This is a genomic window from Variovorax sp. PAMC26660 (genome assembly GCF_014302995.1).
Lineage (GTDB): Bacteria > Pseudomonadota > Gammaproteobacteria > Burkholderiales > Burkholderiaceae_C > Variovorax.
In genome coordinates this window covers 7,056,002-7,168,335 of record NZ_CP060295.1, presented here as the reverse complement: position 1 = coordinate 7,168,335, position 112,334 = coordinate 7,056,002, and the positions used below count along the sequence as shown (strand labels likewise).

General features: G+C 65.9%; 103 protein-coding genes, 5 tRNA genes and 1 riboswitch (2 of these 109 running past the window's edge). Of the genes, 51 read left to right on the top strand and 57 right to left on the bottom strand.

What is annotated here, in order from left to right:
• Both dnaE and H7F35_RS33635 read left to right on the top strand, forming a co-directional pair.
• Positions 1–1,667: the end of a DNA polymerase III subunit alpha gene (gene dnaE / locus H7F35_RS33640; protein ID WP_187110792.1), read on the top strand. 1,852 nt of this gene lie to the left of the window's left edge; 1,667 of the gene's 3,519 nt are visible here — the last part of the coding sequence; its start codon lies off the left edge, out of view; its stop codon occupies positions 1,665–1,667.
• A 34-nt stretch (positions 1,668–1,701) separates the two neighbouring features.
• Entirely contained in the window at positions 1,702–2,058 is a 357-nt protein-coding gene (locus H7F35_RS33635) for a YgiW/YdeI family stress tolerance OB fold protein (protein ID WP_187110791.1), read from the top strand.
• A gap of 43 nt (positions 2,059–2,101) precedes the next feature.
• On the opposite strand, the gene H7F35_RS33630 is transcribed toward H7F35_RS33635, so the two are convergent.
• From H7F35_RS33630 to ribD, 11 genes are all read right to left on the bottom strand, one after another.
• Complete coding sequence (locus H7F35_RS33630; RefSeq protein ID WP_187110790.1) at positions 2,102–3,835, bottom strand: peptidoglycan D,D-transpeptidase FtsI family protein; 1,734 nt, start codon at positions 3,833–3,835, stop codon at positions 2,102–2,104.
• A gap of 104 nt (positions 3,836–3,939) precedes the next feature.
• The gene (locus H7F35_RS33625; RefSeq protein WP_187110789.1) at positions 3,940–4,857 is read right to left on the bottom strand and encodes a cell envelope integrity protein TolA; all 918 of its coding nucleotides are present in this window, start codon (positions 4,855–4,857) and stop codon (positions 3,940–3,942) included.
• Positions 4,858–4,860: 3 nt separating this feature from the next.
• Positions 4,861–5,310 (bottom strand): biopolymer transporter ExbD, encoded by a 450-nt coding sequence (locus H7F35_RS33620; protein WP_187110788.1) that lies wholly within the window; start codon positions 5,308–5,310, stop codon positions 4,861–4,863.
• 16 nt (positions 5,311–5,326) lie between these two features.
• A complete protein-coding gene (gene tolQ, locus H7F35_RS33615) occupies positions 5,327–6,049 on the bottom strand; it encodes a protein TolQ (RefSeq protein WP_187110787.1) in 723 nt (240 codons plus the stop codon).
• Positions 6,046–6,504, bottom strand: coding sequence for a YbgC/FadM family acyl-CoA thioesterase (locus tag H7F35_RS33610; RefSeq protein WP_187110786.1), 459 nt, complete (start codon positions 6,502–6,504; stop codon positions 6,046–6,048). The genes tolQ and H7F35_RS33610 overlap by 4 nt, the downstream gene beginning before the upstream one ends.
• Before the next feature lie 13 nt (positions 6,505–6,517).
• On the bottom strand, positions 6,518–7,705 hold the full coding sequence (locus tag H7F35_RS33605) for a pyridoxal phosphate-dependent aminotransferase (RefSeq protein WP_187110785.1): 1,188 nt from the start codon (positions 7,703–7,705) through the stop codon (positions 6,518–6,520).
• Positions 7,702–8,238 (bottom strand): transcription antitermination factor NusB, encoded by a 537-nt coding sequence (nusB, locus tag H7F35_RS33600; protein ID WP_187110784.1) that lies wholly within the window; start codon positions 8,236–8,238, stop codon positions 7,702–7,704. The genes H7F35_RS33605 and nusB overlap by 4 nt, the downstream gene beginning before the upstream one ends.
• Positions 8,235–8,702 carry a 6,7-dimethyl-8-ribityllumazine synthase gene (ribH, locus tag H7F35_RS33595; RefSeq protein WP_187110783.1) on the bottom strand — a complete coding sequence of 156 codons (468 nt, stop codon included), beginning with the start codon at positions 8,700–8,702 and terminating at the stop codon, positions 8,235–8,237. The genes nusB and ribH overlap by 4 nt, the downstream gene beginning before the upstream one ends.
• 5 nt (positions 8,703–8,707) lie before the next feature.
• Positions 8,708–9,862 (bottom strand): bifunctional 3,4-dihydroxy-2-butanone-4-phosphate synthase/GTP cyclohydrolase II, encoded by a 1,155-nt coding sequence (ribBA, locus tag H7F35_RS33590; RefSeq protein WP_187110782.1) that lies wholly within the window; start codon positions 9,860–9,862, stop codon positions 8,708–8,710.
• Positions 9,859–10,524: a riboflavin synthase gene (locus H7F35_RS33585; RefSeq protein ID WP_187110781.1), complete on the bottom strand. Its 666-nt coding sequence runs from the start codon at positions 10,522–10,524 to the stop codon at positions 9,859–9,861. Before H7F35_RS33585 ends, ribBA begins: the two co-directional genes overlap by 4 nt.
• A gap of 132 nt (positions 10,525–10,656) precedes the next feature.
• Positions 10,657–11,784 (bottom strand): bifunctional diaminohydroxyphosphoribosylaminopyrimidine deaminase/5-amino-6-(5-phosphoribosylamino)uracil reductase RibD, encoded by a 1,128-nt coding sequence (gene ribD, locus H7F35_RS33580; RefSeq protein WP_187110780.1) that lies wholly within the window; start codon positions 11,782–11,784, stop codon positions 10,657–10,659.
• Positions 11,785–11,952: 168 nt separating this feature from the next.
• On the opposite strand from ribD, the gene pilV reads away from it, so the two are divergent.
• From pilV to H7F35_RS33550, 6 genes are all read left to right on the top strand, one after another.
• Positions 11,953–12,540 (top strand): type IV pilus modification protein PilV, encoded by a 588-nt coding sequence (pilV, locus tag H7F35_RS33575; RefSeq protein ID WP_187110779.1) that lies wholly within the window; start codon positions 11,953–11,955, stop codon positions 12,538–12,540.
• Positions 12,527–13,501, top strand: a complete 975-nt coding sequence (locus H7F35_RS33570) for a PilW family protein (RefSeq protein WP_187114506.1) — start codon at positions 12,527–12,529, stop codon at positions 13,499–13,501. Before pilV ends, H7F35_RS33570 begins: the two co-directional genes overlap by 14 nt.
• On the top strand, positions 13,498–14,151 hold the full coding sequence (locus tag H7F35_RS33565; RefSeq protein WP_187110778.1) for a PilX N-terminal domain-containing pilus assembly protein: 654 nt from the start codon (positions 13,498–13,500) through the stop codon (positions 14,149–14,151). The genes H7F35_RS33570 and H7F35_RS33565 overlap by 4 nt, the downstream gene beginning before the upstream one ends.
• A 158-nt stretch (positions 14,152–14,309) precedes the next feature.
• Complete coding sequence (locus H7F35_RS33560; RefSeq protein ID WP_187110777.1) at positions 14,310–18,098, top strand: pilus assembly protein; 3,789 nt, start codon at positions 14,310–14,312, stop codon at positions 18,096–18,098.
• Positions 18,095–18,511 carry a type IV pilin protein gene (locus H7F35_RS35080; RefSeq protein WP_187110776.1) on the top strand — a complete coding sequence of 139 codons (417 nt, stop codon included), beginning with the start codon at positions 18,095–18,097 and terminating at the stop codon, positions 18,509–18,511. The genes H7F35_RS33560 and H7F35_RS35080 overlap by 4 nt, the downstream gene beginning before the upstream one ends.
• Positions 18,508–19,080, top strand: coding sequence for a GspH/FimT family pseudopilin (locus H7F35_RS33550; protein WP_187110775.1), 573 nt, complete (start codon positions 18,508–18,510; stop codon positions 19,078–19,080). The genes H7F35_RS35080 and H7F35_RS33550 overlap by 4 nt, the downstream gene beginning before the upstream one ends.
• 21 nt (positions 19,081–19,101) lie before the next feature.
• Here H7F35_RS33550 and nrdR read toward each other — a convergent pair whose 3' ends face one another.
• From nrdR to H7F35_RS33535, 3 genes are all read right to left on the bottom strand, one after another.
• Positions 19,102–19,545: a transcriptional regulator NrdR gene (gene nrdR / locus H7F35_RS33545; RefSeq protein ID WP_093246962.1), complete on the bottom strand. Its 444-nt coding sequence runs from the start codon at positions 19,543–19,545 to the stop codon at positions 19,102–19,104.
• A 34-nt stretch (positions 19,546–19,579) separates the two neighbouring features.
• Positions 19,580–20,824: a serine hydroxymethyltransferase gene (glyA, locus tag H7F35_RS33540; protein ID WP_187110774.1), complete on the bottom strand. Its 1,245-nt coding sequence runs from the start codon at positions 20,822–20,824 to the stop codon at positions 19,580–19,582.
• A gap of 38 nt (positions 20,825–20,862) precedes the next feature.
• A riboswitch (ZMP/ZTP riboswitch) is annotated at positions 20,863–20,988 on the bottom strand.
• A 29-nt stretch (positions 20,989–21,017) separates the two neighbouring features.
• A complete protein-coding gene (locus H7F35_RS33535) occupies positions 21,018–21,851 on the bottom strand; it encodes a lytic transglycosylase domain-containing protein (protein ID WP_187110773.1) in 834 nt (277 codons plus the stop codon).
• Positions 21,852–22,449: 598 nt separating this feature from the next.
• On the opposite strand from H7F35_RS33535, the gene H7F35_RS33530 reads away from it, so the two are divergent.
• Both H7F35_RS33530 and H7F35_RS33525 read left to right on the top strand, forming a co-directional pair.
• Positions 22,450–26,277 (top strand): DUF748 domain-containing protein, encoded by a 3,828-nt coding sequence (locus tag H7F35_RS33530; protein WP_187110772.1) that lies wholly within the window; start codon positions 22,450–22,452, stop codon positions 26,275–26,277.
• A 190-nt stretch (positions 26,278–26,467) separates the two neighbouring features.
• Positions 26,468–29,353, top strand: a complete 2,886-nt coding sequence (locus H7F35_RS33525; RefSeq protein WP_187110771.1) for a DUF349 domain-containing protein — start codon at positions 26,468–26,470, stop codon at positions 29,351–29,353.
• 79 nt (positions 29,354–29,432) lie between these two features.
• On the opposite strand, the gene H7F35_RS33520 is transcribed toward H7F35_RS33525, so the two are convergent.
• From H7F35_RS33520 to H7F35_RS33495, 6 genes are all read right to left on the bottom strand, one after another.
• Entirely contained in the window at positions 29,433–30,029 is a 597-nt protein-coding gene (locus tag H7F35_RS33520) for a hypothetical protein (RefSeq protein WP_187110770.1), read from the bottom strand.
• Between the two features lie 93 nt (positions 30,030–30,122).
• Positions 30,123–30,914, bottom strand: coding sequence for a zinc-dependent peptidase (locus tag H7F35_RS33515; RefSeq protein ID WP_187110769.1), 792 nt, complete (start codon positions 30,912–30,914; stop codon positions 30,123–30,125).
• 24 nt (positions 30,915–30,938) lie between these two features.
• Positions 30,939–31,715 (bottom strand): UDP-2,3-diacylglucosamine diphosphatase, encoded by a 777-nt coding sequence (locus H7F35_RS33510; RefSeq protein WP_187110768.1) that lies wholly within the window; start codon positions 31,713–31,715, stop codon positions 30,939–30,941.
• A 19-nt stretch (positions 31,716–31,734) separates the two neighbouring features.
• The gene (locus tag H7F35_RS33505) at positions 31,735–32,247 is read right to left on the bottom strand and encodes a peptidylprolyl isomerase (protein WP_187110767.1); all 513 of its coding nucleotides are present in this window, start codon (positions 32,245–32,247) and stop codon (positions 31,735–31,737) included.
• A 27-nt stretch (positions 32,248–32,274) separates the two neighbouring features.
• The gene (locus H7F35_RS33500) at positions 32,275–32,877 is read right to left on the bottom strand and encodes a peptidylprolyl isomerase (protein ID WP_187110766.1); all 603 of its coding nucleotides are present in this window, start codon (positions 32,875–32,877) and stop codon (positions 32,275–32,277) included.
• An 81-nt stretch (positions 32,878–32,958) separates the two neighbouring features.
• Complete coding sequence (locus tag H7F35_RS33495) at positions 32,959–33,549, bottom strand: tetratricopeptide repeat protein (RefSeq protein WP_187110765.1); 591 nt, start codon at positions 33,547–33,549, stop codon at positions 32,959–32,961.
• A gap of 193 nt (positions 33,550–33,742) precedes the next feature.
• On the opposite strand from H7F35_RS33495, the gene cysS reads away from it, so the two are divergent.
• From cysS to H7F35_RS33465, 6 genes are all read left to right on the top strand, one after another.
• Positions 33,743–35,119, top strand: a complete 1,377-nt coding sequence (gene cysS / locus H7F35_RS33490) for a cysteine--tRNA ligase (RefSeq protein ID WP_187110764.1) — start codon at positions 33,743–33,745, stop codon at positions 35,117–35,119.
• Positions 35,120–35,136: 17 nt separating this feature from the next.
• Positions 35,137–35,787: a DNA-3-methyladenine glycosylase family protein gene (locus H7F35_RS33485; RefSeq protein WP_187110763.1), complete on the top strand. Its 651-nt coding sequence runs from the start codon at positions 35,137–35,139 to the stop codon at positions 35,785–35,787.
• Between the two features lie 16 nt (positions 35,788–35,803).
• The gene (locus tag H7F35_RS33480; protein ID WP_042580102.1) at positions 35,804–36,784 is read left to right on the top strand and encodes an acetyl-CoA carboxylase carboxyltransferase subunit alpha; all 981 of its coding nucleotides are present in this window, start codon (positions 35,804–35,806) and stop codon (positions 36,782–36,784) included.
• A 7-nt stretch (positions 36,785–36,791) separates the two neighbouring features.
• Positions 36,792–37,769 carry a tRNA lysidine(34) synthetase TilS gene (gene tilS / locus H7F35_RS33475; protein ID WP_187110762.1) on the top strand — a complete coding sequence of 326 codons (978 nt, stop codon included), beginning with the start codon at positions 36,792–36,794 and terminating at the stop codon, positions 37,767–37,769.
• A 55-nt stretch (positions 37,770–37,824) separates the two neighbouring features.
• Positions 37,825–39,093 carry an aspartate kinase gene (locus H7F35_RS33470; protein ID WP_187110761.1) on the top strand — a complete coding sequence of 423 codons (1,269 nt, stop codon included), beginning with the start codon at positions 37,825–37,827 and terminating at the stop codon, positions 39,091–39,093.
• Between the two features lie 27 nt (positions 39,094–39,120).
• A tRNA-Ser gene (locus tag H7F35_RS33465) sits at positions 39,121–39,213 on the top strand.
• A gap of 340 nt (positions 39,214–39,553) precedes the next feature.
• Here H7F35_RS33465 and H7F35_RS34995 read toward each other — a convergent pair.
• From H7F35_RS34995 to H7F35_RS33445, 5 genes are all read right to left on the bottom strand, one after another.
• Entirely contained in the window at positions 39,554–39,688 is a 135-nt protein-coding gene (locus tag H7F35_RS34995; RefSeq protein WP_261803461.1) for a hypothetical protein, read from the bottom strand.
• A gap of 57 nt (positions 39,689–39,745) precedes the next feature.
• Positions 39,746–40,189 (bottom strand): hypothetical protein, encoded by a 444-nt coding sequence (locus tag H7F35_RS33460; RefSeq protein ID WP_187110760.1) that lies wholly within the window; start codon positions 40,187–40,189, stop codon positions 39,746–39,748.
• A gap of 19 nt (positions 40,190–40,208) precedes the next feature.
• On the bottom strand, positions 40,209–42,104 hold the full coding sequence (locus H7F35_RS33455; RefSeq protein ID WP_187114505.1) for a sensor histidine kinase: 1,896 nt from the start codon (positions 42,102–42,104) through the stop codon (positions 40,209–40,211).
• Positions 42,105–42,222: 118 nt separating this feature from the next.
• Positions 42,223–42,930, bottom strand: a complete 708-nt coding sequence (locus H7F35_RS33450; protein WP_187110759.1) for a response regulator transcription factor — start codon at positions 42,928–42,930, stop codon at positions 42,223–42,225.
• A 169-nt stretch (positions 42,931–43,099) separates the two neighbouring features.
• Positions 43,100–45,466 carry a TonB-dependent receptor gene (locus H7F35_RS33445; RefSeq protein WP_187110758.1) on the bottom strand — a complete coding sequence of 789 codons (2,367 nt, stop codon included), beginning with the start codon at positions 45,464–45,466 and terminating at the stop codon, positions 43,100–43,102.
• Between the two features lie 301 nt (positions 45,467–45,767).
• On the opposite strand from H7F35_RS33445, the gene H7F35_RS34990 reads away from it, so the two are divergent.
• Entirely contained in the window at positions 45,768–45,893 is a 126-nt protein-coding gene (locus H7F35_RS34990; protein ID WP_261803460.1) for a hypothetical protein, read from the top strand.
• Positions 45,894–45,915: 22 nt separating this feature from the next.
• On the opposite strand, the gene H7F35_RS33440 is transcribed toward H7F35_RS34990, so the two are convergent.
• Together H7F35_RS33440 and H7F35_RS33435 are read right to left on the bottom strand one after the other, a co-directional pair.
• Entirely contained in the window at positions 45,916–46,257 is a 342-nt protein-coding gene (locus tag H7F35_RS33440; protein ID WP_187110757.1) for a c-type cytochrome, read from the bottom strand.
• Between the two features lie 3 nt (positions 46,258–46,260).
• A complete protein-coding gene (locus H7F35_RS33435; RefSeq protein WP_187110756.1) occupies positions 46,261–46,701 on the bottom strand; it encodes a DUF3592 domain-containing protein in 441 nt (146 codons plus the stop codon).
• A 199-nt stretch (positions 46,702–46,900) separates the two neighbouring features.
• Here H7F35_RS33435 and H7F35_RS33430 point away from each other — a divergent pair, with 199 nt between their 5' ends.
• Positions 46,901–47,572, top strand: a complete 672-nt coding sequence (locus H7F35_RS33430) for a hypothetical protein (protein ID WP_187110755.1) — start codon at positions 46,901–46,903, stop codon at positions 47,570–47,572.
• 6 nt (positions 47,573–47,578) lie between these two features.
• Here the strand turns inward: H7F35_RS33430 and H7F35_RS33425 are convergent, their stop codons facing one another.
• From H7F35_RS33425 to H7F35_RS33400, 6 genes are all read right to left on the bottom strand, one after another.
• Positions 47,579–48,262 carry a hypothetical protein gene (locus tag H7F35_RS33425; protein ID WP_187110754.1) on the bottom strand — a complete coding sequence of 228 codons (684 nt, stop codon included), beginning with the start codon at positions 48,260–48,262 and terminating at the stop codon, positions 47,579–47,581.
• Between the two features lie 39 nt (positions 48,263–48,301).
• Positions 48,302–48,490, bottom strand: coding sequence for a hypothetical protein (locus H7F35_RS33420; protein ID WP_187110753.1), 189 nt, complete (start codon positions 48,488–48,490; stop codon positions 48,302–48,304).
• A gap of 132 nt (positions 48,491–48,622) precedes the next feature.
• Entirely contained in the window at positions 48,623–49,429 is an 807-nt protein-coding gene (locus H7F35_RS33415; protein WP_187110752.1) for a PPK2 family polyphosphate kinase, read from the bottom strand.
• Between the two features lie 43 nt (positions 49,430–49,472).
• Entirely contained in the window at positions 49,473–49,907 is a 435-nt protein-coding gene (locus tag H7F35_RS33410; RefSeq protein WP_410010808.1) for an RNA-binding S4 domain-containing protein, read from the bottom strand.
• A 12-nt stretch (positions 49,908–49,919) separates the two neighbouring features.
• The gene (locus H7F35_RS33405) at positions 49,920–51,341 is read right to left on the bottom strand and encodes a sensor histidine kinase (protein ID WP_187110750.1); all 1,422 of its coding nucleotides are present in this window, start codon (positions 51,339–51,341) and stop codon (positions 49,920–49,922) included.
• Positions 51,338–52,021: a response regulator transcription factor gene (locus tag H7F35_RS33400; protein WP_187110749.1), complete on the bottom strand. Its 684-nt coding sequence runs from the start codon at positions 52,019–52,021 to the stop codon at positions 51,338–51,340. Before H7F35_RS33400 ends, H7F35_RS33405 begins: the two co-directional genes overlap by 4 nt.
• A gap of 137 nt (positions 52,022–52,158) precedes the next feature.
• Here H7F35_RS33400 and H7F35_RS33395 point away from each other — a divergent pair, with 137 nt between their 5' ends.
• The 3 genes from H7F35_RS33395 to H7F35_RS33385 all read left to right on the top strand — a co-directional run bounded on the left by H7F35_RS33395 (position 52,159) and on the right by H7F35_RS33385 (position 55,293).
• Positions 52,159–53,118: a tripartite tricarboxylate transporter substrate binding protein gene (locus tag H7F35_RS33395; protein WP_187110748.1), complete on the top strand. Its 960-nt coding sequence runs from the start codon at positions 52,159–52,161 to the stop codon at positions 53,116–53,118.
• A gap of 98 nt (positions 53,119–53,216) precedes the next feature.
• The gene (locus H7F35_RS33390; RefSeq protein ID WP_187110747.1) at positions 53,217–53,768 is read left to right on the top strand and encodes a tripartite tricarboxylate transporter TctB family protein; all 552 of its coding nucleotides are present in this window, start codon (positions 53,217–53,219) and stop codon (positions 53,766–53,768) included.
• Between the two features lies 1 nt (position 53,769).
• Positions 53,770–55,293 carry a tripartite tricarboxylate transporter permease gene (locus H7F35_RS33385; protein WP_187110746.1) on the top strand — a complete coding sequence of 508 codons (1,524 nt, stop codon included), beginning with the start codon at positions 53,770–53,772 and terminating at the stop codon, positions 55,291–55,293.
• Between the two features lie 126 nt (positions 55,294–55,419).
• On the opposite strand, the gene fur is transcribed toward H7F35_RS33385, so the two are convergent.
• The 8 genes from fur to H7F35_RS33345 all read right to left on the bottom strand — a co-directional run bounded on the left by fur (position 55,420) and on the right by H7F35_RS33345 (position 65,424).
• Positions 55,420–55,848, bottom strand: a complete 429-nt coding sequence (fur, locus tag H7F35_RS33380; protein ID WP_187114504.1) for a ferric iron uptake transcriptional regulator — start codon at positions 55,846–55,848, stop codon at positions 55,420–55,422.
• 8 nt (positions 55,849–55,856) lie between these two features.
• Positions 55,857–57,221 (bottom strand): dihydroorotase, encoded by a 1,365-nt coding sequence (locus H7F35_RS33375; RefSeq protein WP_261803730.1) that lies wholly within the window; start codon positions 57,219–57,221, stop codon positions 55,857–55,859.
• A gap of 70 nt (positions 57,222–57,291) precedes the next feature.
• Positions 57,292–57,852, bottom strand: coding sequence for a carbonate dehydratase (locus H7F35_RS33370; protein ID WP_187110744.1), 561 nt, complete (start codon positions 57,850–57,852; stop codon positions 57,292–57,294).
• Complete coding sequence (gene folE2 / locus H7F35_RS33365; RefSeq protein WP_187110743.1) at positions 57,849–58,769, bottom strand: GTP cyclohydrolase FolE2; 921 nt, start codon at positions 58,767–58,769, stop codon at positions 57,849–57,851. Before folE2 ends, H7F35_RS33370 begins: the two co-directional genes overlap by 4 nt.
• 108 nt (positions 58,770–58,877) lie before the next feature.
• Positions 58,878–61,988: an efflux RND transporter permease subunit gene (locus tag H7F35_RS33360; RefSeq protein WP_187110742.1), complete on the bottom strand. Its 3,111-nt coding sequence runs from the start codon at positions 61,986–61,988 to the stop codon at positions 58,878–58,880.
• An 18-nt stretch (positions 61,989–62,006) separates the two neighbouring features.
• A complete protein-coding gene (locus tag H7F35_RS33355) occupies positions 62,007–63,194 on the bottom strand; it encodes an efflux RND transporter periplasmic adaptor subunit (RefSeq protein WP_187110741.1) in 1,188 nt (395 codons plus the stop codon).
• Complete coding sequence (locus tag H7F35_RS33350; protein ID WP_187110740.1) at positions 63,191–64,684, bottom strand: efflux transporter outer membrane subunit; 1,494 nt, start codon at positions 64,682–64,684, stop codon at positions 63,191–63,193. Before H7F35_RS33350 ends, H7F35_RS33355 begins: the two co-directional genes overlap by 4 nt.
• Positions 64,681–65,424 (bottom strand): TetR/AcrR family transcriptional regulator, encoded by a 744-nt coding sequence (locus H7F35_RS33345; protein WP_187110739.1) that lies wholly within the window; start codon positions 65,422–65,424, stop codon positions 64,681–64,683. Before H7F35_RS33345 ends, H7F35_RS33350 begins: the two co-directional genes overlap by 4 nt.
• Before the next feature lie 137 nt (positions 65,425–65,561).
• Between H7F35_RS33345 and H7F35_RS33340 the strand changes: the two genes are divergently transcribed.
• The 13 genes from H7F35_RS33340 to H7F35_RS33280 all read left to right on the top strand — a co-directional run bounded on the left by H7F35_RS33340 (position 65,562) and on the right by H7F35_RS33280 (position 77,269).
• Positions 65,562–67,103, top strand: a complete 1,542-nt coding sequence (locus H7F35_RS33340; RefSeq protein ID WP_187110738.1) for a sigma-54 interaction domain-containing protein — start codon at positions 65,562–65,564, stop codon at positions 67,101–67,103.
• Positions 67,100–67,615 (top strand): hypothetical protein, encoded by a 516-nt coding sequence (locus tag H7F35_RS33335; RefSeq protein ID WP_187110737.1) that lies wholly within the window; start codon positions 67,100–67,102, stop codon positions 67,613–67,615. Before H7F35_RS33340 ends, H7F35_RS33335 begins: the two co-directional genes overlap by 4 nt.
• Positions 67,616–67,669: 54 nt before the next feature.
• Positions 67,670–68,005 (top strand): hypothetical protein, encoded by a 336-nt coding sequence (locus H7F35_RS33330; RefSeq protein WP_187110736.1) that lies wholly within the window; start codon positions 67,670–67,672, stop codon positions 68,003–68,005.
• Positions 68,006–68,061: 56 nt separating this feature from the next.
• The gene (locus tag H7F35_RS33325) at positions 68,062–68,265 is read left to right on the top strand and encodes a hypothetical protein (protein ID WP_261803458.1); all 204 of its coding nucleotides are present in this window, start codon (positions 68,062–68,064) and stop codon (positions 68,263–68,265) included.
• A gap of 156 nt (positions 68,266–68,421) precedes the next feature.
• Positions 68,422–69,609 (top strand): substrate-binding domain-containing protein, encoded by a 1,188-nt coding sequence (locus H7F35_RS33320; RefSeq protein ID WP_187110734.1) that lies wholly within the window; start codon positions 68,422–68,424, stop codon positions 69,607–69,609.
• Positions 69,610–69,772: 163 nt separating this feature from the next.
• Positions 69,773–71,224 (top strand): PHB depolymerase family esterase, encoded by a 1,452-nt coding sequence (locus H7F35_RS33315; protein ID WP_187110733.1) that lies wholly within the window; start codon positions 69,773–69,775, stop codon positions 71,222–71,224.
• 44 nt (positions 71,225–71,268) lie between these two features.
• On the top strand, positions 71,269–72,036 hold the full coding sequence (locus H7F35_RS33310) for an ABC transporter ATP-binding protein (RefSeq protein ID WP_187110732.1): 768 nt from the start codon (positions 71,269–71,271) through the stop codon (positions 72,034–72,036).
• A gap of 142 nt (positions 72,037–72,178) precedes the next feature.
• Complete coding sequence (locus H7F35_RS33305; protein WP_187110731.1) at positions 72,179–72,907, top strand: ABC transporter ATP-binding protein; 729 nt, start codon at positions 72,179–72,181, stop codon at positions 72,905–72,907.
• Between the two features lie 148 nt (positions 72,908–73,055).
• Positions 73,056–74,039, top strand: a complete 984-nt coding sequence (locus H7F35_RS33300; protein ID WP_187110730.1) for a branched-chain amino acid ABC transporter permease — start codon at positions 73,056–73,058, stop codon at positions 74,037–74,039.
• Between the two features lie 13 nt (positions 74,040–74,052).
• Positions 74,053–75,120, top strand: a complete 1,068-nt coding sequence (locus H7F35_RS33295) for a branched-chain amino acid ABC transporter permease (protein ID WP_187110729.1) — start codon at positions 74,053–74,055, stop codon at positions 75,118–75,120.
• Complete coding sequence (locus H7F35_RS33290) at positions 75,117–76,007, top strand: alpha/beta fold hydrolase (protein WP_187110728.1); 891 nt, start codon at positions 75,117–75,119, stop codon at positions 76,005–76,007. The genes H7F35_RS33295 and H7F35_RS33290 overlap by 4 nt, the downstream gene beginning before the upstream one ends.
• A gap of 57 nt (positions 76,008–76,064) precedes the next feature.
• Complete coding sequence (locus H7F35_RS33285) at positions 76,065–76,571, top strand: DUF1993 family protein (RefSeq protein WP_187110727.1); 507 nt, start codon at positions 76,065–76,067, stop codon at positions 76,569–76,571.
• Between the two features lie 134 nt (positions 76,572–76,705).
• On the top strand, positions 76,706–77,269 hold the full coding sequence (locus tag H7F35_RS33280; protein WP_187114503.1) for a thioredoxin family protein: 564 nt from the start codon (positions 76,706–76,708) through the stop codon (positions 77,267–77,269).
• 13 nt (positions 77,270–77,282) lie between these two features.
• Here the strand turns inward: H7F35_RS33280 and H7F35_RS33275 are convergent, their stop codons facing one another.
• Complete coding sequence (locus tag H7F35_RS33275) at positions 77,283–78,131, bottom strand: class I SAM-dependent methyltransferase (RefSeq protein ID WP_187110726.1); 849 nt, start codon at positions 78,129–78,131, stop codon at positions 77,283–77,285.
• Positions 78,128–79,159, bottom strand: coding sequence for a ferrochelatase (gene hemH / locus H7F35_RS33270; RefSeq protein WP_187110725.1), 1,032 nt, complete (start codon positions 79,157–79,159; stop codon positions 78,128–78,130). Before hemH ends, H7F35_RS33275 begins: the two co-directional genes overlap by 4 nt.
• A gap of 17 nt (positions 79,160–79,176) precedes the next feature.
• On the opposite strand from hemH, the gene H7F35_RS33265 reads away from it, so the two are divergent.
• Positions 79,177–79,908 (top strand): HAD family hydrolase, encoded by a 732-nt coding sequence (locus tag H7F35_RS33265; RefSeq protein ID WP_187110724.1) that lies wholly within the window; start codon positions 79,177–79,179, stop codon positions 79,906–79,908.
• Positions 79,909–79,920: 12 nt separating this feature from the next.
• Here the strand turns inward: H7F35_RS33265 and H7F35_RS33260 are convergent, their stop codons facing one another.
• Entirely contained in the window at positions 79,921–80,226 is a 306-nt protein-coding gene (locus H7F35_RS33260; protein ID WP_187110723.1) for an NIPSNAP family protein, read from the bottom strand.
• Positions 80,227–80,336: 110 nt separating this feature from the next.
• On the opposite strand from H7F35_RS33260, the gene H7F35_RS33255 reads away from it, so the two are divergent.
• Positions 80,337–80,978, top strand: coding sequence for a LysE family translocator (locus H7F35_RS33255; protein ID WP_187110722.1), 642 nt, complete (start codon positions 80,337–80,339; stop codon positions 80,976–80,978).
• Between the two features lie 15 nt (positions 80,979–80,993).
• On the opposite strand, the gene H7F35_RS33250 is transcribed toward H7F35_RS33255, so the two are convergent.
• The 4 genes from H7F35_RS33250 to hpnC form a co-directional block, all read right to left on the bottom strand.
• On the bottom strand, positions 80,994–81,296 hold the full coding sequence (locus H7F35_RS33250) for a hypothetical protein (protein WP_187110721.1): 303 nt from the start codon (positions 81,294–81,296) through the stop codon (positions 80,994–80,996).
• Positions 81,293–82,552: a hydroxysqualene dehydroxylase HpnE gene (hpnE, locus tag H7F35_RS33245; protein ID WP_187110720.1), complete on the bottom strand. Its 1,260-nt coding sequence runs from the start codon at positions 82,550–82,552 to the stop codon at positions 81,293–81,295. The genes H7F35_RS33250 and hpnE overlap by 4 nt, the downstream gene beginning before the upstream one ends.
• 217 nt (positions 82,553–82,769) lie before the next feature.
• The gene (gene hpnD, locus H7F35_RS33240) at positions 82,770–83,609 is read right to left on the bottom strand and encodes a presqualene diphosphate synthase HpnD (protein ID WP_187110719.1); all 840 of its coding nucleotides are present in this window, start codon (positions 83,607–83,609) and stop codon (positions 82,770–82,772) included.
• The gene (hpnC, locus tag H7F35_RS33235; RefSeq protein WP_187110718.1) at positions 83,606–84,520 is read right to left on the bottom strand and encodes a squalene synthase HpnC; all 915 of its coding nucleotides are present in this window, start codon (positions 84,518–84,520) and stop codon (positions 83,606–83,608) included. Before hpnC ends, hpnD begins: the two co-directional genes overlap by 4 nt.
• A 147-nt stretch (positions 84,521–84,667) precedes the next feature.
• On the opposite strand from hpnC, the gene H7F35_RS33230 reads away from it, so the two are divergent.
• The 4 genes from H7F35_RS33230 (at position 84,668) to H7F35_RS33215 (ending at position 91,164) form a co-directional block, all read left to right on the top strand.
• Positions 84,668–86,512, top strand: a complete 1,845-nt coding sequence (locus H7F35_RS33230) for a potassium transporter Kup (RefSeq protein WP_187114502.1) — start codon at positions 84,668–84,670, stop codon at positions 86,510–86,512.
• A 93-nt stretch (positions 86,513–86,605) separates the two neighbouring features.
• A complete protein-coding gene (locus H7F35_RS33225; protein WP_187110717.1) occupies positions 86,606–87,796 on the top strand; it encodes an efflux RND transporter periplasmic adaptor subunit in 1,191 nt (396 codons plus the stop codon).
• Positions 87,793–90,975: an efflux RND transporter permease subunit gene (locus tag H7F35_RS33220; RefSeq protein WP_187110716.1), complete on the top strand. Its 3,183-nt coding sequence runs from the start codon at positions 87,793–87,795 to the stop codon at positions 90,973–90,975. The genes H7F35_RS33225 and H7F35_RS33220 overlap by 4 nt, the downstream gene beginning before the upstream one ends.
• A 102-nt stretch (positions 90,976–91,077) precedes the next feature.
• Positions 91,078–91,164: transfer RNA gene (locus H7F35_RS33215), tRNA-Leu, on the top strand.
• An 86-nt stretch (positions 91,165–91,250) separates the two neighbouring features.
• On the opposite strand, the gene H7F35_RS33210 is transcribed toward H7F35_RS33215, so the two are convergent.
• Entirely contained in the window at positions 91,251–92,255 is a 1,005-nt protein-coding gene (locus H7F35_RS33210; protein ID WP_187110715.1) for a tetratricopeptide repeat protein, read from the bottom strand.
• 266 nt (positions 92,256–92,521) lie between these two features.
• On the opposite strand from H7F35_RS33210, the gene tig reads away from it, so the two are divergent.
• The 8 genes from tig (at position 92,522) to H7F35_RS33170 (ending at position 99,612) form a co-directional block, all read left to right on the top strand.
• On the top strand, positions 92,522–93,841 hold the full coding sequence (gene tig / locus H7F35_RS33205; protein ID WP_187110714.1) for a trigger factor: 1,320 nt from the start codon (positions 92,522–92,524) through the stop codon (positions 93,839–93,841).
• Between the two features lie 177 nt (positions 93,842–94,018).
• Positions 94,019–94,627 (top strand): ATP-dependent Clp endopeptidase proteolytic subunit ClpP, encoded by a 609-nt coding sequence (clpP, locus tag H7F35_RS33200; protein WP_093433240.1) that lies wholly within the window; start codon positions 94,019–94,021, stop codon positions 94,625–94,627.
• A gap of 128 nt (positions 94,628–94,755) precedes the next feature.
• Positions 94,756–96,024: an ATP-dependent Clp protease ATP-binding subunit ClpX gene (gene clpX / locus H7F35_RS33195; protein ID WP_187110713.1), complete on the top strand. Its 1,269-nt coding sequence runs from the start codon at positions 94,756–94,758 to the stop codon at positions 96,022–96,024.
• Between the two features lie 15 nt (positions 96,025–96,039).
• Entirely contained in the window at positions 96,040–98,481 is a 2,442-nt protein-coding gene (gene lon / locus H7F35_RS33190) for an endopeptidase La (protein WP_187110712.1), read from the top strand.
• A gap of 67 nt (positions 98,482–98,548) precedes the next feature.
• Positions 98,549–98,624: transfer RNA gene (locus tag H7F35_RS33185), tRNA-Gly, on the top strand.
• A gap of 62 nt (positions 98,625–98,686) precedes the next feature.
• Positions 98,687–98,760 (top strand) — tRNA-Cys (locus tag H7F35_RS33180).
• 98 nt (positions 98,761–98,858) lie between these two features.
• Positions 98,859–98,950 (top strand) — tRNA-Leu (locus H7F35_RS33175).
• A gap of 20 nt (positions 98,951–98,970) precedes the next feature.
• A complete protein-coding gene (locus H7F35_RS33170) occupies positions 98,971–99,612 on the top strand; it encodes a DUF6806 family protein (protein WP_187110711.1) in 642 nt (213 codons plus the stop codon).
• A 9-nt stretch (positions 99,613–99,621) separates the two neighbouring features.
• Here the strand turns inward: H7F35_RS33170 and H7F35_RS33165 are convergent, their stop codons facing one another.
• The 6 genes from H7F35_RS33165 to proV all read right to left on the bottom strand — a co-directional run bounded on the left by H7F35_RS33165 (position 99,622) and on the right by proV (position 106,757).
• On the bottom strand, positions 99,622–100,413 hold the full coding sequence (locus H7F35_RS33165; protein WP_187110710.1) for a hypothetical protein: 792 nt from the start codon (positions 100,411–100,413) through the stop codon (positions 99,622–99,624).
• 13 nt (positions 100,414–100,426) lie between these two features.
• The gene (gene murI / locus H7F35_RS33160; RefSeq protein ID WP_187110709.1) at positions 100,427–101,248 is read right to left on the bottom strand and encodes a glutamate racemase; all 822 of its coding nucleotides are present in this window, start codon (positions 101,246–101,248) and stop codon (positions 100,427–100,429) included.
• 46 nt (positions 101,249–101,294) lie between these two features.
• A complete protein-coding gene (locus H7F35_RS33155; protein ID WP_187110708.1) occupies positions 101,295–102,848 on the bottom strand; it encodes a fumarate hydratase in 1,554 nt (517 codons plus the stop codon).
• Between the two features lie 424 nt (positions 102,849–103,272).
• Positions 103,273–104,283: a glycine betaine/L-proline ABC transporter substrate-binding protein ProX gene (gene proX / locus H7F35_RS33150; protein ID WP_187110707.1), complete on the bottom strand. Its 1,011-nt coding sequence runs from the start codon at positions 104,281–104,283 to the stop codon at positions 103,273–103,275.
• A gap of 23 nt (positions 104,284–104,306) precedes the next feature.
• Positions 104,307–105,479: a glycine betaine/L-proline ABC transporter permease ProW gene (proW, locus tag H7F35_RS33145; protein WP_187110706.1), complete on the bottom strand. Its 1,173-nt coding sequence runs from the start codon at positions 105,477–105,479 to the stop codon at positions 104,307–104,309.
• Positions 105,480–105,500: 21 nt separating this feature from the next.
• Positions 105,501–106,757 carry a glycine betaine/L-proline ABC transporter ATP-binding protein ProV gene (gene proV, locus H7F35_RS33140; RefSeq protein ID WP_187110705.1) on the bottom strand — a complete coding sequence of 419 codons (1,257 nt, stop codon included), beginning with the start codon at positions 106,755–106,757 and terminating at the stop codon, positions 105,501–105,503.
• 555 nt (positions 106,758–107,312) lie between these two features.
• Between proV and fumC the strand changes: the two genes are divergently transcribed.
• Positions 107,313–108,710, top strand: coding sequence for a class II fumarate hydratase (gene fumC, locus H7F35_RS33135; RefSeq protein ID WP_187110704.1), 1,398 nt, complete (start codon positions 107,313–107,315; stop codon positions 108,708–108,710).
• 54 nt (positions 108,711–108,764) lie between these two features.
• Here the strand turns inward: fumC and H7F35_RS33130 are convergent, their stop codons facing one another.
• Positions 108,765–109,382: an NAD(P)-dependent oxidoreductase gene (locus H7F35_RS33130; RefSeq protein ID WP_187110703.1), complete on the bottom strand. Its 618-nt coding sequence runs from the start codon at positions 109,380–109,382 to the stop codon at positions 108,765–108,767.
• Positions 109,383–109,492: 110 nt separating this feature from the next.
• Between H7F35_RS33130 and H7F35_RS33125 the strand changes: the two genes are divergently transcribed.
• Complete coding sequence (locus tag H7F35_RS33125) at positions 109,493–110,410, top strand: LysR family transcriptional regulator (RefSeq protein ID WP_187110702.1); 918 nt, start codon at positions 109,493–109,495, stop codon at positions 110,408–110,410.
• Between the two features lie 16 nt (positions 110,411–110,426).
• On the opposite strand, the gene H7F35_RS33120 is transcribed toward H7F35_RS33125, so the two are convergent.
• On the bottom strand, positions 110,427–111,062 hold the full coding sequence (locus H7F35_RS33120) for a YqhA family protein (RefSeq protein ID WP_187110701.1): 636 nt from the start codon (positions 111,060–111,062) through the stop codon (positions 110,427–110,429).
• Between the two features lie 145 nt (positions 111,063–111,207).
• Between H7F35_RS33120 and acs the strand changes: the two genes are divergently transcribed.
• Positions 111,208–112,334 carry the 5' portion of an acetate--CoA ligase gene (acs, locus tag H7F35_RS33115; RefSeq protein ID WP_187110700.1) on the top strand. It continues 871 nt past the right edge of the window, so 1,127 of the gene's 1,998 nt are visible here — the first part of the coding sequence; the start codon lies at positions 111,208–111,210; the stop codon falls past the right edge of the window.

Here is a 112,334-nt window from a genome sequence, read left to right as displayed (position 1 = left end):
TCTCGGAAGGCAAGACCGAGGCGGTGTTCCAGTTTGAAAGTCGCGGCATGCAGGGCATGCTGAAGGACGCGCGGCCCACGCGGCTGGAAGACCTGATCGCGCTGAACGCGCTGTACCGTCCGGGCCCGATGGACCTGATTCCCAGCTTCGTGGCACGCAAGCACGGCCGCGAAGAGGTGGAGTACCCGCATCCGGCCGTGGCCGAGATGCTGTCCGAGACCTACGGGATCATGGTCTACCAGGAACAGGTGATGCAGACCGCGCAGATCCTGGGCGGCTACTCGCTCGGCGGCGCCGACTTGCTGCGCCGCGCGATGGGCAAGAAGAAGCTCGAGGAGATGGCCGAGCACCGCGAGAAATTCCGCGCGGGCGCGCTCTCGACACACGGCATTCCGCAGGACAAGGCCGACGAAATCTTCGACTTGATGGAGAAGTTCGCGGGCTACGGCTTCAACAAGTCGCACGCCGCTGCCTACTCGCTGCTGGCGTACCACACGGGCTGGCTCAAGGTTCACTACACGGCCGAGTTCTTCTGCGCCAACATGACCGTGGAAATGGACGACACGGACAAGCTGAAGCTGCTGTTCGAGGACGCCGAGAAGAATTTCGGCATCACCTTCGAGCCGCCGGACGTGAACCGTGGCAACTACCGCTTCGAGCCGGTCACCAACAAGGTGATCCGCTACGGCCTGGGTGCCGTCAAGGGCACGGGCCAGCTCGCGGTCGAGGCCGTGGTGCGGGCGCGGGAAGAGGGCGGGCCGTTCAAGAGCCTGTACGACTTCTGCGTGCGCATCGACCGCCAGCGCATCAACAAGCGCACGGTCGAAGCGCTCATCAAGGCTGGCGCATTCGATGCGATCCAGCAGAACCGTGCCTCGCTGAGCGCCTCGCTGGACCGCGCCTTCGAGTTCGCCAGCGCCACCGCTGCCAATGCGGCGCAGGTCGACATCTTCGGTGACGCCGAGCACGGCTCGGCCACGGCCGAGCCCGAACTGGTCGACGCCACGCCGTGGGGCGTGAAGGAGCGGCTGACGCTGGAGAAAACCGCCGTCGGCTTCTACCTGTCGGGCCATCTGTTCGACGAGGTCTCGCACGAAGTACGGCGTTTTTGCAAGCGCGAGATCGGCGACCTGCTCGACAGCCGCGACCAGCAGGTGATTGCCGGCATCGTGAGCGACTTCCGCGTGATCAACGGCCAGCGCGGGCGCCTTGCGATCTTCAAGCTCGACGACAAGTCCGACTCCATCGACGCCACGGCCGACGAAGCGCTGATCAATGCCAACCGCAACACGCTGAAGGACGACGAACTGGTCATCGTCAGCGGTCGCATCCAGCCCGCGCGCGGCGGCTTCGAGGCGCGCTTCCAGGTGCAGCAGGTGTGGGACCTGGCCACGGCGCGCTGCCGCTTCGGCAAGTTCCTGCGTGTGGCGGTCAACGGCAAGGCGCCCGACATTGCGCGGCTGGTGAAAGACTTTCCGCCGCGCACCGAGCAGACCGAAGTGGGCGATCTGGTGCAAGGCCTGCCGGTGCGCCTGTCGATGGCGCGCGGCGGCGCACAGGTCGAACTGCAATTGGGCGAGCGCGCCAAGTTCTTCCCGACCGACGCGGCGCTCGCAAGCTGGACCGCGCAGGCGGAAGCCGGCAAGGCCCTGGTGGTCTACGAATAACGCATCCATAAAAACGTTCGAGGAGGAACGCTGCATGAAGAAGACAACATCCCTGGCGCTTGCCATCGCACTGGCACTGCCCCTGGTGGCATCGGCCCAGTACGCGGGCCCGAGCACCGTGCCGACCATGACCGTCAAGCAACTGCTCGATACAGGCAAGAACGATCAGCACGCCACGCTGCGTGGCTTCCTCGTGTCGCACGACGGCGGCGAGCACTACACCTTTGCCGACGACAGCGGCCGCATGAAGGTCGAGATCGATGCCAAGCATTTCCCGCCCGGCGTGAAGATCGACGACAAGGTGCGCGTCGAGATCAGCGGCGAGTTCGACAAGGACCGCTTCGGCAACAAGGTCGAACTGGACGTCAAGCGCCTGAGCCTGGCGCCCTGAACGCCGGCGGCTGACATCGCCGCCACGCGCGCTGCGGCGATGGTCAGTGCGACGACATGGGTGCCACCGCGAGATCGGGCAGCACGTTCATGATGCGCAGCGTCTGCTGCACGACCTGGCTGAACACCGGCGCGGCCACAAGGCCGCCGAAGTACTTGCCTGCGCTCGGCTCGTCGATCATCACCGCGACGATGATGCGCGGCTTGTCGATGGGCGACATGCCGGTGTACCAGGCGCGGTACTTGTTGCTCGCATAGCCCTTGCCGACCTGCTTGTGGGCCGTGCCGGTCTTGCCGCCCACCGAGTAGCCCACGGTCTGCGCGAGCGGCGCGGTGCCGCCGGGTGCGGCTGCCATGTGCATCATCTTTCGGACGTCGCTCGCGACCGTCGGCGAGAACACCCGCACGCCGGCCGGCTCGGTGCCGGTGTTCTTCAGCAGGCTCACCGGAATCACCTCGCCGTCGTGCGCGAAGGCGGTGTAGGCATGCGCGATCTGGAACAGCGAGGCAGAGAGGCCGTAGCCGTACGACATGGTGGCCTGCTCGATCGGCCGCCATGACTTCCACGGCCGCAGCCGGCCCGTGACCGCGCCGGGGAAGGGCGTCTGCGGCTTCTGCCCCAGGCCCACGGCGGTGAGCGAATTCCACATCTCCTGCGCCGACATGCGCTGCGAGATCTTGGTGGCGCCGACGTTGCTCGACTTCTGGATCACACCCTCGACCGTCAGCACGCCGAAGTTTTCGTCGTCGTGGATGGTGGCGCCCGACACGGTGATGCGGCCGGGGTTGGTGTCGATGATGGTCTTGGGCGTCACGCGGCCCAGTTGCAGCGCAGTGGCGATGGTGATCGGCTTCATGGTCGAGCCGGGCTCGAACACGTCGGTCATGGCGCGGTTGCGCAGTTGCTCGCCCGTGAGGTTGTGGCGGTCGTTGGGGTCGTAGCTGGGGTAGTTGGCCATGGCGAGCAGCTCGCCCGTCACGGTATCGACCACCACCACGCTGCCGGCGCGCGCCTTGTTGGCGATCACGGCGTCGCGGATCTTTTCGTAGGCGATGAACTGCACGCGGTCGTCGATGCTGAGCTGGATGTCGTGGCCGTCGGTGGGCGGCACCTGGTCCTCGGTGTCCTCCACGATGTGGCCCAGCCGGTCTTTCAGCACGTGGCGCGAGCCGGCCTTGCCGGCCAGCTCTTTTTCGAACGCCAGTTCGATGCCTTCCTGCCCGATGTTCTCGACGTTGGTGAAGCCGGCCACATGTGCGGCGGCTTCGCCTTCAGGGTACTGGCGCCGGTAGTCGCGGCGCAGGTAGATGCCCTTGATGTTGAGCGCGGTGACCTGCTTGGCCACGGCCTGGTCGACCTGGCGCTTGAGCCAGACGAAGGTCTTGTCTTCGTCCGCGAGCTTCTTGTCGAACTCTTTCTGCGGCATGCCGAGCAGCTTGGCCGCTTCCTTGAGCTTGCCCTGCACGACCGGGTCGTCACGCTCGATGTCTTCGGGAATGGCCCAGATGCTGGGCGCCGGGATGTCGGACGCGAGGATCAGGCCGTTGCGGTCGAGGATGCGGCCGCGGTTGGCGGGCAGCTCGAGCGTGCGCTGGTAGCGCACTTCGCCCTGGTGCTGGAAGAAGTCGTTGTTGAAGATCTGCACATAGGCCGCCCGTGCTGCCAGCAGCAAGAAGCCGAAGGCGATGCTGGCCACGATGAACTTGCTGCGCCATACGGGCGTCCTGCTGGCGAGAAGCGGACTGCTGCCGTACCGGATGTGACCGTTGGGGTTCATCTTGTGCGGGCGTGGGGCCCGGCTGTTGTTGTCCGCGTGTAGACAGCGCGGCGTTGATCAAGTTCCGGGTGGTGTGCGAAAGCCACCCGGAACCTGAGCATAAATCAGCGCTTGGGTCGCAGCGAGACGATCAGCGACGGAAAGATGCGTCCGTCGGTATCGCGCGGCAGCCTGTCGGTCTTGCGCAGGCCGCGCTCGGCCGCGTCGTCCCAGCCCGGCAGGCCGCTCGACTTGCTGAGCTTGACGTTGACGATGGTGCCGTCGGGTGCCAGGCTCACTTCGAACTCGGCCGCAGGATTGCCGTTCACGGTGTCGGCATCGGGGAAGGTGATGTTCGGGCGCACCGCGGCGGCAATGCGTCCGGCGTAGCCGCTCGACGGTCCGGATGACCGCATGGCCGTGCCCTTCGAGTCGTCACTGCCGCTGGCGCCTGCCAGGCCCTGCATGCGCTTGAGCGTGGCCGCGCGGTCGGCGGCGGCCTGCTTGGCTGCCGCTTCAGCCTTCTTGGCTTCGACCTGCTTGGCGTCGGTTTCCTGCTGCTTCTTCGCGTCGGCCAGCTTCTGCTGCTGTTCCTTCTTGCGGTCGGCCTCGTCTTGCGCGCGCTGCTTGGCTTCGAGCTCTTTCTTCTTTTGCTGTTGCTGCTGTTCGAGCTCGCGCTCTTTCTGTTCTTTTTGCTCCTTGAGCTTCTTGTCGCGCTCCAGGGCAATGTCGGGGGTGCGTGGCGGCGGTGCTGGCTCGGGGGCCTTGGCGACAGGGGGCGGCGGTGGCGCTGGCGCGGGAGGCGGCGGTGCGGGAACGGGCGCCGGTGCCTGCGGTGCGGACAGGCGCGGAGCGGCCTGCTGCACCGTGGACGACCACAGCTCGGCATCGACCGCGCCTTCGTCGGCTTCGCTTTTCCAGCGCACGCCCCATGTCAGCGCGGCGATCAGCAACGCATGCGCAATGAGGGCGAGCACGACGGCACGCGGCGTGCCGCGCTGCGGCGGTGGCGCGAACTCGGGGCGGTCCAGTGCGAGCGACATGCCTTATTTGCCGCCCGCGGTCGTGCCCGTGGTCGTGACCGACAGGCCCACGCGCTCGATGCCGCTGCGCTTGAGCTGGTTCATCGCCTTGACGACGGTTTCGTACTTCACCGACTTGTCGGCGCTGATGACCACCGGGCGCTGGTCGTCGCCGCCCTGCGCGGTCTTGGCGGCCGAGCCGATCTGCGTCATGGGGATCGACGTGCCGCCGGTGCCGGTGGACGGGTCTTTCTTGATCTGCACTTCGTCGTCGCTCTTGATGACGATCTCGATGGGCTTGTCGGGCTGCTTGTTGGCGCGGTCGACCGTGGGCAGGTTGATCACGCTCGGCGTGATGAGCGGCGCGGTGACCATGAAGATGATCAGCAGCACCAGCATCACGTCGATGAACGGGACCATGTTGATCTCGTTGATCGTGCGGCGTCCTCGGCCCCGGGATGAAACGGCGGGCATGCGCTTGTGTTCCCGCTCAGCGGTTGGCCGGAGCCACCGACGACGCAGTGCCGCTCGCGCTCGGGTTGGCCGAGAGGTTGCGCTGCAGGATGTTGGAGAACTCCTCGATGTAGGTTTCGAGGGCGATGGCGATCTTGTCGATCTCGCGGGCGAAGCGGTTGTAGCTGACCACCGCGGGAATGGCGGCGAACAGGCCGATGGCGGTGGCCACCAGCGCTTCGGCGATGCCGGGCGCCACGGTGGCCAGCGTCACCTGCGTGAGGGCGGCCAGGCCGGTGAAGGCATGCATGATCCCCCAGACCGTGCCGAACAGGCCCACGTACGGCGACACCGAACCGACGGTGGCCAGGAACGAGAGGTTCTGTTCCGCCGCATCCAGCTCGCGCTGGAAGCTCGCGCGCATCGCGCGGCGGGCGCCGTCGAGCAGCGTGGGAGCGTCGGTGACGTGGCGCTCGCGCAGCTTCTGGTACTCGCGCATGCCCGAAGCGAAGATGCGCTCCATGGGCCCCGCGAACTTGGCGTTCTGGGCGGCCGAGGCGAACAGCTCGTTCAGGCTGGTGCCCGACCAGAATTCGCGTTCGAAGTCGTCGTTGAGCGCACGCATGCGCTTCAGGGCGAAGAACTTGCGAAAGATCGCGGCCCAGCTGGAGATCGAAACGATCACGAGCAGCAGCACGACCATTTGCACCACGAAGCTCGCGTGGAGCAGGAGGTTGATGATGGAGAGGTCTTGATTCATGGCTTGAAAGGTTGAGTCATGGAGCCGCTGTAGCGCTCAAGGGTTCCCGTAACTTGGGTCGGCATGCGTGCAGGACGCAATGTGGTGGCGTTCACCCAGCCAATGCGGATCGTGCCTTCGCACAGCAAGACGGGTGCCGCAGCCCCCGTTCGCTCTTGCTCTGTTTTTGATAGCACGCGCTGACCGATTATCAACGACGCAGTACCCAATTGTTGAAGATCGGCTGTAACCAGCAGTTCGTCGTCGAGCCGGGATGGGCGATGGTATTTCAGTTGCGTTTCGCTCACCACGAACTGGCCGCCGCTTTCTTCGCGCAGCTTGCGCTGTTCTACGCCCAGCGAACGCAACCACTCGGTGCGACCGCGCTCCATGAACTTCAGGTAGTTGGCGTAGAACACGATGCCGCCGGCGTCGGTGTCTTCCCAGTAGACGCGAAGCGGGAACGCGTAGCTCAATGAGGTGCCTCGCTCATTGCTCGGTCATGGCCCGCAGTCGCGCGATGGCTTCCTGCAGGTGGGCCATCGAGCTGGCCGTGGAGAAGCGCACGAACTTGGCCGTCTCGGCGGTGCCGAAGTCGCGGCCCGGCGTGACGGCCACGTGGGCACGCTTCATGGTCTCGAAGGCGAAGTCCCAGCTGCCCGAGATGCCGAGCTTGTCGGCCACGCTCGTGCAGTCGGCCCAGGCATAGAAGGCGCCGTCGGGCATCACGGGCACGTTCAGGCCGAGCGCATTGAGCTGCGGAATGAACCAGTCGCGGCGCGCCTTGAACTCGGCGCGGCGGCGCTCGTACTCGGCAATGCTCTCGGCCTCGAAGCAGGCCAGCGCCGCGTACTGCGACACCGTGCTCGCGCAGATGAAGAGGTTCTGCGCCAGCCGCTCGATCACCGGCACCAGCGCATCGGGCACCACCAGCCAGCCCAGGCGCCAGCCGGTCATGTTGAAGTACTTGCTGAAGCTGTTGATGCTGATGACGTTGTCGTCGATGGCCAGCGCGGTCTGCCCGAAAGCATCGTCGTACGAGAGGCCGAGGTAGATTTCGTCGATCAGCGTGATGCCCCCGCGCTGCGACACCACCTCGTGGATGCGGCGCAGTTCGTCGGGCGCGATCGAAGTGCCGGTCGGATTGGACGGCGAGGCGAGCAGCACGCCGCGCGTCTTGTCGGTCCAGGCGGCCTCGACCTTGGCGGCGGTGAGCTGAAAGCGTTCTTCGGCCGTGGTCGGGATCAGCACGGCCTTGCCGTCTGCCGCGCTCACGAAATGGCGGTTGCAGGGGTAGCTGGGGTCGGGCAGCAGGATCTCGTCGCCGGACTCGATCAGCGCCAGGCAGGCCAGTTGCAGCGCGGCCGATGCGCCGGCCGTCACCACGATGCGGCGGGCAGGCACGTCGACATTGAAGCGGCTCTTGTACCAGCCGCTGATGCGCTCGCGCAGATGGTCGAGGCCGGTGGCTTGCGTGTACTGCGTGGCGCCGGCGCGCACGGCGCGGGCAGCGGCTTCCTGCACCAGCGGAGGGGCGGTGAAGTCGGGCTCGCCGATGTTCAGGAAGATCATCGGCCGGTCGGTGTGGGCCACCTCGCGTGCCAGCACACCCGCGGCCTTGGCCACCTCCATCACATAGAAGGGCTCGATGCGCTGTGCGCGCGTCGAAATCCTCATGCCTTGGCCTTGCCCGAGGCCCGGTCGGCTTCGACTTCGAGCGGGCGCAGTTGCGGTGCCAGGCCGTTGAGCACCGCGTTCACATACTTGTGGCCGTCGGTGCCGCCGAATTCCTTGGCAAGCTCGATGCACTCGTTGAGCACCACGCGCCACGGCACGTCCAGGCAGTTCTGGAACTCGTACACGCCGATCCACATCACGGCGTGCTCGACGGGCGAAATTTCCTCGAACTTGCGGTCGAGCAGCGGACGGATCAGCGCGTCGAGCTGCTCGGCGCCCGCGATCGAGCCGTGCAGCAGCGCGTCGTAGTGCAGGGCGTCGGCCTTGTGAAAGCCCGCGAGGTCGCGCGTGAAATGGTCGATGTCGGTCGGGTCGTTGCGGCCCACCAGGTGCTGGTAGAGCGCCTGCAGCGCGAATTCGCGTGCGCGGCTGCGGTTGGACTTGGCCGAAGCCTTGCGCACGCCGGTGCTGGTCAGGCCCACGCGCGATTGACGGGGCTTGGTGCCAGTGGGCTTGGAGGTGTCGTCGGTCATGAAAGGGTGGCCAGCAGTTGCGCCATCTCGACAGCCACGCGGGCTGCGTCGCGGCCTTTGTCGGTCTGTCGGGCAACGGCTTGCTCGAGGTTTTCGGTGGTGATGATCGCGTTGGCGATGGGAAGGCGGTAGTCGAGCGCAACGCGGCTCACGCTCGCGCCCGATTCGTTGGCCACCAGTTCGAAGTGGTAGGTCTCGCCGCGGATGATGCAGCCCAGCGCAACGAGCGCGTGGTAGCCACCGCGCTCGGCCAGCGCCTGCAGCGCGATGGGCACTTCGAGTGCGCCGGGCACTTGCAGGTGATGGATGTCGGATGCGGCCACGCCCAGCGATTCGAGTTCCGACAGGCAGGCCGAAGCGAGCGCATCGGTGATGTCGGCATTGAAACGCGCCTGCACGATGCCGATGCGCAGGCCTTTTCCGTTGAGCGGTTTGGCGTCCGCGCCTTTGTTTGCACCTTGCATGTCGTTCAGTCTTTCGTGAGGTAGCCGGCAATTTCGAGGCCGTAGCCCGCTGCCATGCTCGGCATGCGACGCGGCGTGCCCAGCAGGTTCATCTTGTGCACGCCGCATTCGCGCAGGATCTGCGCGCCGATGCCGTAGCTGCGCAGGTCCATGCGGCCGCGCTCGGGGGCTTGCGCGGGGCGCGCGGTGCCGTCGAACTGGGCCAGCAGCTCGCCGGCCGATTCGCCGCAGTTCAGCAGCACGGCCACGCCCTTGCCTTCGGTCGCGATGTGCGAGAGGCTGGCGTCCAGGCTCCACGAATGCAGCGAGCGGTTGATTTCGAGCGCGTCGAGCACCGACAGCGGCTCGTGCACGCGCACCGACACCGTGTCTTCGGGCGCCCACTTGCCGCGCACCAGCGCCAGGTGAACGCCGCGGCTGGGCTTGTCGATGAAGGCGTGGGCGGTGAAGGCGCCCCAGGCGGTCTGGATTTCGCGGCAGCCGACTTTTTCGACCAGCGATTCGACGCGGCTGCGGTGCTCGATCAGCGCGGCGATGGTGCCGATCTTGATGTCGTGCTCGGCCGCGAAGACCTGCAGGTCGGGCAGGCGAGCCATGGTGCCGTCTTCGTTCATCACCTCGCAGATCACCGAGGCGGGCGAGCAGCCAGCCATGGCGGCGAGGTCGCAGCCGGCTTCGGTATGGCCGGCGCGCATGAGCACGCCGCCGTCCACCGCCTGCAGCGGGAAGATGTGGCCGGGCTGCACCAGGTCGGCGGCCACGGCGTTGGGGGCGACGGCGGCCTGCACGGTGCGCGAGCGGTCGGCGGCCGAAATGCCGGTGGTCACGCCTTCGGCGGCTTCGATCGACACCGTGAAGGCGGTCGAATGCTTGGCGCCGTTGCGCTGGACCATCGGCGGCAGTTGCAGCCGCTCGCACATCTCGCGCGAGAGCGTCAGGCAGATCAGGCCACGCGCGTGGCGTGCCATGAAGTTGATGGCTTCGGGCGTGATGTGGTCGGCTGCGATGACGATGTCGCCTTCGTTCTCGCGGTCTTCCTCGTCGACCAGGATCACCATGCGGCCGGCGGCAAGCTCGGCCACGATTTCCTCGACCGAGGCGATCGGTGCGGGGGCGCGCGCGGCGCGGGGAGCGCCGATCGGCGTGACGGAGGCGTTCATTCGGCTGTGTCCTTGGAATACGGGGCGGTCGGCGGTACCAGCACGCCGGCCTGGAGCATGCGCTCCACGTAGCGCGCCACGGTATCGATTTCGAGGTTGATCTTCGAGCCGGCCTTCAGGCCGCCGAGGGAGGTGTTTTCGACGGTGTGCGGGATCAGGTTGATGCTGATCTCGGCGCCGTCGGCGATGTCTTTCACGGTGTTGACCGTGAGGCTCACGCCGTTGATGGTGATGGAGCCCTTGTAGGCCAGGAAGCGGGCGAGGGCGGGCGGCGCGACCACGCGCAGCTCCCAGCTTTCGCCGATCGGCTCGAAAAAGCTCACGGTGCCGATGCCGTCCACATGGCCGGCCACGATGTGCCCGCCCAGCCGGTCGCTGGCGCGCAACGCCTTCTCGAGGTTGATGCGGCTGCCTTCGTCGGTCAGGCCCGCGGTCTTGTCGAGGGATTCGGCTGAGATGTCGATGGTGAACTGCTGTCGCTCGGGGACGAGCGTGGTGACGGTCATGCAGGCGCCGTTGAGCGCGATGCTGTCGCCAAGCCCCACGTCATCGAGGTAGCCGTCGGGCACCGCAATGCTGAGTCTTTTGCCAAAGGAGGAGGAGGTGCCGAGGTCGTGAATGGCGACGATGCGCCCCACGCCGGTGATGATTCCGGTGAACATTTCCACATTTTCGCAGACATCGGGAGCCCCCCGGCTTTTCATGGCGCTTTGCGCCATGTAATTCGCCACCCCCCGAGGGGGAGGCGCGGCTCGCCTTGGGGCGGCCCGGCGGCGGCCGCCTGCGCCCCCTTTCTAGAACGCGTCCTTTCCGGCGACCCGGGCCACGATGCGCAGGTCGGGTCCGAGCATGTCGACAGACCTGAATTCCAGGGGCAGCGCGCCCGCCAGCGAGGTGAGCGGACCGCCTTCGTGCAGGTGGCTCGCAATGTCGAGCCCCTTGCCGATCAGCTTGGGCGCCATGTAGACCAGCAGCTCGTCGACGCAGCCTTCGCGCAGCATCGAGCCGTTGAGCTTGTGGCCCGATTCGACGTGCAGCTCATTGACGCCGCGTGCCGCCAGGTCTTTCAGCAGGGCGGGCAGGTCGACCTTGCCATCGGCGTTGGGCAGGCAGGTGACCGTGGCGCCACGGGCTTCCAGCGCGGCGGCCTTGGCTTCGTCCCGGCTGGCCGCGTAGATCCAGACGGGGCGACCTGCTATGAATATATGAGCGTCGACGGGCGTCTGGAGTCGGCTGTCCACCACCACCAGATGCGGCTGGCGCGGGGTGTCGACCAGGCGCACGTCAAGGCGCGGGTTGTCTTCGAGCACGGTGCCGACGCCGGTCAGCACCGCGCTGGCCCTGGCTCGCCAGGCATGGCCGTCGGTGCGGGCCGCTTCGGACGTGATCCATTGGCTCACGCCGTTGTCCAGGCCGGTCTTGCCGTCGAGCGAGGCCGCGACCTTCAGGCGCACCCAGGGCTGCTTGCGGACCATGCGGCTGAAGAAGCCGATGTTCAGTTCGCGCGATTCGGCCGTGCCGGGTCCGACCTCGACTTCGATACCCGCCGCGCGCAGGCGCTCGAAGCCTTGTCCCGCCACCAACGGGTTCGGGTCGGCGAGCGACGCCACGACCCGCCGCACCCCTGCCGCGATCAGCGCATCGCAGCAGGGCCCGGTGCGGCCATGGTGCGAGCAGGGTTCGAGCGTGACGTAGGCCGTGGCACCAGCAACCGAATGGCCTTGCGCCGCGGCATCGCGCAGTGCCATCACTTCAGCATGCGGGCCGCCGGCCTTTTGCGTGTGGCCCTGGCCGAGCACGCGGCCATCGGCGTCGCACAGCACGCAGCCCACGCGCGGATTCGGATCGGTCAACAGCAGCGCCGAGGTGGCCAGCTGCAACGCGGTGGCGATGTGCTGTGTGTCTTGTTTGTGAGATGGCATGGGGCCCGGCGGGAAAAATTAACAGCGGTGTCGCCGGATCATACGAGCGGCATCCGAACACGGATGAACGGCGCGCATGACTGCACGAACGCCCCCTTACGCTCGAAGCCCGATGGCGGGAAAAAAGAAGCAACTCGAGTTGCAAGCGCACAGGGAGGACATCGATACATGGCTTCATCGAAGCATTCAGGCACGGGCTTTTCGCTCGTGGAGGTACTCGTTTCCATCGTCGTGTTGAGCGTGGGCTTGCTCGGCACGATGCACATGCTGCTGGCTTCGGTGCGCACGAGCCACGAAGCCGCAACCTTCACTGCGGCAGTCAACCTTGTTCGCGAACTGTCGGAGAAGGCGCGCATGAACAAGGGCGTCGCGGCGAGCAACAGCACGGCCAATGCATACCTTGTCGAGCAGTGGGTGGCGGGCTCGGGCAACGATGTGGGTTCTATCGGCCGGATGTGTGCGGCATCGGGCGCATCCTGCGACGCGGCGCAATTGGCGGGCTGGGACATGCGCGAGTGGAAGCAGCGAATCGCCAAGGCGTTGCCCGAAGCCCGAGTCAGCGTGTGCTTCGACGAGGCGCCATGGAACGACGCAGCGGGCGAGTACGCATGGCCGTGCAGTCACACGGGCCGCAACGTGGTCGTGAAGCTCGGCTGGACGCCGCGCGTGCTCGCCGAGACGGCACCCACGCGCGCGCCACGTCTCGTGATGCAACTGATCGCGGGGCAAGCGGACGACGGCCATGCGGGTTCGTGAGCCGATGGTGCCCGCGCCACAACGCGGAGTGACGCTGGTCGAGCTGCTGGTTGCCGTGGCCATCGCGTTGGGGCTGGTGCTCGCAGCCACGGCCACATTCCTCGGCAGCAGGCAGTTGTTCAATGCCGACAATGAAGCCCATGCGGTCGAAGACTCACTGAGGTTCGCGGGCTTTGTCGTCAAGGGCATCGTGCGGCAGGCGGGCTATGCCGACTACGCACCCGACTACATCGATGCGGATGGCATGGCCGCCAGCGGAAGCAATGCCAACCTGCTCGCGTCCTCCGACGATCCCCTGGACCTGAACATCGTCGGCGCCAGCAACACGCGCGTCGGCGCCACCGGCAACGGCTACGGCCGGCACAACAGCCGGGGCGTGAATGACAGCGACTCGTTGCTCGTGCGCTTCTTCGGCCGCAGCCGCGCCGCAGGCGACGGCACCGAGCCGGACGGCACCATGGTCGATTGCATGGGCTTCGCGCAACCGGGCCCCGCTGCCGGCCGTGCGACGTCTGCAGATCGTGCCTGGAGCTTCTTCTATGTCGCCGAGGCCGCGGACGGCGAGCCCGAGCTTTATTGCAAGTACCGCAGCGACAAGAAGGGCAGCTTCAGGGCCGAGCCTTTGGCGCGTGGCATCGAGGTGTTCAAGGTCGTCTACGGCTATGACAGCAATGGCGACGGCATCCCCGAGCGCTGGCTCGACGCCATGCAGATCGAGGCGCAGGCCACCTCTGCCGCGAAGACCAACGACGAATGGCGCAAGGTGGTCGCGCTGCGCATCGGCATGGTGGCGCGCAGCGCGCGCGACAACAGCGGGCCCCGGCAGGCCGGTGAACTGCTCTATCCGCTGGGGCCCGCATTTTTCGACGTGAGCTTCAAGCCCAAGCCTGATGGCAGGCTGCGTCGCGTCGCGACCTTCACGGTCATGCTGCGCAACGTCGCGAAAGCCCCCCGGCCATGAGGCGAGCGGATCGATCCCCGCAGCGCGGTTTCTCGCTGATCGTCGTGTTGCTGATGCTGGTCGTTGTCTCGGTGCTGGGAATCGGCGCCGCGCAGGTATCGCTCGTCAACGAACGCAGCGCGCGCAACGACCGCGACACCGAGGTGGCGTTCCAGGCCGCCGAGGCCGCGCTGGTCGATGCCGAGAGCGATGTGCTGGGGCCCAACGGCAGCACGCGACAACGCCTGTGTCTTTTCAGCAGTGCGGACGTGACGGCCTTCATGGCCGGATGCGGCGGCGAAGGCGAACGCCAGGGGCTGTGTGCGCCGGGCGAGGCCGGCAGCGAGCCAGCCTGGATGACGGCCGACTTTTCTGCCGATGCGGGCAAGTCGGTGGCCTATGGCACGTTCACTGGCCAGCACTACCTCAGTGGCGATGCTGCACGCGGCTCGCGGGCCGGTGCGCTGTCCGCGAGGGCGCCACGCTACATCGTGGAGGCCCTTCGCCATCGCGGCGGGTGGCAGGCAGACCAGCTCCAGAGCGCGAGCGCCAGCGACGCCCGCTACATCTTCCGCGTCACGGCCATCGGCTACGGCATGCGCGAGGAGACGCGGGTGGTGCTGCAGACCAGTTTGTACAAACCGGCAGCCAGCGCTGGCTGCCCCTCATGAACGGCGGAACTCGCATGCGTGGTTTTCAGATTCCCGGTATCGCTGGCCTGATCCTTTGCGCCGCCGGATGCGCGCGGGCCGCCACACCTGCGTTGCCGCCAGACGCGGTTCTTCCTGACGAGCCGCTGGCCTCGCTGGCGTCGCACGCCGATCCCCATGTGGTGCTCGACCTTGCACTCAAATCCGCGAATGCCGGCGCGGCCTACCGGGGGCGCTTCGACTGGACGCAAACCTATACGGGCTACTGGGACCCGATGGGCTGCTATCTCTACGCGAGTTCCGAGGGCTATTTCAAGCGCGTGTCCAAAGCAACCAGGGGCAGCGGTGGTGCCATCGCCTGCAGTCATCAATGGAGCGGCAATCTGTTGAACTGGGCCGCGTCTTCCACCCTCGATGCGGTGCGCCTTGCATTGACCGGAGGAGATCGCGTGGTCGACGCGCCCGGCCAAACGGTGCTGCAGCGTGCGGTGCTGCCGCAGGAGTTCTATCGCAGCAGTCATTTTCCCGACAAGGCCCTGACGGGCAATCTGGACAAGCTCACGCCACTGGTCGCGGGCGGTGCCGAAGGCGTGCGCGCCACGGACACGGTTCACTTCAACAGTTGCCTGGACCGCCTGCTGATCGGTCCGACTGCCACGGGCACTTGCAGCGAACCGGGAAGCGACCAGCGATACGGACCCGGGCCCGCCAGCGCGTCCTATGCCGCGCGCGTGGAGGTCTGCACGCCTGGCGAGGCGATAGCGCGCCGTGCGCTCTGTTTCAAATACCCCAGCGGCAATCACAAGCCCATCGGGGCCATCCAGGCGTATTCGGAGCGGCTGCGCTTTTCCGTCTTCGGCTATCTGCAGGACGACGACTCCGCGCGCTACGGCGGCGTGCTGCGCGCACCCATGAAGCACACCGCTCCCAAGAAGATCGATGCCGCCTTCGACCGGGTGAACAACGTGCAGGCGGAGTGGGATGCGGACACGGGTGTCTTCAAGGCCGACCCGATGTCTTCGTCCGCTGTCCGGGACGGCGCCGCCACGTTCAGCGGCGTCATCAACGCCATCAACCGGTTCGGGCGCAGCGGCGCACGGCAGGGCATCTACAACAGGTTCGACCCTGCCGGCGAGCTTTACTACGAGTCGCTGCGTTACCTCCAGGGCAAGCCACCGACGCCGGAAGCCATCGCAGGTTTGGCTGCGGGCAACGACGCCCGCAAAGGCGGGCTCCCTGTCTACAACGACACCGATCACTGGGGTGCATTGGAGCGCACGCGGTCGACCGCTGCGAGCTGCCAGAGGAACCACATCCTGGCAATCGGTGACCTGGAAACGGACCACGACCGATCCCTGCCCGGTTTGCCCAGGGGCGGCTCGCCTGCAGATTTCGATCGCGGTTTCAACAGCGCGGACTACGAGCCGGACACGGCCTACTGGACAAGTCTCGTCGGCGCGTTCGAGAACAGGGAGGCGCTTTCCTATTTGCATCCGTCCGGGAAGACGGGCCTGGCGACCACCGGCAACAGCGGTCCGCCTGCCTTCAACTACAAAGGCGACGCGCTGCTCACGTCGCGCAGCATCGCGGCTGCCGACACGGGAGCCGACTGGGGCTCGTTCGGCATGGCGGGCCTTGCGTATTGGGCACGCACGCAGCGGATTCGCAGCGATCTTCCGGGCGCTCGGGTGCAGACCTTCGCCATTGACCTGGGGCAGGGGGGCGACGGTGCGGTCCGGCAGAAACAGCGCGGCAGCGCGTTCTACCTTGCCGCCAAGTACGGAGGCTTCGAGGACAGCAACGACGATGGCAATCCGTTCCGGGCGGCCGATGGTGTCGGGCGGCCGGACGTGATCGGCAACGCCGAATGGGCCGACGGCCTCGATGCGGACGGGCAACCGACACCCTCGAACTATTTCATGGCGAGCGACCCGCGGCAGATGGCGTCGGCGATCCGCAGAGTTTTCCAGCAGGCCGCCGCGCCATCGGGCCGCGGCGTGACGAGCGGCGCGATGTCATCGGACCGGCTCACGCAGGCGGGCGCCAGTGTCTATCTCGCGCAGTCCGGCGGGCGGCGGTGGGCGGGCACGCTGCTGTCGTATCCACTGGCCCACGATGCGGCTACAGGCAACGTGCAGCGCGGCGAGCGGCCCGACTGGGACGCTGGTGCCCTGCTGACCGGCCGAGCGATGGCACAGCCAGCGGTGGCTGCGCGCGATCCGGCCAGCAGGCGGATCTTCAGCCTCTCGACGGGCGGAACAGGCGTGTCGTTTGAATGGGCGGCGCTCGATACGACCCTTCGTGCTCACCTGAGCGCGACGCCCTATGCCGAGCCTGCTGCATCGGACGCCCTGGGGCCCGAGCGACTGGCCTATCTGCGGGGAGATCGGCGCAAGGAGCTGTCGATTCCGGATGGCGTGTTCCGGGTTCGCGATTCGGTCATGGGCGACATCGCCCATTCCATCCCCTTGTTCGTGGGTGCGCGGCAAGGCCGGCAGGCGGCGGTGTATGTCGGCGTCAACGACGGCATGCTGCATGCGTTCTCGGCTCGAACCGGCGAGGAATTGTTTGCCTATGTGCCCCGCAGTTTGTTTCCCAAGCTGGCGGCCTACACCTCGCCGGACTACATCCATCAAAGCCAGGCCGACGGCTCGCCGATGGTCGGCGAAGCGCTGACGGCCCATGGCGCGCAGAGGACCGTGCTGGTCTCCGGCACCGGCGGCGGGGCCACCGGTGTCTTCGCACTCGATGTGACCGACCCTTCGGCTTTTTCCGCGAACAAGGTGATGTGGGAGTTCAGCGGTGCGGATGACGCGGACATGGGCCATTTGACGCAGGCACCGCGCGTTCTGAAGTTCCGCACCTCGGCGGCGACCCGTGGGGGCGCGGCCACCTACGGCTGGTTTGCCGTTGTGCCTTCGGGGTTCAACAACGCCCATCCCGAGAAGCGCGCCGCGCTGTTCCTGCTCTCGTTGGACAAACCTGTCGGCGCCGCGTGGGCGCGGGGCGTCAACTATCACAAGATCGTTCTGCCTCGTCCAGCCGACAACACCATCGTGAACGCACTGAGCGTGCCGGGCGACTATGCGGCTGCGGATGGCGCCACGCGCTTCCTCTATGCCGGCGACACCCAGGGCAACCTGTGGAAGTTCGACTTCACTGGCAACGCGCCGTGGAGCGAGGGCAACGCATTGGGGCTCAAGGGCCGTCCCCTGATGGTTGCGATGGGCGAGGGCGATGCGGTTGCCAGGCGCCAGCCGATCACCGTGCAGCCGGAGGTCGGCGTGGGGCCGGATGGTGACGCCATCGTGCTCTTCGGCACCGGGAAGTTCGCGAGCCCGGAAGACCTGGCTCGCTCGAACCACGGGCTGCAGACCATGTACGCCGTGTACGACAACGGCACCCCTGTTCCGGCCGGTGCTGCGCGCACGCAGCTTCAATCGCGCAAGACGGATGTTGCGACAGGGGGAATGCTTGCGTCCATCACCGGCGATGCGTTCGTGTACGGCGCCTTCGACCGCAAGACGACCAGCCGGCGCGGCTGGTACTTCGATCTGCCGGCTTCACCCGATCGAGGCGAGCGGCTGGTGTCCAGGCCGCTGCTGAGCGATGGCCATCTGTTTTTCAACACGCTGATACCCAAGGCGAGCCTGTGTGGCGGCGACGGTGGCGGGCGCAGTTGCGCCGTGAACGCGATGACCGGACTCTCGAAGGGCGGCACTTGCGAGCCTTCGGACACGGGCCTGCCGGGCACAGCGCACCTGGTGCAGTTGGGCGAGGCGACCTACAGCGCGACCGACTCTTTCGGTCGCCGGCCGGCAACACGGCGGCTGTCTGTCGTCAGGCTGGGCGCTCGGGGCGGTGTCTCGACTGCGCGGCCTGTCGTCGATGACGGCAAGGGGGCGCAAGTCGCGGGGCGCCTCAATTGGCGGCAGGTCATCGACTACCAGGGAGCAAAGAAAAAATGAGCGCAACGGCATCGCGCCATCGCGGGTTCACGTTGATCGAGGTCATGATCGTGCTCGCCATCGTTGCCATCCTGGCGGCCATTTCCTATCCGTCGTACATGGACTTCGTGCGCAAGAGTTGGCACAGCGAAGCACGGTCCGCGCTGATGCAGCAGATGCAGCACCAGGAGCGCCACTTCACCCAGGTCGGTCGTTACCGCGCCTACGAAGGCGATTCGGGCGACAGCGGAGCGGGTGGCAAATACACCGTCGAAAGCAGCAATTGCGAGGGGCACGGCAACATCGAAAGCTGTGTCCGGCTCACAGCGAACCTGAAGGCCGGCTTCTCCGATCCACAGGTCGGCAAGTTCTGGATCGACAGCAAGGGCGGCAAAGGGTGCGATGGCCTGCCGCGCGGCAGGTGCTGGCAATGAAGGCGTTCTTGCGCAGTGCGAAGCACGCGAGCGGCTTCACGCTGGTCGAGTTGATGGTGGTCGTGGCCATCGTCGCAGTGCTGGCGACCATCGGCGTGCCGAGCTTTCGCGATCTGCTGCTCAATCAGCGTCTGGCGGCGGCCGCGCAGGGCTTCAATTCCGCGTTGAGTCTGGCGCGCATGGAGGCCATCCAGCGTTCGCAGAGTGTCAGGGTGCTTGCGCTGGCGGGCAATGACTGGGCCAGTGGCTGGTCTGTGCTGACCGGGCCGGAGTCTTCGCTTCAGGCATTGCGAAGTTTCGAGCGGTTGCCGGAGGGCGTGAGCGTCGATGCAGCGCTCGGAGATGGATTCGCGCAAGGCTTGCGCTATGACAGCAACGGATTTTCTCGTCGGGCATCCAGCGGGGCCTTTGGTGCCGGATGTCTTACGCTGAAGGCGGAGACTGGCCGCCGGGCATCGATCATCGTGTCGGGATCGGGCCGGGCAAGGGTTTGCGATCCGGATCGGCGAGGAGATTGCGGCACCGGTGCGTGCGGCAGAGGAAGCACGTGGGAGGAAGAAGGCGCGTGAAGCAACCCAGTGCGGGCCGGCTCAGATGTCCCGCAGCAACTGTCTGAACTCGTCCACGTCCTCGAAGCTGCGGTACACCGAGGCAAAGCGCACGTAGGCCACCTTGTCCATGCGCTTGAGTTCGCGCATCACGAGCTCGCCGACCTTGGTCGAGTCGATCTCGCGCAGGCCGCTGGCCAGCAGTTTCTGTTCGATGCGCAGCAGGGCGTTGTCGATCTGCTCGATGCTCACCGGCCGTTTGCGCAGCGCCAGCATCATCGAGGCGCGCACCTTGCTCGAATCGAAATCGGCGCGGCTGCCGTCCTTCTTGACGACAACCGGAAAATTGACGTCGGGCCGTTCGTAGGTGGTGAAGCGCTTGTCGCAGGCGCTGCACTGGCGGCGCCTGCGGACGAAGTCGGCATCTTCCGATACACGGGTCTCGACGACCTGCGTTTCAAGGTGACCGCAAAAAGGGCACTTCATGCGGCCATCACGATGCCTGGAGCAGCTTCGGGGTTCAGCGGTAGACCGGGAACCGGCTCGTCAGCGCGTGCACCTTGGCACGCACCGCGTCGATGTTCGCCGCGTCGCGCGGGTTCTCGAGCACGTCGGCGATCAGGTTCGCGGTGGCGCGGGCCTCTTCGTCCTTGAAGCCGCGTGTGGTCATGGCGGGGGTGCCGATGCGCACGCCGCTGGTGACCATCGGCTTTTCAGGGTCGTTGGGGATCGCGTTCTTGTTGATCGTCATGTGGGCGCTGCCCAGCACCGCTTCGGCTTCCTTGCCGGTGATGCCCTTGGCGCGCAGGTCGACCAGCATCAGGTGGCTTTCGGTGCGTCCGCTCACGATGCGCAGGCCGCGCTGGGTGAGGGTGTCGGCCACGATCTGGGCGTTCTTGACCACCTGTTGCTGGTAGGTCTTGAACTCGGGCGCCATCGCTTCCTTGAACGCAACGGCCTTGGCGGCAATCACGTGCATCAGCGGGCCGCCTTGCAGGCCGGGGAAGATCGCGCTGTTGATGGCTTTCTCGTGCTGCGACTTCATCAGGATGATGCCGCCGCGCGGGCCGCGCAGGCTCTTGTGCGTGGTCGAGGTGACGATGTCGGCGTGCGGCACCGGGTTCGGGTACACGCCTGCGGCCACGAGGCCGGCGTAGTGGGCAATGTCGACCATGAAGATCGCGCCCACGTCCTTGGCCACCTTGGCGAAGCGCTCGAAGTCGATGCGCAGCGAGTAGGCCGAGGCGCCCGCGATGATCAGCTTGGGCATGTGCTCATGCGCCTTGCGTTCCATCGCGTCGTAGTCGATGGCTTCGTTGGCATCCAGGCCATAGCTCACGACGTTGAACCACTTGCCGCTCATGTTCAGGGGCATGCCGTGGGTCAGGTGGCCGCCTTCGGCCAGGCTCATGCCCATGATGGTGTCGCCGGGCTTCAGGAAGGCCAGCATCACGGCTTCATTGGCCGAGGCGCCGCAATGCGGCTGCACGTTGGCGGCTTCGGCGCCGAAGATCTGCTTGATGCGGTCGATGGCCAGTTGCTCGGCCACGTCGACGTGCTCGCAACCGCCGTAGTAGCGCTTGCCCGGGTAGCCTTCGGCGTACTTGTTGGTGAGCTGCGAGCCTTGGGCGGCCATGACGGCGGGCGAGGCGTAGTTCTCGCTGGCGATCAGCTCGATGTGATGTTCCTGGCGCGCGTTTTCGGCTTGAATCGCAGCCCAGATTTCGGGATCGGTCTGTTCGACCAGGATATTGCGTTGGTACATGGCAGTCCTTTGAAGACGAGGTCCTTGTTCAACCAAACAAGGGCTGCCCAGGCGAACGGCTGAACGCCTGTTGTGGTCAGGCGGCACGCTTCCCAGTGGTATTCCACGTCAGCGCGTGACACCTGTTGAGGGTGCTGCGCCTATCGCCAGTCGCGTACCGGCCGAGTGTAGCTCACACCCGGCCGCAAGGCCTTCAGGAAACGGCGGAAAGCAGGGCGACCTTGGCAGGCTCCGAGCCTTCTTCCGGCTTGGCCGGAGCCACCACCGGCATCGGCTGGGCGCGCACGCCCGGCGGCGTGACCGACGGCGCGCGGCCATTGGCCACTTGCAGCAGGCGTTCATGCTCGGCCATCACCTTGCTGGCGTAGCCGCCGTCGTCCTCGAGGTTGGCTGCGCCGACGTAGTAGCGCAGGCCGCCTTCGAGCGAGCCGGCACGGGCGATGCATTCCTGCAACACCTTCACACCGACGCGCATGTTGGTCACCGGGTCGAAGGCGGTGAGCGTGCCGCCCGCGCTTTCGTACTTGTCGCCGTGCACGCGAGTCATGACCTGCATCAGGCCTTGCGCGCCCACCTGGCTCTGCGCGAAGGGGTTGAAGCTGGATTCGACGGCCATGATCGCGAGGATCAGCGTCGGGTCGATCTTCGTGCGCTTGCCGATGCCATAGGCCTCGGCGACCAGCACGCTGAGCGGCTCGGCGGCCACGCGGTACTTCTTGCTCAGCCAGTAGGCCACCGCAGCTTGCTGCTTGGGCAGCTCGCTGGGGCTCGCGGCCGTGGTGCGCTCGATGGCGGTGGGCTCGAGGTCGGTGGCTTCAGGCGCAGGCTTGCGCGACTGCAGCCAGCCCATCAATTGTTCCTCGCCGGTCTTGCGCAGATCGGGCCGCGCCACGAGGGCGAGGGCCGCGAACACGATGGCCAGACCGACCAGTGCAAACCCGTTATGGGTGATTTCAAAAAAGCCGTCTGCCACATCGGACACAAAGGTCCTTAGCCCGCGGGCTGTGGCATCAAACGCCTTGTTCATCGCTCTTCCTTTCTGTGCGGCACCCGAACCGCAACGCCTGGGACAGGCGAGGGATGAAGGCAACGGCGCTTGGATTGGTACGAATCAGGTTCCGCGCATGGAAGGAGGGTTAGGAGCGCGGTGACCTGATCAAGCCGGGGGAGTTCGGCAGCGGATTCAGGGGAGGCCCTGCTGCGTCTGGCAGCGAAGGCAGGCGGATTCTAGCGTGGCTAAATACCCGGTCAAGCATAATGAATCTGTTTCTTATGCTAATAGTTGTTTAAAAAATGGACCGTGACTGAGGTGTTTTGGCTTAGGGGAAAGCCCTGAAAAGATTCGATTTGCAATGCGAGGGTGCGGCACCTAATCTGAACAGGCCTGAGGTTTCAGGCGCTTTTCCGAGGTCCGGCAGCCGGAGGTGCAAGTCAAAGGCTCGAACGACCGAGGATCCACGGTGGCAATCTCTTGCTGCCAGCACGACAGGAACCATTGACTTCCAGTCGCGCGAATCGATGGCATGGGTCTTATGCCCGCCATCAAGCCCGGTGATGAGGCACTCAGTCGAATCACCGGGCTTTCTTGTTTCTGCATTCCCACCTGTTTGCGGCACACTCCGGCGATGGACGTAGCTTCGATCAAACAAAACAAATGGGTGCGACGTGGGATCGTCGCGGTGCTGGTTCTGCTGGCCTTCTGGGTCATTGCCTGGCTGGCGGTGCCCCCGATAGCCAAGAGTCAGATCCAGAAAATTGCGAGCGAGAAGCTCGGCAGGCAGGTCACGGTCGGCAAGATCGACTTCAAGCCCTGGACGCTCGAACTCACGCTGAACGACCTGCGCATTGCCACCGCCGACGGCAGCAAGTCGCAAGTGGCCATCCAGCGCATCTACGCGGACGGCGAGCTGCAATCGATCTTCCGCCTGGCGCCGGTGATCGACGCGGTCACGATCGACGGCCCCGCCATCCTGCTCACGCACCAGGCCGACGGCAAGTACGACATCGACGACATCCTGGCCAAGCTGTCGGCCGGCCCGCCGCCCGACCCCAACGCCAAGCCGGCGCGCTTTGCCATCTACAACATTGCGATCAATGGCGGCTCGGTCGATTTCGACGACCAGACCGTCAAGCGCAAGCACGAGCTGCGCGACTTCGTGCTCAAGGTTCCTTTCCTGAGCAACCTGGCCTCCAAGCGCGACGTCAACACCGAGCCCAAGCTGGCCTTCACGCTGAATGGCAGCAAGTTCGATTCGGCTGCTTTCACGACGCCCTTTTCGGACAACCGCAAGACCGACGCCCATGTGCAGTTCAAGGGCCTCGACCTGGTGCCGTACCTCGGCTACATCCCCGGTGGCCTGCCGGTGCGCTTGCAGGCAGGCAGCCTGGATGCCGACCTGAAGATCGGTTTCGAGCAGGGCGCTGCAACGGGCCTGAAGATCACCGGCACCGTCGAGGCGCACACCACCAAGGTGGCCGATGCGCGCGGTCGTGACCTGCTGGGCTTCGAGTCGCTCAAGCTGGCGCTGGCCGATGTGCGGCCGCTGGAGTCGGTGTTCCATCTGAGCGAGATCGCGCTGGTCAACCCGCAATTGGCGGTCGCCCGCGACGCGGCCGGCCAGCTCAACCTGCTGTCCACCGACCCGGCCACCGGAGCGACCGAAAAAGCGGCGCCTTTGCCCACTGCCGCAGCCAGCGCGCCCGCCGGCAAGCCCGCCGAAAAGCCCGTGCTGAAGGTACAGGTCGACAAGGTCGCCCTGAGCGGCGGGCGCATCGGCTGGCGCGACGAAACCGTCAAGCCCACGGCGGCTGTCGATCTGACCGAGCTCGGTGTTGACGTCACCGGCGTCACCTGGCCGATGGAAAAGCCGGCCCAGTTCAACGGCAGCACTGCCATCGCCGGCGCCAGCCTCAAGTTCAAGGGCAGCGCGACCGACAAGGTGGCCGATGTGCAGACCGAGGTCGATGCGCTGCCGCTGTCGCTGGCTGCACCTTATCTGGCGCAAAGCCTGGAGCCCACGCTGGACGGCAAGCTCAGCGGCCAGATCGACATTGCCTGGGCCCAGCCTGAGCTCAAGTTCAAGGCGCGCCGCCTGTCTGCCGACGGGCTGGCGCTGACCCAGGCCAAGACCGCGCTGGCCAGCGTCGGCCGCTTCGAGCTGGTCGACGCCGAAGTCGACATGACGAAGCACACGTTGAATGTGGCCTCGTTCACCGCGACCAACCCCAAGGTGCGCATCGAGCGCGACAACGAAAAGCGCTGGATGTTCGAGCACTGGCTCAAGACGCCCGCTGGTGGCGGCGCCAAGGAAGCCGAAGCCAAGGTGGCCGCGCCCAAGCCCGCTGCCGCACAAGCGGCGCAGCCCGGCGCCAACACCAAGCCGTGGGCGCTGACCATCGGCACCCTGGCGGTCGACAACGGCAGCCTCTCCTATTCAGACAAGGCGAGCGCGACGCCGGTGGCGGTCGAGATCACGGCCTTCAAGCTCAACGCCCAGAAAATCGCGCCGGACACCAACACGGTTTCGCCGCTGCAGGTGTCGGGGCGCATCGGTTCCGCGGGCCGCTCGGCCGATCCGGGGCGCTTCGACTACAAGGGTAACCTCGTGCTGAAGCCGCTGGCGGCTGAAGGACGTCTGGAGATTGCGTCCTTCCCCGCCCACGCCTTCAAGGCCTACTACGCCGACGCGCTCAACGTCGACATCCGCCGCGCCTTTGCGAGCTTTCGCGGCACGGTGCGCTATGCGACCACCCCGGCGGGCATGAGCGTTAAGCTGGCCGGCGATACCGCGCTCGACGACTTCCGCGCCAACAGCGTTTCGCTGACCCAGTCGCCCGGCTTCGACCGCAACAACAACCAATTGTTGAGCTGGAAGACCCTGAGCCTGCGCGGCCTGCAGGTCAGCATGGCGCCCAACGCCGCGCCGGCTGTGGACGTGCGAGAAACCACGCTGACCGACTTCTTCGCCCGCGTGATCGTCGACCCCACCGGCCGGCTCAACCTGCTGAACCTGACCAAGAAGGGCGAGGCCGAAGCCAACGCCGCTGCAGCAGCCGCTGGCCAAGCCAGCACCCGCAAGGGCCCAGGCGGCACCACCACCACGACCCGCGCGGCGCCGCCGAAGGCGACGTCGGGCGGCGCGCCGGTGTCGGCCGAAGCCATGGTCGGCGGCGCACCCGAGCCCGCCAAGCCTGTGGCGGCCGCTGCGCCGGTTGCCACGGCGCAGGTCGCCGACACGGGCCTCGCACCGGTCATCAACTTCGGCCCGATGAGCCTGGTCAACGGCAAGATCGACTTCACCGACCTGTTCGTCAAGCCCAACTACTCGGCCGATCTCAGCGAGCTGACCGGCAAGCTCAGCTCGTTCTCGTCGAATCCGCCGAAGGGCGAGGGCGGCCGGCCCGCGCTGGCGGACCTCGAACTGCGCGGCAAGGCGCAGCAGACGGCGGCGCTGGAAATCACCGGCAAACTCAATCCGCTGGTCAAGCCGATCGAACTCGACATCACCGCCAAGATGCGTGACCTCGACCTGGCGCCGCTGTCGCCGTACTCGGTGCGCTACGCCGGCCACGGCATCGAGCGCGGCAAGATGAGCATGGACGTCAACTACAAGGTGGCGGCCGATGGCCAACTGACAGCCACCAACAAGCTGGTGCTCAACCAGCTGCAGTTCGGCGATGAAGTCGCTGGCTCCACCAACAGCCTGCCGGTGAAACTGGCCGTGGCGCTGCTGGCCGATCGCAACGGTGTGATCGACGTCGACCTGCCGCTCAGCGGCTCGCTCAACGACCCGCAGTTCAGCGTCGGCCCGCTGATCTGGAAGGCCGTGGTCAACCTGATCGTCAAAGCAGTCACGGCGCCGTTCAGCCTGCTCACGGGCGGGCTGGGCGGCGGCAGCGGCGAATCGAGCGCCATCACCTTCGAGCCCGGCAGTTCGACGCTCAGCACCACGGCCAAGGAAAGCCTGGACAAGGTCGTGAAGGCCCTGACCGACCGGCCCACCTTGCAGATGACCGTGGTCGGTACCTCCAGCCTCGAAAAAGAACGCGACGCCTACCAGCGCCAGCGACTGCGCCAGCTCACGCTGGCCGAGAAGCGCCGCGTCGCGGTGCGCGGCGGCCAGACCGGCACCGACGTGCCGCCGGTCACCGATGCCGAGTACCCCGATCTGCTGACCGCCGTCTACAAGCGCGCCGACATCACCAAGCCGCGCAACATGGTCGGCCTTGCCAAGGACTTGCCCGTCAAGGAAATGGAAAACCTGTTGCTCGCGAGCGTGCCGGTCGACGAAGAGTCGATGCGGCAACTCGCGGTCGAACGCGGCGCTGCCGTGCGCGACTACCTGCTCGCGCAGAAGCTGCCGAGCGAACGTTTGTTCCTGGGTGCTGTGCGCACCACGGCCAGCGGCTCCGACTGGAAGCCGGGCGCCGAGCTCAGCCTGACCATGAAGTGAAGGGCGGGGACTTGGTTTTTTCCTTCAGCTTGCTATATATGTAGTCCGTTAACCTCTACGCCCACGACCCCGCGTTCGCCGCCGTTCCACAACGGAATTCGGCGGTCAACCGCAAGTGGGTGAAAATGTCGATGCGCGCCGGCCTTTGCCGGCGCCTTCGCTTTCTCTACTAAGACAACGATTTCGCGCAGTGACCTCTACTTCTTCCAAGCCCAACGACCTTCAGGCCCTCGACACGCTCACCGGCGGCGCCTTCACCGCGCCGACCTCCGGCGAGCGTTCCGCGCGCATCCGCGACTGGCTCGCGGGCAACCCCGCGCCCGAGCAAATGCAGGAAGTCTTCAAGGAGCTGAGCGGTCGCGACAAGGGCGCCGCGCGCCTGCTGCGCGAAAAGCTCGATGAGCTCAAGCGCGCCAAGGGCCAGGAAGCCATGGCTGCGGAATGGTCGCAAAAGGCCGAAGGGCTGCTGGGCCAGTCCAAGCTCAACATCGCCGACGCCCTGGCTTGGCAGCGTGACGCTGCCAAGGCCGGCGCACCGCTGTCGCGTGAACCGCTGGCCGGGCTGAAGCTCAAGCTGGCCGAGCGCGTCAAGGGTATCGAAGACCTGCAACACCGTGCCCAGGTGCACCGCGAAGCCGCCGTGCTGCTGGCGCAGCGCTTTGAAGTGCTGTCCACCAAGGGCTGGCAGGACGCCCAGGCGGCCGAGGAATCGCTGCGCGCCGACGTCGTTCACTGGCAGCAGCAGGCGACGGAAATCACCTCCGACGCCAACTGGAACAGCCTGGACGCCAAGTTCGCGCCGCAGCTCGAATCGTCGAAGTCGCAACTGCTGGTGGTGTCCGATGCCTTCCATGGCGCGCTGGCGCTGGCAATTGCCGCTGCTGCCGATGCCGCAGCCCCGCTGCCGCCCGTGCCCGTGTGGGCCGACGAGCTGCGCGCCGCGCGTGGCGAAGTCGTGGCACCCAAGGCCGCCGCACCCGCACGGCCCGCAGCACCCAAGGTCGACCCGGCCGTGCGCGCTGCTGCGCAAGACGCCGTGCAAGCCGCCCTCGCCAAGCTCGAACAGGAAACCGCCGAAGGCCACGGCAAGGCCAGCGCCGGCGCGGCCGCCGCCCTGCGTGCTGTGCTCAAGGAGCACGGCAAGCTGGTCGAGGCCGCGCTGGAAGCCCGCGTGCATGCCGCGCTGGTGGCCGCCGGCGAACTCGAAGGCTGGCAGCGCTGGAGCGCCGACAAGGTCCGCGAAGACCTCGTCGCCAAGGCCGAAGGCCTGCTCAAGCGGCCTGAAGGCCAGGCCCTCGGCGGCCGCAAGATGCAGGAAACCCTGCGCGCGCTGCGCGACCAATGGAAGCAGTCCGATCAAGGCGGCGTGCCGAACCACGCGCTCTGGAAGCGCTTCGACGAAGCCTGCAACGAAGCCCACAAAGTGGTCGAGGCCTGGCTCGAAAAGGTTCGCGCCGACGCTGCCGAGCACCGCGCGCATCGCGTGGCGCTGATCGAAGAGGTCAAGGCCTGGGCTGCAGAGCATGCCGGCGCCTCCGACCTGAAGGCACACAACCGCGCGCTGCACCAGTTCGCCGACCGCTGGCGCGATGGCGGCCATGTGGGCGAGAAGGTGTTTGCCGAACTGCAGCCCCTGTGGAACGAAGCTTTCGGTGCCGCCCGTGCACCCTTCGAGACCGCGCAGAAGGCCAGCGTCGAACGCCGCCAGGCCATGATCGCCGAGGCCGTCGAACTCGGCGCCCAGCCGATGCTGCGCATCGACGCCGTCAAGGCGCTGCAGCAGCGCTGGCAGGCCGAGGCGCAAGGTGTGCCGCTCGACCGCCGCCATGAACAGAAGATGTGGGACGCCTTCCGTGCGCCCATCGACGAAGCCTTCAACCGCAAGACCGCCGAGCGCGAAAAGGCGTCGTCCGCAATGAGCGAGCACGACCGCCATGTGCTCGACGCGTCCAAGGCGCTCGATGCCGCCAACGCCGGCGGCGACGTGCAGAAGATTCGCGCTGCCATCGCCCGCCTCGAAGGTGCACTGCGCGGCGAGGCACCGTCTCCGGCGCCGAAGGCCGAGCAGCGCGCAGCGGCGACCAGCGATGGTCCGTCCGTGGGCGCAACCGACGTGGTCGCGCCCGGCCAGGCCGCTGCCGAGTTTGGCGAAAGCGCCGAGCAGGCACCGAGCCCGAGCGATGCGCAAGCATCGCCGGCCGCCCATGCCGACGCTGCGCAAGCTGCTGCACCTGATCTCGTGGCCCCCGCTGACGGCGCCGATGCCTCGGCACGCTCGGACAGCGAGGCGCACGACGCTGGCGAAGCCGCTGCGGTCGAAAGCCCGGCCCCGGCTGCCGCACCCAAGGCGCCCCCCAAGCCTGTCGTGGCCATGCGTGGCGACGATCGTCCCAGCAGCAAGAAGAACGAGGCCGCACCGGCTGCCCGTGGTGGCCCTGGCGGTCGTTTCGGCGACCGGCGCGACGGTGGCCGGCCCGGTCCGGGCGGCCCGGGTCGTCCTGGTGGCGATCGCGGTGCACCTCGCTCCGATGCGCGCGGTGATCGTGGCGGTCCCGGCGGCCCCGGCGGGCGCTTCGGTGACCGTCCGCCGCAATTCGAGGATCGCGGCCCGCGTCTGGGCGATGCAGCCTTCCGCGCGCAGCGCGAAGCGCTCGAGCGCGCCGACATGGCGCTGCGCAAGCTGGCCGCACAGGCCCACGGCGAGGCATTGACCCAAGTGCTGGGCGCGTGGGAGCAGCGCGACGCAGCGCGCCTGCCGAGCGTTCAAGAACTCGGTCGCGCGGTTTCGCCCGTTGTGCGCAGCGGCTGGTCGCAGGCCATCGGGTCTGCGCCGACCGCCGCCGCGAGCGATGCCGCCGAAGCGCTGCTGCGCCTCGAAATGGCCGCTGAAGTGCCAACGCCCGCCGAGCAACTCGACGCGCGCCGTGCACTGCAGCTCAAGCTGCTGACGAAGCGTGGCGATCCGGCGCCGGCTCAGACCTGGGGTCAGGACGCCGGCAAGGTGCTGGCTGCGGCGCACGACGCCAGCAGCGCACGCCGCCTGCAGAACGCGCTGAAGGCTCTGCTGCGCAAGTAAGGCCTGGCTGAGAGCCGCCATGCAAAAGGCGCCCCGCGGGGCGCCTTTTGTTTTGGGGTGCACAGGCCTGCGGTTGGCGTCAGACCTTTTCGCCGATCACCGGCGTCTGCACTGCCGCGGCTTGCTCGGCGGCGTAGCCGCTGGCGATCCGCCGCCGCATGAACAGCCCGCCGATGCCCAGCAGCAGCGCGATGCTGCCGACGATCAGCGTGCCCTTGTCCGTGGCGCTCGATGCCGCAGCCTTGTCCTTGACTTCCATGATCTGCTGCACGTCGGCCAGCGAGACCACCGGCTGGCCTTTGAGCTTGACCTCGTACACGAGGTTGTTGTCTGAGGGATCGAGGCGAACATCGACAGCCTCGTCGATCAGCGGTTCGAGCTTTCTGCGGCCCACCGCATAGTCCACGCGCCATTTCTCGGTGCTGCCGTCGGCCAGCTTGGCATCGAGCACGAAATAGTGGCGCGTGGTGCTGCCGCCGCGGCGACGCTTGGTGGTTTCGGTGATCTCGCTGCCGCTGACGATCGTGCCGCTCTTGGCAACGAGGTCTTCCACCGCCGTGCCATGCGTGTCGGCGCCGGCCTTGAATTGCGCATACGCCGCCCACCCCAGGATGACGATGCCGAACAGCAGTGCGATCCACGCCTTGCCCGTGAGCTGATAGAACCAATCCCTCATGTTTTTACCTTTTTTGCCGAGTTGATAACCGGTCAATGGTAAGGGTTGAGTTGCTATCGTTTGAATAGCGGGAAATTCAGGCTGGACGTGCGTTCAGGGCCTTTTAGGTAGAAAGAATTCATCAAAAAGCGCGAGCACTTCAGGGAAGTCGCGGCCGAAATTCGCGCGGTTCACGAAGTAGGCCTCGCACGCCACCGCGAAGAACTCGCTGAGCGATGTCGCGCCGTAGGCGTCGAGCCAGGGCGGCTCGGCGCCGAAGCGGTCCGCCAGGATTGTTTTTTCGCGAAACCCTTCGTAGGCGGGCTTCAGCACGGCCAGCCAAGCGGCACGGGCTTCGCGCGCGCTGCGCCGGCCTGCAAAGCCGGACGGCAAGGGCGGACAGCCATTGGCGTCGCCGCCGCGCATGTCGATCTTGTGGGCGAACTCGTGGATCACGACGTTGTAGCCGCGCTCGCTGGTGACGCTGCTTGCGAGCACGTCGTCCCAGCTCAGCATCACCGGGCCGCGGTCCATGGCTTCGCCGGCCACGACCTCGTTGTACTCGTGCACCACCTGGGCGTCATCGACGAACTTGCGCTTGGCCACGACCTCGGACCGGTGCACGACGATGCCGACGAAATCGTCGTACCAGTTCAGGCCGCCCTTGAGGTGCAGCACGGGTAGCACGGCCTGGGCCGCGATGGCCAGCGCCACTTCGTTGGTGATGGTGAAGCCCTTCGCGCCATGGAATTCCTTGTCGCGCAGGAACTCGGCGCAAAGCTGCCGCAGCCGCTGTTGTTCGGCGACAGGCCGGTCACCCAGGAAGGCGTAGCGCTTGAGCGCGGATTGCCAGGCGGCTTCGGGAATCGGGGGCAGGGCGCGGAGCCGGCGCAGCCACTTGAACATCGGCTGTTGACGCGACGGGCGCTGCTAGCGCAGGTCGACGCGTTGCGCGCCGGCGGTGGACAGGCAAAGCAGTTGCGCGCGCGGTGGATGGGCGGCCGCATCCCAGTCGCTCAGCACAACGCGGCGCAGGCCATGGCCCAGGTCGTGATCGGCGGGACGGTGCGTGTGGCCGTGCACCAGCGTGTGCGCACCGGACTGTTGCAGCCACTGGCGCGCTGCAGCCGTGTCGACATCGGCCCAGACCATCGACGGATCGCGCTTGCGGTCTTCGCTCTGCACGCGCATGGAGCGCGCGAGCGCGCGGCGCTCTTGCAGCGGCCGGGCGAGGAACGCGGCTTGCCATTCAGGCGTGCGAACCTGCGCGCGGAACTTGAGGTATTCGGTGTCCTCGAGGCAGAGGATGTCGCCATGGCTCAGCAGCCAGCGCTGGCCGTGCAGCACCAGCACCGTGGGGTCGTCGAGCAGCGTGAAGCCGCACTGGGCGGCAAGCGCCGGGCCGACGAGAAAGTCGCGGTTGCCATGCATGAAGAACACCGGCAGCCGCTGCGCCGTGCGGCGCAGCAACTCGGCGCACTGGGCCTCGAAGCCGGGCTGGGCGGCGGCATCGTCGCCCACCCAGACCTCGAACAGGTCGCCCAGGATGATCAGCGCATCGGCCGGCGTGGTCTGCAAATAGCCCTGCCAGGCCTCGAAGGTGGCGGGCTCGCCGGCCTGCAGGTGCAGGTCGGAGATCAGGTCGACGGTGCGCCACGCGGGTGGCGCCACCAGCTCGGTAAAAGCCGGGTTCGCCACAGTGGTCATGCCGCGTCGCGCCTGCTCGTCATTCAGCGATGACAACGGCCTTTTCGAGCACCACGTCTTCGAGCGGCACGTCGTCGTGGAAGCCCTTGCGGCCCGTCTTCACGGCCTTGATCTTGTCGACCACGTCGGTGCCGTTGATCACCTTGCCGAACACGGCATAGCCCCAGCCCTGGGCCGAAGGCGCCGTGTGGTTCAGGAAGCCGTTGTCCGACACGTTGATGAAGAACTGCGCGGTGGCCGAGTGGGGCGCGCTGGTGCGGGCCATGGCGACGGTGTAGTTGTCGTTCTTCAGGCCGTTGTTGGCTTCGTTCTGGATCTCGGCGCCGCTGGGCTTTTGCTTCATGCCGGGCTCGAAACCGCCACCTTGCACCATGAAGCCGGGGATCACGCGGTGGAACACCGTGTTGTCGTAGTGGCCTTGCTTGGCGTACGCGATGAAGTTCTCGGCCGACTTCGGTGCCTTCTTGGCGTCGAGTTCGAGCGTGATCACGCCGTAGTTCTTGATGTGCAGTTCGACTTGGGGGTTGCTCATGGGTATGACTCCTTCTTCGGAAACGGATTACTTCGCCAGCAGCGTGGCGGACTTGATGGTGATGGTTTCGACGGGCACGTTCTGCATGCCGCCCTTGTTGGCGGTCTGCACGGCGCGGATCTTGTCGACCACGTCGGTGCCGGCAACGACCTTGCCGAACACGGTGTAGCCGTAGCCATCGGGGTTGGGGGCGTTCAGCGAGTCGTTGTTCTTCACGTTGATGAAGAACTGCGAGGTGGCCGAATCGGGGTTGCCGGTGCGGGCCATGGCGACCGTGTACTTGTCGTTCTTCAGGCCGTTGCTCGCTTCGAGCGGAATGGGCGCGCGCGTGGGCTTTTGCTGCATGTCGGCCGTGAAGCCGCCGCCCTGGATCATGAAGCCGTCGATCACGCGGTGGAACACCGTGCCGTCGTAGTGCTTGTCCTTGACGTACTGCAGGAAGTTCTCGACCGACTTGGGCGCCTTGGCCGCGTCGAGTTCGATCACGATGTCGCCGGCCGAGGTGGCGAGCTTGACGCGCGGCGAAGCGGCTTGCGCGTAGCCGGTGGCGGCAAAGGTCAATGCGGCGGCGAGCACGAGTGCGCTGCGGCGGCTGAAGCGGCTGAACGGGGTGGGGGCGTGGATCGTCAAGTGATGCTCCGGGTGCGAATGAGGGAGGGCATGGCCTGTGCAGCGAGCGCCGTGGAGACGGCGCCCATGGCGAGGCGACGTTTACTTGCTGGCGCGGCCGACCGGCTTGCGAATGACCACCGGCGCCGTCGGCAGCGCAGCGGCCTCGGCTTCGGCCTTCGAGGTGAAGATCTGGCGGATCAGTGCCAGCTTGGGCGCGACGCTCGAATTGGTGCTCGCGAACTGCTGTGCGCGCACGTATTCTTGCGCGGCAAGGCGCGCATAGACGTCGCCCAGGTTCTCGTGCGCCGTGGCGTAGTTGGGGTTGAGCCGCAGCGCCGTTTCCAGCGCGTTGCGGGCCTGGTCGAACTTGCTTTGCGACGCATACAGCGCCGCCAGGTTGTTGTAGGGCTCGGGCAGTTCGGGGAAGTCCTGCGTCAGTTGCGTGAACGCGGTGATGGCCTCGGCCTGCTTGTTCTGCTCGGTGAGGATCACGCCACGCAGAAAGCGCATTTGCGGATCGCGTGGCTTGCCGGCGATGTAGGTGTCGGCCTTGGCCAGCGCCTCGTTGGACTTGCCCTGGCGCAGCAGGAGATTCACATCGTCATACTCGTTGGCATGGGCTGCTGAGCCCCAGAGGCTGAACAGCAGTGCGAAGGCAATGGAGAGTCTGGAGAACGCGGCGTGCTTCATGAAGCCTCTGCAGGAGTGGGGAAATCCGGGCCTGTGAAACACCCGGGAAATACTTGGCACGTGCCGTTTATACTAGGTCGATTGTAGCCGAGGGGCCATGTCGAACCCCTCGCGACCACTGCCCCCGTCACCCCTGAAAAACACCGTTGTTCGCCCGTGCCGCACGTGCGCGAAGCAACGCTTTCCGAATCTAATGAGTCTGCGCATCTACAACACGCTGTCGCGTGAATTGGAGGAATTCTCCCCATTGCACCCTGGCCAGGTGCGCATGTACGTTTGCGGCATGACGGTCTACGATTATTGCCACCTCGGCCACGCGCGCTCGATGATTGCCTTCGACGTGGTGCAGCGCTGGCTCAAGGTCAGCGGCTTCGACGTGACCTATGTGCGCAACATCACCGACATCGACGACAAGATCATCCGGCGTGCCGTGGAAAACGGCGAGACCATCCGCGCGCTGACCGACCGCATGATCGACGCGCTGCATGAAGACGCCGATGCGCTCGGCATCGAACGCCCCACGCACGAACCACGCGCCACCGACTACATCCCGCAGATGCTGTCGATGATCGGCACGCTCGAAAAGAAGGGCCTGGCCTACCGCTCCGACAACGGCGACGTGAACTACGCCGTGCGCAAGTTTCCGGGCTACGGCAAGCTCAGCGGCAAGTCGATCGACGAACTGCATGCGGGCGAGCGCGTGGCCGTGCTCGACGGCAAGGACGATCCGCTCGACCCGGTGCTCTGGAAGAGCGCCAAGGCCAGCGAACCCGACGAAGTGAAGTGGGCCAGCGAGTTCGGCGCCGGCCGTCCGGGCTGGCACATCGAATGCTCGGCCATGGCCTGCGAACTGCTCGGCGAAACGTTGGATATCCACGGCGGTGGCGAAGACCTGCAGTTCCCGCACCACGAGAACGAAATTGCGCAAAGCGAAGGCGCGAACGACAAGCCGCTGGCCAACTACTGGATGCACAACGGCTTCATCGTGACCGACAACGAGAAGATGTCCAAGAGCCTGGGCAACTTCTTCCTGATCCGCGATGTGCTGAAGAAGTACGACGCCGAGACCATCCGTTTCTTCGTGCTGCGCGCGCACTACCGCCGCCCGCTGAACTACAGCGACGTGCATCTCGACGATGCGCGCGCATCGCTCAAGCGGCTCTACACAGCGCTCGACCTCGTGGCACCGGCCGAGGTGAAGATCGACTGGACCGATCCGTACGCGGCGCGCTTCAAGGCCGCGATGGACGAAGACTTTGCAACGCCTGAAGCCGTGGCGGTGCTTTTCGATCTGGCGGGTGAAGTGAATCGCACGCATTCGGCCACGCAGGCCGGCCTGCTGAAGGCATTGGGGGCGTGCGTGCAGATCCTGCAGGACGACCCAAAGACCTTTCTGCGTGCCGGCACCACGCTGGCCGAATCCACCATCCAGGCGCAGATCGATGCGCGCGCCGCCGCCAAGGCCGCAAAGAATTTCGCCGAGGCCGACCGCATCCGCAAGGAACTGCTCGAGCAAGGCATCGTGCTCAAGGATTCCCCCACGGGCACGACCTGGGCGGCTGCGCAGTGAACGGAACCACGAACCCCATGCCCGCCACCTGGAAGACCAGCGTTCAGATCTTTACGCCGGACTATTGGGAAGAGGCATGCAAGCATCTCGCCAAGAAAGACCGCGTGATGAAGCGGCTCATTCCGAAGTTCGGCGACGCCTGCCTCGAATCGCGCGGCGACGCGTTCACCACGCTGGCGCGCAGCGTCGTCGGCCAGCAGATTTCGGTGAAGGCCGCGCAGTCGGTCTGGGACAAGTTTGCTGCACTGCCGCGCAAGTTGACGCCGGCCAACGTGCTCAAGCTGAAGGTCGACGACATGCGCGGGGCAGGGCTGTCGGCGCGCAAGGTCGAGTACCTGGTCGACCTGGCCCTGCACTTCGATTCGGGCATGGTGCATGTCGATTCGTGGAAGGACATGGCCGATGAACTCATCATTGACGAGCTTGTCGCCATTCGCGGCATCGGGCGCTGGACGGCCGAGATGTTTCTCATCTTTCACCTGATGCGCCCGAACGTGCTGCCCGTAGACGACCTCGGGCTGCTCAACGGCATCAGCGTCAACTATTTTTCGGGCGATCCGGTCAGCCGCAGCGATGCCCGCGACGTCGCCGTGGCCTGGGCGCCTTATTGCAGCGTGGCGACTTGGTATATTTGGCGATCGCTCGACCCCGTACCGGTCGCGTACTGAACAACAGGAGAAGACGTTGGCAAAACGAACCTTCCTCGACTTCGAGCAGCCTATTGCTGAACTCGAAACAAAAATCGAAGAACTGCGCTATGTACAGACCGAATCTGCGGTCGACATCTCGGAAGAAATCGATCAGCTCGGCAAGAAAAGCCAGCAGCTCACCAAGGACATCTACAGCGACCTGACGCCCTGGCAGATCACCAAGATCGCGCGGCATCCGGAGCGACCCTACACGCTCGACTACGTCAACGAAATCTTCACCGATTTCGTCGAACTGCACGGCGACCGTCATTTCTCGGACGACCTGTCGATCGTGGGCGGTCTTGCACGCTTCAATGGCGTGCCCTGCATGGTGCTGGGCCACCAGAAGGGTCGCGACACGAAGGAGCGCACCGCGCGCAACTTCGGCATGAGCAAGCCCGAGGGCTACCGCAAGGCCTTGCGGCTCATGAAGACGGCCGAAAAGTTCAAGCTGCCGGTGTTCACCTTCGTCGATACGCCAGGTGCCTACCCAGGCATCGATGCTGAAGAGCGCGGCCAGTCCGAAGCCATCGGCCGCAACATCTTCGAGATGGCGCAGCTCGAAGTGCCGATCATCGTCACCATCATCGGTGAAGGCGGCTCGGGCGGTGCGTTGGCCATTTCGGTGGGCGACCAGCTTGTGATGCTGCAGTACTCGATCTATTCGGTCATCAGCCCCGAAGGCTGCGCTTCAATTCTCTGGAAGACCAGCGACAAGGCGCAAGAAGCGGCGGATGCGCTCGGCATCACCGCGCACCGCCTGAAGGCGCTGGGCCTGGTCGACAAGATCGTGAACGAGCCGGTCGGCGGTGCACACCGCGACCATCGCCAGATGGCCGCGTTCCTCAAGCGCGCCCTCAACGATGCGTTCCGCCAGGTCAGCGACCTGAAGCCGAAGGAACTGCTGGAGCGCCGCTACGAGCGCCTGCAAAGCTACGGCCGCTTCAACGACACCAAGGCCGACACCGGCAGATAAGCGCCCCATGAACGAAGCCTTCGAACGCGCCATCGCCGCGTTCGAGCCGGCGCAACTGCCGCTGGCGGTGGGCTTCAGTGGCGGCGCGGATTCCACCGCCTTGCTGGCCGCCTGCGCATCGCGCTGGCCGGGGCAGGTGATCGCCTTCCATGTGCATCACGGCTTGCAGGCCGCAGCCGACGATTTCGAGCGTCACTGCCGCGCGGTGTGTGAGCGACTGGGCGTGCCGCTGGTTGTTCATCGGGTCGATGCTCGGCATGCGCCGGGCGACAGCCCGGAAGACGCGGCCCGTCGTGCCCGCTATCAGGCGTTCTCCGACATGGCGCGCGCCGAGGCGGGCAGGGCGCCTGTCAAATCCATTGCGTTGGGTCATCACGCCGACGACCAAGTCGAAACCTTGCTGCTGGCACTTTCGCGCGGCGCCGGGCTCCCCGGCTTGGCGGCGATGCCCGCACATGCGGAACGCAACGGGCTCGACATCTATCGGCCGCTTCTGGCTGTGCCCGCCGCTGGCATTCGGACATGGCTGGCCGACCGTGATCTGCCGTGGATCGAAGACCCGAGCAACGGCGATGCGCGCTACACGCGCAACCGGATTCGCGCCGCGTTGCTGCCCGCTCTGGAGCAGGTTTTCCCGCAGTTCCGTGCCACTTTCGCCCGCAGCAGCGGCCACGCCGCCCAGGCGCAGCAACTGCTGGCCGAACTGGCGGTGCAAGACCTGGCAACCGTGGGCGATCCGCCGCGCATCACGGTGTTGCAGGCGTTGTCGCGTGCCCGGCAGGCCAACGTGCTGCGTCACTGGCTGATGCAGGCCCACGGTTGCGCGCCCAGCGCGGCGCAGCTCGACCAGTTGCTCGACCAGGTCCGCGCCTGCACCACGCGCGGCCACCGCATCCACCTCAAGGTGGCGGGCGGCTTCACCGAGCGCAGGGGCGATTTCCTGCATTGGTACAATGCCCCGCCCTCGCCGAAGACTTTGCTCTGACAGCTTGCAGGGCGCCGCCCTTCAAGCGGCCCTTTTTCTTTCTCTGATTTCATCCATGGCATTGATCGTTCACAAATACGGCGGTACGTCGATGGGCTCGACCGAGCGCATCAAGAATGTCGCCAAGCGCGTTGCCAAATGGGCACGCGCCGGCCACCAGATGATCGTGGTTCCAAGTGCCATGAGCGGCGAGACCAATCGCCTGCTCGGCCTGGCCAAGGAACTGGCGCCGAGCAAACCGGGCGTGGCCCACGGCCGCGAACTCGACATGCTGGCCGCCACTGGCGAGCAGGCGTCGTCAGCACTGCTGGCCATTGCGCTGCAGGCCGAAGGCATGGAGTCCGTGAGCTACGCGGGCTGGCAGGTCTCGGTGCGCACCGACAATTCGTACACCAAGGCCCGCATCGAAAGCATCGACGATGCCCGCGTGATGGCCGACCTGAATGCCGGCAAGGTGGTGGTCATCACCGGCTTCCAGGGTGTGGACGACGCCGGCAACATCACCACGCTGGGCCGTGGCGGCAGCGACACCTCGGCCGTGGCCATTGCCGCCGCCATGAAGGCGCACGAATGCCTGATCTATACCGACGTCGACGGTGTCTACACGACCGATCCGCGCGTCGAGCCCGATGCGCGTCGACTGACCACGGTGAGCTTCGAAGAGATGCTCGAGATGGCGAGCCTGGGCTCCAAGGTGCTGCAAATCCGCTCGGTGGAATTCGCCGGCAAGTACAAGGTGCCGCTGCGTGTGCTTTCGAGCTTCACGCCGTGGGACATCGACATCAATGAAGAGGCCAAGTCCGGCACGCTGATCACTTTCGAGGAAGACGAAAACATGGAACAAGCCGTCGTATCCGGCATCGCATTCAACCGCGACGAAGCCAAGATCTCGGTGCTCGGCGTGCCCGACAAGCCGGGCATCGCGTATCACATCCTCGGTGCCGTGGCAGACGCCAACATCGAAGTCGACGTGATCATCCAGAACCTGAGCAAGGACGGCAAGACCGACTTCAGCTTCACCGTTCACCGCAACGAGTACGCCAAGACGATCGACCTGCTGCAGTCGAAGGTCATGCCCTCGCTGGGCGCCACCGAAGTCGTGGGCGACACCAAGATCTGCAAGGTCAGCATCGTCGGCATCGGCATGCGCAGCCACGTCGGTGTGGCGAGCAAGATGTTCCGCGTGCTGAGCGAAGAGGGCATCAACATCCAGATGATCTCGACCAGCGAAATCAAGACCTCGGTCGTGATCGACGAAAAATATATGGAATTGGCGGTGCGCGCACTGCACAAAGCGTTCGATCTTGATCAACCGAGCGCCTAAGTGATGGCATAATCTCGGCTTCTTTCAGGAACTGTGACCGAGTGGCCGAAGGTGCTCCCCTGCTAAGGGAGTATGGGGTGTAGAGCCTCATCGAGGGTTCGAATCCCTCCGGTTCCGCCAAACATGGCTTCTGGTGCATTCCAGAATGCCAACCAAAAAATCCCCGTAGATCAATGATCTACGGGGATTTTTTCTTTGAGCTGGCCTGGTCTCAGGCTCCTGCGTGGCTTTGATTCAGGCCGGGCCGAACCCGAGGCCAAGGGCATACCAAAGGTACTCGCGTCGCGCCGTGCTGCCATAGGCGTCGCAAAGGCGATGGTGGTCGACATCGCGTTCTTGGTCTGCAGGCGCAGCAGCAATGATGTTGGCGACGGCCTCTAGCGTCTCAGCGGCAACCGCACGTGCGTGCATCCACGGGCCAATGCTGGCGGCCGATGTCCTCGCCCGAGTGTTGTGCCAGTCACCATTGCCCGGATGCGTCCTGGCGGTACATCTGCACATCGTCGAGCAGGGCATTGCTGAATTGAGCCAGCCATTGGAGCAGTGCATTGGCAGACCGTTCAACACCGCGCGCACCGCCGGCTATCGAATTCACGCCAAGGCGTTGACCCGGCCCTGACTCGCGCCGAAAGCGCGCGCCGCCGTCGCAGGCTCAGCCGGCTTGCACTTCCGCTTCCCCGTCATTGCGCATCCGATGGCTTGCGACCACGCAAAGCGTGATGTGCAGGATGGGAATCCACAGAGGAAGCCCGAACATCGAAAGAACGAAGAACGCCTTGGCGCTTGGAAAGATGTCGCGCAGAACGAACGAGAGCGTTGCAAGCATGCCCAATGCCGCCGGCATCCATAAAACGGGTGAGGCTTTCTTGATGCCGGCCGCACCGCTGATGAGGAAGGTCAGCGACATTCCCCAGAACCCGAACAGGCCGATGTAGGACACGACAAGCGCGATCGCCGTACCCAGGGTATCGGGGTGCGGTGTGCCCATGAACTGGGGAAAAATGATCAGCCCTCCGAACAATGACAGCACGGAGAGGGGCAGCGCGATGAAAAAAATCTCCGCAACGATCAGCAGCGTGTTCAGGGTCTTCAGCATGAAAGTCGCCGGGGTCGCGTCACGCCGGTTGCACCGCGCGCTCCAGCGGCAGCCACAGCACGAAGCGCGTTCCCGTTGCGCGCGATTCCCACGTGACGGTGCCCTTGATCGCCTGCGCCCGTCGCCGCTGGTTCTGTAGGCCCCGGCCCGATGCGGACGCATTGCCCAACGCCTTGTCGACATCGAAACCATGGCCGTTGTCCTCGATGGTCACCTGCACGCCAGATGCCGACAGCGCAGTGCCCACGCGGATCTCGGTGGCACGCGTGTGGCGCAGGATGTTGGCGATGCTCTCCTGCACGATGCGCAGGATGTGCAGCGCGCTCGAAGGGTCGAGCCACGGCAGGTCGGGCAACTCCTGCACTTCCCACTGCAGCGACACGCCGGTGCCTTCGAGCCGCGGCTCCAGCCGGTAGCGCAGCGTGGCGAGCAGCAGCAGCAGGTCGGCCTCGACGGGCTCCAGCGAATCGAGCGTGAGCTTCAGGTCGTCCAGGCAGCTCTTGAGGATCTGCGAGACCTTGGTGTCGCTCATGCCGCCGACTTCCACCGAGCGGATGGCGCTGATCAGCGATGAGCCCAGCCCGTCGTGCATGTCCTGCATGAGGCGCTGGCGTTCGTCGCTGATGGTCTGGCGGCGCTCCACTTCGCGCAGGCGCCGGTGGCTGTCTTCGAGTTCGGCTTCGCGTGTCTGCAGACGCTGCGCCAGGCTGGCGTTGAGGTCTTCCACCTCGGCGATGGCATCGACATAGCGCCGGTACATCAGGGCGCCGAACACGCTGAACGCCACCGCATTGGTGTATGCGCCCAGGTACCAGGCTTCGGGGCTGATGAAGTTGTTTTGCAGCAGCCAGTCGGTTACGCCGAGCAGGGTGCACACGCCGATGCCGGCCGCGACCAGGCGGCCTTCATTGGAGCGGCGCCATGCGCTGACGCCGCCCACCAGGCAGACGGCTGCACCCATGAGTGCGGCGACGGAGTAAATGAGCGGCGTGACCTGCGGTGTGTTCCGCAGGATGGCGAGGTTGGGCATCGTCAGCACCGCGATGGTGGTCGTGATGCCGACCACGCCATAGGTCAGCCATTTGAGTGGCCGGCCATGCAACTGGCGCAGGAAGAAATGCACGACCATTACCAGCCAGAACAGCGCATTGACGGTCAACCAGGCAAACCAGTCGTTGGCGACCGGCAGGCCCACGTAGAAGTGCAGGCCGCGCAGGAAGGACGTGGCGGCGAGGTTGAAGAACAGCAGGTAGCCCATTTCATGCTGGCGCTTGAACCACACGAACAGCGCGAACACGCCCACGGCCATGAAGGCCGCGCTGAGCATCGCGGGCAACTCCTGCTGGAGCCATTCGCGCAGGCGGTAGCTGCCTCGCAGCGCTTCGGGAGGGCCCAGCCACAGGGAAGACAGCGCCACCTGCGCGCTCTGGGTGTGCTCCAGGCGAAGCAGGATCTCGTTCAGCGGCGTGCCGTCGGCATTGTTCTCCAGCACCACCCACAGCGGGGTGCGGGTGCTGTTCCACAGCGGGCCTTGTTGCTGCGCCCGGTGCACGAGGTGGCCGTTGGCATAGACCGCGATGGTGCCGTCCGTCTTGACCCGCACGCCGTACAGCGCCAGCGGCCCCGAGGTGGGCGGCAGGTCGCGCGCGGACAGCTTGATCCATGTGACGCGGGTGGCGCCGGCGGCGGCGCCGTCCTTGGCTTGGCGCAGCAGCGCGATGGGCAGCGCCAGTGGCAGTTCCACATGCTCCCAGGTGTCCGGCAGGGCCGTGCTGTCCTGCGTGAGCGGTGGTGCACTGAAGCCCGATGCGTCCTCGACCTGCCAGTCGGCCTGGGTCATGTGCAGCAGCGCTTCGGGCTGGCGCTCGCCACCGGCGCCGCCGAACAGGGCGCCCACGGCGGCCAGCAGGGCCATGGAAAACACAAGCACCACGATGGCGAGAAAGGGCGCGGGGCGGTAGTTCAAGGGGCGTTGGGAAGGGCGCGTTCGGAGTTGACGCACCGCATATGTAACTTATTTTGTCGCGATGTTACTAATCGGCCAGTATTCCCTGGGTCCTTGCCTCGTAGATCGCTTCCGCCTTGGACGTGACTTTCAGCTTGGTGTAGATGCGCCGCACGAAGGTCCGCACCGTGAAGTGGGACAACTGCATGAGCTTGGCGATCTCGTGCGCGGTGAAGCCCTTGGTGATGAGGTCGAGCACCTCTTTCTCGCGGGCCGACAGTGGTGTTGATTCGCTGCCTGCAGGGGCTGCCTGCGCACTGGTAGCAGTGCTGCTGCCCGACACGCCTTGCCGGAAGCGCTCGAGTACCTGCCGCGCGATGAGCGGGCTGATCGGGCTGCCGCCGCTGGCGAGGCTGCGGATTTCGTCGACGGTCTTGGCGGGGGAACTGTCTTTGAGCAGGTAGCCAGCCGCACCGGCTTCGATCGACTGCATCACGTGCATCTCGTCGCCGAAATTGGTGCTGACCATGATGCTGCAGCTGGGCCACTGCTGCGCTGCGGCCCGGATGATGTCGATGCCCGAGCCGTCCGGCAGGCCCAGGTCGACCAGCAGCACATCGGCCGGCGGGCCCTGGAGCATTGCCAGCCCGTCGGCGCGCGTGCTGGCCATCCCCGCCAGGCGCATGTCCGGCGCTTCCCGCACGACCTTGCTCAGGGCATCGCTGAAGCAGGGGTCGTCCTCGACGATGACGACGTGGATGGGGTGCAGGTCCTGTTCGGTGCGCGCGCGTTGCATCGGGGCGCCATTTTGCGACGGATTCAAGGGGGTGCCCGTAGCGCATTCGTTCTACGGACAGCTTCTGTCGCCGCCATGTTCTGAATCCGCCGGACGAAAAAATACCCGCCGAAGCGGGTATTGCGAAGAGCGCTCGCAGGTATCGCGATGGTGCGATACCCATCCGGCTTCAGAACGTGAAGCTGCCCGTCAGCGAGGCTGAGCGGCCCGCGCCCACGGTCGCGTAGTGCGATGCGTATGCCTTGTCGAAGTAGTACTTGTTGGTCAGGTTCTGGATGTTCAGTTGCAGGCTGAAGTTCTTGTTGACCACGTAGCTCACCATGGCGTCGTACTTCACGTACGAGGGGATCCACTTGGTGTTGTTGACGTTGCCGTACTGCTTGCCCATGTACGTTGCGCCGCCACCGATCGTCAGGCCCGGCATGACTGTGTAGGTGGTCCACAGCGTTGCGCTGTTCTTCGGCGTGTTCGGGAAGAAGTTGCCGTTGAATGGCGACGGGGCACCCGTTGCGGTGAAGCCGTTGTCGGTGATCTTTGCGTTCAGATGCGTGAAGCCACCGAAGACCTGCCAGTCGCGCGTGATGCTGCCGGCTGCGCCGAACTCGATGCCTTCGACGCGCTTCTTGCCGATGTTCTGCGTCGTGTTGTCGGCGGCGACCACGCGGGCATTGTTCATGTCCGTGCGGAAGATCGCCGAGGTCAGGACGAGGCGGCGGTCCAGCACTTCCCACTTGGTGCCGATCTCGAAGCTGCGGCTGTCCTGCGGCTTCAGGTTGCGGATCGCGGCGGAGATGCCGTCCGCGCCGTCACCGCCGTCGGTGCCCGGTGGCGTCGACGAGGTGCCATAGGACACATAGATGCTGCCGTTGGGCGCCGGCTTGTAGACCACGCCGACCTGGTAGTTCAGGAACGACGCCTTGTTGGTCAGTTCGATGCCCGGCACGAGACCGCGAACCGGCACGGACACGCTGGTCGAGCCGCCGGCAGCGAGGCTGGGCACGGTCGCCGTGGTCGCGATCGGCGTGATGTACGCCGGCGTGACGGCATTCGTCTTGTAGTCGTCCCAGCGCAGGCCCAGGTTCAGCGACCACTGCGGGTTGAACTCGATCGTGTCGAACGCGTAGACCGAGGTGGTCTTGGTCTTGACTTCGGTCACGGCCGGCGAGCGCACGATGCCGCCCATCCACGGGTCGTAAGGCGTCGGGCTGTAGGCCGACGTGCAGTTGAAGTCGCTGCGGATGCCCGAGCCGACCGCGCAGTTCAGCGCGCCGGCCGGGGCGCCTGCGACGGTTGCACGCGGGAAGGTCTCGAAACCCGTCCTGGCGTTCTGCAGGAACAGGTAACCGGCCTTGGTCGTGGCTTCCTTGCCCAGTTCGAGGCCGGCCACATAGGTGTGCTTGATGCCGGCAGCTTCGAATTTGCCCGACAGGCTGGTCTGGTTGACCAGCGATTCGGAGTCCGACACGCGGCTGTTGGCTCGCCGCCAGACATTGCCGTTCACCAGGAAATTGCCGCGGCTGTCATCGGGCTGCGACCAGATGTAGTCGTTGGTCGACTTGCTGGAGCGGGTGATGTTGCGCAGCACGAGGCCGCCGCCGAAGTCGTGCTTCACGTCGACCGTGCCTGCGTCGACCTTGGTGCGCTGGTAGTCGCGGTTGACCAGGCCGTAGTAGGTGCCGCGCGGCACCACGATGGGTTGGCCGTCGCCATTGAGCAACTGGTTGGTGCCAGAGGTGAACGGGTTGTTGTACGGAATGCCCGAATCGGACAGGTCGTCCGACTCGAAGTGGTAGTAGCTCAGCGTGACCTGGGTCGGCGTGCCCATGCCGAAGGTGACACTGGGCGCCACGCCCCAGCGCTTGACGTTGACCGGGCCGCGGCCGGCGATGTCCGACTTGAAGTTCATCACGTTCAGGCGGGCTGCAACGCTGTCGGAAATCTTGCGGTTGATGTCCAGCGTTTCGCGCTGGTACGAATCGGTGCCCAGGCCGACGGTGCCGCTGAAGAAGTTTTCTGCCTGCGGTGTCTTGCTGATGATGTTGACCGAGCCACCGGCCGAGCCACGGCCGCCGAACGCGGAACTGGGGCCCTTGACGACCTCGACCGACTCCACGTTGAAGATCTCGCGCGTCTGTGCGGCGCCGTCGCGCACGCCGTCCACGTAGGTGTCGCTTTGCGAGTCGAAGCCACGAATGAAGGGGCGGTCACCGACCGGGTTGCCGCCTTCGCCTGCGCCGAAGGTGATGCCGGGCGTGGTGCGCAGCGCGTCGACCAGCGTGGTCGCGCCGGTCTGGCGAATGACTTCCTGGGGAATCACCGTGACCGACTTGGGCGTGTCCAGCAGCGGGGCGGTGAATTTCGGGGAGGCGGACTTTTCGACCTTGAAGTCGGTCGTTGCTTCGACGCGAACTTCGTTCAGCGTCGTTTGAGCTTGTGCCGACATGGAGGCGCCGAGCGCGACCAGGGTGGCAGTGGTGGCCGCGCGGCCGGAAATGTAACGCGCAGGCGAGTGCTTGCGGCTCTTGATGTACGCCATGAATGCTCCAGAAGACAGGATGAGGTCGTGAACCTCTTGAATGGCTGTCCGGCGCGGGGCTTGGAGTGGCTAGAGGCGAGGCTGTGGGGCCAAACGACACTGAATGATAATGACTTGCATCCTCGATTCTTGGAACTTTACAGTTCAGACGCAATTGAATGGGAACCAAATGGCCGAACTAAGACAAGGGGCGCGGTTTGTTTTTGCGGCCGAAGGGGCGGCAAAGCTTCTTTTGGATTGACAGAAGCAAGGCCGCACGGGCATCGTTGGCGCTCGAATCACCTGCCGAGTGAGGATCTGGATGACAAACAGTGTTCGCCGTTTGAGGGGCAGCGCCAGCGCCTTGCACCTTCAGCGTGACGGCATCGCGCTGTTCGCAGTGCTGGTGTCGGTCTGTTCCTGGCTTTTCTTCTGGTTCGGCGACTGAACCAGCCCCCGGCGGCCGGAGTTCAACGCGGCGAGGGCTGCGACAACACCCACTGCGCCAGCGCCTGCGCATCAGCCTGCGAGACCTGCGTTTGCCGCGGCATGATGACGCGGCCCCACGTGCCCACGCTGCCGTCGCGGATCTTGCCGGCGAGCCGTGCCGGCGCTTCGCCATCCTTTCGGTAGCGCTCGGCGATCTGCGCGAAGCCCGGTCCCACCTGCTTGTGAACCAGGCCGTGGCAGGACATGCAGCCATTCTTTCTGAGCAGATCCTCGGGCGTGGCCTGGGCCATGGCCGGGAGCGCGAGGGCGATCAGCACCGCGGCGGCGATGCATCCTGGGGCGCGGTGCAACTGTGTCGGCATCGTTCAGGCTTCGGCCTTTTCATCCCGGCCGATTCTCCAGACGAACCAGGCGATGCACAGGAACACGGCGCTGATCGCGCCCGCCATGACCGCGCCACCCCACATCTCGAACATGTCGTTGAGCAGGGCGTCTTGCGGGTTCGACGGTTGAAAGAAGACATCGACCGTCTCCCCGATCTCGTAGCCCGGTGAGCCGCTGCTGCTCGACGTCGTGAAATCGATGAGCGCGCCCGACGGCGCCCGGAACTGCACGATCGGCCGCCAGGTGCCGTCGGTGTTGTTCTTGTTGGTGCTGCGCACATGCTGCAGATCGGTCACTTCGCCTTGCACGCGCTCGGCCGACGCGATGAAGGCCACCCGGTTGTAGATCAGGAAGCCGCACAGCACGAGCAGCGCGATGCCGATGAATCCAAAAATGAGCTTGGCGAGGGTCTCGACTTTCATGCGGCAGGCTTCAGCGCTTTCTTGCTTGCGGCCACGGGTTGCGGTCGGCCGGGCATCGTCGCATGCCTTTGTAAAAGGGGCCGAAATTGCCACTGTCCAGCGAAAGGCGAGCCGTCGTGCATTCGCGACAAGGCGATTCAAGAGTAACTATATGTATGGTTAAATCCCGGCAACTATCGCGAAGAAGACGGGGATTTCCATGAAGCTGATGCTGAGCGTTGCGTTTGCCGCCATGGCGCTGGTCGGTTGTGCAAGCACGATGCCGCCGACCGAGCCCGGCACCGGCTCCGGCACTTCCTATGTGCCCATGGTCGCGATGCAAGGCGTCGACAAGGTTCGTTATGACGGCGACGTGGCCGACTGCCGGGTCGCTGCGACCCGCATCGCGGCACGCGGAGACACCAACGACGGCGGGTGGGCCGCATTGGGTCTTGGCCTGATCACCTGGTACAGCCGGGGCCTTGCCACCGGGGCTGCGGTGGCTGGCATTGGCGCTTCGATTGCCGACTGGGTGGGACGTCCCCCGGACAGCGTGATTGCCGAGCACCAGCAGATCGCGATCGTGCATTGCATGGCCAAGCGGGGCTATCGGAACCTCGACCCGAACGTGCGGGATACGTTCTACGCCCACAACAACTTCGACCCCTCCATCGTCACGGCAACGCCCCGCCGGACAGGCGTCGACACGTACAACGTCGAAACCCTCGCCAAGGCCGGTCGTTGCAAGCTGCAGCCGCGTGCCGAGCTCACGGCCAAGGGGCCGGGCTACGAAACCTACAACGTGCCTTGCGACAACGGCGCCACCCTGGCGGTGCGCTGCGAATTCGGCAAGTGCCGCGTGCTGGCGCAGGCGCTCATCCGCCGCTCCTGAATTTCTTCAGCCGCCCTGGTCGCCATCGACGCTGGCTGGCGGCAACCAGGCGAGCGAACGGTGGGTCGTTCGCTTCAAGGGCAGCGACAGCGCCGCGAAGCGCTCTTCGATCCTGTCCCTTTCTCGCCCGGTGACGCGAACGCCCAATGACAGCGGGAGCTGACGGCACAGCGCCAGCGCCTGCGCCACGTTGATCTGGCGCAGCGCCGCCGTCGCGCGAGCCGCCTCGCCCACGTGTTCCGCAAGGCACGTCACCAATTGCAGGTCGTATTCGGCGAACAGTTCGCGTGAAATGCCGGGCAACGGCGCGTTCGCTGCACATTCCCCGCTGTAGAAACCGCCCCGGTCGAGAAACGCATCCTGGTCGTGATAGTGCGCCAGCGCCACTGCGTAGTCTTCGAGGGCAGACAGCGGTTGCTGCTGCTTCTGCACCAGCAGCACATCGGCGAAGGTGGCGGCTTCCAGGTAGTGCCGCAGCCTGTGCGTCACGGCGAATGCCGGCATGTCCTCGCCCAGTTCGTCGGTGATGGCTTCTTCCTCGTCGGCGTTGCAGGACAGATAGAAGCGCGCGTCGCGCAACGGACCATCGTCGCTGGCATAGACCCAGGCGTAGCGGTCATACAGATCGCTGTCGTCATGAGAGGAGGCCAGCGCTTCGATGGCCTCGCGCAAACTCAAAAGCCGTTGCATCTCAGGAGCCTCCTTGCGAAGGCTCCCGAAGGCCGACGCTCAGCGATAGTCGTAGTGCCCGCGCACCATGCGGCCGTGCTCGCGGTGCGCCGGCACCCACACCTTGTGCGGCCGGTGATGCGGCCGGTCGTAGCCTGGGCCCGGGCCGTGGCGCGGTGGCATCGGCTGGGCCAGTGCCGCGGTGGAGACAAGCGCGCAGGCTGCAAGTGCGAAGAGTATTTTTTTCATGTTGGAGTCCTTCTGGTTGATGCACCTGAATCGGTACGCGGTCCAGCTTAGCGGCACACCAACGGCCATTTCGTAGGCGGGAAAGCCCTTTACAGAAGGGACATGACGGGCAACCGGCCCGGCCGTGCCCGCTCACTTGACGATCATTCCCTTGAGCGCCGGGTCCGGCGCTGGCGCCTTGAGCTTCATCTGCCGCAGCGTCTTCACCAGCAACTGCGCAATCATCACGTTGCGATGCCGCTTGCTGTTGGCGGGCACCACGTGCCACGGTGCGTGGTCGGTCGACGTGGCGCCCAGCGCGTTCTGGTAGGCCTGCTGGTAGGCGCTCCACTTGGTGCGTACCTCCAGGTCGTCCATGCTGAACTTCCATTGCTTGCCCGGCGTGTCGATGCGGGCCTGCAGGCGCTCGCGCTGCTCGTCCTTGTCGATGTGCAGCATGCACTTGACGATCACCGTGCCAGTCTCGGTCAGAAGCCGCTCGAAGTCGTTGATCTGCGCATAGCGGCGCTTCGCCTCGGCCTTGTCGATCCAGCCTTCGACCACGGGCACCAGCACGTCTTCGTAGTGGCTGCGGTTCCACACCATGATCTCGCCGGTGCGCGGCACGGCGGCATGGCAGCGCCAGAGGTAGTCGTGTGCGCGCTCCAGGTCGTTGGGTGCCTTGAAGGCCGTCACGCGCACGCCCAGCGGCGAGGTGCGCGAGAACACCCAGCGCACGGTGCCGTCCTTGCCGCTGGTGTCCATGCCTTGCAGCACCAGCAGCACCTTGCGCTTGCCTTCCGCGTTCAGAAGGTCCTGGAGTTCGTCGAGTTCGACAGCCAGCGCGTCGACTTCCGCGCGCTGCGAGGCCTCGTCGCCCGCGCAAAAAGGCGTGTCGTCGGGGTCGATGTGCGAGAGCTTGAACTTGCTGCCGACGCGGTACTTCTTGAAGCTGGCCATGTTCCGGACTCCGTGAGAAAGGAAAGGCGACAGCGTACGCGAATCAGCGATCGGCTTCGTCAGGGTCGAGCGACGCGCTCCAGCGGTTGTCCCATTCGGCATGGCGCACCGCGCCATCGAGGTCGCGCCGGTCGCGCTTGGTCGGGCGGCCCTGTTCGATGGCCAGGGCCGGTTCGCTGCCCATGCGGCGCTGCTCGCGGATGGCGGCTTGCGCTGCGATGCTCTCGGCGGTTTCTTCGTAGAGCTGCTGGGCGATCGGTGCCGGCCCGCGCTGGGCGCTCACGCCGCGCACCGTCACGGTCCGCGTCTGCACGCCCTGGCGCATCGTCACGGTGTCGCCCGCCTTGACCTCGCGCGAGGCCTTGGCGACGTCGCCATTCACCTGTATCCGGTTCTTGCCGATTTCCTCCGCGGCCAGCGAGCGCGTCTTGAAGAAGCGGGCGGCCCAGAGCCATTTGTCGATGCGCAGACGTTCCAGAGATTCCATAGATCAGGAATTGTGCCGCCAGAGCGGCAGGTGCACCACGGCATCGAGCCCGATGACCTGTGTGGCGTCGTCCTTTGCCGTGCGGTTGTCCAGGCTGATGCGCCCGTTCAGCGCCAGCACGATCTCGCGGCAGATCGCCAGCCCCAGCCCCGAGCCGCTGGACGTGCTGCCGGCCGAGAAAGGCGCGAACAGCCGCTGCCGCAGCTCGGGCGAGATGCCGGGGCCGCAGTCGCGCACCGTGAGCACGGCGTCGTCGCCCTCGGGGCGCACCGAGATCGACAGCGCCGCGCCCGCAGGGCTCAGCTTGATCGCGTTGTGCAGCAGGTTGCGCGTGAGTTCCTGCAGCATCCACTGGTGCGCGCGCACCGTCACCGGCTCGTCGATGGCCAGCTCGAAATCGAGCGCCTTGTCGGCCACCAGTGGCGACAGGTCGAGCGCGATGTGGCGCACCACCTCGCCCAGATCGAGCGCCACCGATTCCGGCTGCTGGCGCAACTGCTCGACCTTGGCGAGCGACAGCATCTGGTTGGCGAGCGTCGTGGCGCGCTCGACCGTCTGGCTGATCTCGCTCAGTGCCTGCTCGGGCGCGACGTCGCCGCGCCGCGCCGACTGCACCTGTGCCTTGAGCACCGCCAGCGGCGTGCGCAACTGATGGGCACTGTCGCGCACAAAGCGCTTCTGGTGATCGAGCAGCCGCTGCAGCCGTCCCATGACCTCGGTGGTGGCGTCGATCAGTGGGCGCAGCTCGCGCGGCGCATCGGGCGCGTCGATGGGCGAGAGGTCGTCGGCCGCGCGCTTGCCGATGGCCTCGCCCAGCTTGCGCACCGGCCGCGTGGCGCGTTGCACCACGAACACCGTCACCAGCGCGATCACGCCCATCAGCAGCAACTGCCGCCACAGCGTGTCGACCAGCAGCTTGCGCGCCAGCGTTTCGCGGATCTCCAGCGTCTCGGCCACCTGCACCACGGCCATGCCGCGACCGCGTGCGCTGGACACGGGCTGCAGCAGCACCGCGACGCGCACCGGCTGGTTGCGAAACTGCGCGTCGTAGAAATCGACCAGCGCCGCGTAGGCGCTGCGGTCCGGGATGCGTCCGCGCCAGAACGGCAGCTCGGCAAAGCCCGAGATCATTTCGCCGTCGAGCGCAGAGACCCGGTAGAAGAGGCGGCTTCGGTTGTCGGCCTCGAAGGCTTCGAGCGCGGAGTAGGGCACGATCGCGCGCAAATGCGCCTGCTCGTCGTAGCCTTCCACGTCGAGCTGTTCGCCGATGGTCTTGGCTGAGGCGAGCAGCGTGCGGTCGTAAGCGGTGGTGGCGGCCGCCAGGCTCTGCCGGTACAGGCTCACGCTGTTGATCACGATGAACACGGCAATCGGCGCGAGGATGCCCAGCAGCAGCCGCGCGCGAAGCGACAGGATGCGGGTCATGACTCCGGGCGAACCAGGTAGCCGAGCCCGCGCATCGTCATCAGCACGGCGCCGGTGCCCGCGAGCTTCTTGCGCAGGCGATACACCACCACCTCGATGGCCTCGTACTGCACCTCGGTCTCGCCCGGAAACACCAGCTCGAACAGGCGCTCCTTGGTGACCGCGTGGCCCGGTTTCATCATCAGCGCCTTCAGCAGTGCCAGCTCGCGCGGCGTGAGTTCGAGCAGTTCGGCGCGGTTGTAGATGGCGCCGTTGTCGGGCTCGTAGCGCAGCCCGCCGATCTCCTGCGGGTTCAGCCCGGCGTCCTGCCCGAGCGCGCCGTGGCTGCGCCGCCGCAAGGCGCGGATGCGGGCCTCCAGCTCGTCGAGGTCGAAAGGCTTGGGCAGGTAGTCGTCGGCGCCGGCATTCAGGCCGACGATGCGGTCGCCCACCGTGCCGCGCGCGGTCAGCAGCAGCACCGGCGTGCGCAGCCCTTCCGAGCGGGCCTGCGCCAGCACCTGCAGGCCGTCCAGGTTGGGCAGGCTCAGGTCGAGCGCCACCACGTCGGGTTCGATGGCGCGCCATTGGGCGACCGCCTGCGCGCCGTCACCACAGATGCGCACATCGATCCGTCGGCGCCCGAGCGCGCGCTGCAGGGTGATTTGCATCGAGGGGTCGTCTTCGACCAGCAGCAGCTTCATACGGTGGCGGTGGGGGTGTGTACTTTGGTGTTTTCCCCAGTCTGGCGGACAGCCAACTGACAGCGGGGCGGCGCATGATAGCGCTCAGGTTCAAGTCAGGTTCCTTTCAAGTTCCTTCCAGTTTCCAGGAGACAACAATGCGTCGAGACACCTTTTTGAAGTCATTGGCCGCGCTGGCCGCCGCCGGAGCCCTGCCACTGTCGGCCCGGGCCGCTGCCAACGTCAAGATGATGATTCCCGCCAATCCGGGCGGCGGCTGGGACACCACCGGCCGCGCACTTGGCAAGGCGCTGAACGACGCCAAGGTGGCCGACACTGTCACCTTCGACAACAAGGGCGGTGCCGCCGGCGCACTGGGCCTGGCCCAGTTCGTGAACGGCTCCAAGGGCGACGCCAACGCACTCATGGTGATGGGCTCGGTCATGCTGGGCGGCATCATCACCGGCAAGCCGCCGGTCAAGCTCGAACAGGCCACGCCCATCGCACGCCTGACCACCGAATACAACGTGTTCGTGCTGCCGTCCAACTCGCCCTTCAAGACCATGAAGGACGTGGTCGACCAGCTCAAGAAGGACCCGGGCAGCGTCAAGTGGGGCGGCGGTTCGCGCGGCTCCACCGAGCACATTGCCGCGGCCATGATCGCGCAGCGCGTCGGCGCCGATCCGTCCAAGATCAACTACGTGGCCTTCCGTGGCGGCGGTGAAGCCACCGCTGCCATCCTGGGCGGCAACGTCACCATCGGCGGCAGCGGGTACAGCGAATTCGCCGAGTACATCGCCGCCGGCAAGATGAAAGCCATTGCTGTCACCTCCGGCCAGCGCCTGCCGGGCATCAACGTGCCGACCCTGAAGGAACAGGGCATCGACGTCGAGATCGGCAACTGGCGCGGCGTCTACGGCGCCCCCGGCATTTCGGCCGAGCAGCGCAAGTCGCTCACCGATATGGTGCTGGCCGCCATGAAGAGCGCGTCGTGGGCCGAGTCGCTCAAGAAGAACGACTGGACGCCGGCGGTGCTGTCGGGCGAAGCCTTCGCCAAGTTCGTGGACGACGACTTCGCCAGCCTGCGCGCCATCATGACCAAGTCCGGCATGGTCTGAGGCCCCGGCGCCTGCCTGCCCGCCCAACGGCGCGCTGTCCTCGCAAGAGATGACAGCGTGCCGTTTTCAAATCCAGCACCACATTCCGGGAGCAAAAAATGACAACGCCAGATCCCTCGGTCTCTCTATCTGACGGGGCCGCGCAACCTGCGGCCACGTGGCCCCAAACCCTGGTCGGCGCCGGCGTGCTGCTGACCGGCCTGGCGCTGGCCTTCGGCGCCATCGACATTTCTTCCGAAGCCGGCTACGGCGGCGTCGGCCCCAACTTCCTGCCCTGGCTGGTGTCCGTGGTGCTGGTGCTGTGCGGCGCATGGATCCTGTGGGAAGCGCGCACCGGCGGCTTTCGCGAACTCGACGCGCCTTCGGGCGCCGACCGCGCCTACTGGCCCGGCTTCGTCTGGGTTTCGGCGGGCCTGCTGCTCAATGCCGCGCTCATCACCACCCTCGGCTTCATCCTCAGTTGCACGCTGTGCTACGTGCTGGCGGTGCAGGGCTTGCGCCGCGCGAGCGGGCAGGCGGGCGTCAATGCGCCGCGCACCTGGTTCAACGACATCGTTGCCGGCGCGCTGATCTCCGCGCCCGTGTTCTGGACATTCACGCAATTCCTGGCCATCAACCTGCCGGGCCTGACTTCCACCGGGTGGTTCTGACATGGATATCTTCAACGCACTCATGGCGGGCTTCGCCACGGCGATCACCCCGATCAATCTGCTCTGGTGCCTGGTCGGCTGTGCCCTGGGCACCGCCGTGGGCGTGCTGCCCGGCATCGGCCCGGCGGTGGCGGTGGCGATGCTGCTGCCCATCACCGGCAAGGTCGACATCACGGCCTCGATGATCTTCTTCTCGGGCATCTACTACGGCGCCATGTACGGCGGCTCGACCACCTCGATCCTGCTGAACACGCCCGGCGAAACCGCCAGCATGGTGACCGCGATGGAGGGCAACAAGATGGCCAAGAGCGGCAGGGCGGGCGCTGCGCTTGCCACGGCCGCCATCGGCTCCTTCGTGGCCGGCACCATCGCCACTGTCATCGTCACGCTGTTCGCGCCTTTCGTGGCCGAGTTCGCGGTCAAGCTGGGGCCGCCTGAATATTTCCTCTTGATGCTGCTGGCCTTCACCACGGTGAGCGCGGTGCTCGGCAAGAGCACGCTGCGCGGCATGACGGCGCTGTTCGTCGGCCTGGCGGCCGGCTGCGTCGGGCTCGACCAGATTTCCGGCCAGGGCCGCTACACGGGCGGCGTGCCCGAACTGCTCGACGGCATCGAGATCGTGCTGGTCGCGGTCGGCCTGTTCGCTGTGGCCGAAGTGCTCTATGCCGTGCTCTATGAAGGCAAGGTCACCGAAGGCCAGAACAAGCTCAGCCGCGTGCACATGACCAAGCGCGACTGGAAGCGTTCCATTCCGGCGTGGCTGCGTGGCACGGCCATCGGCACGCCCTTCGGTTGCATTCCGGCCGGCGGCACGGAGATTCCGACCTTCCTGAGCTATGCGATGGAAAAGAAGCTCGCCAAGGACAAGGATGCCAAGGCCGAGTTCGGCACCACCGGTGCCATCGAAGGCGTGGCCGGCCCCGAGGCCGCCAACAACGCCACGGTGACGGCCGCGCTGATTCCGCTGCTCACGCTCGGCATTCCGACATCGAACACCACCGCCATCCTGCTGGGCGCGTTCCAGAACTACGGCATCCAGCCGGGTCCGCAGCTCTTCACCACTTCGGCCGCGCTGGTGTGGGCGCTGATCGCCTCGCTCTACATCGGCAACGTCATGCTGCTGGTGCTGAACCTGCCGATGGTCGGCCTGTGGGTCAAGCTGCTGAAGATCCCGAAGCCGCAGCTCTACGCCGGCATCCTGATCTTCGCGACCGTGGGTGCCTACGGCATGCGCCAGAGCGCGTTCGACCTGTTCCTGCTGTACGCCATCGGCCTGCTGGGCGTGGTGATGCGGCGCTACGACTTCCCGACCGCGCCCGTGGTGGTCGGCATGATCCTCGGGCCGCTCGCCGAAGCGCAGCTGCGCAACGCAATGTCGATCGGCGAGGGCAGTGCTGCGGTGTTCTTCCAGCGTCCGATGTCGATCACGCTGGTCATCGTCGTGGTGGCCGTGCTGGTGCTGCCGCGCGTGGCCAAGCGCATGAGCGAACGCAAGCTCAAGCGGTTGGCGCAGCTGGACGCCTGACGACGGCCACTTCAAAAACCACGGGCGCGACGCTGAAGGGCGTCGCGCCCGTTCTGCTTTTCCGGCGCCGAAGTTTCTCAGGCCAATGGATGGCCCTGACGCGCGCTGGCCGCTCGGCTCAGCGCCTCAGCGCATCCGGCGATGCTCGCAATCCGGCTTCGTGCAGTTGCCATAGAGCGTCAGCGCGTGCTCCCGCAGACGGAAGCCTCGCTGTTCGCACACCAGCATTTGCCGGTGCTCGATCTCGGCGTCGTGAAATTCCTCGACCCGCCCGCAATCGACACACACCAGATGGTCGTGATGCACGTTGTCGTCGATCTCGTAGATCGCCTTCCCGGTCTGAAAGCTGCTGCGTTTCAAGAGGCCTGCCTGCTCCAGTTGGGCGAGCACGCGATACACGGTGGCGAGGCTGACTTCGGCACGTGCCTCGATCAGCAGGCGATAGAGGTCTTCCGCCGAAAGATGCCGTTGCGCCTGGTTGCGAAAGAGCTCGAGGATCTTCATCCGCGGCAATGTGGCTTTCAGTCCCACCTGCCCGAGCGTATTCGGTGGCATCGATGCGTTCATCGACTGTCGCCTGGATGTCGCAAGGGCTGCATCGGCATCGCGTGTGCCAGGAATCGCACGGGGCGACCCGCCGGCGCGGCGGACAACTCGCCATCGCGCATCACGACCCTGCCGCGCACGAGGGTTGCCATCGGCCAGCCGGTCACCCGCAGCCCGTCGTACGGCGTCCAGCCCACCACGCTGGCGATCCACCGGTTGGTGATTTCCCGGCGCGCCGCGAGGTCGACCAGCGTGAGGTCTGCATCGAAGCCCACTGCGATGCGTCCTTTTCCCTCGATGCCGAAGACGCGGGCCGGCCCCGCGCTGGTCAGATCCACCAGCCGCTGCAAGCTCAGGCGTCCGCGGTGCACGTGATCGAGCATCACCGGCAACAGCGTCTGCACGCCCGTCATGCCGCTGGGCGAGCGGGGATAGGGCAGTGCTTTTTCCTCGCGCGTGTGGGGGGCGTGGTCGCTGCCGAGCACATCGACCACGCCATTGCGGACCGCTTGCCAGAGCGCGTCCTGGTGGCGTGCGCGACGGATCGGCGGATTCATCTGTGCCCATGTGCCCAGGCGCTCGTAGCATTCGGGCGCGCTCAGCGTCAGATGGTGCGGCAGCACCTCGACAGACACGCGCGCCTTGTGCTGCGCGAGAAAACCGATCTCCTCGGCCGACGAGATATGCAGCAGATGAAGGCGGCGGCCGCTTTCTTGCGCCAGCGCCACGATGCGCCGGGTGGCGCGCAGCGCGCTTTCGACATCGCGCCAGACCGGGTGGTCGCGGACCTTGCCCTGGCCCTCGGCGATGATCCTGCGCTCGCGAAGGCGTGCTTCGTCCTCGGCGTGCACCGCCAGGCGCCGGTGGCCGTGGCGAAGAATGCGGCGCAGCACCGCGTCTTCATCGGCCAGCAGGTCGCCGAACGAGCTTCCCATGAAGACCTTGACGCCGGCGCAGCCCGGCAGCATTTCGAGTGACGCCAGCTGCTCGGCGTTGACGGCGGAACCACCGATGTAGAAGGCGTGGTCGCACCAGGCCTGTGTCTGCGCGATGGCGAGCTTGGCGTTCAGGTCCGCTTCGTGCAGTGTCAGCGGATGCGTGTTCGGCATCTCGAACACGGCGGTGACGCCGCCGAGCACGGCGCCGCGCGTGCCCGCCTCGATGGTTTCCTTGTGCGTGAGGCCCGGCTCGCGGAAATGGACCTGGCTGTCGATCACGCCCGGGAGCACGTGCAGGCCTTGTGCATCGAGCGTTTCATCCGCGCTCCAACCGGTGGTGTCGAGTGCCGCGATGCGGCCGTCCACGCAGGCGATGTCGATCATCTGCGCGCCGTTGGGCGTGAGGACCGTGCCGCCGCGAACCAGCAACTCGGCGTGGCGCATCCGCAGGCGTTGTTGCGTATCGGGGGGTATGGCGCGGCGTTCTTCTCCCGCGCCGCAGGGGCGCTCGCGCTCAGAACTCATTCTGGATTCGTTTGTAGCCCTCGACCAGGCGGTTGTTGGTGCGCGCCACGTCCTCCGAGAACTCGGAGGCCCGCGCGGTGACCTTGGGGATGGTGGAAAGATCGGTCTTTGGGCCGATGCGCTCGGTCGACGGCACGTAGAAGTTTGGCGGCAGATGGCAGTCGTCGAGCACGGCGTTGTGCCGCACCACGCAACCGCGCGCGACGGTGCAGTTGAAGAGCACGCTGTTGAATCCGATGAAGACGCCGTCGCCCACGGTGCAGGGGCCGTGCACGATGGCGCGGTGCGCGATCGAGGTCCGCTCGCCGATGGTCACGGCGGCGCCGGACTTGGAGTGGATGACCACGCCGTCCTGGATGTTCGAATGCGCGCCGATCACGATCGGCTCGAGGTGGTCGTCCTCGTCGACTTCGTCGGCGCGGATCACCGCATACGGGCCGATGAAGACGTTTTCGTGGACCACCACGCGGCCGCACAGAATGGCGGTGGGATCGACAAAGGCGCTGGCATGGACCTGGGGCAGGTCGCCGCGTGGATTGCGGCGGATCATGCAGGCACCTGCCCGGCGGATGGGTTTGAAACCCGCGCGAAGGCATCGTGCGGATGCAGGCTTTCCAGGTGGCGGACGTCGATGCGCGTGACCGCGAAAGACCCGGCGAGCGCTGCCTGCAGCCTGCGCGCTGCGTCCTCGACATACATGAGGTTCTGGCCATTCAGCCGCGCGAAGGCCTGCTCATCGGCGCGCTTCACGGCCGCCTGTACCGGCGTGCCGAGCGCGGCTTCCGCCAGGTCGATGAGCCGCAGCAGGCCCAGGTCGGGCGGATCGTCCGGCAGGCGGACCTGAATGTCGGCGATGCTTCGCTGGCTGTGCGGCGTTGCCAGCGTCGCGTTGTCTTGCAGCCAGGCCAGGGCATCCGCTGTGGCCACCGTCGTGTGCGCGGCGAACCGTGCATCGAAGGCATCCGCGACCAGTTGCCGCGACAGCGCGGCCGAGCAAGGGCAGGTGGAGGCGTAGGTGACGCGGACCTGCGCATCGAGCGTGAAGCGTCCGTTGCGCCAGATGGCCTCCAGCCGCACCGGATAGGCGTTCCAGCCGTGGAGTCCGTGTGTGACGAGCGCGGGACGCTTGCGCAGGAGCTCGAATGACAGCACGAGCCGCGCACGCGCCGAGCCGCAGTCGGCGTGGCTCCCGACCATGGCCCGCAGCAGTTTTTCGAGCGAGGCCGTGCCCAGTCTTTCGCTCTCGGCGCTGTCGCACAGCAGGCGATACAGGCGCGACATGTGGATTCCCTTGACCCGCGGGTCTGGCAGATCCACCTCGACATCGGCACGCGCATGGACCGGATGGTGCACGCCGCATTCGTCGGGCCAGACTGGCAGTGCGATACCCCGCATGCCGACCCCGTCGAGCGGCAGGGGCATGGGGGAGGCTTCGGTCAGGGCAATGTCGGGCAATCGCGCGGTCATGGTGAGGTGTCGGTAGTTAACGCAATTATGTTGCATTAATTGGCGGCGGCGCAATGAAGCCGCTTTACCCGGACTCGCGCTGCCTGAGTGCGAGCGCGAGTCCCCTCGTCAGCGCTGCGGCGCCTCGACCAGGTCGTCGTCGATGTGCGGATCGGCCGGCTGCCCGCGCAGCTTGCGCACCGTGCGCCGAATCCAGTGCTCGATGTCGTCCACGTAGGTGAACACCGCCGGCACCACCAGCAGACTCAGCACGGTCGAGGTGATCAACCCGCCGATCACCGCCATCGCCATCGGCGAGCGGAAGCTCGAATCGGCCGAGCCGAAGCCCACCGCGATCGGCAGCATGCCGGCGCCCATGGCGAGCGTGGTCATGATGATGGGCCGCGCCCGCTTGTGGCAGGCGTCGCGCAGCGCGTCCCAGCGGCTCATGCCGTGGTCGCGGCGTGCCACGATGGCGTACTCCACCAGCAAGATGGAGTTCTTCGTGGCGATGCCCATCAGCATGATCAGGCCGATCAGCGACGGCATCGACAACGCCTTCTGGCCGATCAGCAGGCCCACGAAGGCTCCGCCCAGCGCCAGCGGCAGCGCGCACAGAATCGTCACCGGGTGCAGGAAGTCCTTGAACAGCAGCACCAGCACGATGTAGATGCACAGCACGCCAGTCAGCATCGCCAGGCCGAAGCTGGCGAACAGCTCCGTCATCACTTCGGCGTCGCCCACCTCGGCGATGCGCACGCCGGCGGGCAGCTTCTGGATCGAGGGCAGCTTCATCACGGCGGTCTTGGCATCGCCCAGGCCGACGCTCGACAGCTCGATCTCGAAGTTGACGTTGCGCGAGCGGTCGTAGCGGTCGATCACGGCCGGGCCGCCCTCCATGGTGAGCGAGGCGACCTGGCTCAGCATGACGGGGCCGCGTGCGCCGGGCACGGAAAGGCGGCCGAGCAGGTCGATGTCCTGCCGTGCGGAGTCTTCCAGCTTCACCACGATCGGCACCTGGCGTTGCGCCAGGTTGAGCTTGGCGAGCGACTGGTCGTAGTCGCCCAGCGTGGCCACGCGCAGCGTCTCGGCAATGGCGGAACTGGTCACGCCCAGGTCGGCGGCGCGCGCGAAGTCGGGGCGCACCGCGATCTCGGGCCGGATCAGGCTGGCGGTCGACGTGATGTTGCCCAGGCCGGGAATGGTGCGCAGGTCTTTCTCGACCGCGCTGGCCGCCGATGCGAGTGCCACCGGGTCTTCGCCGGTCAGCGCCAGGATGTATTTTTCGCCCGAGCCACCCAGGCCCACGGTGCTGCGAACGCCGGGCAGGGTTTCGAGCGCGGTGCGGATCTGGTTTTCGATCACCTGCTTGCGCGGGCGGGCGCCGCGCGGGTCGAGCTTGATGGTGAGCGTGGCCTTGCGCGTCTCGGGCGTGCCGAAGCTGGCGAACGGATCACCGCCTGCGCTGCCACCGGCCACCGTGGTGTAGACGCTCTTGACGTGCGCAATCTTCATCACGCGGTTGCGTGTTTCCTCGGCCGCAGCCGTGGTCTGCGCGAGCGTGGAGCCGGGCGCGAGCGACAGGTACACCTGTGTCTGCGAGTTGTCGTCAGGCGGAATGAAGCCGGTCTTGAGCAGCGGGATCATCGCCAGCGAACCGAAGAAGAAGAGGGTGGCCAGCACCATCGTCTTGAAGCGGTTGTGGGTGCTCCACTCCACGGCGCGCATGTACCAGCGCAGCCAGCCGGGCTCTTTTTCTTCGCCGACGATGGGCTTGAGGATGTAGGCCGCCATCATGGGCGTGAGCACCCGGGCAACCACCAGCGAGGCGAACACCGCGAGCGAGGCGGTCCAGCCGAACTGCTTGAAGAACTTGCCGGCCACGCCGCTCATGAAGGCGGTCGGCAGGAACACCGCGATCAGCGTGAAGGTGGTGGCGATCACGGCCAGGCCGATTTCATCCGCTGCTTCCATCGCCGCCTGGAAAGGCGTCTTGCCCATGCGCAAGTGCCGCACGATGTTCTCGACCTCCACGATCGCATCGTCCACCAAGATGCCCACCACCAGCGAGAGCGCCAGCAGCGAGATCACGTTGACCGAAAAGCCCAGCAGGTACATGCCGATGAAGGCCGGAATCACCGACATCGGCAGCGCCACGGCCGAGACGAAAGTGGCGCGCCAGTCGCGCAGGAACAGCCACACCACGATTACCGCCAGGATGGCGCCTTCGTACAGCAGGTGCAGCGAGCCGTTGTATTCCTCTTCCACCGGGTCGACGAAGTTGAAGGCTTCGGTCAGCTCGATATCGGGGCGCTGCACGCGCAGGTCGGCCAGTGCCTTCTGCACCGCGTGGCCCACTTCCACTTCGCTGGCGCCACGGCTGCGGGCCACCTCGAAGCCGACCACCGGCTTGCCGTTGAGCAGCGCGGCGGCGCGCGGTTCGGCAATGGTGTCGCTGATGCGCGCCACCTGGTCGAGCCGCACGCGGCGGCCGTCGCTCAGCGCGATCTGCATGTCGGCGAGCTGGTCGGCCGATTGCACCGTGGCCATGGTGCGAACGGGCTGCTCGCTGCCGCCCAGGTCGAAACGGCCGCCCGCGCTTTCGGTCTGCACCTGGCGCAGTTGGCGCGAGATGTCGCCGGCCGAGGCGCCCAGCGCCTGCAGCTTGGCCGGGTCGAGGTCGATGTGCACCTGCCGGGTGGCGCCGCCCACGCGGTTCACCGCGCCCACGCCGGGCAGCGCGAGCAGCTTCTTGGTGATGTCGTTGTCGACGTACCAGCTCAGCGCCTCGTCGTCCATCTGCGATGACGCGATGGTGAAGGCCAGCACCGGCTGGCCCGCCAGGTCGAGCTTGGTGACGACCGGGTCGCGCACGTCGGCGGGCAGGTCGGCACGCACGCGCTGCACGGCGGAGCGCACGTCGTCCACGGCTTCCTGCACCGGCTTTTCGAGGCGGAACTCGACGATCAGCGTGGCGGCGCCGTCTTGCACCTTGGTGGTGATGTGCTTGAGGCCCTGCACGGTGGCGATGGCGTTCTCGAGCTTGCGCGCGACGTCGGTTTCGAGCTGCGAAGGCGCGGCACCGGGCAGCGACGCCGAGACCGTCACGGTCGGCAGGTCGATGTCCGGAAAGTTCTGCACCTTCATCGCGTTGAACGACAGCAACCCACCGAAGGTGAGCAGCACGAACAGCATCACCGCCGGAATCGGGTTGCGTATGGACCAGGCGGAAACGTTCATGGGCGAGTCCTTGTTGTCTTACTTGGCTGCACTGGCGGCGGCGGCGGCGGCAGCAGCGGACGCGGCAGCCTTGGCGGGCGGGGCCACGGAGGCGGGCGTGTCGACCACACGCACCAGGTCGCCGTCGTTCAGGAAGCCCGCGCCCTGCACCACGACCTGCGCGCCGTCAGGCAGTGCGCTGGTGATCTCGATGCGGTCGTTCAGGCGGCGGCCGATCTGCACCTTGAGCTGGGCCACGTGGTTGTCGGGGCGCAGCAGGAACACGTTGTTGAAACCGTCGCGCGGCACGATGGCGGTTTGCGGCACCGTCGGCGCCGAACTGCGGCCCAGTTCGAAGTCGCCGCGCGCGAACATGCCGGCCTTGATGCCGGTGTTCTGCAGCACGTTCGGCAGGTCGACATAGACCAGCGCCGCGCGCGTCTGCGGATCGACCGTGGGCGCGATGCTGCGCACCGTGCCGCGCACCTGCGCGCCGCTGGCGCTGACCACGAAGGCCGGCGTGCCGACCGCGAGGCGGCCGAGTTCGGCCGAGGTGACCTCGGCGCGCCATTCGAGCCGGCCCTGGCGGATCAGGCGGAACAGCTCGGTGCCGGCCGACACCACGCTGCCGACCGTGGCGGCACGTGCCGAGATCACGCCGTCGTCGGGCGCCAGCACCTGCGTGTTGCGCCCGCGCACCTGCTGCGCTGCCAGCACAGCTTCGGCCGCTTCGACGCGTGCCTTGGCAGTCTGCTCGGTGGTCTGGTATTGGTTGATCTGCTGCTGGCTCAGTGCGCCGGTGGCTTGCAGCGTGCGGGCGCGCGCGGCATTGCCGGCGGCGTCGGCGGCGGTGGCCCTGGCTTCGGCCAGCGAAGCGCGCGATTGCGCGATGTCGGCCTGCACCGTCTCGGGCGAGAAGACCGCAAGCACCTGGCCCTTCTTGACCACGTCGCCCACGTTCACGCGCACTTCGGCCAGGCGCAGGCCGTTGGATTCGGAGCCGACCACGGCCTCCTGCCAGGCGGCCACGTTGCCGTTGGCCGCGAGCGTGAGTTGCAGCTCGGTGGCCTGGGGCTTCGCCACAGTAACGGTCAGCGCCGGCTTGGGCGGATGGGCGCCGTCCTTGGTCTTGTCCGCCGGCTTGCCTGTCATCCACACAACGGCGCCGATGACGATGAGCAGCGCCAGCAGCGCAATGACGAGAGTGGAACGTTTCATTCTTTTCATGGCGACGTCGCAACCTTGGCGGTTGGTGTGGTGGTCATAGAGGACGATTCAGGGCGGCTCCAGCCGCCGCCCATCGAGCGGTAGAGCGCAACCCAGGCTTCGGTGCGCTCGCGTTGCAGCGAGACACGCGCGGTTTGCGCGGTGAACAGCGTGCGGCGCGAATCCTCCAGCTCGAACAGGCTGGCCAGGCCGCTGCTGTAGCGGGCCTGCGTGGCGTTGAACGAGACCTGGTAGTTCTTCACTGCGCTGTCGGCGTCGGTGGTGCGCGCGGCAGTGGCATCGAGGTTGACGAGAGCTTCTTCCACCTCGCGCACCGCCTGCCGCACGCTGGCGCGGTAGGTCGACACGGCTTCGGCATAGCGCGCCTTGGCCGCATCGGTGTTGGCGACGCGGGAGCCGCCGTCGAGCAGCGGCACGGTGAGCGACAACGGGCCGATGGTCCAGGTGTCCAGCGACTGCTTGAAGCCGTCGGTGCGGTATTGCAGGCGGCCGATGGAACCCGAGAGCGAGAGCTTGGGGTAGCGCTCGGCCTCGGCGGAGCCCACGTCGGCACTGGCCGAGGCCACGCCGAGTTCGGCTGCGTACACGTCGGGCCGTTGCGAGATGGCTTGCGCCGGCACGCTGGCGATGCCGCCGACGGCCGGCAGCACGCGCTGCGCGGGCGAGGCCGCGAGCTTTTGTTCCAGCGTGGTTTCGTCGATGCCGCTGAGCGCCACCAGCGCCTTGCGCTGCACCGCGCACTGGGCGCGCTGCTGGATGAGCCGGCCCGATGCATCGGAGGCGCTGGCACGGGCCAGTGCCGCATCGGCCGGCGAGGTGAAGCCGGCGCCCGCCGAAAGATCGGTCAGGCGCGAGGTCTCGGCGCGCGAGCGCGTGTCGGATTCGGCCACGCGCAACTGCTCCTGGCAGGCGCGCTCGGCGAAGTAGGCGTTGGCCGTTTCGGCCGCGACCGACACGCGCGCGTCGTGCCATTTGGCGTTGGCGCTGTTCTGCTTGGCTTCGGCGGAATCGCGGTCGGCGCGCAGGCGGCCGAACAGGTCGATCTCCCACTTGGACTGCAGGCCGGCCTGTAGCGTGGTGAGCGGTGCGACGGTCGTGCTGCTACTGGTGGTGCTGCCGCCGCCGCCCGCGCCGAGCGAGGACCCCGAGACGCCCCGGCTGGCCGATGCCGTGCCGTCGAGGCTCGGCAGCAGCGCCGCGCCGGCCTGCACGCGGGTCGAGCGCGCTTCGGCCACGCGCGCCGCAGCGCTCGCGACATTGGGGCTGGCGGCTTCGGCCGCGGCGATCAGCTCGACCAGCAGCGGATCGTCGAGCTGGCGCCACCAGTCGGCCAGCGACGCGAGCGAGCCGCCGTGGGGCAGGGGGGCGTGCCATTGCGCGGGCAAGGGCGCCTCGACCTGCGCCGGCGGGCGTGTCAGGCCGCAGCCCGAAAGGCCGATGCCCAGGCCGAGCGGCAGGCAAAGGGAGGCGATCAGTCGAAGTCTTCTCATTTCTTCTTTCTCGCGGCCCGTGCGGGCGCGGCAGCGGTGATGCTGGCGGCGGCCGCGGTGCGGCGGCGTGTCTCTTCGGCCTGCACCAGTGCCAGCGCATAGCCCGTCAGGCGGTCGGCCCAGGTGTCGATGCCGCGCGAGGTGCGCAGCAGCGAAGGGCGGATGGCTTCGATGAAGTCCTGGCTCACATAGAGCTGCATCGACAGGCCGGTGATGGCGAAGGTCAGGCGGTGGATGTCGTCGTCGGCCCGGTCCACCTTCAGGTGGCGGCACATCAGGTCGGCGATGGCGCGGTGCGGGCCCTTGATGTCCTGCTCCAGCTCTTCGGCCCAGCGGCTGGTGGGCTCCAGCATCTCGCGCATGTGCAACTGGATGCATTGCCGCACGATCTCTCCCTGCTTGAGCGGATCGATCATGGACGACATGCAGATGCGCAGCGTGGCTTCGAGCGATTGGCCGGGCACGTTGCAGGCGGCCACGAGGTCGCTTGAATCGCCGCCCATCGGCTCGTTGAAGGTGGCGGAGTAAAGCCCCTCCTTGTCGCCGAAGTAATAGCTGATGGCCGAGATGTTGACCTCAGCCTCGCGGGCGATCTCGCGCGTGGAGGTCTTGGCAAAGCCCTTTTGCGCGAACAGCCGCAGCGCGGTGTGGAGCAGGCGATGGCGTGCCTCGGCGCCGTCGCTGCGCGGTGCGCGGCGCGGGGCCTGGGTGATGGTGGCTCTCGCGTTCATGGCCGGCATTACACCACGCGAGAAATCAAACGATTGATTTACTTAAGGCTTTGTGAAGACTTCGGCCCGAGGGCCGGAACCTGAGCATTTCCTGAAGGCCGGCGACGCCGGATTTGCACTGGATGAGGGCGCGCTACGATCCGCGCATGCCAGCCGCCCCCACAGTCGCCGCACCGCCCGCCTTGCCCCTCGATGCCGAAGGCATCCTCGCGCTTGCCGCGCGCTCGATGTTTCATTTGTTTTCCAGCATCAGCCAGGGCATGTTCCTGGTCGATAGCAGCGGGCGCATCGTGTGGGTGAACGAAGGCTACCGGCGCTTTCTTCCGGCGCTGGGTTTTTCGTCCATCGACCAGTTCATGGGCCACATGGTCGAGGACGTGATCCCCAACACGCAGATGCGGCGCGTGCTCGAAACCGGCGAGCCGATATTGGTCGACCTGCTGACCAACAAGGCCGGCACCTTCGTCGTGAGCCGCATCCCGCTGCGCGAAGAGCGCGGGGGCGGCGACGGTGGCTTGGGCGAGGTGATCGGCGCCATCGGCATCGTGCTGTTCGACCAGCCCGAGACCACGCTGCAACCGCTCATCAGCAAGTTCGCGCTGCTGCAGCGCGACCTCGACGATGCGCGGCGCGAACTGGCCAGCCAGCGCAACAACCCGCTGTACCACCATGCCGATGGCCAGCGCCGCTCCAAGTACACCTTCGCAAGCTTCATCGGCAGCAGCCCGGCGGCGGTGGAGGTCAAGCGCCATGCGCGCCGCGCCGCGCAGTCCGCAAGCCCGGTGCTGCTGCTGGGCGAAACCGGCACCGGCAAGGAACTGCTGGCGCATGCCATCCATGCGTCGTCCGCGCGCGCCAAGGGCATGTTCGTCAGCGTCAACATCGCGGCCGTGCCCGACACCTTGCTGGAGGCCGAGTTCTTCGGCTTCGCGCCCGGTGCCTTCACCGGCGCGGACCGTCGCGGCCGCGAGGGCAAGTTCAAGCTGGCCGATGGCGGCAGCCTGTTCCTCGACGAAATCGGCGACATGCCGCTCGGCCTGCAGGCCAAGTTGCTGCGCGCGCTGCAAGAAGGCGAGATCGAACCGCTCGGCTCCAACAAGCTCGTACCCTTCGACGCGCGCGTGATCGCAGCCACCTCGCGCGACCTGCCGGAGCTGGTGCGGCGCGGCCTGTTTCGCGAAGACCTGTACTACCGCCTCAACGTGCTGCCGCTGCGCGTGCCGCCATTGCGCGAGCGGCGTCCCGACATTCCCGCGCTGGTCGAGGCGCTGGGCGAAGACATGGCGCTGCGCAGCGGCGAGGCGCCGCCCGAACTGACGCCCGACGCGCTCGCGCTCCTCGCCGGCCAGCACTGGCGCGGCAACATTCGCGAGTTGCGCAACGTGCTGGAGCAGGTGACGATGCGCAGCGACTCGCAACGCATCGACGCCGCGCAACTCGAACGCATCCTGCGCGAAGCGGGCCTGGAGCAGATCGAGCTGCCCGACACCTCGCTGAATGCACGCGGTGCCGACGAAGAGGCCGCCTTGCTGCGACCGCTGGCGCAGCAGGTGGTGGAGCTGGAGCGCAAGGCGATTGCTGCTGCGCTGGCATCGACCGGCGGGAACAAGCTCGCGACGTCGCGGCTGCTCGGCATTTCGCGCGCCACTCTGTATGAGCGGATGACGAGCCAGGAGCGGCCGGCGTGAGGTTGTTGAGCCTCATGCGCCGGATTGGTCGCGCCGACATCGAGGACGGCTCGCCAGTGATCACTGTTGAGATGCCGTACGAGGAGTTTGTGAAGCGCTTCGGTGAGAGGCACTCGGATCATCCGCCCGACTGGGATGCGCCCGGACCCGTGGAGCTCTGGTTCTTCGAGCTCCCTTGGGGGCACAAGATCACACTCGAGTACCACACGTCCATCGACGAGTTCAATATTTATGTCGAATCGTTCGAGTTCGATGCGGTGCTCGATTTCCTCGATCTGAGAGCCTGCGAGATTTTCATGCACTCAGTCCATATCGAACTGTTAAGGGCGCGATATCCCGTGTACACGAAGGACTTGGGAGCCTATGGACTTTTCCGGCTCGACGAGTGTGGCGACCAAGTCTTGATGCATGCCTATGAAAGCCGCCGCGTCGCTGACTATTACCGGCAGGTGTACCAAGGTAAAGATGTCGGTCAACGCTACCGGGTAGAGAGTGTGAGTTCGAGACTCTGAGTGCACGCCGAGCGATACTCCCGCCCCCTGAACGCAACCCAACCCCAAACACCCATGAACGCTCTTGCCCGTATCGCTGCTTGCTTCGTCCTTTGCGTCGTGGCGGGCATCGCCAGCGCCGCGCCGCCGCAATGTGCGAGCGAAGCCGTCGTGCAAGCCAAGAAGCTCCTGACCTTTCACTTCGGTGAGGACGACCGCATGGAAGTGGGTCCCGAGGTCAAGGAACTCGCGCCCATCCGCAATCCGGCCAACGCGAAGCAGCAGTTCAAGGTGCTGGAGGTCTGGGGCACGATCTACAAGGGCAACTACCGGATGCGGCTGATCTACTACCCCATGGACAAGAGCTGCCTGCTGATGGGGCAGGAAATCCTGGAGTTGGCGCGGCTGTGAGCGTTCGGGCACTCCGGTCGAGCTTCGGCCCCAACTGCCATTGGTGCGGCCTCCCCATGGACTTCGACGAACCGCATGGCCGGCCCGAGTCCGCGACCATCGAGCACCTCATCGATTCGACGCTGGGCGGCGTGCGCACGCAAAAGCACCGGCGGCTGGCCCATGCGATCTGCAATCACACGCGCAACGAATTCCGGATGCAGGCCGAGCGTGAGTTCCAGCGTTGGATTGCCGAGCGGAAAACCCCTAGTAAACCCTGACTGATAAAAAGACAGTTGCCTGAAAATTGATCACTACAAGTGTTCTGAAATAAGGCGAAACGGGCTTCTTCCCAATGAAGAAACCTTTGTTATCAATGGGTTGGGCGGATGGCACGAACTGTGCAATATTCAGTCATCATTTTCAGGAGACAAAGAATGAACCGTCGCCACCTCGTCGCCTTGGCCGCGCTCGCCACGTGCGTTGCCGCCGCCCCCGCCTGGGCCCAATCCAACGAAATCCGCATCGCCCACATCTACAGCAAGACGGGCGCGCTGGAGGCCTACGGCAAGCAGACCCAGACCGGTTTTGCCATGGGCCTGGACTACGCCACCGGCGGCACGATGATGGTCAACGGCAAGAAGATCGTGGTCATCGAGAAGGACGACCAGGGCAAGCCCGACCTGGGCAAGTCGCTGCTGGCCGCGGCCTACTCCGACGACAAGGCCGCGCTGGCCGTGGGCCCGACCTCCTCCGGCGTGGCGCTGGCCATGCTGCCGGTGGCCGAGGAATACAAGAAGATCCTGATCGTCGAGCCCGCCGTGGCCGACTCGATCACCGGCGACAAGTGGAACAAGTACATCTTCCGCACCGGCCGCAACTCGAGCCAGGACGCGATCTCCAATGCCGTGGCGGTCGACAAGGCCGGCGTCACCGTCGCCACGCTCGCGCAAGACAACGCCTTCGGCCGTGACGGCGTGAAGGCCTTCGGCGCCGCGCTCAAGAAGGCGAAGCTGGTGCACGAGGAATACCTGCCGCCCGCCACCACCGACTTCACCGCCGGCGCCCAGCGCCTGATCGACAAGCTGAAGGACCAGCCGGGCCGCAAGATCATCTGGATCGTCTGGGCCGGCGCGGGCAACCCGTTCAAGATCGTCGACCTCGACCTCAAGCGCTACGGCATCGAGATTTCCACCGGCGGCAACATCCTGCCGGCCATGACGGCCTACAAGTCGCTGCCGGGCATGGAAGGCGCGGCGTACTACTACTTCGGCATCCCGAAGAACCCGGTGAACGAGGCGATGGTCTCGGCGCACTACAAGCAGTTCAAGACGCCGCCGGACTTCTTCACGGCCGGCGGTTTCTCGGCCGCGATGGCGGTGGTGACGGCGCTCAAGAAGACCAACGGCGACACCAACACCAACAAGCTCATCAGCACCATGGAAGGCATGAGCTTCGACACGCCCAAGGGCAAGATGACCTTCCGCAAGGAAGACCATCAGGCGATGCAGTCGATGTACCACTTCAAGATCAAGGTCGACCCGGCGTTCGCCTGGGGCGTGCCCGAGCTGGTCCATGAGATCAAGCCCGAAGAGATGGACATCCCCATCAAGAACAAGCGCTGAGCGCGCACCCCTCATCGCGGCGCTGACGCCGCACTCCCTTCGCCCCGGATGGCCTCCGGGCGAAGCGCCAGCCTGCGCCTTCGCGGCGTGGTAGCGGCGCTATCCAACGGCCGATTCGTGAGCCAAGCAAGCGTTCGATAAACCACAACAGAAGGAGACAGCGATGCAAGCGATGCGATTGAACTGGAAGGGATTTGCCGCGGTTGCGGTGGTGGCGATGGCGGCACAGGCCGCCGTGGCGGCGGTGCCGTTGCCGGCACTCGGCGGCAATCCGGCGGAGGTGAGCGTGTCCGGCCTGTCGGCCGGCGGCTTCGCGGCGGTGCAACTGCACGTGGCCTATTCGGCCACCTTCAAGCGCGGCGCAGGCGTCGTGGCCGGTGGCCCGTACTACTGCGCCGAGGGTTCGGTGGTCAACGCCACCGGGCGCTGCATGACGCACAGCACGAGCATTCCGGTGTCGTCGCTCGTGAGCACCACCAACAGCTGGGCTGCCAGCGGTGCGATCGATCCGGTCTCGAACATGACCGGATCGAAGGTGTACATGTTCTCGGGCACCTCCGACAACACCGTCAAGCAGCCGGTGATGGACGACCTGAAGACCTACTACCAGAGCTTCGTGCCGGCGGCCAACATCGTCTACAAGAACAACATCGGCTCGGGCCATGCGATGGTCACCGACGACTATGGCGGCGCCTGCAGCGTTACCGCTGCGCCCTACATCAACAACTGCGGCTTCGACCTCGCGGGCGAGATACTCACGCAGCTCTACGGGCCGTTGAACCCGCGCAACAACGGCACGCTGGGCGGCACCTTCACCGAGTTCAACCAGTCGGAGTTCATCACCGGCCACGGCGTGGCCGCCACCGGCTGGATCTACGTGCCGCAGGCCTGCACCACCGCCTCGTGCCGCGTGCACCTGGTGCTGCACGGCTGCAAGCAGAACTACACCGACGTCAGCGACCAGTACGTGAAGAAGACCGGCTACAACCGCTGGGCCGACACCAACAACATCATCCTGATCTACCCGCAGACCAGCACCGCGGCCACCAACAGCTGCTGGGACTGGTGGGGCTACGACAGCGCGAACTACGCGAAGAAGTCGGGTCCGCAGATGGTGGCGCTCAAGGCCATGGTCGACCGCGTGACCAGCACCGGCGGCGGTTCGTCGCTGCCTGCGCCCACCGGCGTGGGCACCTCGGGCGCGACCAGCAGCAGCATGACCATTGCATGGACCAGCGTGTCCGGCGCCAGCGGCTACAACGTCTACCGCGGCGGCAGCCAGGTCAACGCAGCGGCCGTCACCGGCACCAGCTACACCGACACCGACCTGGCCCCGTCCACCAGCTACAGCTGGGCCGTGGCCGCGCTCGATGCCAGCGGTGCTGCGGGTGCGATGTCGAGCGCGGCCACGGGCAGCACCATTGCCGGCAGCGGCGGCGGCGGGACCTGCTATACCGCCAGCAACTACACGCACACCATCGCCGGCCGCGCCTATGCGTTGTGGGGCCTGACCTATGCCTACGGCTCGGGGCAGTCGATGGGCCTGTGGAACATCTACGCCATCACCACGCTGAAGCAGACCGGCCCCAACTACTACGTGATCGGCAGCTGTTGAAGCCGATCGTCATCGACACACACTTTCATCTGCAATGACCAACGATGCTTGAGACGCGAGACCTGACCATCCGCTTCGGGGGACACGTGGCCGTCAATGGCGTGAGCTGCGCTTTCGCGCCGGGCACGCTGACGGCCATCGTCGGCCCCAACGGGGCGGGCAAGACCACCTACTTCAACCTGATCTCGGGCCAGCTCAAGGCGAGCGCGGGCACGGTGTCGCTCGACGGCCAACTGCTGTCGGGCATGTCGCCGTCGGCGCGCACGCACGCGGGGCTGGGACGGGCCTTCCAGCTCACCAACCTGTTCCCGAACCTCACGGTGCTGGAAAACGTGCGGCTGGCGGTGCAGGCCACGCGCGAAGGGGCGCACCGGCGCGGGCTCAACCTGTGGAGCATCTGGAGCGACCACAAGGCGCTGACCGAGCGTGCGGACCAGATCCTCACCGACGTCGCGCTCAAGTCGCGCGAAAGCGCGACGGTGGCGAGCCTGCCGCACGGCGACCAGCGCAAGCTCGAAGTGGCACTGCTGATGGCGCTGGAGCCGAAGGTCTTCATGTTCGACGAACCCACGGCCGGCATGAATGCGGCCGAGGCGCCCGTCATCCTCGACCTGATCCGCAAGCTCAAGCAGGACAAGACCAAGACCATCCTGCTGGTCGAACACAAGATGGACGTGGTGCGCGAACTCGCCGATCGCATCATCGTGCTGCACAACGGCACGCTGGTGGCCGATGGCGAGCCGGCCGAGGTGATCGCCTCGCCGGTGGTGCAAGAGGCCTACCTGGGTATTGCGAAGGAGGCTGCGGCATGACGCATCTGATGAATTCGAATTTCTCCCTCCCCCGCTGGGGGAGGGCAGGGGTGGGGGCAAGCGGCCTTCACCTCGCCGCAGCCCTTCAAGCGCCGCTTGCCCCCATCCCAACCTTCCCCCGGAAGGGGAAGGAGCAAGACCGATGACTGCTCAGAATCTTTTGACCCTCGAAGGCGTGCAGACGCACATCGGGGCGTATCACATCCTCCACGGCGTCGACCTCGCCGTGCCGCGCGGCCAGCTCACGATGCTGCTGGGCCGCAACGGTGCGGGCAAGACGACCACGCTGCGGACCATCATGGGCCTGTGGCATGCGTCGCAGGGCCGCGTGCGCTTTGCCGACAAGGACATCACCGCGCTGCAGACGCCGCAGATCGCCGGACTGGGCATTGCCTATGTGCCCGAGAACATGGGCATCTTCTCGGACCTCACGGTGAAAGAGAACATGCTGCTCGCCGCGCGCAGCGCGAAGAACGCGGCGCAGATCGACGACACGCGGCTGAAGTGGATCTTCAAGCTCTTTCCCGCGGTCGAGAAATTCTGGAACCACCCGGCCGGCAAGCTGTCGGGCGGGCAAAAGCAGATGCTGGCCGTCTCGCGTGCCATCGTCGAGCCGCGCGAGCTGCTGCTGATCGACGAACCCAGCAAGGGCCTGGCGCCCGTGATGATCAACAACATGATCGACGCGTTTGCCGAACTCAAGCGCAGCGGCGTGACCATCCTGCTGGTGGAACAGAACATCAACTTCGCCCAGCGCCTGGGTGACACCGTCGCGGTGATGGACAACGGCCGCGTGGTGCACAGCGGCTCCATGGCCGCGTTTTCCGCCGACGCGCAATTGCAGCAATCGCTGCTTGGACTGGCTCTATGACGTATTCGACATATTTCTCCCTCCCTCTCTGGGGGAGGGTTGGGGTGGGGGCTCGCGGCCTTCGATACTGCGCGGCCTTGCAAGCGCCGTCAGCCCCCATCCCGGCCTTCCCCCAGAGGGGGAAGGAGCAAGAAAAGGGAGCGCTGCAATGAAAGCACTCGACTTCGACTGGAAGCCGCTGCTGCTGGCCCCGGTGCTCGCGCTCGTCGCGCTGCCGCTCACCGGCTCCTTCTCGACCTGGCTCACGCTCACGGTCGCCGGTCTGGCGATGGGCATGATCATCTTCATCATCGCCTCGGGCCTGACGCTGGTGTTCGGTCTGATGGACGTGCTGAACTTCGGTCACGGCGTGTTCATCGCGCTCGGTGCCTTCGTGGCCAGCACCGTGCTCGGCCTCATGGGCGACTGGACGGGCTCGGGCGAACTCTGGCGCAACCTTGTTGCCGTGTTCCCCGCGATGCTGGTCGCGATGCTCGTGGCCGGCGCCGTGGGACTGGCCTTCGAGCGCTTCATCGTGCGCCCGGTGTACGGCCAGCACCTGAAGCAGATCCTCATCACCATGGGCGGCATGATCATCGGCGAAGAACTCATCAAGGTGATCTGGGGCCCGGCGCAGGTGCCGCTGCCGCTGCCCGAGGCGCTGCGCGGTTCGCTGCTGATCGGCGACGCCGCCATCAGCAAGTACCGCCTGCTCGCGGTGGCCGTGGGCGTGGTGGTGTTCGGCCTGCTCGCATGGACGCTGGGTCGCACCAAGATCGGCCTGCTGATCCGCGCCGGCGTGCAAGACCGCGAGATGGTCGAGTCGCTCGGCTACCGTATCGGCCGGCTGTTCGTCGGCGTGTTCGTGGTGGGCAGCGCATTGGCCGGCCTGGGCGGCGTGATGTGGGGGCTGTTCCAGCAGAACCTGGTGCCGCAGATGGGCGCGCAGGTCAACGTGCTGATCTTCATCGTCATCATCATCGGCGGGCTGGGCTCGACGGGCGGGGCGCTCATCGGCGCGCTGCTGGTGGGGCTGATGACCAACTACATCGGCTTCCTGCTGCCGACGATCACGCAGTTCGCAAGCATCTTCCTGATGGTGGCCGTGCTGTTGTGGCGTCCGCAGGGTGTATACCCCGTGGCGAATCGTTGAGGAAAAAGCCGTCATGTTTCTGAAACGACTCCTGTCCAACGACACCCCGCGCAGCCGTCTGCTGGCGGTGCTGCTGGTGGCCGTGTTCCTGGCGTTGGCGTTCGCGCCTTTCATCTTCCCGGGCGTCAAGGCGCTCAGCGTCGCGGCCAAGATCCTGGTGTTCGTGGTGCTGGTCGCCAGCTTCGACCTGCTGCTGGGCTACACCGGCATCGTGAGCTTTGCGCACACCATGTTCTTCGGCATCGGGGCGTACGGCATCGCCATTTCTGCTTCACGGCTCGGGCCCAATTGGGGTGCGGTGCTGGTGGGGCTCGGGGCATCGCTGGCGGTGTCACTGGTGCTCTCCTTCGCCATCGGTTTGTTCTCGCTACGGGTGCGCGCGATCTTCTTCGCGATGATCACGCTGGCCGTGGCCTCGGCCTTCCAGACGCTGGCCTCGCAGTTGTCGGACTTCACCGGCGGCGAAGACGGCCTGACCTTCAAGCTGCCCGAGCTGATCTCGCCGAGCTTCGAGTTCTCCGAAGAGCCGTTCCTTGGTGTCTCGCTCGATGGTCGATTGCTTTGCTATTACCTGCTGTTCGTGGCCGCTGTCGTGCTGGTGCTGGCGCTGCTGCGCATCGTGAATTCGCCCTTCGGCCGCGTGCTGCAGGCGATCCGCGAGAACGAGTTCCGCGCAGAGGCGATCGGCTACCGCGTGGTGGTGTACCGCACCACGGCAGCTGTGTTGTCTGCCCTGTTCGCCACGCTGGCAGGCGCGATGCTGGCCATCTGGCTGCGCTACAACGGGCCGGATACCTCGCTGAGCTTCGAGATCATGATCGACGTGCTGTTGATCGTGGTGATCGGCGGCATGGGCACCATCTACGGCGCGGCCATTGGCGCGGTGCTGTTCGTGGTGGCGCAGAGCTATCTGCAAGACTTGCTGCGCCTGGGCAGCGAGGCCGCGAGCGGACTGCCGTGGCTCGCGGCGCTGCTGTCGCCCGACCGCTGGCTGCTGTGGCTGGGCGTGCTGTTCGTGCTGTCGGTGTATTACTTTCCCACCGGCATCGTGGGCAAGCTGCGGGCGAGGGCGGCACGATGAGCGACAACAACTTCCTGGCGCCGTTGTCGCGCTATGCCCAGCTCGCGGGCCGTGAAGTCCACTGGCTCGAATGGGGCGCCGCCGATGCGCCGGTGGTCATCGCCTGGCACGGCCTGGCGCGCACCTGCCGCGACATGGACGAACTGGCGCAGCACTTCGCGGCGCGTGGCTTTCGCGTGATCTGCCCCGACACCATCGGCCGTGGCCTGAGCCAATGGAGCCCGCTGCCCGATGAGGAATACCAGCTCTCCTTTTACGCACGCATCGCGAACGCGCTGTGCGATGAGTTGAGGATCGGCCGCGTGCACTGGGTCGGCACTTCGATGGGCGGCGCCATCGGCACGGTCTGCGCATCAGGCCTGTTCGAGCCGCGCATGAAGGCGCGCATCGCGAGCCTCACGCTCAACGACAACGCGCCGCAGCTTGCGCAGGCGGCCATCGAGCGCATCCGTGCCTATGCGGGCCAGCCGCCCGCGTTCGACACCGTGGCCGAACTGGAGGCGTTCTTTCGCACCGTCTACAAGCCCTACGGCTGGCTCAGCGATGCGCAGTGGCGCCGCCTGACCGAAAGCTCGACGCGGCGCCTGCCTGACGGCCGCGTCACGCCGCACTACGACCCGGCGATGGTTCAGCAGTTCAGCGCGCACGACAACGACTACCTGATCTGGCCGCACTACGACGCCATCGAGGTGCCGGTGCTGTGCCTGCGCGGTGCCGAGTCCGACCTGGTGCTGCCCGAGGTGGTCGAGGAGATGCGGCGGCGCGGGCCGGGCACGGAAGGGCGGCTGCAGGTCATCGAAATCCAGGGGTGCGGTCACGCGCCCGCGCTCAACGTGCCCGAACAACTGGAGCCCATCGAAGGGTTTATCCGCGCCGTTGGTCGTTGATTGCATGGCGGCAGCACAATCGCCGCCGGCTTCAATCACTACAAGGCTCACCTCACCATGGCGCTCTCGATGTACGACATTTCGGTCCCGGTCTTCACCCGCGGACTCGGCCAGCTCATCCACCTGTTCGACAAGAGCCTGGCGCATGCCAAGGCCAACGGCATCGACACCGCCACGCTGGTCGATGCGCGCCTAGCGCCCGACATGCTCACGCTGGCCGGCCAGGTCCAGCGCGCGAGCGACGCATCCAAGCTCGGCGCCGCGCGCATCGCGGGCATCACCGCCCCCAGCTTTCCCGATGAGGAAAAGACCTGGGACGACCTTGTGGCCCGCATCCGGAAGACGCAGGAATTCCTCGCGACCATCGACCGTGCCCTGATCGACGGCCAGGAAGAGCGCCCTGTGACCATCAAGCAGCGCGAGGGCGAAGCGCACTTCACCGCGCAGCGCTACCTGCTGCAGTTCGCGCTACCCAACTTCTTCTTCCACGTGACCACGGCCTACGACGTGCTGCGCCACAAGGGCATGCCGGTCGGCAAGCTGGATTACCTGGGCAAGTTCTGAGCCGGCGGCCGGGCCTTCACGGCGCCGGGACAAAGTTCAAATTGCCGTGACACATGCGCGCATGCAGGTTGCGCGGCAAACAATCGCGCCTGACCGCTGTCGGTCTGACATGCACGAGGTTTTCGATCATGAACATGCTGTCCAGAAGGGCGTTCTCGGGGCTCGCCGTGGGGTCGTCCGCACTCGTTGCGGCGGCTGGTGGCGGATGGCCGATGCGCAGCGCTTTCGCCGCGTCGCCGGGCTTGCAGGACTACGGCCGCGCCCCTGAGTTCGCGGGCATCGACAAGTGGCTCAACTCGGAGCCGCTGACTCTCAAGAGCCTGGCCGGCAGCGTGGTGCTGGTCGATTTCTGGACCTACTCGTGCATCAACTGCATCCACACGCTGCCGCACGTGGTGCGCTGGTACGAGAAGTACAAGGACCAGGGCTTCGTGGTGGTGGGCGTGCATTCGCCCGAGTTCGCGTATGAAAAATCGACGCGCAACGTGCAGGACGCGATCGGCCGCTTCAACATCCGCTACCCGGTGGCGCAGGACAACAGCTTTGCCACCTGGAACGCCTACAAGAACCAGTACTGGCCCGCGTTCTACCTGGTCGACAGCAAGGGCCAGGTGATGCGGCAGCACTTCGGCGAAGGCGAGTACGCGGAGATGGAAGCGGCGATCGAGGCGCTGCTGGCGCGCAAGTCGGCGGTCTGAAGCCGCCCTGCCTTCAAGGCTTGCGTGCGGCGAGCGAGTACATCAACGGAATGCGCGTCATGCTTTCAGGCGGTGCCATGCGTCGGCCGCCGATGTCGCGCATGCCTTCGAAGGGCTTCCAGCCGTTGGCATACGGGTACTCGTCGAGGCGCTCGACGGTGAGCCCGGCCTGCGCGAGCGCAGTGGTCACCTGACCGACGCCCCACGCGAACTCGAAGCTCGGATGCGGGTTGCGAAAGTCCTGCACGCCGGTCTCGTAGCCCTCGCGCACGAGACCATCGCCGGACTCGGCCACGTAGTCGCTCACGCCTTCTTCCGGCACGGGCGCGTCGTTGAAGTAGTCGTAGTGAAACTTCCACGACGGGTCGAACACCATCGCGAAGGGATGGAAATCGATGAAGACGAAGCGCCCGCCGGGCTTGAGCAACTGCGACACGCCACGCGCCCAGGCCGACAGGTCGGACAGCCAGCAGAGCGTGCCGTAGGAACAGAAGACGACGTCGTAGCGCTCGCCGCGCGCCAGTGCGTCGCGAAAGTAGTCGTAGACATCCGACCGCTCGAAGCGCGCCGCAATGCCCGACTGCGCCGAGAGCTGCGTGGCGAAGGCGATGGCTTCATCGGAGATGTCCACGCCCGTCACCTGGGCGCCCAGGCGCGCGATGCTCAGGGTGTCCTGGCCCGCGTTGCACTGCAGATGCAGCACGGCCAGGCCCTTCACATCGCCGAGCAGTCCGGTTTCTTCGGGGAAGAGCGTGGAGCCGCCGTTGCGGAAGAAGGCCGCCTGGTCGCCCTTGTGGCTGTTGTGCGCGACAGTTGCCGCGTTCCACGAGAGCCGGTTGGCTTCGTGCAGCTCTTTCTTCATGGTGTCTGTGCTTGTGTGGGCCAGCCTGCCAGGTTGCGTTCGGCAATGCCCGCGAGCGCGGTGATCCATGCCGGGCTGTCGTTGAGACAGGGGATGTAGTTGAAGGCCTCGCCGCCCGCGTGCATGAAAGCCTCGCGGCCTTCCATCGCGATTTCTTCCAGCGTCTCGAGGCAGTCGGCCGGGAAACCGGGGCACACCACGTCGACGCGCTTCACGCCGGAGGCGCCGAGTTCGCGCAGCGTCGGTTCGGTGTAGGGCTCCAGCCATTTGGCGCGGCCGAAGCGCGACTGGAAGGTGACGCGATGCTGCGCTGCCGACAGACCGAGCCGGGCCGCGAGCAGCCGTGCGGTGGTGAGGCACTGTGCCTGGTAAGGATCGCCGAGCGCGATGTTGCGCGCGGGAATGCCGTGGAAGCTCATCAGCAGCACTTCGCCACGGGCTTCGGTTTTCCAGTGGCGCTCGATGCCTTGCGCGAGCGCTTCGATGTAGAGCGGGTCGTCGTGGTACTGGTTGACGAAACGGAACTCCGGCACGCGGCGCTGGCGGCGGCTCCAGTCGTTCACCGCATCGATCACGCTGGCCGTGGTGGTGGCCGAGTACTGCGGGTAGGCCTGCAGCACCAGCACGCGCGTCGCGCCCTCGGCCTGCAGCGCATCGAGCCGCGAGGCGATGGACGGGTTGGCATAGCGCATGGCGTCGCGCACCGTCACGCAATGGCCGCGCTCGCCGAGCCAGCCGGCCAGCAGCGTCGCCTGCTTCTGAGTCCACACCTTGAGCGGCGAGCCTTCGGGCATCCAGATGCTCGCGTACTTGGCGGCCGACTTCGCAGGTCGCACGCGCAGGATGATGCCGTGCAGGATCAGCGCCCAGAGCACTTTGGGAATTTCAACCACGCGCGGGTCGCCCAGAAAGTCGGCGAGGTAGGGGCGCACGGCGGCGGCGGTGGGTGCATCGGGCGAGCCCAGGTTGCACCAGAGCACGGCGGTGCGGTCGACGGTCGAGGCGACCTTCTCGTTGGCTTGAGGCATGCGATATTCTCTCAGGCATGACTTCCGCTTCCACGGCGCCCGCGAACCCAGCGCCTCTTGACCTCTCTCGCATCTCGGCGATCTCGCTCGACCTCGACGACACCCTCTGGCCGATCTGGCCGACCATCGAACGCGCCGAGGTTGTGCTGCAGGAATGGCTTTTGCGCGAGGCGCCCAAGACGGCCTCGCTGCTGCTGACCCCGGGCATCCTGCGCGAGTTGCGCGAGGCCACCGCGAAGGAGCGCTCCGATCTGGCGCACGACCTGAGCGCGCTGCGCCGCGAATCGATCCGCACCGCACTCACACGCGCGGGCGAAGACCCGGCGCTGGCCGAGCCAGCCTTCGATGCCTTCTTTGCAGAGCGCCAGCGCGTGACGCTGTACGAAGACGCGCTGCCGGCGCTCAAGTGGCTCAGCGAGCGCTATCCACTCATCGCGATCTCGAACGGCAATGCCGACATCCACAAGACCGGCGTGGGCCGCTGGTTTCGCACGGCCTTCAATGCGCGTGCCTTTGGCAGCGGCAAGCCGCATGCGCCGATCTTCCGCGCCGCTGCCGCGTCGATCGGCCTGTTGCCGAAAGACGTGCTGCACGTGGGCGATGACGCGGAGCTCGATGTGGTGGGCGCGCTCAACGTCGGCATGCAGGCGGCCTGGCTGGTGCGCGACGAACGGCCCTGGGTGCATGGCGCGCGGCCCCAACTGATCGTGCCGAACCTGCACGCCCTGTGCGTGGCGCTGGGCGCCTGAGGCGCCGCAGCCTTACTTGAAGACGGGCCGGAAGAAGCTGCGCTCGTAGCTGACGATGCAGCGGGTTTCTTCTGCGTAGCGGAAGGCGGCCTGGCATTCGGCGTCCTGCATTGAATCGGCGCGGTAGGTTTCGTACGCGGCGAGGCTGGGGAAGGTGAACATGGCCAGCGCCACGTTGTTCGTGCCCTCCGATGGCAGGAAGTAGCCATGGTGCTGACCACCGAACTTCTCGACCAACGGAATCCAGAGCTTGCCGTAGTGCTCGAATTCCTTGAGCTTGTAGGCATCGACGATGTAGCGCAGGTAGCAGGTGACCATGTTCTTTCCGAAGGTGAGGGGTAATCGGCGCGGCCCCGGCGGGCGACGGGCTGTCGGACTATAGTTTCCCGCTCTCCGCCTTGCTCCCTCTTCGCGCAGGAAATCCGAAAGTGCACCTCTCCAACTGGCTCATCTTCTGCGGCGTCACCTTGCTCGTCGCCTTCACACCCGGTCCGGCCGTGCTGCTCGCGGTCTCGAATTCGATTGCCGTCGGGCCGCGACGCGCGATGATCAGTTCGCTGGGCAATGCGATGGGGCTGTTCATGGTGTCGGCCGCTGCCATGGCCGGGCTGGGCGTGGTGCTGACCACGTCGGCCCATGCCTTCATGGCGCTGAAGCTCGCCGGCGCGGCGTACCTGATCTACCTGGGCATCAAGCAATGGCGCAGCCGGGGCAGCGTGTTCTCGGATCTGAATCCGTCTGCCGAGCCGGGCACGCATCGCTCGTCGTGGCGCCTGTTCGGGCATGGGGTGACGGTGGCGCTGACCAATCCCAAGGGCATCCTGTTCTTCTCGGCGTTGTTCCCTCAGTTCCTGACGCAGGACGCGCCAATCCTCGAACAGTTCGCAGTGCTCACGACCACCTTCGCGCTGGGCTCGGTGCTGTCGCATGCGTTCTACGTGCTGCTGGCGCGGATGCTGAAGAAGCAATTGGGCGACCCGCGCCGCTCGCGGGTGTTCAACCGCGTGTCGGGCGGTGCCTTCGTGCTGCTGGGGTTGAGCCTGTTGAGGCTGCCGAATAAGGCTGCTTGAAGCTGGCGCTGCCGGTCAGTCCAGCGCGAATTGCTCGCGCAACGCCGCGCAGAAGTCGGCGGTGCCGCTGAGCGAGAAAGTGACGGTGTCGAAGCGCGGCGTTTCGCGCGTCTGCTGCAAGTCGCAGTCCCACACCGCGCCGTCATCCAGAGCGCCACGCCCGTCGGGGAACGTGGCTTGTGCCCATGCCAGTACCTGCTCGACTTCGGCGAGCACTTCATGCGTTTTCTCCGGCGCGGTCGACGCCATGGCGTCGAAGGTGCCGTTGCCTTCGGTGTCTTCGCTGTAGTCGAAGTCCAGGTAGCGCAGTTCGGTCATGGTGTCTTCAAGGCCTTGGCCACGGCGAGCCCGCTGAGCACCGCGCCTTCGAGCGTGGCGGGGTAGGGGCCTTCGGTGTAGTCGCCGCAGGCCAGCAGCCCGGACGCGATGGATGTCGATGGACGCGCCAGCGCGGGCGTGCAGGCGAAGGTGGCGCGCTTCTCGACCACGGTCTGTATGAGCTGCAGCGCGGTCTGCCCGAGTTGCGTGGCGGCCTGCGCCATGACCTGTTGCTCCAGCGTTTCGCGTGAGGCTTCATTGGCGCTGATGACCAGCGCGAGCACGCCTTGCGGGCCGCCGAGCTGGCCGCGGTCGAATGCGAACTGTGCGGGTGCCGTGGCCGGGTTGCTGCGCAACGCAAGCATCGGTTCCGCGAGCGGTGATGCCCCACGCACGTAGACCGTGGCGATGGCCTCGAAGCGCAGCGCTTCGGTGGTCTGGCACCAGCGGTCCGCGGGGATGCCGCATGCGCGCACCAGCCTCGCGGCGTCCCACGGCGCGCAGGCCAGCACGACCTGGTCGAAGATTTCATCGTCGACGCGCCATTGCCCGTCTTCGGGCGTGATGACACGAACACGGGTGCCGATGCGCAATGTGGCGCCATGCGTGGTGAGCCATCCGATCGCCGCATCGGGGAAAAGAGCGCCCAGATCGACCCGGGGCAGCAGCAGGTCGGCGCCGCCGCTGCCGTTGAACAGCGCGTCTTTCAGCACGCGCAGGAACACTTCACCGCTCGACTGGGCGACCGGTGTGTTGAGCGCGGAAACGCACAGCGGCTCGATCAGCTCCTGCATCACGCGCGGCGTGAGGCCGGCGCAAAGCGCGGCCACGGTGGTGTCGCTGGCGCAGCGAAATCCCGCAAGGCGCCACCCGATGGCGGTGTGCAGCAGCGACGACTTGTCGCGCCACGTCCACCCGCGCGCCGTGAAGATGCCGGCCAGCAGATCGAAGGGCGCAGGCAGCCGTGGCAGCTTCAGGCCGCCGCCGTCCGCGAACCGCAGCGAGAGCGGCAGGCGTTGCAAGGCGGTGTCGACGTTCACTCCCACCTCGCGCATCAGTTTCAGCGTGGCGGTGTAGGCGCCGATCAGGATGTGCTGCCCGTTGTCCAGCGCCATCCCATGGATGTTGTCGACCCGGCGTGCGCGGCCACCGGGCATGTGCGCGGCTTCAAACAGCGTGACGACATGGCCGAGGCGCGTGGCCTCGACCGAACAAGCGAGACCGGCCCAGCCGGCGCCGATGATCGCAACCTTCATGGGCGATGCCACGCACAAGAGTTCTTGCAAGCGCCGCGGCCCTCACCCCAGCCCTCCCCCAGAGGGAGAGGGAGCAAGAAAGCGCCGGGTGTGCGGTATGGCGTTGGCGTGATTCCCCTTCCAGGAACACCGAGGAACCGGCTTTGCCGGGCCTCAGGTGTTGCCCCCGGCAGGGGGTTGGCGAAGCGACACGAAGTGCGCGAAGCCTGGGGGCGAGTCATATCCTCCCCAGCGCCTGAACCTTCCACGCCAGCCAGAGCTTGCGCACCGGCGTCAGGCTCACGCGCTGGTTGAGCACCTGGAAGTCGTCGCGCTCGATCTCGCGCAGCAGCGTGCGGTAGATGCTGGCCATCATCAGGCCGGGCTTTTGCGTGCGGCGGTCGGCCAGCGGGAGCAGGGCGAGGGCTTCGTCATACGCGGCGTGCGCGCGCTCTGCCTGGAACTTCATGAGCGCGACGAAGCGGTCCGAGTACACGCGGTTGAGGATCTCGTGCGCCTTCACGTCGAACTTCTGCAGCTCGTTGACGGGCAGGTAGATGCGTCCGCGCAGCGCGTCTTCGCCGACGTCGCGCAAGATGTTGGTGAGCTGCAGCGCCAGGCCGAGCTTGTGGGCGTAGGCGGTGGTCTGCGGGTCGGTCTGGCCGAAGATGCGCGCCGCGACTTCGCCGACCACGCCGGCCACCAGGTGGCAGTAGCGTGCGAGGCCGGGAAAGTCGAGATACCGGGTCTGGTCCAGGTCCATCTGGCAGCCATCGATCACGTCTTGAAGCTGGCGTGCCTCGATGCCGTAGGCGGCAGTGTGCGGCATCAGTGCCTGCATCACCGGATGGCGCGGCGGGCCGGCGAAGGACTGGGCGACCTCGGTGCGCCACCAGGCGAGCTTGGTGGCGGCCACGCCAGGGTCGGTGACCTCGTCGACCACGTCGTCGATCTCGCGGCAGAACGCGTAGAACGCGGTGATTGCGGCGCGGCGCGGCTTGGGAAGAAACAGGAAGGCGTAATAGAAACTGCTGCCCGAGGCGGCGGCCTTGTCTTGCACGTATTGCTCGGGGGTCATCGGGGAGGCGCTGCTTTCATGGGGCGCCATTGTCTCCGCATCCGCATGGCCTTCCAGAGCAGCAGGGGCGCATCGGTCTTGCCGATGGTGGGGCGCTGCGAGAAGGTGTCGAAGCCCAGGTCCTCGATCTTGTCGAGGATGCGCAGGCCGCCCTGCACGACGAGGCGCAGCTCCCAGCCTGCCCGGCCCGGCAGGCGGTGCACGAGGGGCGCGCCTTCGTTCATCAGTTCGCGCGCCCAGAAAGAGACGACCGCTATCAGATTGATAGCTTCCTGCGGAGGCGGGGCGTTCGAGAGCGGCGCAAAAACCTTGAAGTTCTCGCGCGTGAGGCTGCGCCGGTCGCAGTCGCTCAGGGGAAAGTAGAAGCGGCCGCGCGGCAGGTCGACGCTCGGGTCCTGCCAGAAATTGATGAGTTGCAGCGCGCTGCAGACGGCGTCGCTCTGCGCCAGCGCCTGGGCGTCGGTCACGCCGTAGAGATGCAGCAGCAGGCGCCCGACCGGGTTGGCGGAGCGGCGGCAGTAGTCGAGCAGTTCGGCGCGGTCGGCGTAGGTGCCGTGGTCGCGGGTCTTCACGATGTCCTGCATGAAGGCGCTCAGCAGGTCGGCGAGCAGCGTCTCGGGCAGCGTGTACTGCGCGATGCTGTGGGCCAGCGGGCCGAACACCTGCGGCCAGCGCGAGGAAGGCAGCACCTCGCCGCGCGCGGCGGCGGCGAGTTCTTCGCGGTAGGCGCCCAGCTCGGCCAGGCGCTGGTCGGGCGAGGCATCGCCTTCGTCGGCAATGTCGTCGGCGGTGCGCGCGAAGTGGTAGATCGCGGCAATGGGCGGGCGCAGATGCGGTGGGCACAGCCACGACGCGACCGGGAAATTCTCGTAGTGGGCCGGCGGCGCGGCATGGGAAGGAGTGGCGGGCACACCACGATTGTCCGCGACGCCATCTCCCGGCACTATGCTCGCGGCGTCGCCACTTTGAACTTCCGCTTCATGAAAGCATCCGCTTCGGCTCCCAAGCCCCAGGTTTCAGCGCACGGCGAGGCGGCGCATCCGGGCGGGCCGGGGCTGATGATCGCGGCGCTGGGCGTCGTGTTCGGCGACATCGGCACCTCGCCGCTCTACGCCTTCAAGGAGACGATGAACCCCGAGCACGGCGTGCCGTTCTCGCCCGACTCGGTGCTGGGCCTGCTCTCCCTGATTTTCTGGGGGCTGATGTTCGTGGTGACGCTGAAGTACGTGGTGTTCGTGCTGCGCGCCGACCACGACGGCGAAGGCGGCATCCTGGCGCTGCAGGCGCTCGCGCGCAATGCGGTGGCGGGCCCGAAGACCAAACCCTGGATGTGGAACGCGATCGGGCTGCTGGGCCTGGTGGGGGCGGCCATGTTCTATGGCGACAGCCTGATCACGCCGGCGATCTCGGTGCTCTCGGCGGTCGAGGGGCTGGAAGTGCAGGCGCCGATGCTGCAGCGGGCGGTGATCCCGATCACGGTGGTGATCCTGATCGCGCTGTTCATGGTGCAGAAGAAGGGCACAGGCGTGGTCGGCAAGGTGTTCGGGCCGGTCATGCTGCTGTGGTTCGCCGTGCTGGCGGCGGCCGGGCTGTGGCAGGTGCTGCAGCAGCCGCAGGTGCTGGCGGCGCTCGACCCGCGTCGGGCCTTCGGCTTTCTGATCGAGCACCGGGCACAGTCGCTCGCGGTGCTTGGCGCGGTGTTCCTGGCCTTCACGGGCGGTGAGGCGCTGTATGCCGACATGGGGCACTTCGGCGCCAGGCCGATCCGGCTGGCGTGGCTCTTCATCGCGCTGCCGGGGCTGGTGCTGAACTACTTCGGTCAGGGCGCGCTGGTGCTGGCGAACCCGGCCGCCATCGACAACCCGTTCTTCCGGCTGTTTCCCGCGTGGGGCGTGCTGCCGATGGTGGTGCTGGCGGCCATGGCCACGGTGATCGCCTCGCAGGCCGTGATTTCGGGCGCTTTCTCGCTCACGGCACAGGCCATGCGCATGGGCTACCTGCCGCGCATGCGGGTGATCCAGACCTCGGGCACGGCCATCGGGCAGATTTACGTGCCGGCGGTCAACTGGCTGCTGATGGTGGGCGTGCTGCTGCTGGTGCTGGGCTTCCGCAGTTCGGGCGCGCTGTCGGCCGCCTACGGCATCGCGGTGTCGATCACCATGGTCACGACCACATTGCTGGCCGGCATCGTCGCCTGGGGCCTGTGGCGCTGGAACAAGGTCGCGGTGGTGGTGGGCGTGGTGGCCTTCGCGGCGGTCGACCTGACCTTCGTGGTGGCCAACAGCCTGAAGATCGCCGAAGGCGGCTGGCTTACGCTGGCAGTGGCTGCGGTGGTGATGGTGGTCTTCACCACCTGGGCCAAGGGGCGGCGGCTGGGGCTGGAGGCTGCCGAAGCTGAAAGCCTGCCGCTGCGGCCCTTCATCGAATCGCTGGCGCTGCACATGCCGCACCGCGTGAGCGGCACGGCGGTGTTCCTGAATCCCGACGCCACGGCGGTGCCGCATGCGCTGCTGCACAACCTCAAGCACAACCAGGTGCTGCACGAGCAGGTGATCGTGCTGCGCGTGCTGCCCTGCGACACGCCGCGTGTCGATGCGCGCATCCGCATCGAGGCCGAGCAGTTGATGGGGGGCATCTGGGTGGTCACCGCGCGCCACGGCTTCATGGAGCGGCCCGACGTGCCGGAGTTCATCCGCATCCTGGCCTATCAGAAGACGCTGGCCATCGATTCGATGAAGACCTCGTATTTCGTCTCCCGCGCCTCGGTCGGTGAGGAGAATCTGCCGGGCATGAACCCGGTGCGCCGCGTGCTGTTCGGCTGGCTGCAGCGCAATGCGGGACGGGCGTCCGACTACTTTCAATTGCCGGACAACCGGCTGGTGGAGATGGGCCAGCGAACGTAGTGACCCGTTGGTCATTGACAGTGGTTCACGTTTACCCTAGATTACTAACCAGTGGGTCAGTAATGACCTGGTTCGTCCTCTCTTGGGTGTCTCATGACCGCCTCCGCCGCCTTCTCTCATGCCCGCAGCGCCGCATGGCTGCTGCTTCCCGCCCTGTTCCTGGCCGGCTGTTCGCCGAAGCCTTCGGCCGAGGAGCCCGTGCGAGCGGTCAAGCTCGTGACCGTGGGCACCAGCGACTTCGACGCCCAGCCTGAGTTCTCGGCCGAGGTGCGGGCGCGTGTCGAATCGCGGCTGGGCTTTCGTGTGGCGGGCAAGATCACCCGGCGCCAGGCCGAACTGGGCCAGCGCGTGCAGGCCGGACAGGTGCTGGCACAGCTCGATCCGCAGGATTACAAGCTCGCTGCTGACGCAGCGCGCGCCCAGCAGGCCGCCGCGCTGACCAACCGCGATCTTGCGGCTGCCGACCTGAAGCGCTACACCGAACTGCGCCAGCAGAACTTCATCAGCGGCGCTGAACTGGAGCGCCGCGAATCCACCTGGAAGGCCGCGCAGGCGCAGCTCGAACAGGCGCAGGCCCAACTGGCCTCGCAAGGCAATCAGGCCAACTACACGACGCTGGTGGCCGATGTGGCGGGCGTCATCACGGCCATCGAGGCCGAACCGGGGCAGGTGGTGCAGGCCGGCACACCGGTCGTTCGCATTGCGCAGGACGGCGCGCGCGACGTGGTGTTCGCGGTGCCCGAAGACCGTGCCGCGCTGATCAAGCCCGGCTCGCCGGTTGCGGTGCGCGGCTGGTCCGGTGGCGACGTGCTGCAGGGCCAGGTGCGTGAAGTGGCGGCGAGTGCCGACGCGGTCACGCGCACGTATTCGGTCAAGGTCGCGATCGACGCGGCCACCTCGCCGGCGCTCGGCGCCACGGTCTACGCCCGGCCCCAGGCGCTGGCGCGTACCAACACCGCAGTGATCAAGCTGCCGACCAGCGCCCTGCGTCAGGAAGGCAAGGGCTCGGCGGTCTGGGTGCTCGACAAGTCGACGATGACGGTGCGTTCGCAGCCGGTGCAGGTCGCGACGGCTGACGGCAATGAAGCGGTGATCGGCGCCGGCCTCACGCCCGGCATGATGGTCGTGGCGGCGGGCGTGCACGTGCTGTCGCCGGGGCAGAAGGTCACCATCTACCAGTCCAAGGAGGCGGCAGCGGCCGCCGCCAACGCGAAGGAAGTCGTGCAGGCCGTCGAGGCCGTTGCCGCAACCAAGAAGGAGATTGCAGCGGGTGCCGTCAAATGACGGAAGGCGCTGCGACCACCACCGACAAGCCCGCCGGCTTCAATCTCTCCAAATGGGCGCTGGACCACGCGCCCCTCACGCGCTACCTGATGGTGGTGTTGATGGTGCTGGGTGCCTTCGCGTACTTCCAGCTCGGCCAGGACGAAGACCCGCCGTTCACCTTCCGTGCGATGGTGGTGCGCACCTACTGGCCGGGCGCCACGGCGCAGCAGGTGGCCGAGCAGGTCACTGACAAGATCGAGCGCACGCTGCAGGAAGCGCCGTACGCCGACAAGATCCGCAGCTACTCCAAGCCCGGCGAGTCGCAGATCATCTTCCAGATCAAGGACTCGTCGAAGGCTGCCGAGGTGGCCAACGTCTGGTACACGGTGCGCAAGAAGATCGGCGACATGCGCAGCACGCTGCCGGCCGGCGTGCAGGGGCCGTTCTTCAACGACGATTTCGGCGACGTCTATGGCGTGATCTACGCGCTGGAGAGCGAGGGCTTCAGCTACGCCGAACTCAAGACATTGGCCGACGATGTGCGCCAGCAGTTGCTGCGCGTGAAGGACGTGGCCAAGGTCGACCAGTTCGGTGTGCAGGACGAGAAGGTCTACATCGAGATTTCGCAGAAGCGCCTGGCGCAGTTGGGGCTCGATTTCAACGCGGTGCTGGCGCAGCTCGGCTCGCAGAACGCCATTGAAAGCGCCGGCACGATCCAGTCGCCGCTCGATGTGGTGCAGGTGCGCGTGGGCGGCCAGTTCACCAGCGTCGATCAACTGCGCGAGATGCCGATCCGCGGCAGTTCGGGCAACCAGTTGAAGCTGGGCGACATCGCGGAAATTCGCCGCGGCTACATCGATCCGCCGGCCGTCAAGGTGCATCACCAGGGCAAGGAAGTGATCGCCCTCGGCGTGTCGATGGCCAAGGGCGGCGACATCATCGCGCTGGGCAAGGCGCTCAAGGAAACCACCGTCACCATCGGGCAGCGCCTGCCGGTCGGCGTGAAGCTGGCGCAGGTGCAGGACCAGCCGGTGTCGGTGGCCAGCTCGGTGAACGAATTCGTCGGCGTGCTGATTGAGGCCGTGGCCATCGTGCTGGCCGTGAGCATCATCTCGCTCGGCCTGCACAAGGGCGGGCGCTTCGGCTGGTACATCGACGTGCGACCCGGGCTGGTGGTGGCGATCACCATTCCGCTGGTGCTGGCCGTGACTTTCCTGGCGATGAACTACTTCGGCATCGGGCTGCACAAGATATCGCTGGGGTCGCTCATCATCGCGCTCGGCCTCCTGGTGGACGACGCGATCATCGCGGTCGAGATGATGGTGCGGAAGATGGAAGAGGGCTACGACAAGGTCCGCGCCGCCACCTTCGCCTACGACGTGACGGCCAAGCCGATGCTGACGGGCACGCTCATCACCGCAGCGGGTTTCCTGCCCATCGGCCTTGCCAAGTCGGTGACGGGTGAATACACCTTCGCGATTTTTGCGGTGACGGTGATTGCGCTGGTGCTGTCGTGGATCGTCTCGGTGTACTTCGTGCCTTACCTCGGCACGCTGCTGCTGAAGGTGAAGCCGCACGACCCGGATGCGCCGCCTCACGAGCTGTTCGACACGCCTTTCTACAACGTCTTTCGCCGCGCGGTGAACTGGTGCGTGGCGCACCGCTGGATGACGATTGGCGCCACGGTGCTGATCTTCGCGCTCGGCATCGTGGGCATGGGCAAGGTGCAGCAGCAGTTCTTTCCCGATTCGAGCCGGCCGGAAATTCTGGTCGACATCTGGTTCCCGGAAGGCACCTCGTTCGCCGCGAATGAAGAGGTGGCCAAGCGGGTCGAGCAGCGCTTCATGCAGGAAGCCGGCGTCAGCACGGTCAGTACCTGGATCGGTTCTGGCGTGCCTCGCTTCTACCTGCCGCTCGACCAGGTGTTTCCGCAGACGAACGTCTCGCAACTGATCGTGCTCGCCAAGGACCTGAAGGTGCGCGAGACCCTGCGCATCAAGCTGCCTGCGCTGCTGGCGCGGGAGTTTCCCGAGGTGCGCGGCCGCGTCAAGCTGCTGCCCAACGGGCCGCCGGTGCCGTACCCGGTGCAGTTCCGCGTGATCGGCACCGACCCCGCGGAACTGCGCGGGCATGCCGACGAGGTCAAGGCCGTGCTGCGCGAGAACGCCAACATGCGCGGCGTGAACGACAACTGGAACGAGTCGGTCAAGGTGATCCGCCTGCAGGTCGACCAGGCCAAGGCGCGGGCGCTCGGCGTGACCAGCCAGGCGATCGCGCAGGCATCGCGCACCATGTTCAGCGGCACGACCGTGGGCCAGTACCGCGAGAACGACCTGCTGATCGACATCGTGCTGCGGCAGTCGTCCGACGAGCGCGAGGCCATCTCGGACATCGGCAACGCTTATCTGCCCACGACCTCGGGCCGCTCGATTCCGTTGACGCAGATCGCTCGCCCGGTGTTCAGTTGGGAGCCCGGCGTGATGTGGCGCGAGAACCGCGACTACGCCATCACCGTGCAGGGCGACGTGGTCGAGGGCCTGCAAGGCGCGACCGTGACGGCCCAGGTGCTGCCCAAGCTGCGCGAACTCGAAGCCGGCTGGCGTGCGGCCGGGCAGGGCGGCTATCGCATCGAGGTGGCGGGCGCGGTCGAGGAAAGCAGCAAGGGCTCGGCCTCGATCGTGGCGGGTGTGCCGATCATGCTGTTCCTGGTGTTCACGCTGCTGATGCTGCAACTGCACAGCTTCAGCCGTTCGTTGCTGGTGTTCATCACCGGTCCGATGGGCATTGCCGGTGTGGCCGGGGCCTTGCTGCTGCTCGACCGGCCCTTCGGCTTCGTCGCGCTGCTGGGCGTGATCGCGCTGATGGGCATGATCCAGCGCAACGCGGTGATCCTGATCGACCAGATCGAGAGCGATCGCAAGGCCGGCGTGCCGGCCTGGGACGCGATCGTCGAGTCGGCGGTGCGGCGCTTGCGGCCCATCGTGCTGACGGCGGCTGCGGCGGTGCTGGCGATGATTCCGCTCTCGCGCAGCGTGTTCTGGGGCCCGATGGCCGTGGCCATCATGGGTGGGCTGATCGTTGCGACCGTGCTGACGCTGCTGGCGTTGCCGGCGATGTATGCCGCGGCATTCCGTGTGAAGCGGGAGCCGGTGAATCCGGTGGATCGCGCGCCGGAACCGACCCCAATTCACGCTTAAAATCGCGAGCTGACCGATTTCAAGCGGATGGTCTTTGGCCCAAGGGACTCCCGAGGTGCCGGGAGGCCGTCCGCTTTTGCATTCACCTGAAAGATTGGCATCGCGCGGGTGGCGAAATTGGTAGACGCACCAGGTTTAGGTCCTGACGTTCGCAAGAACGTGCCGGTTCGAGTCCGGCCCCGCGCACCAGCCCTGCTATGTAGCCCGTTCTATCGAGCAGTGACGAAGCCCCGTTTCGCAAGGAACGGGGCTTTTTCTTTGTCTGTCCAGACTGTCTACCAGTCGCTGTTGCTGCTGCTGTCGCTGCTTCCGCTGTCACTGCTGCTGTCGGAACTGCTGCTGCTACTGCTGCTGGAGTCGTCCCACGAGCTCGTGTCCTTGATGCCGAAGTTGTCGTCCACGAAGCTGCGATCGGGTTGCTGGTCGGGCTCTGGATCGGACGAGGGCCAGAGGCTGCGGCCAATGTCGGTGTTGTGGTTGCGGCTGCCGTGGTTGTTGAAGATGTTGACCGTGCTGCCGCGATGGTCGTCGGAGCGGTCGTTCAGCAGGTGGCGCAGCAGCTCGCCCGCGACCACCGCACCAACGCCGGCCGCGGCACCGGCTGCCAGCGCACCACCGACGCTTGGCCCCTGGCTGGGCGGTGGTGAGGGCGGAAATCCTCCGTCGCTGTTCGCTGCGGCATAGCCCATGGACGAGTCGCTCGTGGGCCGCGAGAACCGGGGCGCTTCTGTGGTGGCGGCTGGCACAGCGAAGGTGACGGCGCGCGAACGTCGCCGGAAGAAGGTGTAGGCGACGACGATCAGCGCCACGACGCCGAGCGGTCCCCAGGGGATCGACCCGGTGGGCGGAAAGTAGTCCGTCGGCGCGGGCGAAATTGCGGGCGCCGGCGCGGCGAGCGGGCTCGGTGCGGGCAGCGGGTCGGGCTTGGTCTCCACTGGCTTTTCGAGTTTGCGCTCAAGCTTGGCGAGCGACTCGGCTTTCGCGAACGGGAGGCCCGGCGCGATCTCCTTGGCCAGGGCCAACGCCTCGCGTGCATCGTCGAGCTTGTTCTCCATGGCGAGGAGTTCCGCGTGGACGTAGTGGGCCTTCGCGCTGTTCGGATGGTTCTTCAGCACCTTGGCGATCATCGCGTTGGCGTCCGCCATCCGGCCGTTCTTCGCCGCCTCGTAGATCTGCTGGATGCCAGGCTCCTTCGGGGCTGTCTTGGCCAGCGCGGGCGAGGGCGCGGCGAACGAAATGGCCAATACGAACGTGACGGCGGCGAACAGGCGCTGGAGCATGAAGTTTCCTCGGGGCGGTAGCGAATCGCCCGCCACTTTAAGGGTGAAATCGGCCCTGGAATTCAGTCCAATCCGCAAACTCCGCTTGCCGCGCTTTGAGCCAGCGAAAGAGGGCGTTCGCGGCCGACTAGAATCGCGGGTTGCCCAGTTTTGCGCGCGGCACGTGTGTGCCTCCGCATAAATCCCGCTAGCGCGTGTAAGTCCTTGATCTGTATTGATAAAAAGATGCAGGCCCCGCGCACCAGCCCCCTTACAAGGAAGACACCATGACCGTGAACGTTGAAACTCTCGAGAAGCTCGAACGCAAGATCACGCTGACCCTGCCGGTCGGCACCATCCAGTCCGAAGTCGATTCGCGCCTCAAGAAGCTCGCGCGCACCGTCAAGATGGACGGCTTCCGTCCGGGCAAGGTGCCGATGAACGTCGTGGCCCAGCGCTATGGCTACTCGGTGCACTACGAAGTCATGAACGACAAGGTCGGCGAAGCCTTCTCGCAAGCTGCCAACGAAGCCAAGCTGCGTGTGGCCGGCCAGCCCCGCATCACCGAGAAGGAAGAGTCGCCCGAAGGCCAACTCGCCTTCGACGCAGTCTTCGAAGTGTTCCCCGAAGTCAAGATCAACGACCTGGCCGGCGCCGAAGTCGAGAAGCTCTCGGCCGAAGTGGGTGACGACGCGATCGACAAGACGCTCGACATCCTGCGCAAGCAACGCCGCACCTTCGCCCAGCGCGCGCAAGACGCCGTGGCGCAAGACGACGACCGCGTCACGGTCGACTTCGAAGGCAAGATCGACGGCGAGCCCTTCCCGGGCGGCAAGGCCGAAGATTTCCAGTTCGTCGTCGGCGAAGGCCAGATGCTCAAGGAATTCGAAGACGCCGTGCGTGGCATGAAGTCCGGCGACAGCCGCACCTTCCCGCTGTCGTTCCCGGCCGACTACCACGGCAAGGACGTGGCCGGCAAGCAAGCCGACTTCATGGTCACCGTGAAGAAGATCGAAGCCTCGCACCTGCCTGAAGTCAACGAACAGCTCGCCAAGTCGCTCGGCATCGCCGAAGCCACGGTCGAGGGCCTGCGCGCCGACATCAAGCGCAACCTCGAGCGCGAAGTGAAGTTCCGCCTGCTGGCCCGCAACAAGAACGCCGTGATGGACGCGCTGGTTGCCAACGCCGAACTCGACCTGCCGAATGCCAGCGTGCAGTCGGAAGTCGCCCGCATGATCGAAGGCGCCCGCGCCGAACTCAAGCAGCGCGGCATCAAGGACGCCGACAAGGCGCCGATCCCCGAGGAAGTGTTCCGTCCGCAAGCCGAGCGCCGCGTGCGCCTGGGCCTGGTCGTCGCCGAACTGGTGCGCTCGAACAACCTGCAAGCCAAGCCCGAGCAGATCAAGGCCCACATCGACGAGCTGGCTGCCAGCTACGAAAAGCCGGCCGACGTGGTGCGTTGGTACTTCAGCGACAACAACCGCCTGGCTGAAGTCGAAGCCGTTGTGATCGAGAACAACGTGACCGATTTCGTGCTCGGCAAGGCCAAGGTCAATGAAAAGTCGGTGTCGTTCGACGAACTGATGGCGCAGCAGCAACAGGGCTGAGCGCCGCGCCGGGCCGCCCCAAGCAAGCTCGCACCGCAGTGCGAAGCACGGAGGTACTTCCGGTTCGCGTCGCTGCCCGCATCGCCAATGGGGCTTGTGCTTTGCGGCACGAGCCCCATTTCACTCAGGCGTACAGTTAATACAGCGAACGATTTCATCTTCCCGGAGAGCTAATTCATGATCGCAAACGAAATTCAAGGCCTCGGCATGATCCCGATGGTCGTCGAGCAATCGGGCCGCGGCGAGCGGTCTTATGACATCTACTCGCGCCTCCTCAAGGAGCGCATTATTTTCCTGGTGGGCGAGGTCAACGACCAGACCGCCAACCTCGTGGTGGCGCAGTTGCTGTTCCTCGAAAGCGAGAACCCGGAAAAGGACATCTCGTTCTACATCAACTCCCCGGGTGGCAGCGTGAGCGCCGGCATGGCGATCTACGACACCATGCAGTTCATCAAGCCTGATGTGTCGACCATGTGCCTCGGCTTTGCGGCCAGCATGGGCGCCTTCCTGTTGGCGGCTGGCGAAAAGGGCAAGCGTTTCTCGCTGCCCAACTCGAAGATCATGATTCACCAGGTGCTGGGCGGCGCTCGCGGCCAAGCCACCGACATCGAAATCCACGCGCGCGACATCCTGCGCACCAAGGACCAGATGAACCGCATCCTGGCCGAGCGCACCGGCCAGCCGCTGGAGAAGGTCAAGTCCGATACCGAGCGCGACTACTTCCTGACGGCCGACGAAGCCAAGGACTACGGTCTGGTGGACCAGGTCGTCGCCAAGCGCGGCTGACACGTCCAACGCGGTTGAGGCCGCCTGGCGCCGGTGGCGCCAAATGGCAAAAAGCGGCGTTTTCCACACGGGAAACGCCGTTTTTGTTTAGTTATCATTGTCCCTACCCTGTAACGAGGCACCTGTCCATGGCCGATAAAAAAGGCTCTTCCAGCGAAAAAACGCTTTATTGCTCGTTCTGCGGCAAGAGCCAGCATGAGGTCAAGAAGCTGATCGCGGGCCCTTCGGTCTTCATCTGCGACGAGTGCATCGACCTTTGCAACGAGATCATCCGCGACGAACTCCCGGCCGGTGAAGAGGCGCGCGAAGCACGCAGCGACCTGCCCACGCCGCTGGAGATCAAGACCAACCTCGACAACTATGTGATCGGCCAGGAGCCGGCCAAGCGCATGCTGTCGGTGGCGGTCTACAACCACTACAAGCGCCTTCGCCACAAGGAAAAGAACACCAAGGGCGATGAGGTCGAACTCAGCAAGAGCAACATTTTGCTGATCGGCCCGACGGGCTCGGGCAAGACGCTGCTGGCGCAAACGCTGGCGCGCATGCTCGACGTGCCGTTCGTGATGGCCGATGCCACCACGCTGACCGAAGCCGGCTATGTGGGCGAAGACGTCGAGAACATCATCCAGAAGCTGCTGCAGAGCTGCAACTACGAAGTCGAGCGCGCCCAGCGCGGCATCGTCTACATCGACGAAATCGACAAGATCTCGCGCAAGTCCGACAACCCCTCGATCACCCGCGACGTGTCGGGCGAGGGCGTTCAGCAGGCGCTGCTCAAGCTCATCGAAGGCACCATGGCCAGCGTGCCGCCGCAAGGCGGGCGCAAGCACCCGAACCAGGACTTCTTGCAGATCGACACGACCAACATCCTGTTCATCTGCGGCGGCGCTTTTTCCGGGCTCGAGAAGGTCATCGAAAACCGCACCGAGGCCTCGGGCATCGGCTTCGGCGCCAAGGTCAAGAGCAAGGCCCAGCGCAGCATCACCGAGGTGTTCCGCGAAGTCGAACCCGAAGACCTGATCAAGTTCGGCTTGATCCCCGAACTGGTCGGCCGCATGCCCGTCGTGGCTTCGCTGGCCGAACTCAGCGAAGACGCGCTGGTGCAGATCCTGACCGAGCCGAAGAATGCTGTGGTGAAGCAGTTCACCAAGCTGCTGCAGATGGAAGGCGTGGACCTGGAGATTCGCCCGGCGGCGCTCAAGGCGATCGCACGCAAGGCGCTGGCCCGCAAGACCGGTGCGCGCGGCCTGCGCTCGATCCTTGAACAGTCGCTGATCGACACCATGTTCGAATTGCCGAACGCGACCAATGTCGACAAGGTGGTGGTCGAGGAATCGACCATCGACGAAAACAAGCCCCCGTTGCTCGTGTACCGCGAAGCAGCGAAAAAGGCCTAAAGGACAAGGACGTTCATGTCTGGTCATACCCCGTTGCCCCCCGAAGCCCTCGACCTGCCGCTGCTCCCGCTGCGCGACGTCGTGGTGTTTCCCCACATGGTGATCCCGCTCTTCGTGGGACGCCCCAAGAGCATCAAGGCGCTCGAACTGGCCATGGAGGCCGAGCGCCGCATCATGCTGGTGGCCCAGAAGGCCGCCGCCAAGGACGAGCCCTCGGTCGAGGACATGTTCGAGGTCGGCTGCGTCTCGACCATCCTGCAGATGCTCAAGCTGCCCGACGGCACGGTGAAGGTGCTGGTCGAAGGCCAGCAGCGCGCACGTGTCAACCGCATCGATGATGGCGAAACCCATTTCACGGCCAACGTGACGCCCGTCGCGGCGACCGAAGGCGGCGAGAAGGGCACCGAGGTTGAAGCGCTGCGTCGCGCCGTGATGCAGCAGTTCGACCAGTACGTCAAACTGAACAAGAAGATTCCGCCCGAGATCCTGACCTCGATCTCGAGCATCGACGATCCGGGCCGTCTGGCCGACACCATCGCCGCCCATCTGCCGCTCAAGCTCGACAACAAGCAGGCCGTGCTCGACCTGGACGACGTCAAGGCACGCCTGGAGAACCTGTTCGGCCAGCTCGAGCGCGAAGTCGACATCCTGAACGTCGACAAGAAGATCCGTGGCCGCGTGAAGCGCCAGATGGAGAAGAACCAGCGCGACTTCTACCTCAACGAGCAGGTCAAGGCCATCCAGAAGGAGCTCGGCGAAGGCGAAGAGGGCGCGGACATCGAGGAGATCGAGAAAAAGATCAAGCTCGCCAAGATGTCCAAGGAAGGCCTCAAGAAGGCTGAAGGCGAACTCAAGAAGCTCAAGCTGATGTCGCCCATGTCGGCTGAAGCGACGGTGGTGCGCAACTACATCGACGTGCTGATCGGCCTGCCGTGGAGCAAGAAGACCAAGATCAAGCACGACCTGGCCAATGCCGAGGCCGTGCTCAACGCCGACCATTACGGCCTCGAGAAGGTCAAGGACCGCATCCTTGAATATCTCGCGGTGCAGCAACGCGTCGACAAGGTCAAGGCACCCATCCTGTGCCTCGTGGGCCCACCGGGCGTCGGCAAGACCTCGCTGGGGCAGTCGATCGCGAAGGCGACCGGCCGCAAGTACACCCGCATGGCGCTTGGCGGCATGCGTGACGAAGCCGAAATTCGCGGCCATCGCCGCACCTACATCGGCGCACTGCCGGGCAAGGTGCTGCAGGGCCTGAGCAAGATCGGCACGCGCAATCCGCTGTTCCTGCTCGACGAAATCGACAAGCTGGGCACCGACTTCCGTGGTGACCCGTCGAGCGCGCTGCTCGAAGTGCTCGACCCCGAGCAGAACCACACCTTCGGCGACCACTATGTGGAAGTCGACTTCGACCTGAGCGACGTCATGTTCGTTGCCACCTCGAATTCGATGAACATTCCGCCGGCGTTGCTGGACCGCATGGAAGTCATTCGCCTCTCGGGCTACACCGAGGACGAGAAGACGCACATTGCGCTCAAGTACCTGCTGCCCAAGCAGTTGAAGAACAACGGCGTCAAGGACGAGGAACTTCTCGTCACCGAAGAAGCCGTGCGCGACATCGTGCGCTACTACACCCGTGAAGCCGGTGTGCGTTCGCTCGAGCGCGAGCTGTCCAAGATCTGCCGCAAGGTGGTCAAGGGCCTGCTGCTCAAGCAGATGACGCCAAAGGTCACGGTCGACGGTTCGAACCTCAACGAGTTCCTCGGCGTGCGCAAGTACAGCTTCGGCCTCGCCGAGAAGCAGAACCAGGTCGGCCAGGTGGTTGGACTTGCGTGGACCGAGGTGGGCGGCGATCTGCTGACCATCGAAGCCGTCACGATGCCCGGCAAGGGTGTGATCAGCCGTACCGGCTCGCTCGGCGACGTGATGAAGGAATCGGTCGAAGCTGCCCGCACCGTGGTGCGCAGTCGCTCGCGCCGCCTGGGCATCAAGGACGAGGTGTTCGAGAAGCGCGACATCCACATCCACGTGCCCGACGGTGCAACGCCCAAGGACGGCCCGAGCGCGGGCGCGGCAATGACCACGGCCTTCGTGTCGGCGCTCACGGGCATCCCGGTGCGTGCCGACGTCGCGATGACCGGTGAAATCACGCTGCGCGGCGAGGTCACGGCCATTGGCGGCCTAAAGGAAAAGCTGCTGGCCGCATTGCGCGGTGGCATCAAGACCGTGCTGATCCCGGAAGAGAACGCCAAGGACCTGCAGGACATTCCCGAGAATGTGAAGAACGGCCTCGAGATCGTGCCCGTCAAGTGGATCGACAAGGTCTTGGAGATCGCACTCGAGAAGATGCCCGAGCCGCTGTCCGACGAAGAGGTTGCCGCATCGGCCGCCGCCGTGGCCGAATTGGCCAAGCAGCGTGCGGGTGCTCCGGCCTCCGAAGGGTCGGTCAAGCATTGATGATGCGTGATTGATGGCTTGACTTGCCAGACCTCGAAAAACTGGTATATAATTCGAGGCTCGAAACGCGGGAATAGCTCAGTTGGTAGAGCGCAACCTTGCCAAGGTTGAGGTCGAGAGTTCGAGACTCTTTTCCCGCTCCAGTTTTGAAAAAGGGAAGCAATTGCTTCCCTTTTTTTCGCAAGTTCGTTTTTTGTTTCTGCGTGGCGCGATAGCAAAGCGGTTATGCAACGGATTGCAAATCCGTCTAGCCCGGTTCGACTCCGGGTCGCGCCTCCACCTTCTCGTTAGACACGATTCGATCCGACAAACAAGCCCCGCCAACCGACGTTGCCGGGGCTTGTTTTGTTTGGGTTATCGTCGATGTTCAACCTGACGCCCGGATGGTGAAATTGGTAGACACATCGGACTTAAAATCCGCCGCTTCCTTAATCGGGGCATACGGGTTCGACCCCCGTTCCGGGTACCAAACTTACAAGGGAGCATTCGATGCCTCGCTACAACGCTCCATTTGAAATCCATGTGCATGGCGATGTGCCGCTGCGGCCGGACGTGAGCTTCGACCAGATCCAGGAAGCACTCAAGCCGCTGTGGAAGTACGCCGGTGCCAAGTCGCTGGCCGACGGCGCCACGAGCACCTACGAGGAAGAGCCGGGCATCCGCTTCGAGCAAAAGGACCACACGCTACAGATCTGCTGGACGGTGCCGGGTGACGAAGACTTCCGCCAGGCGCTCGATGAGATGTGCATGGCCCTGAACGAGCTGTCGGACCGTGGCGCCGCCATCGAAGTCACCTTCTACGACACAGACTTCGATGAGGAAGAGGGCGACCCCGACGAGGAATCGCGCGACGACTTCCTGATGCTGTTCGTCGGCCCCAACCCGGCCGCGATCATGCAGGTGCAGCGCGACCTGTTGGTCGAAGATGTCGTCAACCTCATGGAGCGCCATTTCGACGGCGCCGAACTGGGGGGCGTGGTGTCCGAGATCGATCGCCTCTTCAGCGACCGTTTCGATGCGCTCGTGAACTCACTCGAAATTGGCAAGCGTCCGCGCGGCACGGGCGGTACCGGTGGCGGGGGCAGTGGTGGCGGTCACGGCGGCGGACGTCGCCCACGGCACCTGCACTGAGCCGGCTGGTCAGTTCTTTTGTTGCTGCTGCTGTTGCAGCAGCGACTTGGGCACACGGAAGCGCTCGCCGTCGTAGCGCAGCGTGACCGTGCTGAATTTGGCGGGCAGCGCCTTCTCCACGCAACTTTGATCCTCCTGCTCCTGCGCATGGCTCTGCACGAGCGTGCGCGACAGCAGAAGATCGGCGTAGCCGTTGCTGGTCGCCTTGCCGACCGACAGCATGGTCCGCAGTTTCTCGAAGTGACCGGTACAGGTCGCGTCCCATCCCCCGCTGTCGTGATCGAGTTCGACCTCCTGCATCACCTGCCGCAGCTTGTTGGCATGGTGCACGTACAGGCGCACGGTCTCGCTGGCCAGCGGGCTGGCCGACGCGCTGCCGCCCTTGTAGCGAACGCGCAGGCCGAAGGCGCGCGCATCGGTCGACAGCACATAGCGCGAGGTGTCGATGCGGATGTCCTGGATCGACGTGACGGCGTCTTCGTCGAGCGCCTCGGGCTGGAAGAGCCGCCCGATCACCGTGTCGCGCTCGGTATTGCCGTTGTCCGGCCGCTGGATCAGCAGCAGTTCGAGGTCGAAGACCTTCGCGCCCGTGTCGGTGGTTTCGCGCGGCAGCGGCAGCACGACGATGCTGCGCCCCGGAAAAGCCGGCCAGATCTTGCAGGCGGCAAGGCGCTCGTCGAGCGGGCGGTTCGGATGGAGCTTGGCATGCATGCGCTCGGCCAGGCCGCTTTCGCAGGCGGCGTGGCTCAGGCTGGCCGTGAAGAGGCCCAGCAGGAGCAGGGCAGGGCGCAAGAGACGCATGAGCGAGGGTGTTTCAGGCAGAGGTGGCCGCAGATGACGCGAAGCCCTGCGTGGGGGGGGCTTGCAGCCAGCGTGCGGCGGCTGCTTCGAGCACGGCGACATCGCTGCTGCTGTGCAGCAGCAGGCTGCCTTGGGGTCCTGCGCTTTCGTCCGCAAGACGGCCGGCCGAGGTCAGCAGGCGTCGCGTCTGCTGCGCGACCGGCAAGCCGGTGTCGATGAAGCGCAGCGCCGCCGGTGCATGGCGACGCAGCTCGTCCTTGACGAGCGGGTAGTGGGTGCAGCCGAGCACGACCGTATCGACTTCGCCGGCCGCTTCGCCAAAAGGCCCGGCTGCCGCCATGTAGCGTGCGCAGAGCGCCGCGATCGAAGGGAAGTCCATGCCCTCGATGGCCTTCACGAGACCATCGCACGGCACCGAGCGCACGGTGGTCGACCCGGCGAAAGAGTCGCGCAGGGCTGCGTACTTGGCACTGGCCAGCGTGCCCCGCGTCGCCATCACCGAGATATGACCCGTGCGGCTGGTCGCCACTGCCGGCTTGAGCGCGGGCTCCAGGCCCACGATCGGCAAGTCCGGGTTCTCGGCCCGCAGCAGGTGGATGGCCGCGGTCGTGGCCGTGTTGCAGGCGATCACGAGCGCCTTGATGCGGTGTTCCCGCACCAGGTGCTCGATCACCTTGCGCGAGCGCTCGATGACATACGCATCTCCGCGCTCGCCGTACGGCGCATAGGCCGTGTCGGCGAAATAGACGAAATGCTCGTGCGGCAACTCGGCGCGCAGCGCCGCCTGCACGCTGAGCCCACCCACACCGCTGTCGAAGACGCCGACCGGAAGCATCAGAAGACCTTCGTGCCGCGCATTGCGGATGGGCAGGCAGCGCGCATCAGGCCTCTTCCATCATGATGGTCTTGAACTCGCCGCTGGCAATGCGCTTTTGCCACTCGGCCGGGCCGGTGATGTGCGCGCTGGTGCCGCCCGCATCGACCGCCACCGTCACGGGCATGTCGACCACGTCGAATTCGTAGATGGCTTCCATGCCGAGGTCTGCGAAGCCCACGACCTTGGCCGTCTTGATGGCCTTGCTCACGAGGTAGGCGGCGCCGCCTACGGCCATGAGGTAGGCGCTCTTGTGCTTCTTGATGGCCTCGATGGCGACCGGGCCGCGCTCGGCCTTGCCGATCATCGCGATCAGGCCGGTTTGCGCCAGCATCATCTCGGTGAAGCCGTCCATGCGCGTGGCGGTGGTCGGGCCGGCGGGGCCCACGGCTTCGTCGCCCACCGGATCGACCGGGCCGACGTAGTAGATGACGCGGTTGGTGAAGTCCACGGGCAGCTTCTCGCCCTTGGCCAGCATGTCCTGGATGCGCTTGTGTGCGGCGTCGCGGCCGGTGAGCATCTTGCCGTTCAGCAGGATCGTGTCGCCCGGTTTCCAGCTCGCCACTTCGGCGGGCGTGAGCTTGTTCAGATCGACGCGCTTGCTCTTCTTTTCGTCCGGCGCCCAGTTCACGTCGGGCCAGAGGTCGAGCGACGGCGGGTCGAGGTAGACCGGGCCGCTGCCGTCCATCACGAAGTGCGCATGGCGGGTGGCCGCGCAGTTGGGGATCATCGCGACGGGCTTGCTGGCTGCGTGCGTCGGGTACATCTTGATCTTGATGTCGAGCACAGTAGCGAGGCCACCCAGGCCCTGCGCGCCGATGCCCAGGGCATTGACCTTCTCGTACAGCTCGATGCGCAGTGCTTCGACCTTGCTCAGCTCTGCGCCCGACGCCTTCTTGGCCTGCAGCTCGTGCATGTCGAGGTCGTCCATCAGGCTTTCCTTGGCCATCAGCGCGGCCTTCTCGGCGGTGCCGCCGATGCCGATGCCCAGCATGCCCGGCGGGCACCATCCTGCCCCCATGGTCGGCACCGTCTTGAGCACCCAGTCGACCACGCTGTCGCCGGGGTTCAGCATGACCAGCTTGCTCTTGTTCTCGCTGCCGCCGCCCTTGGCCGCGACCGTCACTTCGAGGGTGTTGCCCGGAACGATCTCGGTGAAGATCACTGCGGGCGTGTTGTCCTTGGTGTTCTTGCGGTCGAACTGCGGATCGCTCACGACCGAGGCGCGCAGCGTGTTGTCGGGGTGGTTGTAGCCGCGGCGCACGCCTTCGTTGATGGCGTCGTCAAGGCTGCCGGTGAAGCCGCCCCAGCGCACGTCCATGCCCACCTTGAGGAACACGTTGACGATGCCGGTGTCCTGGCAGATCGGGCGGTGGCCCGTGGCGCTCATCTTGCTGTTGGTGAGGATCTGCGCGATGGCGTCCTTGGCAGCGGGGCTCTGTTCGCGCTCGTAGGCCTTAGCCAGGTGGGCGATGTAGTCGGTGGGGTGGTAGTAGCTGATGTACTGCAGCGCAGCGCTGATCGATTCGATCAGGTCGGCCTGCTGGATCGTGGTCGTCATGGTGGGGGGCTTTTATTGGAGTGGGAAACGCCCCCCGATTATCTCAGCCGCCGTCTATTGCAGTCTGTCCTGATCTCGTCGGGACCATTGCAGGTATTGGTTGGGCTGGCTGCGCGGCTTGAATGCGGGTTCATTCGGGGCGCGTGCGAATGACACCAGGTGCTCCCCTCCGCGAATGTCCCCCGCTTCGCTCCTCCTTTATTTCGCTGCGGGGAGCACCTGGCGTCATTCGCACCTGGACAGGCTCTGCGTTTGCGGCCGATCAACGACCGCTCTGAGCGCTCACGTCGATACGGGGCTCTTTTTAGCTAAATAAAGGAGGAGCGAAGCGGGGGACATTCGCGAAAAAGAGCACCGTGTCGGCGTGTGCGACGCCCTGAACAGCAGCGCCTCCCTCATCACGCCGACACAAGGCGAACCCAGGCTAGCGAGCAGCAGCCCGAGCCTCTGCGACCCAGCCATCGAACAGCGCCTGATGCACCCGAATCCAGCCGTCCGTGTGGCGCTCCACATCCTGCTGCGTGTTCGCGCCCTGGCTCATGCGCAGGTTCTGGGCGTTGATGTCGCTGATCGGCAGCGTCATCACCTCGAACAGCTTGCCCGCCGCCGGGTTCTTCTCGACGAAGGCCTTGTTGGCGACGATCTGTTCCTTGTTGGCCTGGAAGCCGTAGTTCTTGCCGTTCGGCAACTGCGTGTCGACATTGCCGCCATCACCCTGCGACGACGAGAACGGCACCTGCAGCCACACCACGTCCGCACCCGGCCGCAGCACGGCGCTGACCCAGTACGGCGTCCACGTGTAGTAGAGGATCGGCTTGTCCTGCTTGAAGCGGGCAATCGTGTCGGCCATCAGCGCGGCATAGCTGCCCTGCTTGTGCGTGACGGTGTCGCGCAACTGGTAGGCCGTCAGGTGGTTCTCGATGGCCAGCTCGCAGCCCCAGCCGGGGTTGCAGCCCGTCAGGTCGGCCTTGCCGTCGCCATCGGCATCGAACAGCTTCGCGATGGCCGGGTCCTTCAGCTGCGCGATGCTGGTGATGTTGTATTGCTCGGCTGTCTTCCGGTCGATCAGGTAGCCCTGCACGGCGCCTTCTGAATACACACCCTTGCGCGACAGCTTGGCGTCGCCGCCGCTGTTCTTGTAGAAGTCGGCGTGCAGCAGGCTCCAGTGGTTGGCCATGAAGGTGGCGTCCCCGTTGGCGATCGCCAGGTGCTCGGTGGCGGGCTCGAGGTCTTTCATGGGCTCGACGGTGTAGCCGAGCTTTTCGAGCGCGCGCATCACGAGCAGCGTCTGGAACGCCTCCTCGGCGAGCGAACTCTTCAACGGCAGCACGGTGACGCCCTTGCCGGGCAACTCGCTGCCGGCCTGCGCGGCGATGCCGAAAGCGACGAAGCCAAGGGCCAGCAGGCTGCGTGCGATGAGACTGGTTTTCTTCATGCGTTGGATTCCTTCGTCGCCGTTCATTGCGCTTGCGTGGACAGGGCGGGAGCGGGCTCGTTCACCTGGCGCGAAGGCGTGCCCACCAGGCGCTGCAGCAGGCGCAGCGCAAAGCCGGCCGGGCCGGTGTGCCACCAGCGGCGCCCGGCGCTGCGGCGCGACTTGCCCATCGCCTGAGTGAGCCGGTCGAGCGAGATCGCCAGCAGCACGATGCCCAGGCCGCCCACGGTGGCCAGGCCCATGTCGAGCCGGCCGATGCCGCGCAGCACCATCTGGCCCAGGCCGCCCACGGCGATCATCGAGGCGATCACCACCATCGACAGCGACAGCATCAGCGCCTGGTTGATGCCGGCCATGATGGACGGCATGGCCAGCGGTAGCTTTACCTTCACGAGCATCTGCCAGGGCGAGGCGCCGTAGGCGCGCGCCGCCTCGATCAGGTCGGGCCGCACCTGGCGCAGGCCGAGGTTGGTCAGGCGCACCAGCGGGGCCAGCGCGAAGATGATCGTCACGATCACGCCCGGCACGTTGCCGATGCCGAACAGCATGACCACCGGCACGAGGTAGACGAAGGCGGGCGTGGTCTGCATCGCGTCGAGCACCGGGCGCATCAGGCGCTGGGCCCGATCGCTGCTGGCCAGCAGCACACCGAGCGGCAGGCCGATGACCATGCAAAACACCAGCGAGGTCAATACCAGCGACAGCGTGACCATGGCTTCAGGCCAGATGCCCAGCATGGCCACCAGCAGCAGCGCGACCGAGGTGCCGATGGCCAGCGCACGGCCGGCGAACTGCCAGGCCAGCAGGCCGATCAGCGCGATCATGGCCAGCGTGGGCAGTCCGGTCAGCAGGCTCTGCACCCAGTTCAGCGTGCTGTCGATGGGCAGGCGCACGGTCTGGAAAAAGGGGCGGAAGTGTTCGACCACCCAGCCCAGGCCCTGGTTGATCCAGGACTCGACGGGCAGGGAGCCGTCCCACAGGCGATGCAGTTGGAAGCCGCTGGTGGTTGCGTCGGCCGATCCGGCCAACTGGTGCGCCGCGTTCACGGGGGCGTCGAGCCAGGCGCTGGTCGCCGACGTGTCGGGCGCCGCGGACAGGGCCTCCCATGGATCGATGGGCGCCGGCGCTTGCGGCGGCAAGGCCGTGGCGGCGTCGTTCAGCGGCGTGAATTCGGAAGGCAGTGCGGTGTCGTTCATCAAGAGGTCCTTCGAAGTCGGTCAGGCCACGGCCGCAGTGGCGGGCGCGGGTTGCTGGGGCTGGTGCGCCGGGTCGATCGGCGGCGTGTCGCGGTCGAGAAACTTCAGCAGCGTCGTCTTGCTGATCGCGCCACAGAAGCGGCCGTCGCTTGCCACCACCGGCATCGCGCAAGGCGCCTGACCCACCTGGCCGATCAGGCCGGCCACGGGCGCGTCGGCTTCGATCACGCCAAGGTCGTTCAGGAACGCATGGCGCAGGCCCAGCGGGCCCGAGTGCCCGTCGAGCGCCGAACGCAGCGTGTCGGCGGACACGGTGCCCAGGTAGCGCTTGGTCGGGCTCGTCACATAGGCGTAGTCACGGTCCTGGTCTTCCAGCACCTTGAGCGCCGCGCGCGCACCGCGCTCGGGGTGCTCGCACACCACCGTGAGCGACTTGCGCGCGATGTCCGCCGCCTTGAACACGGCGGCTGCGTCCACGCCGCGCACGAAGCTGCGCACGTAGTCGTCGGCCGGGCTGCGCAGGATCTCGTCGGGTGTGCCGACCTGGATCACCTGTCCGTCTTTCATGATCGCGATGCGGTCGCCGATGCGCATGGCTTCGTCCAGGTCGTGCGAGATGAAGACGATGGTGCGGCGCTGCTCCTGCTGCAGCCGCAGCAGCTCCGATTGCATTTCGGTGCGGATGATCGGATCGAGCGCCGAGAAGGCCTCGTCCATCAGCAGGATCGACGGATCGGACGCCAGCGCCCGCGCCAGTCCCACGCGCTGCTGCATGCCGCCCGACAGCTCGTCGGGATAGCTGTCGCCCCAGCCCGCCAGCCCGACTTGCGCCAGCGCCAGGTCGGCCTGCGCAAGGCGCTCTTTCTTGCCGGTACCGGAGAGGTCGAGGCCGAAGGCGGTGTTCTCGCGCACCGTCATGTGCGGCATCAGCGCGAAGGACTGGAACACCATGCTGATGTCCTTGCGGCGCAGCGCGCGCAGCTTGGCATCGGAGTGCTCGTTGATGTCCGCACCGTCGATCACGATGCGCCCGGCAGTCGGCTCGATCAGTCGGTTCAGCAGGCGCACCAGCGTCGACTTGCCGGAGCCCGACAGACCCATGATGACGAAGATTTCTCCGGCCTGGATCTCGAAGGTGGCGTCGAACACGCCGATCGACTGGCCCGTGCGCGCCAGGATCTCCTTCTTGGAAAAACCTTGCCGGACCAGTTCCAGGGCTTGCTCCGGCTCGTCGCCGAAAACCTTGAAGACGTGGTCGATGAGAATTCCTTTGGCCATACGCAGGGGGCTCCTTGTGTGAGGGTGGACACAGCACCGCCCCGAAGGGCGGCAACGGCCACGCCATCAGCCGATGGGGCTGCCCGAACAGAGCGCGTGATGAATGCGCGTGCAATGGCCCGGCGAGCCGCAAAGGCTGCCGACAGGCACTGAAGACGACATGGCGACGAAACCAGTGCCCGCCGGATGCTTCGTTCGCAGAGCGACGGGCCTGGTCGAGGGGCGCCGCCTGGAAGAGCGTGACGTGGCAATGGGGCCGGAAAAATCCGGCCGGTTTTGCCGGGCTGGGCCCGGCGGATGAACCTGACACCGCGACGGGATTCAAGATCCGCGAGTAGTGCAGGTGAGACCTACAACGTCATCAACATGACTTATAGGTCCTCGGAAGCCTTTGATCATAACTTTTTGGCATGACGGCTGTCAACCTGGGAGGCGTAAGGTGATGTCAGCCGCGACGCAAAGCCCACGTCAGATGAGAGCCGTTCCTATCGGGCGATACTCGGCATCGCGCCCGGCGAGCGGGCGCGCTTTTTCCAAGACTGCGGAGCTTTTCTCATGACGACTTCCCCCAAGACCCGTGCCGAGCGCGACACCTTTGGCCCGATCGATGTGCCGGCCGACAAGCTGTGGGGCGCGCAAACGCAGCGCTCGCTGCAGAACTTCGACATCTCCGGCGAGCAGCAGCCGCGCGAGATCATCAAGGCGCTGGCGCAGGTCAAGCGTGCATCGGCCGTGGTCAACCACGCGCTGGGCCTGCAGGACGAAAAGAAGACCCACGCCATCGTGGCCGCGGCCGATGAAGTCATCGCCGGCAAGCACCCGGGCGAGTTCCCGCTGGTGGTGTGGCAGACCGGCTCGGGCACGCAAACCAACATGAACGTCAACGAGGTGCTGGCCAACCGCGCGAGCGAAATCCTTGGCGGTGAACGTGGCGAAGGGCGCCTGGTGCACCCGAACGACGACGTCAACCGCAGCCAGTCGAGCAACGACGTGTTCCCCACCGCCATGCACGTGGCCGCCGTCGAGGCCATCACGCACAAGCTGCTGCCTGCCATTGCCAAGCTGCGCGGCACGCTCGACAAGAAGGCCAAGGACTTCGCCGACATCGTGAAGATCGGCCGTACCCACCTGCAGGACGCCACGCCCCTCACGCTGGGCCAGGAGTTCTCGGGCTATGTGGCGCAACTGGCGCATGGCGAAGCGCATGTGCGTGCGGCGCTGCCGCACCTGAGCGAACTGGCACTGGGCGGCACGGCCGTCGGCACCGGCCTCAATGCGCCCAAGGGCTACGCCGAGCAGGTGGCGGCCGAACTGGCAAAGCTCACGGGCCTGCCTTTCATCACCGCGCCGAACAAGTTCGAAGCCATGGCCAGCGTCGATGCGCTGGTGCATGCTCACGGCGCGCTGAAGACGCTGGCAGCCAGCATGAACAAGATCGCCAACGACGTGCGCTGGCTCGCGAGCGGCCCGCGCAGCGGCATCGGCGAACTGAGCATTCCCGAGAACGAACCCGGTTCGTCGATCATGCCGGGCAAGGTCAACCCGACCCAGAGCGAAGCCGTCACGATGCTGGCCGCGCAGGTGTTCGGCAACGACGTCGCCATCAACATCGGCGGCGCCTCGGGCAACTTCGAGCTGAACGTGTTCCGTCCGATGGTGGCGCACAACTTCCTGCAGAGCGTGCGCCTGCTGGCCGACGGCATGGTGAGCTTCAACGACCACTGCGCCGTGGGCATCGAGCCGAACCGCGAGCGCATCACCGAGCTGGTGCAGCGTTCGCTGATGCTGGTGACGGCGCTGAACACGCACATCGGCTACGACAAATCGGCCTACATCGCGAAGAAGGCACACAAGGAAGGCACGAGCCTGCGTGAAGCGGCGATTGCTTCGGGCCACCTGACGGCCGAGCAGTTCGACCAGTGGGTGGTGCCGGAGAACATGACCGGCCGCTGAGTCGATCACCCATGAAAAAAGGACCCGCGAGGGTCCTTTTTCGTTGCCGGGCGATCAGTACCCGATTGTGTAGCGCTGGCGCGAGTGCGCCGGCTTTTCCAGCTCGTCGATGAACGCGATCGCGTAGTCCTCGAAGGTGATCCAGCTGCGGCCTTCGGCGCTCACCAGCAGGTCGTCCTTGCCGAGGCGGAACTTGGCCGTCCGCTCGCCTTCGACGAATTCGGCGGAGGGCGACAGGAAGGTCCAGTCGAGTTCCTGCTCGCCGCGCAATGCGTCGAGGAACACGCCACCGGCCGAAGCTTCGGCGCGGTACGCATCGGGGAAGTTCGGCGTGTCGATCACTTTCAGGCCCGGCGCCGCAAACAGGCTGCCGGCACCGCCGACCACCAGCAGGCGCTTGACGCCCGCGCGCTTGACCGGGCCGATGACGGCGGCGGGCGGCACGGTGGCGAAGTGCGCGGCGCTGAACACGGCGTCGTGGCCGGCGAGGGCTTTTTCGAGCGCGGGCGCGTCGAGCACGTCGAGGTCGATGGCCTTCACGTTGGCGCGGCCCGACAGCTTGTCGCTGGCCTTGCGGGCGATGGCGGTCACGGTGTGGCCGCGGCGCAGCGCTTCTTCGAGAAGGCGGCCGCCGGCACGTCCGGTGGCACCAATGATGGCGATGTGGCTCATGAGGAACTCCTGTCAGAAAGAAAAGTGGAAGGGATGAACCGCATCTTAGGTTTCTGCTTTCGAAAGAAATACCTCGAATTGCGCGTTTGTTTATTTCTAAAATCGTTCAAATGGATCGATTGAACGCAATGCGGGTGTTCGTGAACGTGGTGGATTCGGGCAGCCTCTCGGCCGCGGCCGACAAGCTCGACATGTCCCGTCCCGTGGTCACGCGCTATGTGGCCGAACTGGAGCAATGGACCGGCGCACGCCTGCTGCATCGCACGACACGCCGCCTGAGCCTCACGGCAGCGGGCGAAGAGCTGTTGCCGCGCTGCCGCCAGGTGCTGGAACTCACAGGCGACATGCAGGCCGCGGTGCGGCATCCGGCCGAGGCGCCGCGCGGACAGTTGCGCATCACCGCCAGCACCTCGTTCGCGCAGGCGCAACTGGCCGAGGCCGTGGCCGACTACGTGCGGCTTTATCCGGGCGTGGCGGTCGACCTCGTGCTGATGGACCGCGCGGTGAACCTCGTGGACGAGCGCATCGACCTCGCCATTCGCGTGGCGGTGGAGATCGACCCCAACCTGATCGCACGCCGGCTCACGGTGTGCCGCTCGGTGGTTTGTGCCTCACCGGCCTACCTCAAGGAGCATGGCAAGCCGGTGCGCGTGGAAGAACTTGCCCAGCGCAACTGCCTCACGCATTCCTATTTCGGGCGCAGCCTCTGGAATTTCACGCGCAACAAAGACGGGGAGCCGGCGTCCGTGGCCGTGGGCGGCAATGTGTCGACCAACGACGCGGCCAGCCTGATGTACCTGGCGCGGGCCGGGGCTGGCATCGCGATGCTGCCGACCTACCTGACGTCGGAGCTGGTGCAGGCCGGGGAATTGGTGCCGCTCTTTCCCGATTTCGAGCCGCAGGTGGTGGGCATGTATGCCGTCTACGCCTCGCGCAAACACATGCCGGCCACGCTGCGCACCATGCTCGACTTCCTCGCCGAGCGCTTCACCGAAATGCCTGCGTGGGACGTGCCGCACGCAGGTTAGGGCGAAGCCGTGGCGCTCAGTGAGGGGCGCCGCCTTGCGACGCGTTTGACGTCATCAGCTTGTCGGTGTAGGCGATGGCCATGGCCGAGAGCAGGAAGGCGATGTGGATCACGGTCTGCGCGATCAGCACGCGGTCGGTGTAGTTGTCTGCGTTGATGAAGGTCTTGAGCAGGTGGATCGAGCTGATGCCGATGATCGCGGTGGCCAGCTTGACCTTGAGCACCGAGGCGTTCACGTGGCTCAGCCACTCGGGCTGGTCGCGGTGGCCTTCGAGGTTCATGCGGCTCACGAAGGTTTCGTAGCCGCCCACGATCACCATGATCAGCAGGTTCGAGATCATCACCACGTCGATCAGCGCCAGCACCACCAGCATGATCACCGTCTCGTTGAGGGCGCCGACCGGCGCCGTTGTCTTGTAGCCGATGCTGGTGATCAGGGCCTGCAGCGCGGTCTGGCTGCCGAACGCGGCTTCGACCAGGTGCAGCAGCTCGACCAGGAAGTGCACCACGTACACCGCCTGCGCCACGATCAGGCCCAGGTACAGGGGCAGTTGCAGCCAGCGGCTTGCAAAGATCAGCCGGGGCAACGGTCCCATTGGCGAGGTCCGGGGAGTGGGCGGGTTCAGAGGGTCGAAAGGATCGGGCGCGGACATCGGGTGGAGGTTCGTGGAAGACCGGCGATTCTAGGGGTGCCCCCGTGTCGGACTCGTGATAACCCCGCGAACTAACATCGGGCCGTCAGTAGCCCGTAAGTGGGCCCGTCGACATTACGGCCGCATCCATCCAGGAGACAAGAGAATGAGCAGCGCATCGAAGAACATTGAATCCGTCCTGGTCGAGAACCGCGTGTTCCCGCCCGACGCCCGCGCCACCGAAGGCGCCCGAATTTCCGGCATGGCCGCCTACGAGGCGCTGTGCAAGGAAGCTGAACAGGACTTCGAGGGGTTCTGGAGCCGCTTGGCCAAAGACAACCTGCAGTGGACGAAACCGTTCACGAAGACGCTCGACGAGTCGAAGGCCCCGTTCTACGAATGGTTCGGCGACGGCGAGCTCAATGCCAGCGCCAACTGCCTCGACAGGCACATGGGCACCCCGGTCGAGAACAAGACCGCCATCGTCTTCGAGGCCGACGACGGCACCGTCACCAACGTCAGCTACAAAGAGTTGCTCGGCCGCGTGAGCCAGTTCGCCAATGGGCTGAAGGCCGCGGGCATCCAGAAGGGCGACCGCGTCGTCATCTACATGCCGATGACGGTCGAAGGCGTGATCGCCATGCAGGCCTGCGCGCGCATCGGCGCCACGCACAGCGTGGTGTTCGGCGGCTTCTCGGCCAAGGCGCTGCAGGAGCGGATCATCGACGCGGGTGCGGTGGCGGTCATCACCGCCAACTACCAACTGCGTGGCGGCAAGGAACTGCCGCTGAAGGCCATCGTCGACGACGGCATCGCGCTGGGCGGCTGCGAATCGATCAAGACCGTGTTCGTGTACGAGCGCACGGCCACCGCATGGAACCGCGTCGAAGGCCGCGACAAGACCTTCGCCGAGGCATTGAAGGGCCAGAGCACCGATTGCCCGCCCGTGCCTGTGAACGCCGAGCATCCGCTGTTCATCCTCTACACCTCGGGTTCCACCGGCAAGCCCAAGGGCGTGCAGCACGCCACCGGCGGCTACCTGCTGTGGGCCAAGCTCACGATGGACTGGACCTTCGATTCGCGTCCCGACGACGTGTTCTGGTGCACGGCCGACATCGGCTGGATCACCGGCCACACCTACGTCGCCTACGGCCCGCTCGCGGCCGGCGCCACGCAGGTGGTGTTCGAGGGCATCCCGACCTTCCCGCATGCGGGCCGCTTCTGGCAGATGATCGAGAAGCACAAGGTGTCGGTGTTCTACACCGCGCCCACCGCCATCCGCTCGCTCATCAA

Excerpts from the sequence above, each read along its gene's own strand:
- H7F35_RS33635 (WP_187110791.1), top strand. The coding sequence starts at position 1,702 with ATGAAGAAGACAACATCCCTGGCGCTTGCCATCGCACTGGCACTGCCC.
- H7F35_RS33630 (WP_187110790.1), bottom strand. The coding sequence starts at position 3,835 with ATGAACCCCAACGGTCACATCCGGTACGGCAGCAGTCCGCTTCTCGCC.
- H7F35_RS33625 (WP_187110789.1), bottom strand. The coding sequence starts at position 4,857 with ATGTCGCTCGCACTGGACCGCCCCGAGTTCGCGCCACCGCCGCAGCGC.
- H7F35_RS33620 (WP_187110788.1), bottom strand. The coding sequence starts at position 5,310 with ATGCCCGCCGTTTCATCCCGGGGCCGAGGACGCCGCACGATCAACGAG.
- tolQ (WP_187110787.1), bottom strand. The coding sequence starts at position 6,049 with ATGAATCAAGACCTCTCCATCATCAACCTCCTGCTCCACGCGAGCTTC.
- H7F35_RS33605 (WP_187110785.1), bottom strand. The coding sequence starts at position 7,705 with ATGAGGATTTCGACGCGCGCACAGCGCATCGAGCCCTTCTATGTGATG.
- nusB (WP_187110784.1), bottom strand. The coding sequence starts at position 8,238 with ATGACCGACGACACCTCCAAGCCCACTGGCACCAAGCCCCGTCAATCG.
- ribH (WP_187110783.1), bottom strand. The coding sequence starts at position 8,702 with ATGCAAGGTGCAAACAAAGGCGCGGACGCCAAACCGCTCAACGGAAAA.
- ribBA (WP_187110782.1), bottom strand. The coding sequence starts at position 9,862 with ATGAACGCCTCCGTCACGCCGATCGGCGCTCCCCGCGCCGCGCGCGCC.
- H7F35_RS33585 (WP_187110781.1), bottom strand. The coding sequence starts at position 10,524 with ATGTTCACCGGAATCATCACCGGCGTGGGGCGCATCGTCGCCATTCAC.
- ribD (WP_187110780.1), bottom strand. The coding sequence starts at position 11,784 with ATGCCATCTCACAAACAAGACACACAGCACATCGCCACCGCGTTGCAG.
- pilV (WP_187110779.1), top strand. The coding sequence starts at position 11,953 with ATGGCTTCATCGAAGCATTCAGGCACGGGCTTTTCGCTCGTGGAGGTA.
- H7F35_RS33570 (WP_187114506.1), top strand. The coding sequence starts at position 12,527 with ATGCGGGTTCGTGAGCCGATGGTGCCCGCGCCACAACGCGGAGTGACG.
- H7F35_RS33565 (WP_187110778.1), top strand. The coding sequence starts at position 13,498 with ATGAGGCGAGCGGATCGATCCCCGCAGCGCGGTTTCTCGCTGATCGTC.
- H7F35_RS35080 (WP_187110776.1), top strand. The coding sequence starts at position 18,095 with ATGAGCGCAACGGCATCGCGCCATCGCGGGTTCACGTTGATCGAGGTC.
- H7F35_RS33550 (WP_187110775.1), top strand. The coding sequence starts at position 18,508 with ATGAAGGCGTTCTTGCGCAGTGCGAAGCACGCGAGCGGCTTCACGCTG.
- nrdR (WP_093246962.1), bottom strand. The coding sequence starts at position 19,545 with ATGAAGTGCCCTTTTTGCGGTCACCTTGAAACGCAGGTCGTCGAGACC.
- glyA (WP_187110774.1), bottom strand. The coding sequence starts at position 20,824 with ATGTACCAACGCAATATCCTGGTCGAACAGACCGATCCCGAAATCTGG.
- H7F35_RS33535 (WP_187110773.1), bottom strand. The coding sequence starts at position 21,851 with ATGAACAAGGCGTTTGATGCCACAGCCCGCGGGCTAAGGACCTTTGTG.
- H7F35_RS33530 (WP_187110772.1), top strand. The coding sequence starts at position 22,450 with ATGGACGTAGCTTCGATCAAACAAAACAAATGGGTGCGACGTGGGATC.
- H7F35_RS33520 (WP_187110770.1), bottom strand. The coding sequence starts at position 30,029 with ATGAGGGATTGGTTCTATCAGCTCACGGGCAAGGCGTGGATCGCACTG.
- H7F35_RS33515 (WP_187110769.1), bottom strand. The coding sequence starts at position 30,914 with ATGTTCAAGTGGCTGCGCCGGCTCCGCGCCCTGCCCCCGATTCCCGAA.
- H7F35_RS33510 (WP_187110768.1), bottom strand. The coding sequence starts at position 31,715 with ATGACCACTGTGGCGAACCCGGCTTTTACCGAGCTGGTGGCGCCACCC.
- H7F35_RS33505 (WP_187110767.1), bottom strand. The coding sequence starts at position 32,247 with ATGAGCAACCCCCAAGTCGAACTGCACATCAAGAACTACGGCGTGATC.
- H7F35_RS33495 (WP_187110765.1), bottom strand. The coding sequence starts at position 33,549 with ATGAAGCACGCCGCGTTCTCCAGACTCTCCATTGCCTTCGCACTGCTG.
- cysS (WP_187110764.1), top strand. The coding sequence starts at position 33,743 with ATGAGTCTGCGCATCTACAACACGCTGTCGCGTGAATTGGAGGAATTC.
- H7F35_RS33485 (WP_187110763.1), top strand. The coding sequence starts at position 35,137 with ATGCCCGCCACCTGGAAGACCAGCGTTCAGATCTTTACGCCGGACTAT.
- tilS (WP_187110762.1), top strand. The coding sequence starts at position 36,792 with ATGAACGAAGCCTTCGAACGCGCCATCGCCGCGTTCGAGCCGGCGCAA.
- H7F35_RS33470 (WP_187110761.1), top strand. The coding sequence starts at position 37,825 with ATGGCATTGATCGTTCACAAATACGGCGGTACGTCGATGGGCTCGACC.
- H7F35_RS33460 (WP_187110760.1), bottom strand. The coding sequence starts at position 40,189 with ATGCTGAAGACCCTGAACACGCTGCTGATCGTTGCGGAGATTTTTTTC.
- H7F35_RS33455 (WP_187114505.1), bottom strand. The coding sequence starts at position 42,104 with ATGGCCCTGCTGGCCGCCGTGGGCGCCCTGTTCGGCGGCGCCGGTGGC.
- H7F35_RS33450 (WP_187110759.1), bottom strand. The coding sequence starts at position 42,930 with ATGCAACGCGCGCGCACCGAACAGGACCTGCACCCCATCCACGTCGTC.
- H7F35_RS33445 (WP_187110758.1), bottom strand. The coding sequence starts at position 45,466 with ATGGCGTACATCAAGAGCCGCAAGCACTCGCCTGCGCGTTACATTTCC.
- H7F35_RS34990 (WP_261803460.1), top strand. The coding sequence starts at position 45,768 with ATGACAAACAGTGTTCGCCGTTTGAGGGGCAGCGCCAGCGCCTTGCAC.
- H7F35_RS33440 (WP_187110757.1), bottom strand. The coding sequence starts at position 46,257 with ATGCCGACACAGTTGCACCGCGCCCCAGGATGCATCGCCGCCGCGGTG.
- H7F35_RS33435 (WP_187110756.1), bottom strand. The coding sequence starts at position 46,701 with ATGAAAGTCGAGACCCTCGCCAAGCTCATTTTTGGATTCATCGGCATC.
- H7F35_RS33430 (WP_187110755.1), top strand. The coding sequence starts at position 46,901 with ATGAAGCTGATGCTGAGCGTTGCGTTTGCCGCCATGGCGCTGGTCGGT.
- H7F35_RS33425 (WP_187110754.1), bottom strand. The coding sequence starts at position 48,262 with ATGCAACGGCTTTTGAGTTTGCGCGAGGCCATCGAAGCGCTGGCCTCC.
- H7F35_RS33420 (WP_187110753.1), bottom strand. The coding sequence starts at position 48,490 with ATGAAAAAAATACTCTTCGCACTTGCAGCCTGCGCGCTTGTCTCCACC.
- H7F35_RS33415 (WP_187110752.1), bottom strand. The coding sequence starts at position 49,429 with ATGGCCAGCTTCAAGAAGTACCGCGTCGGCAGCAAGTTCAAGCTCTCG.
- H7F35_RS33405 (WP_187110750.1), bottom strand. The coding sequence starts at position 51,341 with ATGACCCGCATCCTGTCGCTTCGCGCGCGGCTGCTGCTGGGCATCCTC.
- H7F35_RS33400 (WP_187110749.1), bottom strand. The coding sequence starts at position 52,021 with ATGAAGCTGCTGCTGGTCGAAGACGACCCCTCGATGCAAATCACCCTG.
- H7F35_RS33395 (WP_187110748.1), top strand. The coding sequence starts at position 52,159 with ATGCGTCGAGACACCTTTTTGAAGTCATTGGCCGCGCTGGCCGCCGCC.
- H7F35_RS33390 (WP_187110747.1), top strand. The coding sequence starts at position 53,217 with ATGACAACGCCAGATCCCTCGGTCTCTCTATCTGACGGGGCCGCGCAA.
- H7F35_RS33385 (WP_187110746.1), top strand. The coding sequence starts at position 53,770 with ATGGATATCTTCAACGCACTCATGGCGGGCTTCGCCACGGCGATCACC.
- fur (WP_187114504.1), bottom strand. The coding sequence starts at position 55,848 with ATGCCACCGAATACGCTCGGGCAGGTGGGACTGAAAGCCACATTGCCG.
- H7F35_RS33375 (WP_261803730.1), bottom strand. The coding sequence starts at position 57,221 with ATGCGCCACGCCGAGTTGCTGGTTCGCGGCGGCACGGTCCTCACGCCC.
- H7F35_RS33370 (WP_187110744.1), bottom strand. The coding sequence starts at position 57,852 with ATGATCCGCCGCAATCCACGCGGCGACCTGCCCCAGGTCCATGCCAGC.
- folE2 (WP_187110743.1), bottom strand. The coding sequence starts at position 58,769 with ATGACCGCGCGATTGCCCGACATTGCCCTGACCGAAGCCTCCCCCATG.
- H7F35_RS33360 (WP_187110742.1), bottom strand. The coding sequence starts at position 61,988 with ATGAACGTTTCCGCCTGGTCCATACGCAACCCGATTCCGGCGGTGATG.
- H7F35_RS33355 (WP_187110741.1), bottom strand. The coding sequence starts at position 63,194 with ATGAAAAGAATGAAACGTTCCACTCTCGTCATTGCGCTGCTGGCGCTG.
- H7F35_RS33350 (WP_187110740.1), bottom strand. The coding sequence starts at position 64,684 with ATGAGAAGACTTCGACTGATCGCCTCCCTTTGCCTGCCGCTCGGCCTG.
- H7F35_RS33345 (WP_187110739.1), bottom strand. The coding sequence starts at position 65,424 with ATGCCGGCCATGAACGCGAGAGCCACCATCACCCAGGCCCCGCGCCGC.
- H7F35_RS33340 (WP_187110738.1), top strand. The coding sequence starts at position 65,562 with ATGCCAGCCGCCCCCACAGTCGCCGCACCGCCCGCCTTGCCCCTCGAT.
- H7F35_RS33330 (WP_187110736.1), top strand. The coding sequence starts at position 67,670 with ATGAACGCTCTTGCCCGTATCGCTGCTTGCTTCGTCCTTTGCGTCGTG.
- H7F35_RS33325 (WP_261803458.1), top strand. The coding sequence starts at position 68,062 with ATGGACTTCGACGAACCGCATGGCCGGCCCGAGTCCGCGACCATCGAG.
- H7F35_RS33320 (WP_187110734.1), top strand. The coding sequence starts at position 68,422 with ATGAACCGTCGCCACCTCGTCGCCTTGGCCGCGCTCGCCACGTGCGTT.
- H7F35_RS33315 (WP_187110733.1), top strand. The coding sequence starts at position 69,773 with ATGCAAGCGATGCGATTGAACTGGAAGGGATTTGCCGCGGTTGCGGTG.
- H7F35_RS33310 (WP_187110732.1), top strand. The coding sequence starts at position 71,269 with ATGCTTGAGACGCGAGACCTGACCATCCGCTTCGGGGGACACGTGGCC.
- H7F35_RS33305 (WP_187110731.1), top strand. The coding sequence starts at position 72,179 with ATGACTGCTCAGAATCTTTTGACCCTCGAAGGCGTGCAGACGCACATC.
- H7F35_RS33300 (WP_187110730.1), top strand. The coding sequence starts at position 73,056 with ATGAAAGCACTCGACTTCGACTGGAAGCCGCTGCTGCTGGCCCCGGTG.
- H7F35_RS33295 (WP_187110729.1), top strand. The coding sequence starts at position 74,053 with ATGTTTCTGAAACGACTCCTGTCCAACGACACCCCGCGCAGCCGTCTG.
- H7F35_RS33290 (WP_187110728.1), top strand. The coding sequence starts at position 75,117 with ATGAGCGACAACAACTTCCTGGCGCCGTTGTCGCGCTATGCCCAGCTC.
- H7F35_RS33285 (WP_187110727.1), top strand. The coding sequence starts at position 76,065 with ATGGCGCTCTCGATGTACGACATTTCGGTCCCGGTCTTCACCCGCGGA.
- H7F35_RS33280 (WP_187114503.1), top strand. The coding sequence starts at position 76,706 with ATGCTGTCCAGAAGGGCGTTCTCGGGGCTCGCCGTGGGGTCGTCCGCA.
- H7F35_RS33275 (WP_187110726.1), bottom strand. The coding sequence starts at position 78,131 with ATGAAGAAAGAGCTGCACGAAGCCAACCGGCTCTCGTGGAACGCGGCA.
- hemH (WP_187110725.1), bottom strand. The coding sequence starts at position 79,159 with ATGCCTCAAGCCAACGAGAAGGTCGCCTCGACCGTCGACCGCACCGCC.
- H7F35_RS33265 (WP_187110724.1), top strand. The coding sequence starts at position 79,177 with ATGACTTCCGCTTCCACGGCGCCCGCGAACCCAGCGCCTCTTGACCTC.
- H7F35_RS33260 (WP_187110723.1), bottom strand. The coding sequence starts at position 80,226 with ATGGTCACCTGCTACCTGCGCTACATCGTCGATGCCTACAAGCTCAAG.
- H7F35_RS33250 (WP_187110721.1), bottom strand. The coding sequence starts at position 81,296 with ATGACCGAACTGCGCTACCTGGACTTCGACTACAGCGAAGACACCGAA.
- hpnE (WP_187110720.1), bottom strand. The coding sequence starts at position 82,552 with ATGAAGGTTGCGATCATCGGCGCCGGCTGGGCCGGTCTCGCTTGTTCG.
- hpnD (WP_187110719.1), bottom strand. The coding sequence starts at position 83,609 with ATGACCCCCGAGCAATACGTGCAAGACAAGGCCGCCGCCTCGGGCAGC.
- H7F35_RS33230 (WP_187114502.1), top strand. The coding sequence starts at position 84,668 with ATGATCGCGGCGCTGGGCGTCGTGTTCGGCGACATCGGCACCTCGCCG.
- H7F35_RS33225 (WP_187110717.1), top strand. The coding sequence starts at position 86,606 with ATGACCGCCTCCGCCGCCTTCTCTCATGCCCGCAGCGCCGCATGGCTG.
- H7F35_RS33220 (WP_187110716.1), top strand. The coding sequence starts at position 87,793 with ATGACGGAAGGCGCTGCGACCACCACCGACAAGCCCGCCGGCTTCAAT.
- H7F35_RS33210 (WP_187110715.1), bottom strand. The coding sequence starts at position 92,255 with ATGCTCCAGCGCCTGTTCGCCGCCGTCACGTTCGTATTGGCCATTTCG.
- tig (WP_187110714.1), top strand. The coding sequence starts at position 92,522 with ATGACCGTGAACGTTGAAACTCTCGAGAAGCTCGAACGCAAGATCACG.
- clpP (WP_093433240.1), top strand. The coding sequence starts at position 94,019 with ATGATCGCAAACGAAATTCAAGGCCTCGGCATGATCCCGATGGTCGTC.
- clpX (WP_187110713.1), top strand. The coding sequence starts at position 94,756 with ATGGCCGATAAAAAAGGCTCTTCCAGCGAAAAAACGCTTTATTGCTCG.
- lon (WP_187110712.1), top strand. The coding sequence starts at position 96,040 with ATGTCTGGTCATACCCCGTTGCCCCCCGAAGCCCTCGACCTGCCGCTG.
- H7F35_RS33170 (WP_187110711.1), top strand. The coding sequence starts at position 98,971 with ATGCCTCGCTACAACGCTCCATTTGAAATCCATGTGCATGGCGATGTG.
- H7F35_RS33165 (WP_187110710.1), bottom strand. The coding sequence starts at position 100,413 with ATGCGTCTCTTGCGCCCTGCCCTGCTCCTGCTGGGCCTCTTCACGGCC.
- murI (WP_187110709.1), bottom strand. The coding sequence starts at position 101,248 with ATGCTTCCGGTCGGCGTCTTCGACAGCGGTGTGGGTGGGCTCAGCGTG.
- H7F35_RS33155 (WP_187110708.1), bottom strand. The coding sequence starts at position 102,848 with ATGACGACCACGATCCAGCAGGCCGACCTGATCGAATCGATCAGCGCT.
- proX (WP_187110707.1), bottom strand. The coding sequence starts at position 104,283 with ATGAAGAAAACCAGTCTCATCGCACGCAGCCTGCTGGCCCTTGGCTTC.
- proW (WP_187110706.1), bottom strand. The coding sequence starts at position 105,479 with ATGAACGACACCGCACTGCCTTCCGAATTCACGCCGCTGAACGACGCC.
- proV (WP_187110705.1), bottom strand. The coding sequence starts at position 106,757 with ATGGCCAAAGGAATTCTCATCGACCACGTCTTCAAGGTTTTCGGCGAC.
- fumC (WP_187110704.1), top strand. The coding sequence starts at position 107,313 with ATGACGACTTCCCCCAAGACCCGTGCCGAGCGCGACACCTTTGGCCCG.
- H7F35_RS33130 (WP_187110703.1), bottom strand. The coding sequence starts at position 109,382 with ATGAGCCACATCGCCATCATTGGTGCCACCGGACGTGCCGGCGGCCGC.
- H7F35_RS33125 (WP_187110702.1), top strand. The coding sequence starts at position 109,493 with ATGGATCGATTGAACGCAATGCGGGTGTTCGTGAACGTGGTGGATTCG.
- H7F35_RS33120 (WP_187110701.1), bottom strand. The coding sequence starts at position 111,062 with ATGTCCGCGCCCGATCCTTTCGACCCTCTGAACCCGCCCACTCCCCGG.